The organism is Undibacterium sp. Di27W (assembly GCF_049340345.1).
In the GTDB taxonomy this organism is placed as follows: domain Bacteria; phylum Pseudomonadota; class Gammaproteobacteria; order Burkholderiales; family Burkholderiaceae_D; genus Undibacterium.
The window spans coordinates 807,398-922,740 of the sequence record NZ_JBMPOS010000001.1 but is presented as its reverse complement, the minus strand read 5'-3'; the positions used below and the strand labels follow the sequence as shown (position 1 = coordinate 922,740).

The 115,343-nt window shown below is 50.2% G+C and carries 107 protein-coding genes (1 of these 107 cut by a window edge); 29 read left to right on the top strand and 78 right to left on the bottom strand.

Features of this window, described 5'->3' with window-relative positions; all coding sequences use genetic code 11:
- Positions 1-443: 443 nt before the first annotated feature.
- Positions 444-3,287, top strand: coding sequence for a TonB-dependent receptor (locus tag ACO0LF_RS04160; protein ID WP_423012169.1), 2,844 nt, complete (start codon positions 444-446; stop codon positions 3,285-3,287).
- 132 nt (positions 3,288-3,419) lie between these two features.
- Here the strand turns inward: ACO0LF_RS04160 and ACO0LF_RS04155 are convergent, their stop codons facing one another.
- Genes ACO0LF_RS04155 through ACO0LF_RS04125 form a run of 7 tightly spaced genes read right to left on the bottom strand, consistent with a single transcriptional unit; the run spans position 3,420 to position 8,255 of the window.
- Positions 3,420-4,025: a HupE/UreJ family protein gene (locus ACO0LF_RS04155; RefSeq protein ID WP_423012167.1), complete on the bottom strand. Its 606-nt coding sequence runs from the start codon at positions 4,023-4,025 to the stop codon at positions 3,420-3,422.
- Between the two features lie 54 nt (positions 4,026-4,079).
- Positions 4,080-4,715, bottom strand: coding sequence for an urease accessory protein UreG (ureG, locus tag ACO0LF_RS04150; RefSeq protein WP_423012165.1), 636 nt, complete (start codon positions 4,713-4,715; stop codon positions 4,080-4,082).
- Between the two features lie 23 nt (positions 4,716-4,738).
- Complete coding sequence (locus tag ACO0LF_RS04145) at positions 4,739-5,419, bottom strand: urease accessory protein UreF (RefSeq protein ID WP_423012163.1); 681 nt, start codon at positions 5,417-5,419, stop codon at positions 4,739-4,741.
- A 2-nt stretch (positions 5,420-5,421) separates the two neighbouring features.
- Positions 5,422-5,940, bottom strand: coding sequence for an urease accessory protein UreE (gene ureE, locus ACO0LF_RS04140; protein WP_423012161.1), 519 nt, complete (start codon positions 5,938-5,940; stop codon positions 5,422-5,424).
- A gap of 3 nt (positions 5,941-5,943) precedes the next feature.
- Positions 5,944-7,641 carry an urease subunit alpha gene (gene ureC, locus ACO0LF_RS04135; protein WP_423012159.1) on the bottom strand — a complete coding sequence of 566 codons (1,698 nt, stop codon included), beginning with the start codon at positions 7,639-7,641 and terminating at the stop codon, positions 5,944-5,946.
- On the bottom strand, positions 7,638-7,943 hold the full coding sequence (locus tag ACO0LF_RS04130; RefSeq protein WP_423012157.1) for an urease subunit beta: 306 nt from the start codon (positions 7,941-7,943) through the stop codon (positions 7,638-7,640). Before ACO0LF_RS04130 ends, ureC begins: the two co-directional genes overlap by 4 nt.
- Positions 7,944-7,952: 9 nt before the next feature.
- Positions 7,953-8,255: an urease subunit gamma gene (locus ACO0LF_RS04125; RefSeq protein WP_110253278.1), complete on the bottom strand. Its 303-nt coding sequence runs from the start codon at positions 8,253-8,255 to the stop codon at positions 7,953-7,955.
- Between the two features lie 315 nt (positions 8,256-8,570).
- Here ACO0LF_RS04125 and ACO0LF_RS04120 point away from each other — a divergent pair, with 315 nt between their 5' ends.
- The 6 genes from ACO0LF_RS04120 to ACO0LF_RS04095 all read left to right on the top strand — a co-directional run bounded on the left by ACO0LF_RS04120 (position 8,571) and on the right by ACO0LF_RS04095 (position 15,479).
- A complete protein-coding gene (locus tag ACO0LF_RS04120; protein WP_423012155.1) occupies positions 8,571-9,173 on the top strand; it encodes an RNA polymerase sigma factor in 603 nt (200 codons plus the stop codon).
- Between the two features lie 8 nt (positions 9,174-9,181).
- Positions 9,182-9,676, top strand: a complete 495-nt coding sequence (locus ACO0LF_RS04115) for a hypothetical protein (RefSeq protein WP_423012153.1) — start codon at positions 9,182-9,184, stop codon at positions 9,674-9,676.
- A gap of 80 nt (positions 9,677-9,756) precedes the next feature.
- Positions 9,757-10,974 (top strand): hypothetical protein, encoded by a 1,218-nt coding sequence (locus ACO0LF_RS04110; protein WP_423012151.1) that lies wholly within the window; start codon positions 9,757-9,759, stop codon positions 10,972-10,974.
- Between the two features lie 410 nt (positions 10,975-11,384).
- Positions 11,385-12,458 carry a threonine ammonia-lyase gene (locus ACO0LF_RS04105; protein ID WP_423012149.1) on the top strand — a complete coding sequence of 358 codons (1,074 nt, stop codon included), beginning with the start codon at positions 11,385-11,387 and terminating at the stop codon, positions 12,456-12,458.
- Between the two features lie 116 nt (positions 12,459-12,574).
- Positions 12,575-14,356, top strand: a complete 1,782-nt coding sequence (locus ACO0LF_RS04100) for a DUF885 domain-containing protein (protein WP_423012147.1) — start codon at positions 12,575-12,577, stop codon at positions 14,354-14,356.
- A 178-nt stretch (positions 14,357-14,534) separates the two neighbouring features.
- Positions 14,535-15,479, top strand: a complete 945-nt coding sequence (locus ACO0LF_RS04095) for a VTT domain-containing protein (protein WP_423012145.1) — start codon at positions 14,535-14,537, stop codon at positions 15,477-15,479.
- A gap of 5 nt (positions 15,480-15,484) precedes the next feature.
- Here the strand turns inward: ACO0LF_RS04095 and ACO0LF_RS04090 are convergent, their stop codons facing one another.
- Positions 15,485-16,381, bottom strand: coding sequence for a LysR family transcriptional regulator (locus ACO0LF_RS04090; RefSeq protein ID WP_423012143.1), 897 nt, complete (start codon positions 16,379-16,381; stop codon positions 15,485-15,487).
- A 97-nt stretch (positions 16,382-16,478) separates the two neighbouring features.
- On the opposite strand from ACO0LF_RS04090, the gene ACO0LF_RS04085 reads away from it, so the two are divergent.
- Positions 16,479-17,558, top strand: coding sequence for an NAD(P)H-binding protein (locus ACO0LF_RS04085; RefSeq protein ID WP_423012141.1), 1,080 nt, complete (start codon positions 16,479-16,481; stop codon positions 17,556-17,558).
- Here ACO0LF_RS04085 and ACO0LF_RS04080 read toward each other — a convergent pair.
- The 6 genes from ACO0LF_RS04080 to urtA form a co-directional block, all read right to left on the bottom strand.
- A complete protein-coding gene (locus tag ACO0LF_RS04080; protein ID WP_423012139.1) occupies positions 17,502-18,389 on the bottom strand; it encodes an urease accessory protein UreD in 888 nt (295 codons plus the stop codon). The two genes, ACO0LF_RS04085 and ACO0LF_RS04080, sit on opposite strands and share 57 nt — an antisense overlap.
- A 28-nt stretch (positions 18,390-18,417) precedes the next feature.
- Entirely contained in the window at positions 18,418-19,116 is a 699-nt protein-coding gene (urtE, locus tag ACO0LF_RS04075) for an urea ABC transporter ATP-binding subunit UrtE (protein WP_423012137.1), read from the bottom strand.
- Between the two features lie 12 nt (positions 19,117-19,128).
- Positions 19,129-19,974 carry an urea ABC transporter ATP-binding protein UrtD gene (urtD, locus tag ACO0LF_RS04070; protein ID WP_423012455.1) on the bottom strand — a complete coding sequence of 282 codons (846 nt, stop codon included), beginning with the start codon at positions 19,972-19,974 and terminating at the stop codon, positions 19,129-19,131.
- A 5-nt stretch (positions 19,975-19,979) separates the two neighbouring features.
- Positions 19,980-21,083 carry an urea ABC transporter permease subunit UrtC gene (gene urtC, locus ACO0LF_RS04065; RefSeq protein ID WP_423012135.1) on the bottom strand — a complete coding sequence of 368 codons (1,104 nt, stop codon included), beginning with the start codon at positions 21,081-21,083 and terminating at the stop codon, positions 19,980-19,982.
- 8 nt (positions 21,084-21,091) lie between these two features.
- Positions 21,092-22,690 carry an urea ABC transporter permease subunit UrtB gene (gene urtB, locus ACO0LF_RS04060; RefSeq protein WP_423012133.1) on the bottom strand — a complete coding sequence of 533 codons (1,599 nt, stop codon included), beginning with the start codon at positions 22,688-22,690 and terminating at the stop codon, positions 21,092-21,094.
- Positions 22,691-22,789: 99 nt separating this feature from the next.
- Positions 22,790-24,043 carry an urea ABC transporter substrate-binding protein gene (gene urtA / locus ACO0LF_RS04055; protein WP_423012131.1) on the bottom strand — a complete coding sequence of 418 codons (1,254 nt, stop codon included), beginning with the start codon at positions 24,041-24,043 and terminating at the stop codon, positions 22,790-22,792.
- A 662-nt stretch (positions 24,044-24,705) separates the two neighbouring features.
- Here urtA and ACO0LF_RS04050 point away from each other — a divergent pair.
- The 5 genes from ACO0LF_RS04050 (at position 24,706) to ACO0LF_RS04030 (ending at position 31,152) form a co-directional block, all read left to right on the top strand.
- Entirely contained in the window at positions 24,706-26,031 is a 1,326-nt protein-coding gene (locus tag ACO0LF_RS04050) for an ATP-binding protein (protein ID WP_423012129.1), read from the top strand.
- A 14-nt stretch (positions 26,032-26,045) separates the two neighbouring features.
- Entirely contained in the window at positions 26,046-27,686 is a 1,641-nt protein-coding gene (locus tag ACO0LF_RS04045; protein WP_423012127.1) for an EAL domain-containing protein, read from the top strand.
- Positions 27,687-27,755: 69 nt separating this feature from the next.
- The gene (locus ACO0LF_RS04040) at positions 27,756-29,312 is read left to right on the top strand and encodes an ATP-binding protein (RefSeq protein ID WP_423012125.1); all 1,557 of its coding nucleotides are present in this window, start codon (positions 27,756-27,758) and stop codon (positions 29,310-29,312) included.
- Positions 29,309-30,622, top strand: coding sequence for an HD domain-containing phosphohydrolase (locus ACO0LF_RS04035; RefSeq protein ID WP_423012123.1), 1,314 nt, complete (start codon positions 29,309-29,311; stop codon positions 30,620-30,622). The genes ACO0LF_RS04040 and ACO0LF_RS04035 overlap by 4 nt, the downstream gene beginning before the upstream one ends.
- Entirely contained in the window at positions 30,622-31,152 is a 531-nt protein-coding gene (locus ACO0LF_RS04030) for a response regulator (protein ID WP_423012121.1), read from the top strand. Before ACO0LF_RS04035 ends, ACO0LF_RS04030 begins: the two co-directional genes overlap by 1 nt.
- Before the next feature lie 45 nt (positions 31,153-31,197).
- Here ACO0LF_RS04030 and ACO0LF_RS04025 read toward each other — a convergent pair whose 3' ends face one another.
- From ACO0LF_RS04025 to ACO0LF_RS04005, 5 genes are read right to left on the bottom strand one after another with little or no spacing between them, the layout of a single operon-like run.
- Positions 31,198-32,208: an AraC family transcriptional regulator gene (locus ACO0LF_RS04025; RefSeq protein WP_423012119.1), complete on the bottom strand. Its 1,011-nt coding sequence runs from the start codon at positions 32,206-32,208 to the stop codon at positions 31,198-31,200.
- Between the two features lie 34 nt (positions 32,209-32,242).
- Positions 32,243-32,938: an alpha/beta fold hydrolase gene (locus tag ACO0LF_RS04020; RefSeq protein WP_423012117.1), complete on the bottom strand. Its 696-nt coding sequence runs from the start codon at positions 32,936-32,938 to the stop codon at positions 32,243-32,245.
- A 38-nt stretch (positions 32,939-32,976) separates the two neighbouring features.
- Positions 32,977-34,539 (bottom strand): FGGY-family carbohydrate kinase, encoded by a 1,563-nt coding sequence (locus tag ACO0LF_RS04015; protein WP_423012115.1) that lies wholly within the window; start codon positions 34,537-34,539, stop codon positions 32,977-32,979.
- Between the two features lie 16 nt (positions 34,540-34,555).
- Positions 34,556-36,154: a glycerol-3-phosphate dehydrogenase/oxidase gene (locus ACO0LF_RS04010; RefSeq protein WP_423012113.1), complete on the bottom strand. Its 1,599-nt coding sequence runs from the start codon at positions 36,152-36,154 to the stop codon at positions 34,556-34,558.
- The gene (locus tag ACO0LF_RS04005) at positions 36,151-37,758 is read right to left on the bottom strand and encodes an FAD-binding oxidoreductase (protein ID WP_423012111.1); all 1,608 of its coding nucleotides are present in this window, start codon (positions 37,756-37,758) and stop codon (positions 36,151-36,153) included. Before ACO0LF_RS04005 ends, ACO0LF_RS04010 begins: the two co-directional genes overlap by 4 nt.
- Positions 37,759-37,869: 111 nt before the next feature.
- Here ACO0LF_RS04005 and ACO0LF_RS04000 point away from each other — a divergent pair, with 111 nt between their 5' ends.
- Positions 37,870-38,925 carry an AraC family transcriptional regulator gene (locus ACO0LF_RS04000; RefSeq protein WP_423012109.1) on the top strand — a complete coding sequence of 352 codons (1,056 nt, stop codon included), beginning with the start codon at positions 37,870-37,872 and terminating at the stop codon, positions 38,923-38,925.
- A 206-nt stretch (positions 38,926-39,131) separates the two neighbouring features.
- On the opposite strand, the gene ACO0LF_RS03995 is transcribed toward ACO0LF_RS04000, so the two are convergent.
- Positions 39,132-39,404, bottom strand: a complete 273-nt coding sequence (locus tag ACO0LF_RS03995) for a helix-turn-helix domain-containing protein (protein WP_423012107.1) — start codon at positions 39,402-39,404, stop codon at positions 39,132-39,134.
- A gap of 218 nt (positions 39,405-39,622) precedes the next feature.
- On the opposite strand from ACO0LF_RS03995, the gene ACO0LF_RS03990 reads away from it, so the two are divergent.
- From ACO0LF_RS03990 to ACO0LF_RS03980, 3 genes are all read left to right on the top strand, one after another.
- On the top strand, positions 39,623-39,919 hold the full coding sequence (locus ACO0LF_RS03990) for a hypothetical protein (protein WP_423012105.1): 297 nt from the start codon (positions 39,623-39,625) through the stop codon (positions 39,917-39,919).
- 289 nt (positions 39,920-40,208) lie between these two features.
- Positions 40,209-40,442, top strand: a complete 234-nt coding sequence (locus ACO0LF_RS03985) for a hypothetical protein (protein ID WP_423012103.1) — start codon at positions 40,209-40,211, stop codon at positions 40,440-40,442.
- A gap of 398 nt (positions 40,443-40,840) precedes the next feature.
- Positions 40,841-42,484, top strand: coding sequence for a DUF4214 domain-containing protein (locus tag ACO0LF_RS03980; protein WP_423012101.1), 1,644 nt, complete (start codon positions 40,841-40,843; stop codon positions 42,482-42,484).
- Between the two features lie 92 nt (positions 42,485-42,576).
- Here ACO0LF_RS03980 and ACO0LF_RS03975 read toward each other — a convergent pair whose 3' ends face one another.
- Complete coding sequence (locus ACO0LF_RS03975) at positions 42,577-48,294, bottom strand: hypothetical protein (RefSeq protein ID WP_423012099.1); 5,718 nt, start codon at positions 48,292-48,294, stop codon at positions 42,577-42,579.
- 205 nt (positions 48,295-48,499) lie between these two features.
- Between ACO0LF_RS03975 and upp the strand changes: the two genes are divergently transcribed.
- Both upp and ACO0LF_RS03965 read left to right on the top strand, forming a co-directional pair.
- Positions 48,500-49,132, top strand: coding sequence for a uracil phosphoribosyltransferase (gene upp, locus ACO0LF_RS03970; RefSeq protein ID WP_422952680.1), 633 nt, complete (start codon positions 48,500-48,502; stop codon positions 49,130-49,132).
- Positions 49,133-49,175: 43 nt separating this feature from the next.
- On the top strand, positions 49,176-50,342 hold the full coding sequence (locus ACO0LF_RS03965; protein WP_423012097.1) for a pyridoxal phosphate-dependent aminotransferase: 1,167 nt from the start codon (positions 49,176-49,178) through the stop codon (positions 50,340-50,342).
- Positions 50,343-50,510: 168 nt separating this feature from the next.
- On the opposite strand, the gene ACO0LF_RS03960 is transcribed toward ACO0LF_RS03965, so the two are convergent.
- The 15 genes from ACO0LF_RS03960 to ACO0LF_RS03890 all read right to left on the bottom strand — a co-directional run bounded on the left by ACO0LF_RS03960 (position 50,511) and on the right by ACO0LF_RS03890 (position 70,272).
- Positions 50,511-51,974, bottom strand: coding sequence for a DUF3999 domain-containing protein (locus ACO0LF_RS03960; protein ID WP_423012095.1), 1,464 nt, complete (start codon positions 51,972-51,974; stop codon positions 50,511-50,513).
- Positions 51,971-55,912, bottom strand: a complete 3,942-nt coding sequence (locus tag ACO0LF_RS03955) for a DUF2339 domain-containing protein (RefSeq protein WP_423012093.1) — start codon at positions 55,910-55,912, stop codon at positions 51,971-51,973. Before ACO0LF_RS03955 ends, ACO0LF_RS03960 begins: the two co-directional genes overlap by 4 nt.
- A 286-nt stretch (positions 55,913-56,198) precedes the next feature.
- The gene (locus ACO0LF_RS03950; protein WP_423012091.1) at positions 56,199-56,561 is read right to left on the bottom strand and encodes a hypothetical protein; all 363 of its coding nucleotides are present in this window, start codon (positions 56,559-56,561) and stop codon (positions 56,199-56,201) included.
- A gap of 41 nt (positions 56,562-56,602) precedes the next feature.
- Positions 56,603-57,700 (bottom strand): cell division protein ZapE, encoded by a 1,098-nt coding sequence (gene zapE / locus ACO0LF_RS03945; RefSeq protein WP_423012089.1) that lies wholly within the window; start codon positions 57,698-57,700, stop codon positions 56,603-56,605.
- A 178-nt stretch (positions 57,701-57,878) separates the two neighbouring features.
- Positions 57,879-59,306: a dihydrolipoyl dehydrogenase gene (gene lpdA / locus ACO0LF_RS03940; RefSeq protein WP_423012087.1), complete on the bottom strand. Its 1,428-nt coding sequence runs from the start codon at positions 59,304-59,306 to the stop codon at positions 57,879-57,881.
- A gap of 61 nt (positions 59,307-59,367) precedes the next feature.
- Positions 59,368-59,700, bottom strand: a complete 333-nt coding sequence (locus ACO0LF_RS03935; protein WP_423001367.1) for a PspC domain-containing protein — start codon at positions 59,698-59,700, stop codon at positions 59,368-59,370.
- A 33-nt stretch (positions 59,701-59,733) separates the two neighbouring features.
- Positions 59,734-60,990: a 2-oxoglutarate dehydrogenase complex dihydrolipoyllysine-residue succinyltransferase gene (gene odhB / locus ACO0LF_RS03930; RefSeq protein ID WP_423012085.1), complete on the bottom strand. Its 1,257-nt coding sequence runs from the start codon at positions 60,988-60,990 to the stop codon at positions 59,734-59,736.
- Between the two features lie 61 nt (positions 60,991-61,051).
- Complete coding sequence (locus ACO0LF_RS03925; RefSeq protein ID WP_423001371.1) at positions 61,052-63,907, bottom strand: 2-oxoglutarate dehydrogenase E1 component; 2,856 nt, start codon at positions 63,905-63,907, stop codon at positions 61,052-61,054.
- A gap of 306 nt (positions 63,908-64,213) precedes the next feature.
- Positions 64,214-65,518, bottom strand: coding sequence for a citrate synthase (gene gltA, locus ACO0LF_RS03920; protein WP_423012083.1), 1,305 nt, complete (start codon positions 65,516-65,518; stop codon positions 64,214-64,216).
- 61 nt (positions 65,519-65,579) lie between these two features.
- On the bottom strand, positions 65,580-65,861 hold the full coding sequence (locus ACO0LF_RS03915; protein ID WP_423001375.1) for a succinate dehydrogenase assembly factor 2: 282 nt from the start codon (positions 65,859-65,861) through the stop codon (positions 65,580-65,582).
- A 123-nt stretch (positions 65,862-65,984) separates the two neighbouring features.
- Positions 65,985-66,695, bottom strand: a complete 711-nt coding sequence (locus ACO0LF_RS03910) for a succinate dehydrogenase iron-sulfur subunit (protein ID WP_423012081.1) — start codon at positions 66,693-66,695, stop codon at positions 65,985-65,987.
- Positions 66,696-66,707: 12 nt separating this feature from the next.
- Positions 66,708-68,483, bottom strand: a complete 1,776-nt coding sequence (sdhA, locus tag ACO0LF_RS03905) for a succinate dehydrogenase flavoprotein subunit (protein ID WP_423012079.1) — start codon at positions 68,481-68,483, stop codon at positions 66,708-66,710.
- A 2-nt stretch (positions 68,484-68,485) separates the two neighbouring features.
- On the bottom strand, positions 68,486-68,854 hold the full coding sequence (sdhD, locus tag ACO0LF_RS03900) for a succinate dehydrogenase, hydrophobic membrane anchor protein (protein ID WP_423012077.1): 369 nt from the start codon (positions 68,852-68,854) through the stop codon (positions 68,486-68,488).
- Entirely contained in the window at positions 68,855-69,262 is a 408-nt protein-coding gene (sdhC, locus tag ACO0LF_RS03895) for a succinate dehydrogenase, cytochrome b556 subunit (protein ID WP_423012075.1), read from the bottom strand.
- A 206-nt stretch (positions 69,263-69,468) separates the two neighbouring features.
- On the bottom strand, positions 69,469-70,272 hold the full coding sequence (locus ACO0LF_RS03890; protein ID WP_423012073.1) for a GntR family transcriptional regulator: 804 nt from the start codon (positions 70,270-70,272) through the stop codon (positions 69,469-69,471).
- 352 nt (positions 70,273-70,624) lie between these two features.
- Here ACO0LF_RS03890 and ACO0LF_RS03885 point away from each other — a divergent pair, with 352 nt between their 5' ends.
- The 4 genes from ACO0LF_RS03885 to acnA all read left to right on the top strand — a co-directional run bounded on the left by ACO0LF_RS03885 (position 70,625) and on the right by acnA (position 76,002).
- A complete protein-coding gene (locus ACO0LF_RS03885) occupies positions 70,625-71,614 on the top strand; it encodes a malate dehydrogenase (RefSeq protein ID WP_423012071.1) in 990 nt (329 codons plus the stop codon).
- Between the two features lie 66 nt (positions 71,615-71,680).
- A complete protein-coding gene (locus ACO0LF_RS03880; RefSeq protein ID WP_423012069.1) occupies positions 71,681-72,652 on the top strand; it encodes an HpcH/HpaI aldolase/citrate lyase family protein in 972 nt (323 codons plus the stop codon).
- Positions 72,653-72,660: 8 nt separating this feature from the next.
- Positions 72,661-73,140, top strand: coding sequence for a hypothetical protein (locus tag ACO0LF_RS03875; RefSeq protein WP_423012067.1), 480 nt, complete (start codon positions 72,661-72,663; stop codon positions 73,138-73,140).
- A 126-nt stretch (positions 73,141-73,266) separates the two neighbouring features.
- Positions 73,267-76,002, top strand: a complete 2,736-nt coding sequence (gene acnA / locus ACO0LF_RS03870) for an aconitate hydratase AcnA (RefSeq protein ID WP_423012065.1) — start codon at positions 73,267-73,269, stop codon at positions 76,000-76,002.
- A gap of 222 nt (positions 76,003-76,224) precedes the next feature.
- Here the strand turns inward: acnA and ACO0LF_RS03865 are convergent, their stop codons facing one another.
- The 4 genes from ACO0LF_RS03865 to rimO all read right to left on the bottom strand — a co-directional run bounded on the left by ACO0LF_RS03865 (position 76,225) and on the right by rimO (position 80,602).
- A complete protein-coding gene (locus tag ACO0LF_RS03865; protein WP_423012063.1) occupies positions 76,225-77,406 on the bottom strand; it encodes a cystathionine beta-lyase in 1,182 nt (393 codons plus the stop codon).
- 174 nt (positions 77,407-77,580) lie between these two features.
- The gene (locus ACO0LF_RS03860; RefSeq protein ID WP_423012061.1) at positions 77,581-78,525 is read right to left on the bottom strand and encodes an alpha/beta hydrolase family protein; all 945 of its coding nucleotides are present in this window, start codon (positions 78,523-78,525) and stop codon (positions 77,581-77,583) included.
- A gap of 215 nt (positions 78,526-78,740) precedes the next feature.
- Positions 78,741-79,229 (bottom strand): hypothetical protein, encoded by a 489-nt coding sequence (locus tag ACO0LF_RS03855; RefSeq protein ID WP_423012059.1) that lies wholly within the window; start codon positions 79,227-79,229, stop codon positions 78,741-78,743.
- Positions 79,229-80,602, bottom strand: a complete 1,374-nt coding sequence (gene rimO / locus ACO0LF_RS03850) for a 30S ribosomal protein S12 methylthiotransferase RimO (RefSeq protein WP_423012057.1) — start codon at positions 80,600-80,602, stop codon at positions 79,229-79,231. Before rimO ends, ACO0LF_RS03855 begins: the two co-directional genes overlap by 1 nt.
- 16 nt (positions 80,603-80,618) lie before the next feature.
- Between rimO and ACO0LF_RS03845 the strand changes: the two genes are divergently transcribed.
- Positions 80,619-82,262: a recombinase family protein gene (locus ACO0LF_RS03845; RefSeq protein ID WP_423012055.1), complete on the top strand. Its 1,644-nt coding sequence runs from the start codon at positions 80,619-80,621 to the stop codon at positions 82,260-82,262.
- Here the strand turns inward: ACO0LF_RS03845 and ACO0LF_RS03840 are convergent.
- From ACO0LF_RS03840 to ACO0LF_RS03830, 3 genes are read right to left on the bottom strand one after another with little or no spacing between them, the layout of a single operon-like run.
- Entirely contained in the window at positions 82,243-82,608 is a 366-nt protein-coding gene (locus tag ACO0LF_RS03840; RefSeq protein ID WP_423012053.1) for a hypothetical protein, read from the bottom strand. The genes ACO0LF_RS03845 and ACO0LF_RS03840 overlap by 20 nt on opposite strands.
- A gap of 36 nt (positions 82,609-82,644) precedes the next feature.
- Positions 82,645-83,043 (bottom strand): type II TA system antitoxin MqsA family protein, encoded by a 399-nt coding sequence (locus ACO0LF_RS03835; protein ID WP_423012051.1) that lies wholly within the window; start codon positions 83,041-83,043, stop codon positions 82,645-82,647.
- A gap of 2 nt (positions 83,044-83,045) precedes the next feature.
- Positions 83,046-83,342 carry a type II toxin-antitoxin system MqsR family toxin gene (locus ACO0LF_RS03830; protein WP_423012049.1) on the bottom strand — a complete coding sequence of 99 codons (297 nt, stop codon included), beginning with the start codon at positions 83,340-83,342 and terminating at the stop codon, positions 83,046-83,048.
- 172 nt (positions 83,343-83,514) lie between these two features.
- On the opposite strand from ACO0LF_RS03830, the gene ACO0LF_RS03825 reads away from it, so the two are divergent.
- The gene (locus ACO0LF_RS03825) at positions 83,515-83,871 is read left to right on the top strand and encodes a hypothetical protein (RefSeq protein WP_423012047.1); all 357 of its coding nucleotides are present in this window, start codon (positions 83,515-83,517) and stop codon (positions 83,869-83,871) included.
- Between the two features lie 20 nt (positions 83,872-83,891).
- Here ACO0LF_RS03825 and ACO0LF_RS03820 read toward each other — a convergent pair whose 3' ends face one another.
- Positions 83,892-84,251 carry a hypothetical protein gene (locus ACO0LF_RS03820; protein WP_423012045.1) on the bottom strand — a complete coding sequence of 120 codons (360 nt, stop codon included), beginning with the start codon at positions 84,249-84,251 and terminating at the stop codon, positions 83,892-83,894.
- A 176-nt stretch (positions 84,252-84,427) separates the two neighbouring features.
- Between ACO0LF_RS03820 and ACO0LF_RS03815 the strand changes: the two genes are divergently transcribed.
- The 4 genes from ACO0LF_RS03815 (at position 84,428) to ACO0LF_RS03800 (ending at position 85,884) form a co-directional block, all read left to right on the top strand.
- Positions 84,428-84,664: a hypothetical protein gene (locus ACO0LF_RS03815; protein ID WP_423012043.1), complete on the top strand. Its 237-nt coding sequence runs from the start codon at positions 84,428-84,430 to the stop codon at positions 84,662-84,664.
- A gap of 29 nt (positions 84,665-84,693) precedes the next feature.
- Entirely contained in the window at positions 84,694-85,080 is a 387-nt protein-coding gene (locus ACO0LF_RS03810; protein ID WP_423012041.1) for a hypothetical protein, read from the top strand.
- Positions 85,081-85,372: 292 nt separating this feature from the next.
- A complete protein-coding gene (locus ACO0LF_RS03805; protein WP_423012039.1) occupies positions 85,373-85,615 on the top strand; it encodes a hypothetical protein in 243 nt (80 codons plus the stop codon).
- Positions 85,616-85,653: 38 nt separating this feature from the next.
- A complete protein-coding gene (locus ACO0LF_RS03800) occupies positions 85,654-85,884 on the top strand; it encodes a DUF6897 domain-containing protein (protein ID WP_423012037.1) in 231 nt (76 codons plus the stop codon).
- 52 nt (positions 85,885-85,936) lie between these two features.
- Here ACO0LF_RS03800 and ACO0LF_RS03795 read toward each other — a convergent pair whose 3' ends face one another.
- The 34 genes from ACO0LF_RS03795 to ACO0LF_RS03630 all read right to left on the bottom strand — a co-directional run.
- Complete coding sequence (locus ACO0LF_RS03795; protein WP_423012035.1) at positions 85,937-86,725, bottom strand: DNA adenine methylase; 789 nt, start codon at positions 86,723-86,725, stop codon at positions 85,937-85,939.
- Between the two features lie 169 nt (positions 86,726-86,894).
- Positions 86,895-87,392: a hypothetical protein gene (locus ACO0LF_RS03790; protein ID WP_423012033.1), complete on the bottom strand. Its 498-nt coding sequence runs from the start codon at positions 87,390-87,392 to the stop codon at positions 86,895-86,897.
- Complete coding sequence (locus tag ACO0LF_RS03785; RefSeq protein ID WP_423012031.1) at positions 87,389-88,363, bottom strand: hypothetical protein; 975 nt, start codon at positions 88,361-88,363, stop codon at positions 87,389-87,391. Before ACO0LF_RS03785 ends, ACO0LF_RS03790 begins: the two co-directional genes overlap by 4 nt.
- A 13-nt stretch (positions 88,364-88,376) precedes the next feature.
- Positions 88,377-88,553, bottom strand: a complete 177-nt coding sequence (locus tag ACO0LF_RS03780) for a hypothetical protein (protein ID WP_423012029.1) — start codon at positions 88,551-88,553, stop codon at positions 88,377-88,379.
- Between the two features lie 68 nt (positions 88,554-88,621).
- Positions 88,622-89,152, bottom strand: a complete 531-nt coding sequence (locus tag ACO0LF_RS03775; RefSeq protein WP_423012027.1) for a DUF4376 domain-containing protein — start codon at positions 89,150-89,152, stop codon at positions 88,622-88,624.
- A gap of 12 nt (positions 89,153-89,164) precedes the next feature.
- The gene (locus tag ACO0LF_RS03770; RefSeq protein WP_423012026.1) at positions 89,165-89,929 is read right to left on the bottom strand and encodes a hypothetical protein; all 765 of its coding nucleotides are present in this window, start codon (positions 89,927-89,929) and stop codon (positions 89,165-89,167) included.
- Positions 89,926-90,990, bottom strand: coding sequence for a hypothetical protein (locus tag ACO0LF_RS03765; RefSeq protein WP_423012024.1), 1,065 nt, complete (start codon positions 90,988-90,990; stop codon positions 89,926-89,928). The genes ACO0LF_RS03770 and ACO0LF_RS03765 overlap by 4 nt, the downstream gene beginning before the upstream one ends.
- Positions 90,991-91,028: 38 nt before the next feature.
- Positions 91,029-92,144: a hypothetical protein gene (locus tag ACO0LF_RS03760; protein WP_423012023.1), complete on the bottom strand. Its 1,116-nt coding sequence runs from the start codon at positions 92,142-92,144 to the stop codon at positions 91,029-91,031.
- Between the two features lie 2 nt (positions 92,145-92,146).
- Positions 92,147-92,464: a hypothetical protein gene (locus ACO0LF_RS03755; protein ID WP_423012021.1), complete on the bottom strand. Its 318-nt coding sequence runs from the start codon at positions 92,462-92,464 to the stop codon at positions 92,147-92,149.
- Positions 92,465-92,530: 66 nt separating this feature from the next.
- Entirely contained in the window at positions 92,531-92,701 is a 171-nt protein-coding gene (locus tag ACO0LF_RS03750; protein ID WP_423012019.1) for a hypothetical protein, read from the bottom strand.
- The gene (locus ACO0LF_RS03745) at positions 92,698-93,063 is read right to left on the bottom strand and encodes a hypothetical protein (RefSeq protein WP_423012017.1); all 366 of its coding nucleotides are present in this window, start codon (positions 93,061-93,063) and stop codon (positions 92,698-92,700) included. Before ACO0LF_RS03745 ends, ACO0LF_RS03750 begins: the two co-directional genes overlap by 4 nt.
- Positions 93,060-96,851: a phage tail tip fiber protein gene (locus ACO0LF_RS03740; RefSeq protein WP_423012015.1), complete on the bottom strand. Its 3,792-nt coding sequence runs from the start codon at positions 96,849-96,851 to the stop codon at positions 93,060-93,062. The genes ACO0LF_RS03745 and ACO0LF_RS03740 overlap by 4 nt, the downstream gene beginning before the upstream one ends.
- 2 nt (positions 96,852-96,853) lie before the next feature.
- A complete protein-coding gene (locus ACO0LF_RS03735) occupies positions 96,854-97,291 on the bottom strand; it encodes an NlpC/P60 family protein (protein ID WP_423012013.1) in 438 nt (145 codons plus the stop codon).
- Positions 97,288-98,139, bottom strand: coding sequence for a DUF2163 domain-containing protein (locus ACO0LF_RS03730; RefSeq protein WP_423012011.1), 852 nt, complete (start codon positions 98,137-98,139; stop codon positions 97,288-97,290). The genes ACO0LF_RS03735 and ACO0LF_RS03730 overlap by 4 nt, the downstream gene beginning before the upstream one ends.
- Positions 98,136-98,732, bottom strand: coding sequence for a DUF2460 domain-containing protein (locus tag ACO0LF_RS03725; RefSeq protein WP_423012009.1), 597 nt, complete (start codon positions 98,730-98,732; stop codon positions 98,136-98,138). The genes ACO0LF_RS03730 and ACO0LF_RS03725 overlap by 4 nt, the downstream gene beginning before the upstream one ends.
- Entirely contained in the window at positions 98,729-101,380 is a 2,652-nt protein-coding gene (locus ACO0LF_RS03720; RefSeq protein WP_423012007.1) for a hypothetical protein, read from the bottom strand. Before ACO0LF_RS03720 ends, ACO0LF_RS03725 begins: the two co-directional genes overlap by 4 nt.
- Before the next feature lie 269 nt (positions 101,381-101,649).
- A complete protein-coding gene (locus ACO0LF_RS03715; RefSeq protein ID WP_423012005.1) occupies positions 101,650-102,003 on the bottom strand; it encodes a hypothetical protein in 354 nt (117 codons plus the stop codon).
- On the bottom strand, positions 102,000-102,752 hold the full coding sequence (locus ACO0LF_RS03710) for a hypothetical protein (RefSeq protein ID WP_423012003.1): 753 nt from the start codon (positions 102,750-102,752) through the stop codon (positions 102,000-102,002). The genes ACO0LF_RS03715 and ACO0LF_RS03710 overlap by 4 nt, the downstream gene beginning before the upstream one ends.
- 67 nt (positions 102,753-102,819) lie before the next feature.
- The gene (locus ACO0LF_RS03705; RefSeq protein ID WP_423012001.1) at positions 102,820-103,248 is read right to left on the bottom strand and encodes a hypothetical protein; all 429 of its coding nucleotides are present in this window, start codon (positions 103,246-103,248) and stop codon (positions 102,820-102,822) included.
- Positions 103,232-103,405, bottom strand: a complete 174-nt coding sequence (locus ACO0LF_RS03700) for a hypothetical protein (protein WP_423011999.1) — start codon at positions 103,403-103,405, stop codon at positions 103,232-103,234. The genes ACO0LF_RS03705 and ACO0LF_RS03700 overlap by 17 nt, the downstream gene beginning before the upstream one ends.
- Positions 103,406-103,407: 2 nt before the next feature.
- Positions 103,408-103,731: a head-tail joining protein gene (locus ACO0LF_RS03695; protein WP_423011997.1), complete on the bottom strand. Its 324-nt coding sequence runs from the start codon at positions 103,729-103,731 to the stop codon at positions 103,408-103,410.
- Positions 103,732-103,911, bottom strand: a complete 180-nt coding sequence (locus ACO0LF_RS03690; RefSeq protein WP_423011995.1) for a hypothetical protein — start codon at positions 103,909-103,911, stop codon at positions 103,732-103,734. It abuts the gene before it with no gap.
- 36 nt (positions 103,912-103,947) lie between these two features.
- A complete protein-coding gene (locus ACO0LF_RS03685; protein ID WP_423011993.1) occupies positions 103,948-104,976 on the bottom strand; it encodes a major capsid protein in 1,029 nt (342 codons plus the stop codon).
- Between the two features lie 70 nt (positions 104,977-105,046).
- Complete coding sequence (locus tag ACO0LF_RS03680) at positions 105,047-105,433, bottom strand: head decoration protein (protein ID WP_423011991.1); 387 nt, start codon at positions 105,431-105,433, stop codon at positions 105,047-105,049.
- Positions 105,434-105,491: 58 nt separating this feature from the next.
- Complete coding sequence (locus tag ACO0LF_RS03675; protein ID WP_423011989.1) at positions 105,492-106,793, bottom strand: S49 family peptidase; 1,302 nt, start codon at positions 106,791-106,793, stop codon at positions 105,492-105,494.
- A gap of 2 nt (positions 106,794-106,795) precedes the next feature.
- Positions 106,796-108,358 (bottom strand): phage portal protein, encoded by a 1,563-nt coding sequence (locus ACO0LF_RS03670; RefSeq protein ID WP_423011987.1) that lies wholly within the window; start codon positions 108,356-108,358, stop codon positions 106,796-106,798.
- A gap of 50 nt (positions 108,359-108,408) precedes the next feature.
- Positions 108,409-108,636, bottom strand: coding sequence for a gpW family head-tail joining protein (gene gpW / locus ACO0LF_RS03665; RefSeq protein WP_162058536.1), 228 nt, complete (start codon positions 108,634-108,636; stop codon positions 108,409-108,411).
- Positions 108,636-110,645: a phage terminase large subunit family protein gene (locus ACO0LF_RS03660; protein ID WP_423011985.1), complete on the bottom strand. Its 2,010-nt coding sequence runs from the start codon at positions 110,643-110,645 to the stop codon at positions 108,636-108,638. Before ACO0LF_RS03660 ends, gpW begins: the two co-directional genes overlap by 1 nt.
- A gap of 56 nt (positions 110,646-110,701) precedes the next feature.
- A complete protein-coding gene (locus ACO0LF_RS03655; RefSeq protein WP_423011983.1) occupies positions 110,702-111,295 on the bottom strand; it encodes a hypothetical protein in 594 nt (197 codons plus the stop codon).
- Positions 111,296-111,458: 163 nt separating this feature from the next.
- Positions 111,459-112,223, bottom strand: a complete 765-nt coding sequence (locus ACO0LF_RS03650; protein ID WP_423011981.1) for a hypothetical protein — start codon at positions 112,221-112,223, stop codon at positions 111,459-111,461.
- Positions 112,224-112,290: 67 nt separating this feature from the next.
- The gene (locus tag ACO0LF_RS03645; protein ID WP_423011979.1) at positions 112,291-112,515 is read right to left on the bottom strand and encodes a DUF7681 family protein; all 225 of its coding nucleotides are present in this window, start codon (positions 112,513-112,515) and stop codon (positions 112,291-112,293) included.
- Between the two features lie 60 nt (positions 112,516-112,575).
- Entirely contained in the window at positions 112,576-113,082 is a 507-nt protein-coding gene (locus tag ACO0LF_RS03640) for a hypothetical protein (protein ID WP_423011977.1), read from the bottom strand.
- 1 nt (position 113,083) lies between these two features.
- Positions 113,084-113,452, bottom strand: a complete 369-nt coding sequence (locus tag ACO0LF_RS03635; RefSeq protein ID WP_423011975.1) for a hypothetical protein — start codon at positions 113,450-113,452, stop codon at positions 113,084-113,086.
- A 280-nt stretch (positions 113,453-113,732) separates the two neighbouring features.
- Positions 113,733-115,343: the 3' portion of a DUF5906 domain-containing protein gene (locus ACO0LF_RS03630; protein ID WP_423011973.1), read on the bottom strand. Its footprint extends 1,437 nt past the window's final position; only the last 1,611 of its 3,048 coding nucleotides appear in the window; its start codon lies off the right edge, out of view; the stop codon is at positions 113,733-113,735.

Genomic DNA, 115,343 nt, shown 5'->3' with positions numbered 1-115,343 from the left:
TGTTGCCAAGTTTGAACATGTCAAAGTTTATGCCCGCAAGAGCATGTCGTCTTGATGTTTGTATGCATTTTCAAAGACGAAATCGGCATAGCCTCACATATCGAAGATTAATCACTTTCCTTACTTGCTTACGCAAGTTCTCCTACAGACCTTCCTCATGAAATTGCAATATAAACAATATATTCATTTCCAGTAAAACAAAATCCTGGCTTTCATTCATTTGATATTGGCACAAACAAGTTGCCTCTTTGAAACTTAGTATCCAAAAGAACACACAATACAAATTTTTTTGTAGAAAGCAAATAGTTATAGTTGACCCAACAATGTTAAAAATGTTTTCATAATCAGCTGCGCTAATAAACAAGCAATTGATTTATTAAGTGCCACAGATAAATTTCACTTGGAAAATTTACCAAGTCGACTTACTTTGGAGAAAAGTTGTAATGTTAAAACAAACAGTGTTGTCGCGGTCTTTACAGATCATGTTTAGCGGTAGTCTGGTAGTTGGCTTGGGCGTAGTAGCTTTACCTGCCATGGCACAGCAATCAGAAGCGGGTGATAAGGTTCAACGAGTAGAAATTACTGGTTCCAACATACGCCGTACCGAAAAAGAAACCCCTAGTCCAGTACAAGTCCTGACTTTGCAAGACATGAAGGCCAGCGGCTATACCGACGTTTCCAGCGTTTTGCGCAATATCACAGCCAATGGCCAGGGTACATTGAGCCAGGCCAACCCAGGATCTTTCGCAGGTGGCGCATCCGGTATCGCCCTGCGCGGACTTACTGTCGGTGCAACCCTGGTGTTGATCGATGGTCATCGCATGGCACCGTATGCCTTGTCGGATGATGGTCAGCGCAGTTTTGTGGATATCAGCCAGATTCCATTTGATGCCATCGAAAGAATCGAAATCCTGAAGGATGGCGCATCTTCTGTCTATGGTTCAGATGCGATTGCAGGCGTTGTCAACGTCATTCTGAAGAAAAAATTTGTCGGCACAGAGATGTCTGCTGAAGCAGGCACGAGTTCCCGTCGTGACGGTACTACCTTGCATGCATCTGGCATTTATGGCTGGGGTGACCTGGATAAAGAGGGTCACAATGCCTATCTGTCCGTCGAATATCGCAAGCAAAACAAAATTTTGGTATCAGACCGCAAAGCGGATTTCACCAATACCGACTGGACCGGCGTTGGTGGCGTCAACCAGACTGATGGTTTCGTCCGCCGTCCAGGATATCAACCACGCAGCAACACTGGTTATTTCATTGATCCAAACAGTGGTGAAATCAGTGGCTTTCTGCCAGGTTGTGATGCGAATTTGTTAGCAGCCGGCAAATGTACTTATAAAGCCCCGCTGCAATTGCAACCAGAAACACAAAATATCAATATAGTCGGCTCGTTTGTACAAAAATTGGCGAATGACTGGCAATTGAACTTGAAAGGTTCCCTGTTCAACTCCAAGGCCAATCAAGTCAATAATTATGCAAGCACCAATGTCAATAACGGCAATGGTGGGCAAACACAAATCGCCTACGGCCCGAATCAATTACCTTCAGTGAATGGACCTTATTCATTCACCGTACCGGCAACCTACCCTGGTAACACCACAGGTGCACCTCAATGGTTGCAATACAATTTCGCCAATCTGGGTCCACAAAGGACAGAAGTGGAAGCCGACACTGTCCGTCTGGCAGGTGACCTCACTGGTACCATCGGTAGCTGGGATATAACAGCTTCTGCTGGCTACACCAAGAACACGGTCAAACAAACTATCTATGGCGCTTTGAATCTGGCCAACCTGCAAGCTGCCTTGAATGATCCTAAAAATCCATATCTGGTTGGATTGGCTGCAGGCTCGAACACTGCCGCACAAAATGCAGCCATTGCCCCACCTGTCGGTGCCAAGGCAACTGACATACTCGAATATGTCAGCGTACGTGGTAGCCGTGAACTGATGACGCTGTCGGGCGGACCTTTGTCCATTGGCCTCGGTGGCGAATTCACACACAGGGAATTAAATGCGCAAGCCCCGGCATCTGCACTGGATGGCTCACAACTCGTGAACAATTCTTTTGCCATCGGCAACCAGAATATTTCTGCAGTCTATATGGAATTGGTCGCCCCAGTCTTGAAGAACCTGGAACTCGACGCTGCTGTACGATATGACAAATACAGTGGTGGCAGCAATGCAACCACCCCTAAATTTGGCGCCAAATACTCACCTGTCAAAGAATTTACGGTACGCGGTACTTTTGCCAAAGGTTTCAGAGCACCAAACCCCGCTGAAGCAGGACAAGCAGGCCAGTCCTTCTACTCCAATACCTATCAAGATCCTAAACTTTGCGGTAATGCAGGCACCGATCCCACAGCAACACCTGGCAATTATCCTAGCCAGTGTGCGGTAGCATTGACCGGTGTGCAACTTCCAGGCAAAAACCTGCAGGCTGAAAAATCCAAATCCTATACTTTGGGTCTGATTTTTGAGCCTAGCCAGCAGTTCAGCCTGACTACGGATTTTTATAAAATTCGCATTGATAACCAGATCATTTCATCACTGAATGATCCTAGTTATGATCCAGAACCGTTTATCGTCCGTGGCACACCTGTACCACAATCCTATGTCTTGCCTGATGGTTCGATTGGAACCAGGACGCCGCCGATCGGCAATGCGCTGTATTCTCCTTACCCTTATGAAAATGCGCAATACACTGAAGTATCCGGTATAGATCTGAACGCACGCTGGAGCCTGAATCTTGAATCCGCTGGTAAAATTTCAACGGATTTGACATTCACCCACATGCTGAAGTATGAGCAAGGTACAGCAGGTGCAGCGCCAGTACGTCTGGAAGGTACACATGGTCCATCTGGGATCTCCGGTAATACGGGCAATCCTAAAGATCGTGCACAATTGGTCCTCAACTGGGAAAATGGCCCTGTTAAAGTAGCAGGAACAGTCAACTGGATCAGCAGCTTCAGTGTCACTGATCCGACCAATCCACAACTGGTCACATGTGATGGCGCGATTCACAGTGGCAGTGCCGCTTTCCGTGGCACTGTACCTGCCCAATATTGCAAAGTGGACAGCTTCACTACACTGGATTTATATGCGAGTTATAAATACGGTAAAAACTGGTTGTTCCACGCTTCCATACAAAACGTATTTGATAAACAGCCACCGCTGGATTTCCAGACCTATGGCAGCTCAGTCGGAACTTATTACAACCCAGCTCTGCACCAGGCTGGCGCTGTTGGTCGCTTCCTTAACATAGGCGCAACCTACAAGTTCTGATAAGAACAATGTGGCATGCATGGAAACCGCATGCCACATGCTTGCAAATCAGTGACTAAATCCTGCAATATCATGAACAATGATATTGCAGGATTTTTTTGCTTGGTTCAGCTCAGCTTACTCTATTCAAGATCAAGTCAATGCCGCGACAAAAAACAAGCCTGTCATTGCAATAGCAGCACCAGCTACCCGATTCATTTTTTCTGATAAAAACCGGTTTACGGAGAGCGCTGCCAGTAGGCCTGAGGCATGCAGCAGAGCTGTAGAAAAAACAAAACCCACCACAAACCAGATCGCTGACGCACCTGCAGCGATTTCGATACCGTGAGCATAGCCATGCGCCAAAGCAAACAAACTAACCAGCACGGCACTGATAAGCAATGGTAATTTGATGGCGGCAGCAATCAACAGTCCCAGTATCAAGACTGAAACAGCAATCCCTCCTTCAACACCAGGAATTTGTACCCCTTGGATCCCTAACCATGCCCCGGCCATCATTGCCAGGGGGAAAACCAGCGGCAATATCCAGAACGCCTTGCCCTTGTGCTGGGCCGCCCAAATACCTATAGCCAGCATGGCCAGCAAATGATCCACGCCTAGCAAAGGATGCAAAAAACCCGCCTCGAATCCATGGACGCCATGCGTCGCGCTCACATGGGCAAAAGCTGGTGCACCCAGACAAAACAAAGTGACCAATGCCAGTAATTTGAGGGGGGCAGCCTCAGACCGATATTTCATATAGACTTCTTCCTTTTAATAAAAACTGCTACTCTCGACCAGGCATGCGATGAACTACTCATCCAGCAAGCCTTGTTTGCGTATGAAACTTACTACCGCCTCAAGCCCATCGCCAGTGCGCAAATTGGTGAATACAAAGGGCCGTTCACCGCGCATGCGCTTGGCGTCTTGTGCCATGATGTCAAGATTGGCACCGACGTGCGGTGCAAGATCGGTTTTATTGATGATCAATAAATCAGAACGGGTAATACCGGGCCCGCCCTTGCGCGGGATTTTTTCTCCGCCAGCCACATCAATGACGTAAATCGTCAAATCAGACAATTCAGGACTGAAGGTGGCCGCCAGGTTGTCACCGCCTGACTCAACCAGTATCAAATCAAGATCAGGAAAATCTGCGCTCATGCGAGCTATCGCTTCCAGATTGATCGAGGCATCTTCACGTATCGCAGTATGTGGGCAGCCACCGGTTTCCACCCCCATCAAACGCTCGGCAGGCAAGGCATCTGCACGCAGCAGGATTTCCATGTCTTCCTTGGTGTAGATGTCATTGGTGATGACAGCCATTTCATAATGATCACGCATGCTTTTGCACAGCATTTCGCAGAGTGCAGTTTTGCCTGAGCCGACCGGGCCACCTATGCCTACGCGCAGGGGATTTGGTTCTGGTGAGCTTAAATTTTGGGTGTTCATTTTTTCGTTTCCTGTTTTAATTTTTATGATCTGTACAAGCGGCTGTACTGCACCTCATGCTGCATGGACAGCAAAGACAAGCCTGGGGCCCAGTTCGATAATTGATCGTCTTCCAGCTCTTGCGCCAGTCTTGCGGCTTTTTCCAGCTCAGGTCGCAGCGACAGCAACAGGCGTTGTCCTGATACCTGGCCCAGGGGAATGGATTTAACCCCCACCAGCACCTGATTCTCCGCCCATGAAAACAGCATACCCAGCAAGACCGATTCTGGCGGTACCTGCAAGGCAACCGCAGCAGCAGCCAAGGCCGTGGGCAAAGGCAATTCGTGCTGTGCCAGCAATATCGCCAGTAGCTCGGCATCCGCAATCTTCAGATCGTTTACCAGTTTTCCCAGCGAATAGCCCATCTGTATGCTCTCTGCTCGAAATTCTGCGGTATCCCTGGCAGCAATGAACAAACCTGTCCAGTGCGATACTTCAGCCAAGTCCCTGCTTTCAAAAGCCTGCAACAAGCGCCACAGTACAGGTGCTTCAAAACGGGCCACTACTTCATGCAGGCAGTTAATGATCCATTCCCTGGCTGACGCTTCGTTGCGCACCAGGCCTTTTTCTATCGCCGCTTCCATCCCTTGCGAATAACTATAGGCACCGATAGGCAAAGACGGGCTGGCCAGTTGCAGGAGGTGGAGTAAGGCTGCAGACTGCATGTTCAAGCCTTGCTGTCTGAAGGACGATGTATACGCTGGCGCAAGGGTATCGGTGCCAGTGGATTGTGCGGATGCCCGTCATCGCCGCCATGATGATGGCCACCACCATATGCACCTGATTCAGGCTCAAAACTGGCCTGCTCTTCAGTGACGACTGCGCCAAGCCCTTGCAACATTTCCTTCAGCACCGGGTCTTTGCGTATGCGCAAAAAACCATCACCGACCTGCGCCTGGGTATGACGGTTGCCTAGATGGAAGGCACAACGCAATAAATTAAACGCAGTATCACATTGCACTTTATAGGTAGGCTCAGCAGCCGCAATGACTTCAATCACGCGCCCATCATTACCCAGCATCAGGTCACCATGGCGCATGACTGTACCGCGCACGGTAAACACTGCCACATCTTCACCGCTGGCAAGAGTGGCACGCAAACGGCTTTTTTCACGCAATTCATACGGCAAGACCAGTTGCCCGGCGATGCTATCGGCAGTCGCTATCTTTGTTTGTAATGTCAGCATTGTTTAAAATAAAAAATAACGTTGGGCCATGGGCAGGATTTTTGCCGGTTCGCATACCAGTAATTCACCATTGGCACGGACTTCATAGGTTTCAGAATCAACTTCCATTTTTGGCGTCAGACTATTGTGTATCATGTCCTTCTTGCGAATCTGGCGCGTGTTTTTAACAGCAATCAGGGTCTTGTTCAGCTTCAGCTGGTCTGCCAGACCCGCATCCAACCCCGCCTGCGAGACAAAGGTAAACGACTTTTTCAGCCCACCACCAAAGGCACCAAACATCATGCGGTAATGCACAGGCTGTGGCGTTGGTATCGATGCATTCGGGTCACCCATCTGTGCTGCAGCGATCATGCCACCCTTGATGATCATTGATGGTTTGACACCAAAGAATGCGGGCTTCCACAAGACGATGTCGGCAATCTTGCCTACTTCCAGCGAACCTACTGCATGAGCAATGCCATGGGTCAGCGCCGGATTGATCGTATATTTGGCGATATAGCGTTTAACACGAAAGTTATCGTGACGCGCATTGTCCTCCGCCAGTGAACCGCGTTGCTGCTTCATCTTGTCTGCCGTTTGCCAGGTGCGCATGATGACTTCGCCTACTCGGCCCATGGCCTGGGAATCAGAAGACATCATGGAAATGGCACCGATATCATGCAAAATATCTTCAGCCGCGATGGTTTCGCGCCGTATGCGTGATTCGGCAAAAGCAATGTCTTCTGCAATCGCCGGGTCCAGGTGATGACAGACCATGAGCATGTCGAGATGCTCGTCCAGAGTATTGACGGTGTAAGGCCGGGTAGGATTGGTGGATGATGGCAGTACATTCGCTTCGCCCACCGCAGCGATAATATCCGGTGCATGACCACCGCCCGCACCTTCGGTATGGAAGGTGTGGATAGTCCTGTCCTTGAATGCCGCCAGAGTGTGCTCCAGAAAGCCTCCTTCGTTCAGCGTGTCACTGTGGATGGCAACCTGCACATCCATATTGTCAGCCACGGTCAGGCAATTATCGATGGCTTGTGGCGTCGTGCCCCAGTCTTCATGCAGCTTCAAACCTATGGCGCCTGCCCTGATCTGCTCTTCCAGCGGTAAAGGCAGACTGACATTGCCCTTACCCATAAAACCCAGGTTCATGGGAAAAGCATCTGCCGCCATCAGCATGGAATGCATATGCCAGGGGCCTGGGGTACAGGTGGTTGCCGCCGTGCCGGTGGCTGGGCCAGTACCACCACCCAACATGGTGGTGACGCCACTCATCAATGCTTCTTCAATCTGCTGCGGACAGATAAAATGAATGTGTGAATCGATGCCACCAGCAGTCACGATCTTGCCTTCACCGGCAATAATCTCGGTGGCGCCACCAATTGCCATATCAACGCCAGACTGTATATCCGGATTGCCCGCCTTGCCTATACAGGCAATCAAACCATTTTTAATGCCGATGTCTGCCTTGACTATGCCCCAGTGATCAATGATGACAGCATTGGTGATGACCGTATCCATGACTTGGCCATGCGGCCTTTGCGACTGGCCCATTCCATCGCGTATCACCTTGCCGCCACCAAATTTCACTTCTTCGCCATAGATGGCAAAGTCTTTTTCAATTTCTATGAATAGATTGGTATCCGCCAGACGGATACGGTCACCGGTAGTCGGCCCAAACATTTCAGCATAGGCATGACGTGAAATTTTCATAGCGCCCCCATCACTTTGCCGCTAAATCCATAGACTTTTCTATCGCCCGCCAAAGCCACCAGCTCTATGCTGCGCTGCTGTCCAGGTTCAAAACGTATGGCCGTGCCAGCAGCAATATTGAGGCGCATGCCGTAGGCCAGTTGGCGCTCAAATTGCAGCGCCGGATTGGTTTCAAAAAAATGAAAATGTGAACCCACCTGTATCGGCCTGTCGCCACTATTTGCTACAGTAATGCTGACAACGGCACGACCAACATTCAGTTCTATATCCCCATCCTCTATTAGAGTTTCGCCTGGTATCATGGTTTTCTCCTAAGGAATGGGGTGATGAACGGTAACCAATTTGCTGCCATCCGGAAAAGTCGCTTCTACCTGGATATCAGGAATCATTTCCGGCACACCTTCCATGACGTCGGCACGGCTGAGTATTTGCGTGCCTTCCGACATCAGTTCAGCCACCGTGCGGCCATCACGCGCACCTTCCATGATGGCGGCAGTAATCAGGGCGACTGCTTCCGGGTAATTCAGCTTCAGGCCGCGTGCCTTGCGCCGTTCTGCCAGCAAAGCGGCAGTAAATATCAGCAACTTATCTTTTTCTCTGGGTGTCAGATCCATATTTTTCTCAATTATCTTTCGGGCAGTGCCGTTTAAGGCTGAACCGCTTAAGCAGGCAGAATCATTATTTGTCCATATTTCCAAAATAACAAGCAACGACCGCTTGCAAGTAGAAACTGCCCAACAAAAGCATTATGAAAAGCAACACAGCAAGTTTTGAACCAAGGCTAAATAGCCTACCTTGCGAAAAACTGCACCAAACAGTGGCAAATCATCCCCAGATTGGTGCGCAGAGAAGAAAATCCCATCAACATAAAATAATTGGAACTTTTAAAGTCTCTCAAGGTAATACCTTAAAACAACCTACAAATAAACGTGGAAAACCAAGAGACAGATTCCAGCTTGCTGACACAAATGCGCGACGGTGATGTTGCTGCATTTCAACGCCTGTACCAGCGCCATCAGGGACCTATCTATCGCTATGCCCTGATGCGATGTGGCCAGGCAGCGCTGGCAGCGGACGTAGTTCAGGATGTTTTCACGGGTTTATTGAGCAAGTCTTACCGTTATGAAGCAGGCCTGGGCAGTTTGCAGAATTTCTTGTTTGGCGTAGCCAGGAATTTATTACTGAAACAGGACCAGGCAGAACGCCGCCACCAGCCATTACCAGGTCATAGCGAAGAAGATGGAGAAGAAGTCTTGATGAGTGAAACAACAGAACCAGCAGACGCTATCTTCCAGCAGCAAATGACTGAGCATGTGCGGCAGGCAGTCTCGGTACTGCGTCCTCACTACCGCGACGTGATTATTTTGTATGAATTGCAGGAACTGTCGTACGCAGAGATTGCCGTAATTTGCGACATAGATATAGGGACAGTGCGCTCGCGCCTGTCACGGGCACGTGCCGCTATATTGCAATATAGCGAAAGACTGGGCTGGCGACCCGATACTGCCGGAAAAACTGGAACACAGAGATGAAAGATCTTATGAATACCACACAGGATGCCAGCAATGCAGATGCTTTGCTGGATCAGCAGTTCAGCCTTTTGCGCAAAGATTTGCAGGAGCTGAATACGCCAGCGACGATCGAGCAGGCTTTATTGCAAGCTTTCGCCAAGCAACAGTCCAAGGAAAAAAAGCAGGCGCGTAGCAGTCGCTGGCGCCCCTGGCTGGCAGGTTTACTGACACTGAGTGGCAGCTTTGGCCTGCTCATGCTGACAGTCATGTTTCCAGCATCTCAGCATCAATTGACGCCGGACAGCACTACTGTTTCAAGTACAGAACTTCCTCCTTTTGTCGCCCTGGTGCCGCTGGAGCGCCTGAATAACGAAACACCTAGCATGCTGGAAGCAGAAGTCCCGGCAGCCTGGCTCGCCAGCCTGGGTATGCCAGTCTCGCCAGAAATAGCTGGTGACATGGTGCAGGCGCAAATGCTGGTCGCTGCCGATGGTGAGCCATTAGCCATGCGACTCCTGAAGTAAGCAATAAGCTACTCAATAACGCTACTTAATAACTAAAGCAGCATAGAAAGACAAAAATGACACACAGAAAAGGAAGCATCATGAAAACCAAACTGCCACTCTTCATATTGTTAAGCTCTGCCTGGGCAATGGCACATGCCAATACAGACAGTGACACTGCAAACCCAGCCGAAGAAAAACCTGTGCGTCACCACGTAGAAATCATACAAATGCCTGCCGTACCGCCGCTGCCGCCCATTCCACCGATGCCTGCAATGCCACCTATGCCCTCTGTACATCCCATGCTGGCACTGGCTGATTTACCTGACTCAAAAAACGTCAGCAAGATAGTCTCCGATGCCATGAGCCAGGCATTTGTCAGCATGCAAGGCATGCATAGTATCCGGCCAATTAAAAATGCTCCATATACCGCTGAAATCGTCACAGAGAAAACCCAGACCCTGGCCGATGGCAACCAGATCAGTAACAAAACCACCAGCTTGAACTACAGGGATGCTGCAGGCCGCACCCGTCAGGAAATACGCGACAGCAAGGGCAATGTCCAGCACATCGTCATCGTTGACCCGGTTGAAAACCTGCGCTACATCCTCATGCCAGAAAAAAAGACGGCAACCAAAATGCACATGGGTAAAGACCTGGACGAAAAAATGGCCAGTGCCAGAGAAAAACTTGATGCCGCCAAAGAAAAACTGGACAAGTTGAAACAGGAAGGAAAAACAGTCAGCGTAGAAAGCCAGCGTAATGGTGACGAAGTCATTGTCAAGCGTATAGAGCGTAAAACAAGTGGTGACAAGGCAGAGGGCAGCAAAGACCTGCGCGAAGAAGTCCAGGTCAGAGTCATCCGTGCTGGTAACGCCAGCGACATGCCAGCACTGCACACCAGCCTGAGCTCAGCATCAGGCAATTTCACCAGCCTCATGGCCTTGAGTCCCATGTCCATGGCTTTTCTGGATAATCGCTGGACTGCTAAAGGAAACACAAAAGACCTGGGTAGCCGTGACATTGATGGCGTACGCGCAGAAGGTAAAATGCGCTCCTACCAAATCCCCGCTGGTGAAGTCGGTAATAAAAACCCTATCACCGTCAGTTCAGAAAGTTGGTATTCACCAGAACTGCAAATGACCGTCTACGCAAAACAGACGGACCCACGTACAGGTGAATGGAATTACAAGCTAAATAATTTAAAACGCACTGAACCAGCAGCGAATTTATTTGCTATCCCCGAGGGTTATACTGTGAAAGAAATACCTGCGACTCCAAGAATTGTTGTGGAAAAACGCGAAGAAAAGACACCCTGATCCCTCTGGCCAGCCGGGCCGTTTTGCAGGGCTTGTGAGTGGACAAGATCAGGATTCCCGACCTGTCTTGCCACTCTTTTTTAAAGTTTGCTTGCCAATACTAAAGTTTGCTTGCCAATACTCCTGTGATTGGTTATAGTTTTTCGCATGCACGCAATAACCCATCCCCTGCTGAACACGAACTTATGCGCAATCAATGCCGCATCTGCTGTCGTGCACGCGATTGCGCTGCCTGTTGTTTCCATCTGCGACATTTCCATTATTCGAATTATTCCGGGTCGTTAAGCTACGGCGTATGCCGGTGCCTGGCGGCCCTTCAGCTCATCCTGTTCTGATTTCCTGAGCGGTTTACTACCTCTATCACGCTCTTGCTATATCTGATTTTTTGCTGATTTTATTCTGGAGTTTTTATGTCCCATGTCGCTACTGACAGGCCTGTGCACGCCCCTGCGTTTTTGCCGTCCACCTTATTGAATACAGATTTTCCTTACCCTTCTTTGGCCGATATCCGTAAAACGGCGGCAAAATTATCACAACAGGTATTGCACACACCGGTCTGGCATTGGCAAACCGGATCTGCCCTGGACAAACTGGAGCCTGATACTGAAGTTTGGCTGAAACTGGAGTTGTTTCAAAAAACCGGCACGTTCAAACTGCGCGGTGCTTTGAATTGTATTTCAGCGCTGGATGCTGATGCGCGCGAGCGTGGTGTGGTAGCCGTCAGTGCAGGCAATCATGCGATGGCAGTTGCCTATGCGGCCAAGCTGGCGGGCGTATCTTGCAAAGTAGTGTTGCCACGTCATGCCAGCCCTACCCGTATCAAGGCTTGCAGGCAAGATGACGCGGAAGTGATACTGGAGGCGGATATGCATAAGGCATTCGCGCTGGGGCAGCGTATTGTTAAAGAAGAGCAGCGCACCATGGTCCATCCTTATGATGGGCCATTGACTGCACTCGGAACTGCGACCGTAGGTTTGGAATTGATGCAGCAAGTTGTGCAACTAGATGCGGTGATTGTACCTATCGGTGGTGGCGGCTTGTGTGCTGGCATTGCTTCTGCCGTTAAACAAATATCGCCACATTGTGCCGTTTACGGGGTGGAGCCTTATGGGGCGGACGCCATGTACCGCAGTTTTCAGTCAGGGAAGGCAGAGAAACTAAGTACCGTCAATAGTGTGGCCGACAGCCTGTGTGCGCCCTATGCCATGGACTACAGTTTCCGGGTGTGCCAGCGCTTTGTTGATGAGATCGTCAGGGTCAGTGATGATGAAATCTGCAACGCTATGTCAGACCTGTATCATGATGTCAAACTCGTGGCCGAACCAGCTGCTGCCGTTGCCACTGCTGGCTTGTTTGGCCCTTTACGCCAGCGCCTGGCTGGCAAACGGGTAGCAGTCATCGTTTGTGGATCAAATGTGGACCCGGGCAGGTATGCAGAATTATTAGGACGTGCAGTGGCGAATGAAGAAGAAATCATTGCCTGAAGCAGATATGGTGCATGGATGGCAAAGGGCCAAGGTCGATATTTCCTATGAACTTTGATTTTAAGTAGCAGTCAGATACAAGACTTGTCATCCCTAACTAATAAAAAATGAGACCCATGCGTCAATACACCCTCGCCTCCGTTCTTCGCCTTTCGTCATTGGTGCTGGCCGTCAGCACCGCCTTTGCTCCGATTGCCCAGGCAGGCACTGCCAGCCCGAGCACGGCAGAAATTCAATTCAAAGCCTTGTCTGATCGCTATTGGGAATATTTTCAAAAAATCAATCCAGAAGCGGCGACACTGTATGGTGAATACAAATTCAATGGAAAGCTGCGTGATCTGTCAGAAAAAAATCTACTCGAGGCAGAACGAGAAGCAAAAGTATTGCTGCATAAAATAAAGGCCATCCCATCTGCCAAGCTCAAGCCTGCAGCGCAGACTGATCGTCAGTTATTGATACGCAGCCTGTCAGACCGTCTCAGTAGTTATCAACTAAAAACTTACCTGATGCCGCTAGAGCAAATGAGCGGCGTACAAGCAGCCTTGCCACAACTGCTGGCAGTCACTCCGTTTGAGACCGAGCAGCACTACAAAGATTACATCTCGCGCCTGAATCAAGTACCTCAGCAATTCAAGCAGGCGATGCTGTTGGCGAGGAAAGGACAACAGCAAGGCATGATACCGCCGCGCTATATCCTTGAAAAAGTGGCGGTGCAATGCGCTGAAATTGCAGCCTTGTCTGGCGAGGGGAATGTTTTCGCCAGCCCGCTCAAGCGTTTCCCGACACAGTTTACTGAAACCCAAAAAACTGAATTGCGTGCAGCCATACTCAAGGCTGTTGATGAAAAAGTGCGCCCGGCCTACCAGGAACTAGGACAATTTGTCAGCACAGAATATGCGCCTAGAGGCAGAGCTGAACCGGGTATCTGGTCCTTGCCTGGCGGTGAGCAAATATATCGTTTTGCAGTACGCACGCAAACCACGACAAGTCTGAGCCCTGAACAAATCCATGACATCGGTTTGCGGGAAGTCGCTGAACTGGAGGCGCAAACTGAGCAACTGGCCCATGTGGCTGGCTATAAAAATACGACTGAATTTCGTGCCGCCGTCAAAGCTGACCCCAGGCAAAAACCTGGCTCGCGTGAACAGATTATTGAAAATTACCAGTTTTACACCAGGCAAATGCAAGCCAAACTGCCTGAGCTATTCGGTGTTTTACCTAAAGCGGATTTGAAAATCGCTGCCATCCCAGATTTTCTGGAAAAAGATGCCGCTACCAATTATCAACAAGGGACGGCAGATGGCAAACGTCCTGGGCAAGTCTGGGTCAATACCTATAATTTCGCCAATCGCAGTCTGGTTGGCAATGAGTCAACGGCTTATCATGAAGGCGTACCCGGTCACCATATGCAGATTTCCATCGCCCAGGAATTGCCGGATATGCATCCCTTCCACCGCGCCTTGAATGATGAATACAATGCCTATGTAGAAGGCTGGGCCTTATATTCTGAACGCCTGGGCAAGGAGATAGGATTCTTTCAAGACCCGGTCAGCGATCTGGGCCGGCTGAATGGAGAACTCTTCCGCGCCATACGCCTGGTGGTGGATACTGGCATACATGACAAGCATTGGACACGGGAGCAAGCCCTGGATTATTTTGACAAGCATGCGGGCATACGGCCAGAATCAGAAGTAGACCGCTATGTTGCCTGGCCAGGCCAGGCATTGAGCTACAAGATAGGTCAATTGAAAATCATAGAATTACGCAAAAAAGCCGACGCAGCACTGGGAACTAAATTTGACTTGCGCGCCTTTCACGACCACCTGCTCAATGCTGGCCCCTTACCTCTGGATATGCTGGAACAGCATGTGCAGACCTGGATAAACAAGCAACAGTAATCCTGAATTGTGTTGTAGCTGCGTGAAGGCAGCATATGTCTTTGTATGTTAGTAGCGGCTATGCCCTACAATATGTGTTCACACAGATGTGAGCACATATTGATGCTGCCTGAGGCTAAAACTCCTGCAATATCACACTCATTACTGATCATTCATATCCGGCAAGATTAGGAATCATATGCAACAAGGTTGGCTGGCAGATTTTTTTCGTCAAAATGATAGTTTGATGGTTTTTGTCAACGTCTTGCTGCAGCAACTGGGCTTGCCTGTGCCAGCGGTACCAACCATGATGTTCAATGCCAGTCAGGCCACGCAATCAACGCAGTTGCTGGTGCTGTTGATGGCAGCCGTGGCTGCATCCCTGATTGCTGACCTGATCTGGTATCAGGCGGGAAAGAAGTTTGGCTATAGCGTGCTGAAGTTTTTATGCAAAATGTCGATCAACCCTGGGTCTTGCGTGAACCAGACAGAAGCAAGGTTTCTTCGCTGGGGTGTGTGGTCGCTGGTGATCGGCAAATTTATTCCCGGCTTTTCTACGGTGGCGCCACCGGTAGCAGGCGCTTTGGGTATGCCGCGTACATCCTTCATGCTGGCGTCTGCAGCAGGTGCAGCTTTATGGGCTGGTTTGGCCTTGCTGGCAGGCTTTGCCTTGCAGGCGCAAATTGAAGCTGCTTTGGTATTTTTGTCGGCACAAGGTATACGTATCGCCGCCATTTTCATAGGCCTGGTGTTGAGCTGGCTGGCCTGGAAATTCTGGCAAAAGAAGCGTTTTGAAAAACTCGCATCCATCCCTCATTTCAGTGCAACTGAAATGTCAGACACAATAAAAACCAGCGCCCTGCCCCATATCATCGATTTGCGCAGCCCGGCGTTCATTGCAGAAACCGGCAGCATACCGCACGCTATGGTCAGCGAAGTCAAGCAGGTTGGCAATGCAGCGCGACAATGGCCAAGGCATGAAATGATCATCACAATATGCGCCTGCCCTGGCGATGCCGGTGCCGTGCATGCTGCGCACATCCTGAGACAATTGGGCTTTAAAGATGTCAGGCCATTTGCAGGTGGTTTTGATGCATGGCTGGAATTATCTACCCAGCATCCACACTTGCTGGTCAAGGCCTGAGCATTTCAGGTTTTTTGCAGCAGGGCCTGCAATTCCTTAACCAGATGATCAAAGGTAGTCCTGTAACGCTGACTGGACCGCAAGTCCTCATGCATGACTACCCAGACCGGGAAATCAATTTGAAATTCATCTGCCAGCACACGCTGCAGTTGAGTATGCTGCTGGGCCAGGCCAAGCTGACAGATGCCTATCCCATAGCCTTTGCGTATCGCAGAAAATTGCACCAGGTCGCTATCGGCACGCAAGGAAAAATCAGCGCGCTGTACCTGCGGGTAACGTTTTTGCAAAGCCCGGATATAGGGAAATTCCCTGTCATAGCCAATCACACTATGGTTTTTTAGCGCCATCAAATCAACTGGTATTCCATGACGCGACAGATAATCGACATGGGCAAAATAACCCAGGCTGATCGTACCAGCACGACGGGCAATCAATGCATCTTGCAAGGGTTCGGTATTGCGTATGGCGATGTCAGCATCACGCTTGAGCAAATCCTGAGTATGGTTGGTTATTTGTAGTTCTATGCTTAATTCAGGATAGCTCTGCTGCAAACCTGCCAGCATGCCTGGCAATATCTCTACCCCCATGACTTCTGATGCGGTAACACGCACTGTGCCTCTTACCTCATTTGCTTCTGACGACACACTGCGCAGCAAAGCGCTTTCGGTTGCCCGCAAACTTTCTGCATAAGGTTTCATGGCCAGCGCGGCGATGGTGGGTGACAAGCCAGATTGGTTGCGCACGAACAGGGTCGTGCCCAAAGCCTGTTCCAGCGCCTCTATCTGTCGCCCTACCGTAGGCTGGGTCAAGCCCAGGGCACGTGCAGCCCCCGACAATGAACCTTCTTCCAGCACTGCCAGGGCAGTTCGGTAGTAGTCCCAGTGTATATCTTTATTATCCATACAAAAATGTATATCACCTATGCAGTTTTAGCGAATTGTATATAGCTTCGCAAACATACACAATGGCTACATCAACCAAACATTAAGGAGAAACAAAATGACTCAGCAAACATCCAGCAAGATTCAAAACAACACGCAAACCAATGCTCAAACCAACAAGCAAGCCCTGGTATTGGGTGCAACTGGCGGCGTAGGTGGTGAAGTGGCACGCTTGCTCATGCAACGCGGCTGGCAAGTCACTACCCTGCACCGCAATCCTGATCAAGTAAAAGATAAAACAGCAGCGCATATCTGGATGAAAGGTGATGTCATGGTGCAGGATGATGTGGTGCAAGCTGCGGCAGGAAAATCTGTCATCGTCCACGCTGTCAACCCACCTGGCTACCGTGACTGGGAAAAACTGGTATTGCCTATGATAGACAATACGATCGCAGCAGCCCAGGCCAGCGGTGCACGCATACTGCTGCCAGGCACGGTTTATAACTACGGCCCGGATGCCTTCCCGCTGATTGCAGAAAACGCGTCCCAGTTCCCTATCACTAAGAAAGGGAAAATCCGGGTAGAGCTGGAACATCGCCTGCGTCTGGCTGCTAGCAAGGGTGTCAAATCCCTTATCGTCAGGGCCGGTGATTTCTTTGGTCCCAAGGCAGCCAATAACTGGTTTTCACAAGGCTTGGTAACACCAGGCCAGCCAGTAAGTGTAGTGCGTTACCCTGGCAGCGATGGCGTTGGTCATCAATGGGCTTACTTGCCGGATGTGGCGGAAACCATGGTGCGCTTGCTGGAACGCGAAAAAGAACTGGGTAATTTTGCCCGCTTCCATATGGAAGGCCATTGGGATCATGATGGCAAACAAATGGTCGCCGCAATTGGCCGCGTCACTGCCCAGCCTGCATTGAAAGCAAGCTGGTTCCCTTGGCCGGTGTTTGTTTTGCTGGCACCTTTCAAGCAAACCCTCAAGGAAATGCTTGAAATGCGTTACCTGTGGCGTACAGAAGTCAAAATGTCGAACCAGGCTTTGATAGACTTTTTGGGTGAAGAACCACGCACACCGCTGGATGTGGCAGTTCGTACCAGCCTGGCAGGTCTGGGTTGCATCAAGCGTAACGCAAGCTACGAATCAAGTGTTCCAGATGCGCGGAATTTTGGCATCACACCCAATCACGACAGGGCGTAAATGCTGCCACACCATCTGCATCCAGAGCCGGGCAACTTCACTGGAGTTGCCCAGGTAGCGTGCAACAATGACAGACTTCATTTGCGTGACGCCAAACATGGCGTCTACTTCACGCTCAGACAATAAGACCGATGTTTGTTCACGCAAAACCTGCAATTGTTCACCGGACAGCATGGCACCAGAAGCCAGTACCATTGCCGACACAGATTTGCCATTCAAACCCAGTAGGCTTTGCATGGCAGGGCTGCCACCTTGCAAACTGCCCTGTTCATGCCAGATCATTTTGTCTTCACGATAGATGCTGCAATGCTGTTTGATCCGGCCACTGTTATAGGTTTCGCCAGAGGCAGTGCGGCCAAAACAGAAAATATCAGCCGCAATCAGCCTCGCATCTGCTGCCAGATGTATGGTCTGGTGTAAATCGACACAGGCATCGTCAAAAAAGATGGTTTCTTGCGGCAGCCATTCCAGCCTGGCACCTGGATCCAGTTTTAGATTGATATGTTGTGCGGATATATAGCCATTACTGCGATACCATTTCGCCGCACCGGGTGTCGTTACCAGTGCATGGGTATCAGCAGCCAACTTCACATCGACCTTTAACTGGTCGCCACCGACTACCCCACCCGGCGGATGAATGATGATGGCATGGCACACCTCATCCCCTTCAGGATACAAAGGCTTTTGCACACGCAAGGGGCCATTGTGCTTACGTTCTGTCAGGCGCGTGACATCGCCATCCTTGCTAAAGCCCAGTTGCAGGCTGGCTTGCCAGTGTGATTTTATGACGCTTGACGGTAGTAAGGGGAGCGCCGGACTGCAGACATCCATATTCAGCTAGCGAAAGGTAAAGACTGCACTATACCGCCAGATGCCGCTTGACGTCATCACCGTCCATCAACTCCTGGCCGCCATAGGCCACGACTTCACCGCGCGACAGCACAACAAAATGATCTGCCAGTTCACGCGCAAAATCGAAATATTGCTCGCACAGCAATATGCCTATATCGCCCCGCTCACGCAGCAGGCGGATGACGCGACCTATGTCCTTGATGATGGACGGTTGTATGCCTTCAGTAGGTTCATCGAGGATGATGAGCTTGGGCTCGGCCAGCAAGGCGCGGGCAATGGCAAGCTGCTGCTGCTGGCCACCCGACAAATCACCACCTCGCCTGTGCAACATTTCTTTTAGAACGGGGAAAAGCTGATATACCTCATCCTTGATTTTGCCTGCCTTGTGTGCTGGCAGACTGGCCATGCCCATGAGCAGGTTTTCTTCCACGGTAAGGCGGGCAAAAATCTCACGGCCTTGCGGTACATAGGCTATCCCTGCCCTGGCTCTGTCATGCGGCGAAAGTTTATTGATGTCGCGACCTTCAAAGCTGACCGTACCTTCAGTGACAGGCAAGACGCCCATCAGGCATTTCAGCAAGCTGGTCTTACCGACGCCATTACGGCCCAGCAAGGCCATGCATTCACCTTTTTTGAGTGACAGTGAAACGCCACGCAAGGTGTGACTGGAACCGTAATGCTGCTGTAGTTGTTTGACTTCAAGCATGCTTGGCTTTCATTAGCGTCCCAGGTAAACTTCAATCACGCGTTCATCAGTCTGTACCTGCGCCATCGTGCCCTCGGCAAGTACAGATCCCTCATGCAATACCGTGACTTTGCCCTGCTGCGCAATTTCAGTGACGAAACCCATATCATGTTCGACCACCATGATGGAATGTTTGCCGCGCAATTCATTGAGCAATTCAGCAGTGCGTGCAGTCTCTGCATCTGACATGCCAGCCACTGGCTCATCGAGCAAGATCAGTTGCGGCTCCTGTATCAGCAGCATGCCTATCTCCAGCCACTGCTTTTGGCCATGCGACAACAAGCCAGCCTGTCTTTGCTCTTGTCCATCCAGACGTATCAATTGCAGGATGGCGGCGATTTTGTCTTTTTGTTCGCTGTTCAAGCGGGCAAACAGGGTAGTCTTGACGCGCTTGTCCATTTTCATGGCCAGTTCAAGATTTTCGAACACACTGTGTTGCTCAAACACTGTTGGTCGCTGGAACTTGCGGCCTATGCCGGCATGGGCAATATCCACTTCACTCATGCGTGTCAGGTCCATGGTCTGGCCAAAGAATGCAGTGCCGGATGTGGGTCGGGTTTTACCGGTAATTACATCCATCATCGTGGTTTTGCCAGCGCCATTGGGGCCGATGATGCAACGCAGTTCGCCCACAGATATATCCAGGTTCAGCTTATTGATGGCCTTGAAACCATCAAATGAAACCACAATATCTTCCAGATACAAGATAGCACCGTGGGTGGTATCCACTCCTTCCGGTTTGATACGTCCATAAGATACACCCTGGTCACCAGTAGCACTCTCGTACTGCTGCCCTGGTCGCAAGACGCCACTCATCATATAAGTCATATGGGCTCCCGCTGTTTTTTGAACTTGCTCACCAGGCCCAAGACGCCCTGTTGCATGAATAAGGTGACCAGGATGAACAGCAAGCCCAAGGCATACAGCCACAAATCAGGAAAAGCCGCAGTGAACCAGCTTTTGAGGCCATTGACAGTAAAAGCACCGATGATAGGGCCCAGCAAAGTGCCGCGCCCGCCAACTGCGGCCCAGATCACCATTTCTATGGAATTGGCAGGCGACATTTCAGACGGATTGATGATGCCTACCTGTGGCACATACAAGGCGCCAGCAATACCACAGAGTATGGCTGACAAGGTCCAGACAAACAGCTTGAACCAGAGAGGGTTGTAACCGATGAACATCAGCCGCGATTCTGAATCCCGCACGGCCTGCAACACGCGTCCGAGTTTGGAAGTGACTATCCAGCGGCACAGGAACAAGGCTGACAACAAGATCAGCAAGGTGATCAGATACAGCGCTGCCTTGGTACCAGGTGCTGTGATGGTAAAACCAAGGATACGCTTGAAGTCGGTAAAGCCGTTATTGCCTCCAAAGCCCGTATTATTACGGAAGAACAGCAGCATGAAGGCAAACGTCATGGCCTGGGTGATGATGGAGAAATACACACCCTTGATGCGTGAGCGAAAGGCAAAGAAACCAAAGATAAAAGCCAGCATACCAGGCACCAGCACCACCAGTGCCATGCAATACCAGAAGCTGTCTGTCATGGACCAATACCAGGGATAGGTTTTCCAGTCCAGGAAGACCATAAAGTCTGGCAGATTGCTTTGGTAGACACCGTCACGGCCAATTGCACGCATCAGATACATGCCATGCGCATAGGCACCCAGTGCAAAGAATACCCCATGCCCGAGAGACAAAATCCCGGTATAACCCCAGACCAGGTCCAGCGCCAGCGCAGCAAGGGCATAGCACATGAACTTGCCAACCAGGGCTATCGTATAGCTGGAAATATGTAAGACGTGACCAGCAGGAAAACTCAGGTTAAGAATGGGCAGCAATACTGCGATCACCGCGCACACCAATATGCCTGTCCATGCAGACCTAGAAAACAGCCCCTTTGCTGTTGCAAACGTTGTAGTCATAGTCGCACTCATTCCACACTCCTGCCTTTGAGCGCAAACAAGCCTTGCGGTCTGCGTTGTATGAAAATGATGATGAATACCAGGATGACGATCTTGGCCATGACAGCACCCGCCACTGGCTCCAGGAATTTATTCACTTCGCCCAGGCCAAAAGCCGCGATCACGGTGCCTGCCAGCTGACCTACCCCGCCCAACACCACGACCATGAAAGAATCAACGATATAGTTTTGCCCCAGATCGGGCCCTACATTACCCAACTGCGACAAGGCCACACCACCTAACCCTGCAATGCCAGAACCCAGACCAAAAGTCAGCATGTCTATCTTGCCGGTTGCCACACCTACGCAATCAGCCATGCGGCGATTCTGTGTCACGGCACGTACGAACAAGCCCAGGCGTGTTTTGTTCAAGATCAGCCAGACTACCAGCACCACGAACAGGGCAAAGAAAATAATGATGATGCGGTTATAAGACAGCACCAGTGAACCCAGTACCGTGATACCACCCGACATCCAGGAAGGATTGGCAACCTCGACATTTTGCGCACCAAAAATCGAACGCACAGCCTGCATCAAGATCAGGCTGATGCCCCAGGTGCATAACAGGGTTTCCAGCGGGCGGCCATATAACCAGCGTATCACCGTTCTTTCCAGCAAAATACCAACAGCGGCAGAAACCAGAAAGGCCGCAGGCAGAGCCAGCAACAAATAAGCATCCACAGCACCCGGCATGAATTTGCGGAACAGCATCTGGCAAACATAAGTGGTATAAGCACCTATCATCAGCAATTCGCCATGCGCCATATTGATGATACCCATCAGGCCAAAGGTGATTGCCAGGCCCAGGGCAGCCAGCAACAACACACTGCCCAGCGACACGCCATAGAACAGATTGCCAACAAATTCCATGCGTGCCAGGCGGCCGTCGATGGCATTCAGAGTATTGGCGGCCTCCAGACGTATACTGACATCGGCTTCGTTGTAGCTGCCATCGGGATTTTGTGCCAGCATCTTTTGCAGCACAGGTTTTAAATTAGGGTTGGGGCTATCCAGCAAAGCCTTGACTGCTGCCTTGCGCACCACTGGATCGCTAGCTTGCAAATTGGCAGTGGCAATCAGCATTTGCAGGCGGGATTTGATTTCGCTATCGTTTTCTTTCAGATAGGCTTTATTCAACAAGGGCAGTTGTTCTGGCGTTGCTTCTTTTTCCAGTGCAGTGGCTGCGACGAGGCGGGTATTTTTGTCTGGTGAAAATAATCTCAAACCTGACAGCGCGCTATCCAGTGCCGCACGCAGGCGGTTATTGATGGTGATTGCCTCGGCATCATCCGGCAGTTTTTGCATTTTCCCAGTACTCAGGTCCTTGGCCTGTGCGCCATCGACCAGGTAGACAGAGACATTCCTGGCAAACAACTGTTCATTTTTGAGTGCAGTCAACACTTCCACAGCCTCTTCATTACCCAGGGCTGCAATGGAGTTGACGGCGGTAATACGCGCATCAGGATCATCCCCCGCCAGCGCCAGCAAGAGTTTGCCATCGATAGCCGCATGCGCTGTCAGGCTGAACACGAACAAGACTATGCTCGCGCAGATTTTACGAAATATCATAGGCAACCAGGTCAGGTATGGAAAATCTGGTACAGCACTCAGAGCAATCGATGTGAAAGCCCTGAGTGCCTTTATCACTCCTTAAATATCATTCCTTTATTACAGTTTCTGCTTGCCTTCATTGCCCGGGATGAAAGGGCTCCATGGTTGCGCACGGATAGGTGTCTTGGTTTTGTAGACGACACTGAACTGACCGTCAGCCTTGATCTCGCCTATCATGACTGGCTTGTGCAAGTGATGATTGGTTTTATCCATGGTCAATTCAAAACCGGATGGTGCCTTGAAAGTCTGCCCACCCATGGCGGCAATGACTTTGTCAGTATCTGTGGACTTGGCTTTTTCAACTGCCTGCTTCCACATATACATGCCTACATAAGTCGCTTCCATAGGGTCATTGGTCACCACTGTTGCTGCGTTAGGCAATTTTTTGGCGGCAGCATAATCTTTCCATTTCTTGATGAACTCAGTATTTACCGGGTTTTTCACAGACTGGAAGTAATTCCAGGCTGCCAAGTGGCCCACCAGTGGCTTGGTATCAACACCGCGCAACTCTTCTTCACCGACTGAGAAGGCGACGACAGGTACATCCGTGGCCTTCAAACCGGCATTGCCGAGTTCTTTATAAAATGGGACATTGGAGTCACCATTGATGGTAGAGATAACCGCAGTCTTGCCGCCAGCCGCAAATTTCTTGATATTGGCAACGATGGTCTGATAATCAGAGTGGCCGAACGGTGTGTAGACTTCATCGATGTCAATATCCTTGACACCCTTGCTATGCAAGAAGGCACGCAGGATTTTGTTGGTGGTGCGCGGGTACACATAATCAGTACCCAGCAAGACAAAGCGCTTGGCACCACCACCCTCTTTCGACATCAGGTATTCAGTCGCAGGAATAGCTTGCTGGTTAGGTGCGGCACCTGTGTAGAACACATTTTTTTCCAGCTCTTCACCTTCATACTGTACCGGGTAAAACAACAGGCTATTGAGTTCCTTGAAAACGGGCAGGACGGATTTGCGCGATACCGATGTCCAGCAACCAAACACCACGGACACTTTATCTTGCGACACCAGTTGGCGGGCTTTTTCGGCAAACAGCGGCCAATTGGAGGCCGGGTCAACGATCACCGCCTCCAGCTTCTTGCCCATGACACCACCGCTGGCATTGATTTCATCTATCGTCATCAAGGCTACATCTTTAAGCGATGTCTCCGAGATTGCCATAGTGCCAGACAGGGAATGCAGAATGCCGACCTTGATGGTATCGGCGGCCTGTGCCTGCGTGAGCCAGCCGGAAGCGGCCAGAGTCATTGCGGCGACAGCAATTGCTTTCAAAACAGTACGACGTGACATGTTTTCTCCTGATAGTGGTGAGGTCATGGAAAGAAAAACCAAACTTCCATCAAGGAGTTAGCAGATAGCATGCCAGCTTCCGTGAGCAGGCCAGTGCACCAATAAATTTTGCCCCTGCAGATGGCACTTACTATGCCAGAGCGGTGTGGGACAAAATATCAAGAGATATATGTACTCTATGGTTTCAATACCTGCGAAATATCAGGCTATTCCCCTGCATGTTTTTTTGCAAAGTACTGAAACAATTTGGTGAAAGTCGCCAGTTAGTTGCGAATTGAAAAATAAACTCCGCTTTTCGGTGCAGGGTTGCTCTGGAATTGTGCGAAAAATATGATTTTAGGGAGCTGAGGCTTGATTTAAAAACCTGGATAGAAAAACGCTCAAAAAATACTGCCTGTTTGCAACAAAATCAGAGCATCATAAAATTCTTTCCATGGCGCGCTAAGTTCATGTTTTTATTGGACTTAATGAATGGTTTCTACTCTTTATGCGTATTTACCCTGACAACTTTGCTAAATAAATCCTTATAGATATAGAAATCACATCAAAGTCTATCCAGGCACATAGAAAAAAATAGCAATTCAATTATTTATTGCTCTAATATATAGACATAAGGGAATTTTAAAAAAACAATACTTCCATTCATTTTTCCAGCGGTGGTCATGGTGAATCAGTTTGATGAATTCAGCGTTCTACCTCCAGTTACCGGCGCGACTACTCAGCCCGCTACAGCAACTGGCATTTCCTCGGACGCCCGGCTGCAATATTTGATCGACAATACGCCCGCCATCATCTATAGCAGCGTGCCCACTGGCGACTTCAAAATGACGTTTGTCAGCAACAATGCCAGACATGTCTTGGGTTATCACCCTGCTGAAATGCTTGCAGACCCTAATTTCTGGTTTGAACATATACATCCAGAAGACATTCCAGAAATTTTTTCCAGCATCGCCAAACTATTTACTGAAGGTGAAAGAACCTACGAATACCGCTTCATGAGCCGTAGTGGACAATATGTCTGGATGCATGACATGTTAAGGCTGATACGTGATAAAGACGGCAATCCCGTCGAAGTTATAGGTTCATTAACCGACATTACCAAACGCAAGGAAATGGAAGCAAGCTTGTTCAAGAAAGGTGAAGAACAGCAACTTTTGATCAAAAAACTGCAAGAAGCCCATGAACAATTATTGCAATCTGAAAAAATGGCTTCAGTCGGCCAGCTTGCCGCAGGTATAGCCCATGAAATCAATAACCCCATAGGCTTTATCAACTCTAATATAGGTAGTTTGCGTAGTTATGTAGATAAATTATTTGAAGTCATTCAAGAATATGAGGATTTGCTGCGCCAGCAAGCTTCTGCTGCCATTCTGAACAAGGTAGATGAACTACGTGAAAAAGCCGATCTGGACTTTTTAAAGGACGACATACAGGATTTGGTCCGTGAATCCATGGATGGCCTCAAGCGCGTCAAGGATATTGTACAGTCGCTTAAAGATTTCTCACATGTCGGCGAAACCGACTGGCAAGAGGCAGATATACATCATGGCATAGACAGTACCCTCAACATCGTCATCAATGAAATCAAATACAAGGCGAACGTCGTTAAAGAATACGGCCAGCTACCACCAGTGAAATGCATTATTTCGCAAGTCAATCAGGTGATAATGAATTTGCTCGTCAATGCTTCTCATGCTATCAAGGAAAACGGCATCATCAAAATCAGTACTGGATGCGAAAAGGAAATGGCCTGGATCAAGGTGCTTGATACTGGAGCAGGCATTCCTCCGGAGAATTTAAATCGCATTTTTGAGCCTTTTTTTACAACCAAACCTGTGGGCAGCGGTACAGGCCTGGGACTTTCCCTTTCCTATGGCATCATCAAAAAACACGGTGGCAAAATCGATGTGCACAGTGTACTGGGAAAAGGTACTTGCTTTACTGTCTGGCTACCTTTACGCCAGGAAAATAGCGCAGTAGAAGCTTAGCCTTTGCAGTCTATATGGGACCAATTCAAATGAATACGGCAGCCTTAGACAGAATCGATATAGAAACCGAGCTTCAGGCTGCGATTGATGCCAATGAATTACATTTGCACTATCAACCCAAAGCCGATCTACAGACTGGTCAAATGGCTGGAGTCGAAGCTCTTTTGCGCTGGTCTCACCCTACTCATGGCCTGATCCCCCCTTCTGTCTTAATTCCGGTCGCAGAAAATTCAGAACTTATCGTCCGCCTGGGCGACTGGGTCATCAAGCAGGTTTGCAAAGACATCGCTGATTGGGACATGGCTGGCTTGAGAGCGCCTTGCGTTGCTATTAATATCTCCCCCATACAATTGAAAGATAGAAGTTTCGTCAAGCGTCTGACTGAACTACTGGCCTCAGCCAATATTGGTGCAGAAAAAATCTCACTGGAAATAACTGAAAGCGTTTTGATGTACCGCAGTGAAAGCATAGACCAGATATTCAGCGAAATAAAAAAACAAGGTTATGTGCTGGCCCTTGATGACTTTGGCACGGGTTATTCAGCCCTCAGCTACCTCAAGCACTTTCCGTTTGATTATGTCAAAGTAGATCGCTCTTTCATCCAGGAATTGCCCCAAAACCCGGATGATGTTTCTATCACCAGGGCCGTCATCTCCATGGCGCATAGCCTGGGTATCAAAGTGATAGCAGAAGGTGTGGAAACAGAAGCGCAATGCAAGTTCCTGAGTGAAAACATGTGCGATCAAATACAGGGGCATTTTTTTTCCAGGCCCATGAATGCTGAGCAGATCAAACAATTTTTGCAAGATAGTCAAATACTGGACAAGCATTTACTGCGTATGGGCAAGCCCGATCGCAGCTTGCTGCTGGTGGATGATGAACCCAATATACTTAATGCTCTCAAGCGCCTGCTGCGCAAAGATGAATACAAGATCTTAACAGCAAGCGGTGGCCATGAAGGCTTGGAAGTCCTGGAAAAAAACAGGGTGGATGTCATTATTTCTGACCAGCGCATGCCTCTGATGACAGGAGTAGAATTTTTGCGTAATGCAAAAAAACTCTACCCTGACACGGTTCGTCTGATTCTCTCGGGCTATACCGAACTGCAATACATTACCGATGCCATCAATGAAGGTGCCATCTATAAGTTTTTGACCAAACCCTGGGATGACGAATTAATTCGCGCCAATATCCGCGAAGCCTTTCACTACAAAGAAATGGAAGACGAAAACCGGCGTTTGAGCTTACAAGTACAAACAACCAATCAGGAACTCATCAGTGCGAATAAACAGTTGGCTGACATGCTGGAGCAAAAACAGAAACAAATCAGTCGCGATGAACTGAGCCTGAGCATAGTACGCGAGGTGTTGCAATATGTGCCCTTACCGATTATCGCGGTCGATGATGAAGACATGGTGGTTTTCATCAATAGCTCGGCAGAAAAAATCATTCCTGCAGCAAGGCTGGAGCTAGGCTGTCAGATTGAGTATCTGATACCGGATGCGGGTACGGGAATCCATGATTTTTCTGAGGGCTTGTGGTTTCCCGTGCAGGTATATGGCCAGCTTTTCAATGCACAATGGAAAAATTTGGGGGAGAAACATAAATCAACAGGAAAAATTGTCATGCTCATTGATGATCGTAATCGACACTGAACAAGCCTGCATGACTACAAATTGCACGTTATTCATGGATATGAATTACATAGCGGACCAGGTGAAGTAATGAACAAAGAATTTTCCTTGTCAGGGAATGGCAATGTAGCAGCATCTGCGGCAACCTCCGTTGATGCCCAGACTTCTGCGTTCCAGGCGGAACAAGACAAGCCGAAAGTTGACACGCCACTACTCAATAAAATGGGCATAGAACTCGCACAGTTTCTGGATAGTAGTCCTGTACCCACCTTCGTCATAGACTCCAACCATGTCATCACGCATTGGAACAAGGCTTGTGAATTTGTTCTGGGTTACTCCGCTGCCAGCATGATCTCGACGCGCAATCAATGGAAACCCTTTTATCGAGATAACCGCCCCATATTAGCTGACCTGGTCTTGTCAGGACATGATGACATCGTAGTTCACAAGTTTTATCACAATAAATTCTCCCAGTCTCAATTAATACATGGTGCTTATGAAGCTGTCGATTTTTTTCCTGATTTGCATGAACATGGCCTGTGGTTGCATTTTACTGCAGCACCACTGCACAACAAGGAAGGAAAAATTGTTGGCGCCATAGAAACCCTGGAAGACATCACAGAGCGTTATGATGCAGAAAATGCTTTGCGCCAAGCTCATAGCAACCTGGAAAACCTTGTCAAGAAACGTACTCTGCAACTGGCTGAAACCAATAGCAAGCTGGAAGCCGATATCAAGCAAAGAGAATCCGTAGAAAGCGAGTTAGTACGCAGAAATACCGAGCTGACTGAACTCAATGCCAAATTATCGATGGCGCAAGAACAATTACTGCAATCTGAAAAACTGGCATCCATAGGCCAGCTCGCTGCCGGCGTCGCCCATGAAATCAATAACCCCATAGGCTATATTTTTTCCAACTTTGCCACTCTGGAAAACTATATCAAAGATTTGTTCTCGATTATCCAGGCCTATGAATCGGCGGAACCGCATATTGCATCTGCCAGCATCAAGAATGAGCTGATAGAAATAAAGGAAGACAAGGAATTGTCTTTTCTCAAGGAAGACATTCCTGAACTGGTACAGCAATCGCGTGAAGGTATAGAAAGAGTACGCAAAATAGTCCAGGACTTGAAGGACTTCTCACGCGTGGACTCGCAACAAGAATGGCAATGGGCAAATATTCATGTAGGAATAGATTCAACTCTCAATATTGTCAATAACGAGATCAAGTACAAGGCTGACGTAATCAAGGAATATGGCAAAATCCCTGATGTAGAATGCCTGTCATCGCAAATCAACCAGGTCATCATGAACCTGGTGGTCAATGCATCGCATGCTATTACTGCAGAGCGCGGTAAAATCACCATACGCACCAGTTGTGACGACGAACATGTGTTTATTGAAGTGTCTGACAACGGTAGTGGCATACCAAAAGAAATTATCAACCGCATATTCGATCCTTTCTTCACCACCAAATCAATAGGTAAAGGCACAGGATTAGGTCTCTCCCTCTCTTATGGCATCATACAAAAGCATCATGGCAAAATCACAGTCAATAGTGATATCGGCATAGGTACCAGTTTCCTCATCAGCTTGCCCATCAAGCATATAGATCAATCCATAGAGGATGATGGTGGCAACAAATGAGTGCTGAGTCAGTCTCAACAGACATGCCGACATTGCTCTTCGTTGACGACGAGCCTAATATTCTTTCTTCATTGCGCAGGCTATTCAGGCAGCACTCCTACAAGATTTTCATTGCCAATGGTGGACAAGAAGGTCTGGACATACTGGAAAAAGAAAGTATCGATCTGGTTATTTCCGACATGCGCATGCCTGTCATGGATGGTGCAGTCTTTCTGGCTCATGTCAAAACCCGCTGGCCTGAAACCATACGCCTCCTGCTTACAGGCTATGCCGATATACAGTCCACCATAGACGCTATTAATCGTGGAGAAATCTATCGCTACATCACCAAGCCATGGAATGACAACGATATTGTATTGGTCGTCAAACAAGCACTGGAGCGCAAGGCACTGGAACTGGAGAAGAAGCGACTGGAAGAATTAACCCAACGTCAGAATGAAGAACTGAAGTCCCTCAATGCCAGCCTGGAAATCAAGGTAGATGAACGCACAGCAGACTTAAAAAAAGCGCACGCTTCACTGTTGCAGGTCAATGATAAATTGAAAAGCAGTTTCCTGACATCGATTAAAGTGTTTTCCAATGTCATAGAAATGCGTGGTGGCAAACTACTTGGGCATTCCAGGCGCGTTGCCGACCTTTCCAGAAAAATCGCAAAGAAACTTAATCTGGATACCCGCGAAGCGCAAGAGATTTTCGTTGCGGCCTTGTTGGCAGACATAGGAAAAATTGGTTTTTCAGACGAGTTACTGGCAACACCTGTCAACCAGATGCATGGCGAGCAACTGGGGCAATTCCACAAGCACACCCTGAGGGCCGAAGAACTGCTGATGCCATTGCAAGACTTGCAGGCCGCGGCAAAGATCATCCGTGCCCAGCATGAACGCTTTGATGGCCGGGGCTTTCCTGATGGTCTGGTCGGTGAGAATATCCCCATAGGTGCACGCATATTGTCATTGGCCAGTGATTATGACAATCTGCAAAATGGCAGCATGGTACAAAAACGCGTGCATATGGAAGATGCCCAGGCTTTGATCATACGTGGGGCTGGCAATCGCTATGATGAAAAAGTCGTCAACGCTTTCAAACAAATTATCAGTAATCAGGCTGAAGAAATAGATGATAGAGAAATCGACATCAAGCAATTACAGGTAGGCATGATACTTTCTGCGGATGTTATTTCCAAAGAAGGTATGCTGCTCTTACCTGCCGACTATGTGCTTGACCAGCATGTCATCGATAAACTGGCATTGTTCGAGCAGCCTGCAGGTGCTAAATTGATCATACGCATACACAGTAACAGGAGAAAATAATGTATAGAATCTTATTGCTGGATGATGAGCAAAATGTCTTACTGGCCTTGCAAAGAAGCCTGAAAGGCATAGCAAAAGACTTGGAAATGACCATGGAATTGTTTAATGTCCCTCAAGAAGCAATACAACGCCTGAGCGACACTCCCTTCGATTTTATTGTCTCTGACTATCACATGCCTGGTATGAATGGCATACAGTTTCTGGCGATCGCCAAGGAAATGCAGCCAGGTGCCATACGCCTTATGCTCAGTGCCTCCGCTGAATTCAAGACCATACTGGGGGCCATTAATGATGCAGAAGTGTTCCGTTATATAGCGAAGCCATGGAACCAGGAAGAATTGCTGGAAACCATACAACTGGCCGCAGTACGCCGTCAGCAAATCATGGAAGACCAGAAACTGGCAGATGAATTGCGGGTACAACGTGGGATGATCTCGCCCCAGGAACAAGAATTAAAACGTCTGGAAGAAACCGAGCCAGGGATTACCAAAGTAAAATGGGGCCCCGATGGCTCGGTATTGCTGGATTAATTCAAGCTACAGTGAAATAATTTTAACCCTGGTTGTCCCTCGTTATTACAACGCTTTAACTGGTACACACAGCAAGCAAGAAAACATTCCTGTCTGTGGATCCAGAGCAGAATTCGCTGAGAATTGTTCAAAACATGGCCTGTCATCACATTGCATGCCACTGGCTGGCAGATATTCACGCATCAGCAACATCCAAGCGTCATTGATGTCAGTTGCTGGCCCCTTGAATTTTGCAACAGCATAGGCACCACCAGGCAAAGTCTTGATATTTGCCTGCGTACCAGGAGAAAAATTTTCTGGTACTGTGATACAGGCGTCATAACGACATTTATCAGCCGCAGTGACGCTGGGATCATCGTGGCCTATGCCATAACAGATTTGATCTTGCAAACCATACGCTTGCATCCAGGGCGCCACTTTATTGGCCCAGAACTTTGTAACGCCTGCACCATAAGGTCCCATATAACGTTGATAAGCAACATGCACTGCAGGTAATTGAACGATATTTACTTCCATAAGTTTCTTTCGAAATGATTGATAGGAATCATCATCTTCGCAAAGATTCTTGAGATTCATCTGATCAGGATTGCTGAGTACCTGACTCAGATTGCTGTCTTGCCTGACCCTTTTTTGATAAGCACCCGATACCTGAGCCACCCTGCGCTCATCCCTGGTTGCGCGCCATTGACTAGGAGTGCAATCAAAGCGGATTTTAAATGCACGCGCAAATGCTTCACCAGAAGCAAATCCGTAAGCCAGGGCAATATCGAGTATCGAAGCCTGCATATCACAGCACAGTCGCCAGGCGGCAGTTTCCAGACGACGCCTGCGTGCATAATCACCCAGGGTCTCGCCCATCCAGGCAGCAAATACCCGATGAAAATGAAAACGGGAAAAATGGGCTATTTCGGCCAATCGCTCCAGCTCCAATGAAGCATCCAGATGCTGGTCTATATGATCAAGAACACGATTCAGACGTCTTGCATATTCAGCCTGATAAATATGGGTATTCGGCTTGGGATTGGCTTGAGCTGGTGAGGCAGGACTAGGGTTCATGCCTTATATTATAAGCATCAGAACATGTTCTTGACTACTGCTGCTCATGACTGGCAATAAATCCCAAAATGTCCTTGATAACTGCCTCTGCTCTTGTTTGCAATAAAAAATGCGGTGCCTCGTATCGACAGATTTCCATATCAGGTATTTGGTTGTGGATTTGAGTTAGCGCAGATAAAGGTATCAGCCGGTCACGGGTGGCTTGCAGATAAAGGACAGGCACTTTGATGGCATGGAGTTTGTCCCGCACATCACAAGCAAGCACCGCACGAAGGCGTGCGTTAAGACAGCTAGCTTGCACTTGCGCCAAGGCGTTCGCCAACTGCGCGCGCAATTCCTTGCTGGAAAAACGTCCCAGGAGTAAATGGCTGAGCAGGCTTAAAGGTGGCAGCCTGCCAGGCAAATATGGCAATATATATTTGGACGCTGCCAGCAAAGGATAGGGATTGCGCGCAAAAGTCGCACAAAGTATCAACGCTTTTAAGCCTGGAGGCCGGGTTGCTGCCATAGAGATGGCAATAGGACCTGAGAATGACTCACCAATCAAGATATAGTCTTCATCAACTGGTAACTGTGCTGTAACCAGGGCCTGTAGTTCTGCATAACCCAGCGCTTGATCTGTCGGGTAGCTAAGCACTGTCAACTTGCATTTTGCATCTAGTGCTTTGCGCATGGGCTCATACAGTGTGCCTGTGCCATCCATGCCAGGCAAGAGGATCAGTGTCTTCATGCTGGTGATCATAGCAGGCCTAGCATTATCATGCAGCGTCAATGCATTTTCGGATAACCAGTAATTTGCTGTATCTCTTTATATAAAGGTTGCAGGCGAGCATACATCTTTTGATAGACGCGGTGATACAGTTCATTGTAGATCTGGTGATGATGGGTGATCGGTTCAAAGGTTTTTCCTATGCGCGTCATTTCCTTGATGGCTACATCGAAATTAGGATGCAAACCCAAGCCCACCGCCGCATCTATGGCAGCGCCAAGACCCGAGGTTTCATAGATATGTGGACGTGAAGTCGGCAAACCAAAGATATCTGCAGTCAGTTGCATGGCAGCGTCACTTTGTGAGCCGCCACCGGAAATACGCAACTCAGTAATGGCAACTCCACTGCGTTTTTCTATGCGCTCCTTACCTTCACGCAGAGCGTAAGCGAGCCCTTCCAGGATGGCACGATACATATGAGCACGCGTATGTACATCACCAAAACCAATAATAGCCCCCTTGGCTTCTGCGCCTGGCACCTTGATACCGGGCGACCAGTAAGGTTGCAACATCAAGCCCATGGAACCTGGTGGTACGGCGTTCACCAGTTCATCAAACAAAGCCTCCGGTAATACGCCCTGCTCTGCTGCTTGTAGTTTTTCATGGTGACCAAATTGTTCCTTGAACCAGTTCACCATCCAGTAACCACGGAATATCTGTACCTCAGTGCTATAGGAACCGGGTATCGCCGCCGGATAAGGTGGTATGAAGGGCGTTACTTCCAGATATTTTTTGCTGGTGGTATTAATCGTGGCCGTCGTGCCATAACTGAGGCAGCCTATGTTAGGCTGCTGGCAGCCCGCCCCTATCACTTCGCAAGCTTTATCCGCCGCCGCAGCCAGCAAAGGTGTGCCTGCCAATATGCCGGTCGCTGCCTCAGCCGCCTGGTTGATGTGGCCCATCACTGTGCCTGGCGACACCAGTTCCGGCAAGGATTCTGCTTTTACCGCCAAAGCCTGCCATTTCCAGTCCAGCTTGCCTGCCCATTTCAAACCCTTGTAATCAAAGGGCAGATAACCAACTTGCGAACCTATGGAATCAATAAAATTGCCGCACAGGCGGTAATTCAGATAGCCAGACAACATTAGGTATTTATCTGTCTTCTCCCAGATATCGGGTTGATGTGCCTTGATCCAGTTAGCTTCTGCCTCACCACGGAAAAAATTGATGGTACTGGCAACGCCTGCCAGTTTGAAGGCGGCCATCCATAGTGCGTTGACGGGTGGGACTATGTCGGTACGCCTTTGATCCAGCCAGGTGATGGCTGGACGCAAAGGCTGGCCCTCCTTATCCAGGTTAATCATGGTGCCACGTTGCGTGGTCACGGCCACACCATGTACTGTAGCTGGTGAAATCCCATGTTCATTCCATAAACGCTGGCAGGCTGTACACACTGCCTGCCAGTAATCTTCAGGATGATGTTCAGCCCAGCCAGGATGATCTGAGAAATAAGCTTGCAGATGGACCTGGGATTTGGCGACGATATTGCCACGCAAATCAAACAGGATAGCCCGCACGCTTTGGGTGCCATTGTCTATGGAGAGAATATATTGTTTGGACATGTATTATTTCTCGTGATTATTCAGGCTGGTGTTGGGACGATGGCAAAGCATAATACCTGTTCCACAATTGCAGATAACTTGCCTGTTCATTTTCCCAACGCTCGTCGGTCCATTGTAATTCAGGCTGGCAGATTGCCCTGATACGTGGCAACAAAGCCAGTCCACCCCGGCGCGACAACAAGCCCAGGCGGGTACGACGTAACAACAAGTCTTCCAGGTGTTCGACCGCTTCGCTACGCGCTGCCCAGCGTAATTCTACCCACATGGTCAATGTCCCCGGTATGGTATCCAACTCCCCGGCTTGGGCTATCTTGACTATTTCAGCAGCAGACTCGCCATAATGACCTTGCAACCGGGATTTTTGTGTCTGATTGAGTTGATACTCTTGCGACAAATCTGCAGGCTGAGCAAACAGTTTGCTCACTTTATGATCAGGCTGATGATCAGGGAATAAATGGCTGATGTGTTTCAAGGCATCTTGCGCTATCAGTCTGAAAGTCGTTAACTTACCGCCAGTAACTGTCAGCAAGCCTTTTTCCAGCCATATGGCATGATCACGCCCCTCCTTGGATGGATCAGCCTTGCCAGTATCGATCACAGGCCTGATACCTGCATAACTGGCAATGACGTCTTCCTGCCTGAGTTGCAATTGCGGGAATTGAAAATCCATGGCTTCCATCAAATAAGCAACTTCTTCTACAGTGATCGCTACCTCTTTTTGCATGTCGGCACCATGATCAACATCGGTGGTCCCAACCAGGCTGACGCCTTCCCAGGGATAGACAAATACCGGGCGACCATCGCGTGGATGCATGAGGCTGACTGCCTGCGCCACTGGCAGGCGCCAGCCTGGAAATAGCAAGTGGCTGCCACGCAAGGGGCGCAATCTTGCGCTCGCCCCCTGTTGCTGACGCAAGCCATCTGCCCAGGCACCTGTTGCATTGATGATGACTTTTGCCTTGACCTGATAGCTTTGCTCATTCAGTGCATCTTGCAAAACCACAGCACTGGCCTGTCCATCTTCATAGTTGAGCTTTGTTACGGCAAGATAATTCAGTGCGGTCGCACCAGCTCCACGTGCTTCTTGTAAAACCCTGAGCACCAGACGTGCATCGTCAGTCTTGGCATCCAGATAGCATGAACCACCTTTCAAATCAGCCGCAGGTATATGCGGTGCCAGCATCTGGAAATCCTGCGCCGAAAAATAATGCTTGCCACGCAAACCAGCCAGAAAATCATAGATGATCAAACCCACTGCAAACAGCCAGCGCCCAGGCTTACGCCCTTGATAATCGGCAAAGGCAAAACTCTGCGGTTCCACCAGGCCCTCGGCAGACTGCATCAATTGCTGCCTTTCGCGTACAGAATCCCGGGTCAGGAAAAATTTACCTTCCTTGATATAACGCAAGCCACCATGCACAAGTTTGGATGAGCGACTCGATGTACCCCAGGCGAAATCCTTTTGTTCAACCAGCAAAACCTTGAGTCCACGCCTGGCAGCTTCCAGTAAAATCCCTGCGCCAGTGATGCCACCGCCGATCACGATGATATCCCATGTTTGCTTATTCTCAGCAAGCATGCTCAGCAAGTCAGCACGTGAGCTGGGCCACTTCATAGCTTATCTTCCGCAGGTAATAATTTACCTGGATTCATGATGCCTTGCGGATCAAAGTGCCTGAACAGGTGGCGTATGCTGGATATCCCCAGGCTGCCTTTTTCCGCTTGCAGGTAAGGTGCATGATCGCTACCCACGCCATGCTGGTGACTGATCGTGCCGCCATTGGCAACAATGGCAGCCGACACGGCAGACTTGAGCTTACGCCAGCGTGCATGGTCTTGTTCATAATTGCCAGTCAGGCGATATACAAAGGTGGAGTAGACGCTGGCGCCTTGCCCATATAAATGAGACAAATGCGTATAAGCATGCACCTGCTCATTCTCATTATCCATGGCAACCTTGCCTGCCTCTTCCATACCCAGCATCATGGTCTTAACCCTGGGCCAGTCACAGGCAGTCTCTACTGTGTCTATTGCATAACCTTGCTGCCAGGCGCTATTGCGCAGATAGACATTCCTGAAACGCCCTTGCTTCCATTTCTCACCCATCGTCTTGCCTACGCTTACACCTTTATAGTGGCCAGAGATTTTCAGTGCAGACCTGATGGCATGACGTACCTGGGATTTTTCACCACTTGCACCTATCAGTAACAGGCATTTACCCTCATCACAATCGCGCAAACGCAGATAGGATTCCAGCAAGCCTATCAATTTCTTGTGGCCCGCCAATGCCAGGCTGGTCAGGGTTTCAGTTGCATTTGACAGCCGCAACATCGATAAACCGAGTTTGGCCTGGGCGATAGCCCTCACCGCAGTTTGCGCAGCATCCCAATCCGGGAAAAACACCGCATGGAATTCTTCACATGCGGGCAAAGGCGTAATGCGTACGGTGACTTCAGTCAGTATCCCCATGCGCCCCTCTGAACCCAGCAAGATCTCGCGCAAGTCTGGCCCTGCAGCGGATGCCGGGAAGGTTTGTATATCCAGGCGCCCGGCCGGTGTCTCTATCCTGGCACCGGCCAGTAATTGTTCTATCCTGCCATAACGTAGAGACTGTTGACCGGACGAACGCGTGACCACCCAGCCCCCCAAAGTCGAATACTCAAAGGATTGCGGGAAATGCCCCAGCGTATAGCCGTGGGCACGCAATTGTGCTTCCAGATCGGGACCGAAGACACCTGCACCAAAAGTTGCCAGTTGCGCCTCTTTATCCAGATTCAGCAATTGCGACATGCGTGACATGTCTACTGACAAGACCGGTCGCGCACTCTCAGTGACCGCCAGGTGCCCGACCACGCTGGTACCACCACCATACGGTATCAAGGCTACATCGTGTAGCGCGGCATAATCCAGCAAGCCTCGCACATCCTCAGCGCTTTCAGGGTAAGCCACGCCATCAGGAAAGTGACTGATCTTGCCAAAACGCATTTTCAGCCAGTCTGGCAGACTCTGGCCCAGGCTATGTCTGACACGCCCCAGGGCAGCCGTGTCTATCAAGTCATTTGCTGGCAAACGACTGACTGGCACCTGCCTGCATACCTGATCCAGTTCTGCATCAGTTGGCGGCAAGCCCTGCCCTATACGTGTTTGCAAAAACGCCAAAGCATCTGCATTGATCGCATAAGTAATACTGTCATCACCCCAACCATTCCAACGTCGCATTTTTTCTATCCCTGAATTAAGCTCAAACTTGTATACTCACCAATTGACTTACAGCTTAATCAAGTGTCATCTCCAGGTATTGCGCTTTCATGACAAGGTTCTTGTTTTAATATGCCAAATTCACATACTGCTTCAGTCGCAGGCGGCCGCAACGCTGGACGGGTAGCTGCAGCCTACCTGCAACCCTTGCTTGAACTGGTGAATGAGCGTGGCGTGAATTTACATACGCTGGCAGCCAGAGCAGGTATGGCTGATGATGCACTGAGCATGCGACAAGAAAGCATAGCCGCGACCGACTATGTACATTTGCTTGATGCTGGCGCAGAGCTCAGCCATGACCCGCAGTTTGGTTTGCATGTAGGCGAAAGGGTTAAACTTGGCACCTATAATGTGTATGGCATGATACTCATGAGTTGCCGGGACTTTGAACAGGCTTTCCAGCAAACCATGCGCTATGAAGTCCTGGCCCATGATCTCGGGCGCTCGGCCCTGGTCGTCGATAATGAGATCACAGAATATCAATGGCATAGCCAGTTCCCACAAGCGAACAGGCACCTGGTGGAAAGCGTGTTCGCAGGCATACGCGTTTTTGGAAACTGGTTTGCTGGCACCACCTTGCCCGATGCGCCGGTTTATTTCAGGCATGCTGCGCCAGATGATTTACGCGAACATCATCGTTTGTTTGGCAAGGAAGTCCATTTTGACGCAAAGCTCAACTGTGCCCGTTTTCCGACTGCTTTGCTGAGTTGGCCCGTGCCCAATGCCGATGTCAGTATGTACCCGGTTTTGCAGCATCATGCTGAGCAATTACTCAAGCAAAAACAGCGGGCACAACAAGATGGTGGTATCGTCGCCCAGGTCCGGGCAGCTATCTGCAATACTTTAGCGCAAGACCAGGCAAGATTGCCCCTGATCGCGCAAGAGTTATTATTGAGCCAGCGCACCCTGCAGCGTAAATTGAGCGAAGCAGGCATCAGCTTCCAGCAAATTCTGGACCAAACCAGAAAAGACATGGCCACTGATTATTTACAGCAAACTGGCTTCAGTCTGGCAGACATTGCTTTCCTGCTTGGATATCAGGAGCAAAGTGCATTCAATCACGCCTTCAAGGAATGGACAGGTGTGAGCCCAGGCGCATATAGAGAAAAACATCTATCTCAAAAATAAATAAAAAAATGCGGGACCGTATACACGGTTCCGCATTTTTTATCATTCTGGACGGTGGCCAGCTCGCTTATATGCGAACCAAGCACACCTCACTACCGTCATACATATCGGTTGTATGTACAGCAGCTAGAGACACTATAACGCAAAATTGTGACGGCTGCATGAACAGTTATTTGAGATGCATCAAGCCTGTAAGACAAACATTTTCACGCGGGTGTATCGGCCTCAGCTTCAGTGACAGGAATACTTTCAAAGCGAAACAGGTCTTGCACAGAACAGTTAAACAACTCGGCAAAGGCTTCGATAAATTCAACCTTCCAGTGCTCGGCCTTATTATCGACAATGCGCAACAATTGAGAATGCGATACCGTCACACGTCTGGCGATTAGCAGGCGGTGCAAGGCAGAAACCGAACGTATCTTGTTTTCAACCATCAACTCACGGATTCTGAGTTCGGCTTTTATTTTATGTCCGGACATGGGGAAATTAATATTACTAGGTTGGTAATGGCGATGAGTGAACATCAGGCAACGGCTGCGATGATACAGGATATAAGCAATTTTTGCGGTCGCCGCATAAAAACAACATCAAATATTGAATTTTCTTCACGCCATGCTGGATTTTTTTGAAAAGCTGTGGCAAGATCAATTCATAGATTTTGGCAAGACTTATAAACATTTTTAATTTAGGACGATACGTGAAAACTACCTGGCTCCCACAACTGCAACAAGACATGTGCTTAACCGCACAGGGCTTGCTGTCAGCATTGTCGGCCAAGGCAGTGGCGGGATTGAACTATGTTGATGCCAGAACAAACCTGGCAAAGGCATCTGTCACAACATACAAACGTGTAGATAGAACCAGCATTATTCGTACAGTCGTCAAGCATGTGAGCACACGTAACGAGCAGTCCAACCCAGTTAATTTTACGTTTAATCCTAATCCGTATCACCGCATCCGAAGGCCAGCCCTTCAGGTAGCAGGAGCAAGTTAAAACAGCTCCTCCCCACCTCAAGCTGAAAAGCCCGGATGCCCTAAAAAGCTCCGGGCTTTTTGTTTGATTTTTTGTTTTATTGTCTGCTGCTTTTATAAATAATAAGCACAGACCCAGCAGTGAAACCCGCGCAAGCGGTCGTGGCCAGCATTAAGGCCACGGAAACACCAGTATAAGCCGTACACAATATTAATTCGATTCAACTTGTTCAGGCTCATCCAAGTCAGGGCAAGCAAAATTCAGGGGGATTCCCCAGCTATTTTTTTAATTTCAAGGAAGGGAGGTAAACATGTTTGCTGTATTCTGGATAGAGATCCACAAGCAAATAAAAATGTCTCATTGCAGGGAATTTGATACTGGCGACATGATTGCCGCCCTCAAATTTGCTGATGATCTGAGACAAAGACAAGCCACAGGAGAATATATACGTCACATCAGCATGTCGTCAGAAAATACCAATTCTGTCGGCATTCCAAGTGCGGCTATAGATTACCACTGGGCTGAGCACAAGATTGCTGCTTGATCCTGTCAATATTTTCGTCATTACCCATGATAAAAGACATGCTGAGACCTGGGCTTGCCCAGGTCTTTTCTATTAAGGTGATGCATTAGCAAAAATTGTTTTACTCCTGAATGCATCCAGGTTTATCAATAGGCATATGTAAAAACTGCCTGCACCTACTTCTCGTCAATACTTCGGCAACTCCTGCCGCACGCTAGCTGCTAAATTAGTGATACCAAGTCCGACGAAGCCCCGATCTGATAATGACTTTATTACTGGCAAAATTCATTAACAAAAAAGAATTTATTAGTAAATTTTTTCCCAATATTTTTTGATTTACCATCTCACTCAGATGCAATTTAGACAGCATCTTACGTAGACAAATCCAGCCATTACGGCCAATCATATCAGGGTAAAAAATGTTTGAAAAAATCAATACCAGGAAATTAGCCTCAATTTACGCGAGAAAAAAATATCATAAAACCATACTGGCAACGGCAATTGCTGGCATGACGGCATTTGCCAGCCTGGCACATGCTGACACCCCAGCATATTGGGGAGGTGCCTTTGGAGATACCAAGATCAGTGCCATGGCAGGATCATCATTGCTGACGCTGAAAACTTGCGGCTACGACGCAGGCGCGATTTGCTCCCTGATGTGGAAGGGAAAAGAATTCATCAACGACAGCGATCATGGCCGCCAGCTGCAATCCGCATTGAGTTTTGATGGCAAGGGTGAAGCCTATAATCCGACGGAAGCCGGGGCTGACTTTGAAGGTAATAGCAGGACAGATGTACAAGTTAGCAGCAGTGTTTTGCTCAACATTGCAGCCAAAGGCAATGTGCTGGAAACCACCACCCGCATGGCTTTTTGGCATCACCCTTTATATAACAATGCCTTTGACTGGATGTCGCACAAAAAGGTTTCGAATCATCTTCTGAGCAAACGAGTGACTTTAGGTGCATTTGGTTTGTCCAATGTCATTCAATATGAAAACACCTTTGTCCTGGCAAGTAATGAAGCACATACGCTAGGTCAGTTTGAAGTCTTGACTGCTTATATGCCCAAAACAGACTTCAGTCAATTCTGGAGCCTGGATGTCAAAGCTGGCGAAACAACTTTGCGAGCACTGACTGATGGTAATGCAGAACAAAACAAGCCTATCGTTTTTTCATCTGCGGATGGGAACTATGCCATGGGAATCTATTCTCCAGACCTCCCGCAAGACGTCAAGGCACATCCGGATTATCAAGCGGCAGGCTATGGCCGCTGGCGCTATGCCAGTGGAGATTCTGTCAAATGGAATAATGTGTTTCGTTACGATAATCCGGTCGGCAACTACAGCTTCATTTCCTATGTCATCGTCGGTAGCCGCGAAGAGGTCAGAAGCACCATGCTACAACTGGCCAGTCTCGCCAAACCTATGAATGAATATGGCATTTTCAATGCGGTAAAGAGCAATTATGCTATCAGTAAAACAGCCAGCGGCTATGCAGTAAGCAGCAATAGCGACGGCAAGATTTTTAATTTTGATGCGAACCAAACCGCTCGTATCAAATTCACGGATGCTACCCTTGCTTTTGACCTCAATGGCACTGCTGGCAAGATTTATAGACTCATCAATGGCGCATTCAATCGTGTGCCTGATGCAGGTGGGACAGGATTCTGGATCAAACAAAGCGAAGACGGTGCAACGCTGGAAGCAATTGCAGCGCAGTTAATCTCTAGCACAGAGTTTAAAAAATACGGTAGTAATCTCGACGACACTCAATTTATCAAACTACTGTATTCAAATGTTTTGCGTAGAACTGGATCAACTGGCGATATAAATTTTTGGGTCGATACCTTAAAAAAAAGGCAGTCTCGTGAAAAACTGCTGACTACCTTTACCGAAAGTCCCGAAAATATCGCCAGAGTCGCTCCGGAAATTGCCAATGGCATTAGTTATAAAGCTTATTTCCCAAGCTTTTCTGGCTTCAGTGCAGTTTCGCCAGCTCAAAAACTGGTTTCCACGCCAGTGCCAAACATCCTGGTCTCGCCTTTCTCAAGCACAACACACTAAATCTTGTGCCATAGCTATGGCATATTCATAAAAAAAATCCGCGCAATTTTGCGCGGATTCAGTTCACTTGATATCAAAAACAAGCCAGCGGTTTAACGACTACTCGCCAAGGCCAATTGCATCGCAGTCTTACTACCCTCTTCTGCCTGAGCCGGTGTAGTTGCAACTGGCGCAGTCAATTCGTAGCTCATATGCAAACCAGTATCCACTTTTTGCACTGGCATTACTTGCTCCAGCGCTGCTGTTTTTTGCGTTACAGTGCGGGAGGCAGCAGTACCGTTCAAATTAAAACCGCTGAAACCAGCGAAACCTGCAATACCAGCACACAACAATAAACCAGCAATGACAGATGGGCGCAGGCGGAAGCGTTTTTGCACTTCATCTTGCTGAACTGCCGCATCATAAGCCACAGAAATTGGTGCCGCCGCCAGCATTTGCTCAACCTGTTGACGCCATTCTTCTGAAGTTTGCCTATTGCTGAGCAATTTTGTGATCAAGGCTTGTGCCAATTGCTCTGCTTCCTGATGTTCAGCTTCCAGCGTTTGTTTTGCCATTTCTGCTTCAGCTTGCAATTCTTGTTGCTGTTGCTCTATGACTAGCCTGTTTTGTTCCTGCCATTCCCTGGCTGATGCCAGGGCTTGCTCTATGAATGCCTGGGCAGCAGCCTGTTGCTCAGCACGTTGTTGCAACATGGCTTGCAGTTCTGCTTCATCAGCAGCTTGTTTTTCCAGCTGCGCCTGCAAGGCTTTTTCGTCTGCGATACGTTTTGCTGCTACATCTGCCAATGCCTGTTGTTTTTGCTGAGTTTGCGTTTCAACAGCGATCAATTGTTGTTGCAGTTCGACTTGCAGTGCTGCTTCGAGGGACAATTGCTCTTCGAGTTTGGCTTGCAGAGTACTTTGCTCTTCCATGCGTTTGGCGATAGCTGCATTGAGCGCCTGCTCTTTCTCCAGTCTTTGTGCTGCAGCCGCTTCCAGTTTGGATGCCAGCTCAGCTTGCAGTACTGTCTCTACTGCCAGGGCTTGTTGAGCTTGTGCCAGCAAGTTATTCTCTTTCTCTGCACGTGCTGCAAAGCTGGCGGCCAAAGCCTGCTCTTGTTCCAGTCTTTGTGTTTCAGCGACTTGCAGTTTCAATGCAAATTCGGCTTTCAATTCTGCTTCTGCAGCCAAGGCTTGCTCGGCGTGGGCCAGCAGTGTGTTTTCTTCTTCAACACGTGCGGCTATGGCTGTAGCCAGAGCTTGTTCTCTTTCCAGTCTTTGCGCTTCCAGGGTTTCAAGCTGGCTTTCTTCCAGCAATTTGGCGCGCAATTCTGGCAGTGCTTGTTCATCGGCAGCGATTTGCAGCGCTGTGGCTTCCGCAATCTCACGCTCCAGCGCCAGCTTTTCCTGTTCCAGCGCATTAGCGATCAGCAGTTGTTCTGCGCGTTGCTTGCTTTGTTCTGCCAGTTCTGCTTCCAGACGTACGCGTTCTTCTGTCGCCGTAATAACCAGGCGCTCTGCCTCCATCTTTTCTTCTATGAGGCGCAAGGCATCTTGCGTCATTTGCAGGCTATCGATCTCCATCTGCTTTTGCTGCTGGATGGTGATGATCTCGCGTTGTGCCAGCTCTGCACGTTGTTGCTCGGCTTGTTGCAGGATAAACAATTCTTCAGCACGAGTCTGAGCAGCTTCAGTGGCTTGTTGCTCGGATATTGCCAGTGCATGGGCCAGTTCAGTTGCTTCTTTTTCGCTTTGCAATCTGGCCTGTATGGCGACATTGGCATCTTGCTCTGCATTAGCGCGAATTTCGCACAGGCTCAGGTATTCTTGCTCAGCCAGTTTGCGTTGTTCTGCTTCTTGCGCTGCTTTTTGTTCGACCGCCAATTTTTGCTGTACCAGGCTCAGTGCTTCAAGTTCAGTGGAAGCGCGCTGGTTTTCAGTCATGGTCAGAGCTTCTGCTTCGCGCAATCTTGTTTCTGTTGCTTCTGCTGCCAGACGCTTTGCTTCTGCATGTTCCGCAGAACGTGCCAGCAATGCCTGTTCAGCATTGGCCAGACGCAAGGTAGCTTCCAGTGCCTCTTGCTCTTTATAGGCACGTACACTTGCAGCTTCCGCAAATTCACGTTCTATGGACAACTTGGCTTGCAGGGTGATTTCTGCGGATTCTTCTTGTTCCAGCTTGGTTTTCAGCTCAGCACTGATTTGTTGTTCAACAGCGATTTTTTCCTGGCTGGCACGGCTCAACTCCAGCAACAAGGCAGTTTTTTCTTCCAGTGCGACGGCGGCCTGGCGTTTGATCAGTGCTTCCTGAGCTGCTTGTGCCAGCCATTGCTTTTCGGTTTCGTTGAATTTTTCTGCCAGTTCACGTGCTTGTGCTTCAGCAGCCTGGCGCTCAGTGATCAATTTATGTTGCGCTTGTTCAGCCACCAGACGCGCTTCTGCTTCTGCGGTAGCTGCCAACTCTGCCTGTTGTTTGGCTGTCAGGCTGTTCAGTACGGCTTGCTCAGCAGCGACACGTTGCTGTTGTGCAGCCAGCAATTCTTGCTCTTGTTGCAGACGTTGTGCCAGCAACTCTGCCATAAGGCTTTGTGCATCAGCATGGGCAGCCAGTTCCTGGAACAGGGCTTTTTCTGACGCCAGTGTTGCTTCAGTTGCGGCGAGGATGATTTTTTCTGCGCGGGCGCGCGCTTCAGCAAACTGTTGCGCTTCGGTTTCGCTGGACAAACGGCTTTGCACGTCTTCATGCGCTTCTTGTTCAGCCAGCAATTTGGCTGTCGTGGTATCCACCAAAGCCTGATCATCTGCCAAGCGTTGTTGCAAGACAGCGTCAAGCTCAGCAACTTTTTTGTTTTTTTCGACCACCAGCTCATGCGCTTTATGCTGACTGGCAGCATAGGCTTGCGCCTGGATTTGCAATGCTTGTTCAGCTTGCAGTTTGGCGGCTGTCAGCTCACTAGCTTCTTGCTCTGCCCTGGCCCTGACGGCTGCGGCCTGTGCATGTTGCTGCTCTGCTTTTGCCCTGGCCGTAGCAGCTTCAGTCGCAATTTTTTCTGCAGCCAGTTTTTCGGCAATTGCTTTTGCTTCCAGCTCAGCCGCTTCAGCTTTTTGTTTTTCCAGTCTGGCTTGTTCTTCCAGTGCCTGGGCTGCCTGTTGCTGCGACTTTGCTTTTCCTTGTTCCAGCTGAGCCAACTGGCTTGCAGCTTTTACCCGGGCTGCTGCAGCTGTGGCTGCTTGCTGTTCAGCCTTGGCTTGCTGATTGTTTTGTTCCAGCAGTTTTTTTTCTTCCGCTACTTTGCTTTCCATGGCAACACGCAAAGCTTGCTCAGATTGCAGGCGAGCCAGATGCTGGTCGCGTTGTTCTTGCTCTACTACTGCCTTGGCTTGCAATTCTACGGTCAGGCGTTTTTCTGCTTCCAGTTTTTGCTGGACCAGGCTCAAGGCTCTTTGTTCAGACTCTGCACGCAAGCGCAAAGTTTTACCCAACTCCTCAGCCTCAACAGCCTTGGTTTGTGCCAAGACTGCAGATTGTTTTTGCAGATCGGCATGCTCCTGCATTTTTTGCAGACGTGCTTGTTCTGCGGCGATCATGGCCTGGCGCGCTGCACGGGTTTCTACTTCTTGCTGCTGACGTGCATTCAAAACACTCGTGTGTTCACGGTCAGCATGGGCGCGAGCGATAACTTGCTCAGCGGCTTGTTTTTCTGCTTCCAGTTTTTCTTGTGCAGCTCTGGCAGCTTGCTTTTCTGCTTCCAGATGCATTTGTTCTGCGCGCGCCATTTCTGTGGCTTGATGGCTAATCAGCAAAGCGACCTTGGCTGCCTTGCATTGCGCATCTTTTTGCAGCTCGGTTTGTTCCAGAGTCGTTTTTTCTGCATCGAGTGTAGCTTCCAGTGCCAGTCTTTCTTCGCGTTCAGCTTGTTCCCTGGCTGCGGCAATTGCCTTGGATTCTTCTTCGGCACGCAGCCTGGCTTCAGCTTCTTGCTGGGCGGCTTGTTCGAATTGCAGTTTCTCCTGAGTTGCCTTCAGCACTTGTTGCACTGCATTGGCACGGCGACGTTCTGCCTGTAGTTTTTCTTCCTGAAGTTCCATCGCTTTCACCTCATCATTAGTGCGTTGCTGTTGGACGCGCAGAAGTTCGCTGGCATCTTGATTTTTCCTGGCAGCGGCTGCGGCCATTTTTTGCTGCAATTCCACCTGCTCCATGGTTTTTTCCAGACTCAGTTTTTCTGCCACACATTCAGATTCCTGCGCTACACGACGTGCATGTTCCGCCTGTTCATGCATGCGCAAAAGTTCTGCATGGGATAGATCTGCTTTGGCCAAAGCCTCAGCTTCTTCTGTCATTTTGCGTTCAGCGGTCAATTTTTCTTGCAAGGCAGCGGCAGCTTTTTGCTCTGCAGCGACGCGCATTTTTTCAGCTACCATCAATTCCTGGGCTTTTTTGGCTTTGTCGGCGGCTGCCAGATTGGCGCGTTTCAATAACTCAGCCTGAAAAGCGCTGGCGCTCAGGGCTTGTTGTTCAGAATCGGCTTTTTCGCGGGCATCTTGTACAGCCTGCTTTTCGATTTCTACACGTTCTTTGGCCAATGTGGCAGCACGGTGTTCTTCGATGACGCGTTGACGAGCATTGTCAGCAGCTTCTTGCTCGGCGAGACGGCGTTGACGGGCTTCTTCTGCCAAAGCGGCTTCTGCGCCCTGCCTTGCCCGGGCTTGCATATCGGCTTGCTGCTCGTTTTCTATGCGCGTCATGGCGGTGGATTGCAGTTCGCGCTCTGCGCGGATGCGGGACTCAGTCACCATGCGGATTTTGTCTTCTGCTTCGCGACGGGCCTGGGCTGTTGCGGCAGCTATTTTTTCGGCCTGTTCGCGTTTATTGGCAGCGATGCGCAAGTCTTCTTCTGACTGCATGCGCAATTGTATGGCTTCTGCTGCCTTTCTTTCAGACTCCATCCTGGCCTGGGCGATTGCCTCTTGACCTTGCTCCAGGGCGACGCGTGCCAGTGCATCTTCACGGGCGCGCAATTCTGCCGGGGCGCGGTTGATGGCATATTCCAGTGCCATGGCTTCGGCCTGGTCACGTTCTTTGCTGATTTGCAGGGATTCACTGCGGACTTTGGCCAGCATTTCTGCGGTTTCACGGGCTTCGCGGTCGCGTTTTTCGCGTTCGCGGGCCAGTTCCGTGATACGGGCATCGGCACGGGCGCGTTCTTCTGCCTGCTGGCGTGCAGATTGTGATGCGGCAAAACGTTCTGCTGCCCAGCTGCGGGCATTGGCAGTTTGCGTTGCCAGTTTTTCTGCTTCTGCATGGGCTTGCGATGCCAGTTCTGACTCTGCCTTGAACTGGTGCTCGGCGTTTTCTATGGCTTGTTGTTCGAGTTTGGCGCGTTGTTCTGATTGTTCACGGGCCCGTGACTCTATCAGTGTGCGCTCTTGCAAATTTCTGGTTTCTTCAGCAGTGGCAGCAATTCTGGCTTCGCTGGCAGCACGGGACTGGCGCTCTGCCATCAATTTTGCCTGCGTACCGGCGACGGCTTCTTGTTCCAGTGCCAGTTTGCGCTGAGCCAGTTCGGCGGATTCTGCTTCTGCCTGCGCCCTGGTTTCTGCCAGCGCCCTGGCTTGTGACTCCGCTTTCAACCGGGTTTCGGCTGCTACTGTGGCTCTGGCTTCAGCCTCTACCCGCGCAATGGCTTCACGAATACCTTTCACATCGATGCGGGTATTGGACTCAATTGCCTGTTCTGGTGGCAAATAATTGTCCTTGCGGTCGCCATGGCGATCGAGGGAGTAATCTCCCAAAGATAATTTATTTAACAACGCCTGATTGCTGTCCATTTATGCACTCCTGATCTGATAGTCGTTCACCGTCATCGCGGGCCCTGCCATGCCGGAACTTCTTATATTGAATTATCAATCAAGAAAAAATTGACAATGGCTGGAGCAGAAGTGGAAAAACACCTCAATTCCTGATTTATCCGTTTCCCTTAATGCTTGCTGGGACGTAAAATAGCGGTCAACTCAACATTGCCGGAGAATTACCTTGAACGAACTCGTTACCGAAATCAGACACCCGCTGGTGCAACACAAGCTGACACTGATGCGCAGCAAAGACACACCGACGGATAATTTCCGCCGCCTGCTGCGTGAAATCAGCCAGATGCTGGCCTATGAAGTCACCCGTGACCTGCCGATTGAACTGGTCAAGATCGAAACACCGATCACTACCATAGATGCACCAACCATCAGCGGCAAGAAGCTGTGCGTGATCTCGGTCTTGCGCGCCGGCAATGGCATTCTGGATGGCATGCTGGATTTGCTGCCAAACGCACGCGTAGGCCATATCGGCCTGTACCGTGACCCGGAAACCCTGGAACCAGTCGAGTATTACTTCAAAGTGCCAGAAGATATCGCTGACCGCCTGGTGATCGTGGTTGACCCTATGCTGGCAACTGGCAACTCAGCCGCTGCAGCAATCACCCGCCTGAAGCTGCGTGGCGCCACGACGATCAAATTCGTTTGCCTGCTGGCCGCCCCTGAAGGCATCAAGGTCATGAATGCTGCCCATCCTGATGTGCCTGTCATCACAGCCTCTATTGATGACCACCTCAATGAACACGGTTATATCGTGCCTGGCCTGGGCGATGCCGGTGACCGTTTGTTTGGTACTAAATAATCGCTTTATATTAATAGTTTATAGTTTTTGAAGAGTTTCACTGATGACGACCACTGCCCGCTTCGTACCTGAGTCTAAATTACCCGAAGTGGGCACCACCATCTTTTCAGTGATGTCTGCCCTCGCAGCAGAGAAAAAAGCGGTCAATCTTGGTCAGGGCTTCCCTGACTTTAGCTGCGACCCTGCTCTGCCTGCCCTCGTGGCGCAAGCCATGACGGATAATTACAATCAATATCCGCCCATGCCAGGCATGCCGCAATTGCGCGAGCAAATAGCCGCCAAGATCAAAAGTATCTATGGCCATGCTTATGATGTAAATACTGAAATTACCGTCACAGCTGGCGCGACCCAGGGCATATTGACGATCTTGCTGGCCTGCGTACACACTGGTGATGAAGTCATAGTCATTGAACCCGCGTATGACAGCTATGTATCGAGTATCAAGCTGGCAGGCGCTGTGCCGGTATTTGTCAGCATGGAACTGGGTGCAAATGGCTATACCATCCCCTGGGAAAAGGTAAAAGCCAGCATCACGGGCAAAACCCGTTTGCTGATGCTGAATTCACCGCATAACCCTACCGGATCGGTATTGAATGTGGATGACATCGCCGCTCTGAGCGATATCGTGCGTGACACCAAGGTCTTGATTGCCTCTGACGAAGTGTATGAACACATGGTGTTTGATGGTGGTCGCCATGAATCGCTATCGCGTTACCCTGAACTGGCCGAGCGCAGCTTCATCATTTCCAGCTTTGGCAAGACGTATCATGTGACTGGCTGGAAGGTGGGCTATGTGACCGCACCGGCGGCACTGATGGCAGAATTCCGCAAGGTCCATCAATACAATGTTTTTACCGTCAATACACCTATGCAAGTGGGGTTGGCGCAGTATATGGGCAAGCCTGCTCCGTATCTGGAGCTATCTGACTTTTATCAAAAGAAACGCGACCTGTTCAGAGCTGGCCTGGTCAATTCTCGCTTACGCTTGTTGCCATGTGCGGGGACTTATTTCCAGTCTGTTGATTATTCAGCAGTTTCCGACAAGACAGAGCTGGAATTTGCCCGTTGGCTGACGACAGAAATTGGTGTTGCAGCGATTCCCGTATCCGCGTTTTATCAGCAGGGCAAAGAATCTGGCATCGTGCGTTTTTGCTTTGCCAAGCAGGATGCCACCCTGCAAGACGCCTTACAGCGCCTGCAGAGCATTTAATTCCCTTCAAAAGACCTGAAACATTAAGGACGTGTTTGCGATCTGTAGCGAGCGAGCGTCAGCGGGAGTGAAGAGCAGCGCAAAAAGCGGAATGTACTCTAGTACATGAGCATTTTGAGCAGCACTTGAGCCCCGATCACGCTTGCGCTTAAGATCGCAAACAGGTTCTCAGGTCTTTGCCTTATCTTCTGACATACTCTTCAACAGGGACCACACCATCCCGCCCAACAATAACAAACCAACTCCCAATGCTGCCCATAGCCAGGGTTTATGCTCTTTGCTTGATGTTTTCTCAACGACAGTTTTGATTGCCGCCTGTGGAGCGACATAGTCGGCAATTTCCACACTGGCAATATCTGCTTGCACAGGCTTACTCAGGTCCATTTTGGGGATGAGGTTTGTCAGTGACAGTGCGGCACCTTCCTTATTTTCGACTCCCCATTCCAGTTGATACGGCGGTTTGCCTCGTGCCAGAAATACCAGCCTGCGCGGTAAGCTGGCGATCTGTATCTCTGGCAAAGTCTTACCCAGCTTGCTGAACGGACTATCGGTTTGCAAGCGCAAAGTCTTATAGCTGGCACCATCCATGAGCATATCAGGTGATTTCACTTCGCCATTCTGCAGATTGATTTTGTAAACCAAGCTGTCATTCAACCAGACTTGTTGATCTACCACCTGCACTTCAGCATTACGTTTCTGATTCCTTAAGACATGCAGAGGATATAGCGGACTATGTCTGTGATGATAGGAGGATACCGGTGTCATTGTTGTAGTCACCTGTGCCAGCACCGTAATATGCAGCAAGGTATTAGGTTCGCTCACCAGCAAACGCAGGCTGTCTATAGGCGTGTTATCAGGAATACTGTAATCGCAGTAGTTTGCAGCACAAGCCTTCACAGGAATAGGTTTGCTCCATTGCAAAACCGGTGGTGTGTAGACTTCTTGTTGGCTATCGATGCTGACATTGTCCAGCCAGGGTGCATCTGCAGGATTTGTCCAGCGCAGGCGTAAATACTGGGCGCTGACATGCTGCAACCTGATGGCGAGATTCTGCAACATGGAACCCTGGTGACGCAATTGCACCAGTTGTTCGCTGCCTAGTGATTGCCAGTTTTTGAGGTCATTACTACTTTCCAGCGTGAAGTTAAACATGCCATCTGCCTGCTCGGCGATGCCAAACCTGGCTTGTAATAACTTGCCCTTGATCTTGCTGACATCAATAATCCAGCCAGGCACAGGATTTTGCCTGGTAATTTTTACTTGCGACAAAGCGCTTAGTGAGCCATCGGCATTTTGCCGGAAACTGCTGAAGCTGCTGCTTTGTATGTCTTTTATAGGAAAAGCACTGACTGTATTACTCTCCAGCTTGGCTGTTGCCACTTCCGTATCGGTCCAGGCAAACGACAAGAGATCGCCCTCAGCATTGCGCACACGCACATCATGCAAATCAGGATGCAGGCTGCCAGGATAAATACTGGTTGGTATATCCAGTTGAAAATACGGGCCCGCTCCTGTACTGGTAATGACCGCATGTTTCAACTGTGGTGTAATCGTCTGTGCCACGACCACAGTAGAGACGAAGGCACAAGCAGCCAGCAGGGACAGTTTCATTCTCAGCTTGTTGATATTCATGATGCCGTCCCTTGATCTGATGCTTCACTACCCTCTGCCAATGTCGCCTGCGGCTCTTTTGGCTTGACAGGTACCGGCGCAAAATAGCCAACCACCAGCAACAAGATACCAACACCGATGAAAGAGACAATACGGTATAGGCCGCCACGATCAGCAAGTTCTATCAGGAACAGTTTCAACACCACGACACCCAGTAAAGCTGCACCCGCTATCCAGATGCTGCGCGACATGCGACGGTTACCAAACAACATGACGGCCACGCCGCAAATTGCCCACGTAATAGAAACCGCAGCCTGACTCAGGCGTGAAGCAAACAAGGCATCCGCATCCCATGGCACACCAGCAAAATGATGGCAACTACGCAAAACCATGCCTGTCAATAAAGCCAGGGCTGTAGCGGCTGCCAATGCGGTGGCGGCATGTCTGGCGTTCGTTTTGAGTGTTGCCATAGGCAAAGCACGCCACCAATGTAATAAGGATGCCAAGACCAGCCATTGCCCCAATTCCAGGGGGTTAAGCAAAGGCAGATAAGGCAAAGGGCTGGCGTCACCCGCACTGAAGGCATTGGTCAGCCAGCACCATGCCAGCAAATACAGGGCAACGGGTGTACAAGCCTGTTCTATATAAGCTTTACGATAAGAGTTCAGCGGCCATCTGCCAGCCAAAGGTTTAGCACCGATGAACCAGAACACCAGCGCAGGAACCAGCACCCAACCCAGCAATGGCCAGCTTGACCAGGTGTCAGCCAGAGGTGCAAGACGTGCCTGCCCTTCACGTGCAGCCAGTAACAGGAAGAACCAGAAATCCGTGATATGCGTCAGGCTCAAGAGTCGCGGCCAGGCAGCCATCCAGTTCTGCTGCTTTTTCAATATCTGCAAATGCCAGGCCAATGCCAAAGGCCAGGCCAGCCAACCCAGGTTTGCCGATGGCAAATGAGAACTCTCCGCACCGGCCATACCTATCATGCCTGCAAACACCAATAGAGGCAAAGTGGCGATGGTGGCAAAACCCATTTGTGGCCATTTGCGCCAGCTTGCCAGTGCCGCCATCAGCGCTGTACTAAGCAGACTAATTACAATAGCAACAGTGGAAGAATATTCACGATAATCTGTACGCACCAGAGTGTCCAGGCTCTCAGAGAACCATGCACTCAACCACCATACCAGCCCCCAAACAACAGGCAGGCCCAAAGCGAGCTTGTTATTGCACCAGGGATTGAGCCAGACAGATGGTAATTTATGCTCAGGCGCGTCTGCATTGGCTCCATTGGCCGCATTTGCGCCATTGCCAAAACCACTTAAATCCAGCAAGACAGTGCGCATTCTGCTCGCTTCGGCACGAATAAAATCCGCACTGAGCCATGCAGACACAGCCAGCGACAAAGGTACAAAAAAGCCCAGATGCGCAAAACCTGTACCCTGATACTTACCCGGCTCAGTCAAACACAAACCAGCCGCAATGATTTGCATAAACACAGAAAAACCTGCCAAAGCAGTATGCGACATACGCAAACCTACCCACAGCAAGAGGCAGGAAGTGAATGGCCAGATCAAGGATGCCTGTGTCAGGTTAATGGCAAACAACATGGCCAGGTGCAGCAGCGCGCTACCGCTGATGATGGCCAGTTGGTTCCAGATAGACCAGGCTGGAGGTAAAGCCTGGGCTTGCGCCGCCCGTTTGGTCGCCACCATGGAGCGCCCTGCGCTGAACAATATGCTTCCAGCGATGATCAAGGCAGCCAGTCCGCCTTTCCAGCCATCTTCCAGTGCTGCATTGCCATTGGCAGCAACATGTAGTGTCAACATGAAGGAAGCCAGTGCGCCCACCTGCAAAGTGGCAGAGATGTATTCAAAAGCCTTCAAAACATAGCGACGGGCTATGGCTGATACCAGCAAGGCCATCACAGCCATGGCCGCCGCAGCAAACTGCGGAACCAGTAACATCCAGGGCAACAAAGTCAGTGAAGCTGTCCCCAACCAAGGCAAGGCTGCATTTGGCATGGCCTCCCAACTGGCTATATTCTCAGGCTTGGCCTTTCTATGCAGATTCCAGACAGCGAAACAGCTGATTGCCAGCAAGACTGGCCCCAGCAAGCCACCTTGCAACAATGGTCCACTGGCTTCGGGATTGATGTAGATGCCGTGCAAGAGTTTGTAAGCCGCACCCACCATGACAACATAAGCAAAAGCGCGTGCATAAGGACGTTGCTGGCGTATGCCCAGCCAGTACATGCCTGCGCCTTCTATGGCCCAGGCCGCACCTGTCCAGGCACCTTCCAGCCCCAGGGGAATTGCCAGCGTGGCAAAGATGGCGGCCACGATAACGTAAGCCTCTGCCAGTAAAGCAAGGCCTTGTTTAGCCTTGGAAAATACTACTTTTGCCAGTAACAAATAAAAGAAACCAACCGCCAGGGCAGAAAAGGCCGCGCCGAATTCTGTATGTTTGACCAGCATGTATTGCATGCCAAAGGCGGTAATGGGATTACCAAATACCAGGGCACTATCGACACGCCCTACACGCTTCAGGCTGGCCAAAGGTCCTTCCTGAGCTTCAGCCTCTTTCAAGGTACGGCGGGCAAACAACAAGCCTATTAAGGCGAACAAGACAAAGAAGAAAATCAGGAAGGGCTGGACTATACCGTATTGGCTATCCGTATAGTTGCGCTCCGCCCAGCCCAAAGCCAGGGTGAAAGTCCCGACAAACCCGATCAGATTCAAGACACGCCAGGCATTGAACCAGGCCACGACAAAAATACCGATGTCCAGCACGGCCATATAGGTGAATAAACCCATAGGACGGTTTTCACCTGTAGAAATCAATACTGGTGTCAAAAAGCCTTCAATGGCAGCCACAATCGCCAGTATTGGTGCGTTTTGCAAGACAGCCAGTATGGCACTCAACACTGATACCAGCAGCATAAAACCAAAGCCAGCTTCGGGTGAAATCAGGGCATGCAATTTCATGGCCGATAGCGTGGTCAGGTAAAACACGCCTATCGCCATACCTTGCAATATCAGCGCATAGTCCCTGCGCTTGTTACGCAAGAACCAGCCCAGACTCAATAACACGACACCGGATAAAGCCACGCCTGCATAACGCAATTCAACCGGGACAGTGACCCGCTCAGCGGTATAGCGCAACAAGAAAGCCAAGCCCAGGAACAAAATCAAGACACCCACTTTGACCAGCGCATTGCCACCAAAGATGAGTTTGGCTAAAGGTGCTGGCAGGCTTTCTCTGAGTGTTTTGGGCGGTGGCGGCGGAGTTTTGATTGCCGCTGGCTTCAGCGCGGCCGGAGTTGGTGTACTTGTCGTAGTGCCACCGAAGTCTATGTCAGTAATAGTGATTGGGGCTGCAGTTGAAGAAGCAGCTTGTTTTGCATTGTCATCCGCAAATAAGACCAGATCTTCCTGTGGGCTCATCTCCAAATCCAGGTCTTCCAGACTGGTTTTAGACTGCGCCGGGAATGGCGTGGAATCTGTCTGTGTACCAAACTCTATACTTGGCGGTGTGTTTGCTGGAATGTCTGGCGCAACTACGTTCAATATCGCATCGACGCGCTGTATTGTGGCAAGCGCTATTTCCGGCTCAGGAATCGCTTTTTCTGCTGGTGCTGGTTCACTTGCAGGCGCCACGACGGCGGCACTGCTAACACTGTTAACGACCATGCCACCCGCTTTAAGCTCTGCCATTTCGCGTTCCAGCGTTTGCAGGCGGTGTTCCAGCTTATGTATTTTCTGGCGCATTTCCGCCATTCCATCATCTGGCTTACTTTGCAACGTCTGTTGTGCGGGTACATCCGCTGCCACATTCGCCTTGTTTGCGCGGGCAATCATGTGGGCTACAAAACCACCCACCAAGCTGAAAAAAAACATGGCCGCACCTGAACCAGTCGCCACACCCAGGATAAAGCCTATGACTGCCCCAACAAACCACATATAAATTTCCTTGTTCACAGTATGCCAATGAGACTAACGACAGACTGTAAGGAAATTTCCAAAGACTTGCAATACTTATATCGCAGTCAGCATGGAGGAATAGTTACTAAATTACATGCACAAATTCTTGTGAATTGCATGATAAAACACATCTGCAAATCAATGCGCGATTGAGCAAAGGGGACTTGTGAGGCAGATGGCTGCTTAGACCGCGCAAACTGCAACTGGAGATAGCCAGAAACATGGGCGCCTGACTTACAGTCGCTTACAAAATCCGCAGCCGAATTTAAGGCTTGGCCTGCTTTTTTGCTAAATCCCTATCCAATTCTTCAATGCGCAATTTACGCTGCAAGGCCTTGGCTTCCAGCGATATCCTTTGCAAGGATATGATGTACTGACGACGCTGCTGCTTGACGTCATTGAGACAATCATTGACGAAGAAAATTTGATGACAAGCGCGATCTGCCTGCTCATACCAGCGCTGCAAACGCAGTTGCGTAGCACTACTCTCATTCAAAGCATTCTCAGCCTGCTCCGCAGTAGCAAGACTGCCAGCTGCATATTTTTGATCCAGACTGGCAGTCAAACTCGCAATTTGCGCCAGCTCTTCACTATCAGGCATAGCCTGGACAGATAGGACAATAGTCATTTGCAAAAGTAATCCCAGGCAAATCGACAATATAGGTTTCATTAAGCAATACTTTCTGCAAGCTGGCGTTGATCGGCATCCATATATTCTTTTGATTGCATTTCTATAATACGGGATACAGTCCGATGAAATTCATTAGACAAGGTACCATTGGTATAAAGTTCCTCAGGCGGCACTTCAGCCGACATGATCAGCTTGACCTTGTTATCGTAAAACACATCGATCAACCAGGTAAAACGTCTTGCTTCGGAAGACATGGCGGCTGACATACGTGGAATTGAGGACAGCACAACTGTATGGAAACGGCTGGCTATTTCAAGATAATCATTCTGAGAACGCGGGCCGCCACATAAAGTAGCGAAATCAAACCAGATCACACTACCAGCACGACGCAAGGACTTTAACTTGCGACCCTCAATATCGACCTGAGGATCTTCATCACTGGTCTCTGCCACACGCGCAAAGCTGTCACGTAAAGCCTTGTCGGTTGCGGCACTCAATGGTGTCAGATAGGCCTGCACCTGCTCTAAAGCGCGCTTGCGATAATCATTGCCAGAATCGACGTTCAAGATATCCAGCTTCTCTTTCAAGAGCGCGATAGTCGGCAACATGCGGTCCCGGTGCAAACCATCAGGATAGAGAGTATCAGGTTGATAATTGGAAGTCATGACGAATGACACTCCATTTTCAAACAGGGCATTGAGCAAGTTATACAACAACATCGCATCTGCCACATCTGAGACATGGAATTCATCAAAACAAATCAGGCGGTATTTTTTGGCGATTCTGCGCGCCACTTCATCAAGCGGATCTGCGACGCCTTTGAGTTCATCAAGCTGCCTGTGTACAGCACGCATGAATTCATGGAAATGCAGGCGGGCTTTTCTGACGACGGGTACGACAGAAAAAAAACTATCCATCAAGAAGGACTTGCCGCGCCCTACCCCACCCCACATGTAAACGCCACGGGGCACTTCGGGCCGGGTAATCAGGCGGGTAAATTTATTCGCACGTTTGCCCTTGTACTCCACCCATTCTTCATAGGCCGTCTGCAAGCGGTCAACTGCACGCTTTTGTGCTTCATCGGCCTGAAAACCGCGTTGACTCAAGGCATCCTGATAATACTCTATGACATTCATGGGCGAGGGATACTATCTTTGCAGGCTTGCCAGCACATGGCAAGCGGGTAAAAAGCGACGCACCCTACCCCAAACAAACTGAGGACAGAGTGCGCTGCCAATCTGGACGCAATATTGCGCCCCTCATTCAAAAACTGCTCAAGCAATAGTCAAGCAATACTCAAACAGGCAGCCTGAATCAGAAATTCAGGGAACGCTTGTCAACTGCCAATGCTGCTTCTTTCGTTGCTTCAGACAGGGATGGGTGTGCATGGCAAATACGGGCGATATCTTCTGCCGATGCCTTGAATTCCATCGCCACTACGGCTTCAGAAATCAATTCAGATGCCATAGGTCCAACGATGTGTACACCCAGGATTTCATCTGTCGTTGCATCCGCCAGGAACTTGACCATACCTGAAGTATCACCCAGGGCACGCGCACGGCCATTCGCCATGAATGGGAAAGTACCTGCTTTGTACGCCACGCCGTCAGCCTTCAATTGCTGCTCAGTACGGCCTACCCATGCGATTTCTGGAGAAGTGTAGATTACCCAGGGGATGGTGTTAAAGTTCACATGGCCATGCTGACCAGCGATACGTTCAGCCACTGCAACGCCCTCTTCTTCAGCCTTGTGTGCCAGCATAGGGCCACGTACCACATCGCCCACTGCCCAGACATTCGCCAGATTGGTTTTGCAATCGCCATCAACCGCGATGAAACCACGTTCATCGAGTTGCAGACCAACAGCTTCTGCATTCAAACCATTGGTGTTAGGTGTACGGCCAATGGAAATGATCAGTTTGTCGAACACTGCCTTGTGCTCTGCACCCTTGTCGTCAGTGTAGTTGACAGTCACATCGCTACCGCCATTGACGATTTCACCTATCTTGACGCCCAGATTAATGGACAGGCCTTGTTTAACGAACAGTTTGTGCGCTTCTTTAGCGATTTGTTCATCCACAGCACCGAGGAAAGTTGGCAATGCTTCCAGCACTGTCACTTCAGCACCCAGGCGACGCCAGACACTACCCATTTCCAGACCAATCACACCAGCACCGATAACGCCGAGTTTTTTTGGTACGTCGGCGATTTTCAATGCGCCGTCATTCGACAAGATGGTTGCTTCATCAAATGCTGCGCCTGGCAATGCACGTGCATTCGAGCCAGTCGCCACAATGATGTGCTTGCCAGTGATGGTTTCTTCAGTTTTGCCAGCTACCTTGATTTCATAACCAGCAGCGTCGCCTTTAACAAACGAGCCATGACCATGGAAGAAAGTCACTTTGTTCTTTTTGAACAGGTACAAGATACCGTCATTGTTTTGCTTGACGATAGTGTTCTTGCGGCCCAGCATCTTGGCAACGTCCAAACCCAGACCTTGCACATTGATGCCATGGTCAGCGAAAGCATGACCAGCATGCTCATAATGCTCGGAAGACTGCAACAGTGCTTTGGATGGAATGCAACCTACGTTGGTGCAAGTACCACCTGGAGCCGGACCACCTTTTTCATTAGTCCATGCATCGATACAGGCAGTAGAAAACCCCAGTTGGGCAGCGCGAATTGCGGCGATGTAGCCGCCTGGGCCACCACCGATAACGACGACGTCAAATTGTTTGCTCATGAAAATATCCTGATTTTGTGTAAATGATTTAGCTGTGAAACTGCCGTTGCGCTTTAGTGCTTCAGCTTTCTTCAGGGACGAATATCCAGGCCAGCAAATAAGCCACAACACCCGCACCAAAGTAAAGACTGAAGAAGACAAACATCAAACGCCAGATCCAGGAATCCAGACCGGTAAATTGCGCCAGCCCACCACAGATACCACCCAGCCACTGGTCTTTTTTTGACCGGCGGAATTGATTCAGATGATTAAAACCCTGACTCTGCTGTTGACCGGATGTGGAAGTGTCGCCAGTTGCCAGCAATCTGGCTTTGGCTTGTGCAAATTCTGCATCAGACAGTGCTCCTGCCTGATGCAGTTCATGCAGACGTTTGATTTCGTCAGCGATATTCACAGAATGATTCTCGCTTTGCGCTCAGAACCTGAATTACAGATCAAGCAACAGACGAGCTGGATCTTCCAGCGCATCTTTCATTGCCACCAGACCCAGAACTGCTTCACGACCGTCAATGATACGATGGTCATAAGACATCGCCAGGTAATTCATAGGGCGAATCACGATCTGACCGTTTTCAACTACCGCACGGTCCTTGGTCGCATGCACGCCCAAAATTGCAGATTGTGGTGGGTTGATGATAGGTGTGGACAACATGGAACCGAAAGTACCACCATTCGAGATGGAGAAAGTACCGCCAGACAAATCGTCCAGAGTCAGTTTACCGTCTTTTGCCTTGGCACCGAATTCGCCGATTTTCTTCTCGATTTCAGCAATCGTCATTTGATCCGCATTGCGCAGGATAGGTACTACCAGGCCGCGTGGAGAACCAACAGCGATACCGATGTCGAAGTAACCGTGGTAGACGATGTCGTTGCCATCAACAGAGGCGTTGATGATAGGGTATTTTTTCAATGCAGCAACGGCAGCTTTAACGAAGAAGGACATGAAACCCAGTTTCACGCCATGCTCTTTTTCAAACTTGTCTTTGTACTTGTTGCGCAAGTCCATGACTGGAGCCATGTTGACTTCGTTGAAAGTCGTCAGAATCGCGTTAGTCGATTGCGATTGCACCAGACGTTCAGCGATACGTGCACGCAAACGGCTCATCGGTACGCGCTCTTCTGGGCGGTCACCCAAGCTGGCGATCGTAGGAGCGGCGACTTGTTGCAGAGCTGGTTTGCCCGCAGCAGGTGCAGCCAGAGGCGCAACTACTGGTGCTGCGGCAGGCTTGGCGGCTACGGCTGCCAGCGCATCACCTTTGGTAACACGGCCATCTTTACCGGAACCATCAACTTGTGCTGCAGTCAGGTTGTTTTCTGACAGGATTTTTGCTGCTGCTGGCATTGCCACGCCAGCAGAAGATTTTGCATCAGCAGCAGATGTGGCAACAGCGGCAGCGCTTACTGGAACAGCAGATACTTCCATAGGGCTTACTTTTGCGGATGCATCAGTATCGATAATCGCAATGATTTCGCCAGCGACGACCGTACTGCCATCGCCCTTGATGATTTGTGTGATGACGCCAGCGTCAGGTGCTGGCAGTTCCAGCACGACTTTGTCGGTTTCCACGTCGATCATGTTTTCGTCGCGGCCAATTGCTTCGCCAACTTTTTTATGCCAGGACAACAGGGTTGCTTCTGCGACAGACTCAGATAACTGAGGAACTTTTACTTCGATAATTGCCATTTTTTACTCTCCGATTCGGGTAGCCAGATGCGACATCAGCTTCTGATGTCGCATCGCGTCATTATTTGGTCAGGACAAAGCCTTTGAGTTTGGAAAATGCCGTTTCCAGCAATGCTTTTTGTTGTGCATAGTGCTTGTCATAGTAACCGACAGCTGGCGATGCACTGGCTGGACGACCTGCATATGCAAGTTTTTGACCGTCTTCCAAACTTTCAAAAATATTGTGCTGGATCTGGAACCATGGTCCCTGATTTTGCGGCTCATCTTGTGCCCAAACCAATTCCGCCATGTTCGGGAATTTTTTCAGTTCAGCAACAAAACTCTTATGCGGGAAAGGATACAGTTGTTCAACACGGACAATTGCCGTATCAGACTGACCGCGTTCTTTACGGGCATTGACCAGGTCGTAATACACTTTGCCTGAGCAAGCGACAACACGCTTGACCTTCTTCGCATCAATCTTCTCATCAACTTCACCGATGACGGTCTGGAAACTACCTTTAGCCAGGTCGGACAAAGGTGAACCTGCATCCTTGTTACGCAGTAAGGACTTCGGTGTCATGATAACCAGAGGCTTGCGGAACATGCGTATCATCTGGCGACGCAACAGATGGAAAATCTGGGACGCAGAAGTAGGCTGAACCACTTGCATATTATTGTCAGCACACAGTTGCAGGAATCGTTCTGGGCGAGCAGATGAGTGCTCAGGACCCTGACCTTCATAACCATGCGGCAGCATCATGACCAGGCCAGAGGCACGACCCCACTTAACTTCGCCAGAGCTGATGAACTGATCGATAACAACCTGGGCACCATTGGCGAAATCGCCGAATTGCGCTTCCCAGATAGTCAGTGTGTTTGGCTCTGCTGTGGAGTAACCATATTCAAAGCCCAATACCGCTTCTTCAGACAAAACGGAATCGATGACAGTGAATGGGGCCTGCTTGTCAGAAATATTTTGTAGGGGAATATACGTACCCGCATCCCAGCGCTCACGGTTTTGATCATGCAAAACAGCGTGGCGGTGAACGAAAGTACCGCGACCTGCATCCTGACCTGTCAAACGGATAGCATAACCGGAAGAAACCAGGGATGCGTAGGCCAGATGTTCGCCCATGCCCCAGTCCAGGTTCATGTCGCCACGACCCATGGCTGCACGGTCACCCAGGACTTTTTCTACCAGGCTATGTGGCTTGAAGCCTTCTGGTACAGTCGTAATACGCTCAGCCAGACGCTTCAATTCAGTGGATGGTACTGCAGTGTCAGCAGCATCTGTCCATTTACGGTTGAGGAAAGGGATCCAGTCAACAGCGTATTTGTTTTTGAAATTGGAGATCACCGGATCATGGGTGTGCTTGCCAGCATCCATGGCATCACGGTAAGCCTTGATCATTTGATCGCCACCATCTGCAGGGATAGTGCCTTGTGCAGCCAGCTTGTCAGCATACATACGGCGTGTGCCTGGATGCTGAGCAATTTTCTTGTACATCAAAGGCTGAGTCAGTGCAGGTGTATCTTGCTCGTTGTGACCAAGTTTGCGGTAGCAGATGATGTCAACGACGACGTCTTTTTTGAATTCCATACGGTAATCCAGAGCGATCTGAGTCGCCAGGACCACTGCTTCAGGATCATCTGCATTCACGTGCAATACCGGTGCTTCGATCATTTTGACTACGTCGGAGCAATACAGGGTAGAACGTGAATCGCGTGGATCAGAAGTCGTGAAACCGATCTGGTTATTGATGACGATATGCACAGTACCACCTGTACCGTAGCCGCGTGTTTGCGCCAGGTTCAGGGTTTCCATGACCACGCCCTGCCCTGCAAACGCGGCATCGCCGTGTACCAGGATAGGCAAGACCTGTGAGCCATCTTTGTCGCCGCGACGATCCATACGCGCTTTGACAGAACCCTCAACCACTGGATTAACGATTTCCAGATGGGAAGGATTGAACGCCAGTGACAAATGAACCGGGCCGCCTGGAGTAGAAATATCAGACGAGAAACCTTGATGGTATTTAACGTCGCCAGCTGGCAAGTCGTCACCATGTTTGCCTTCAAATTCAGCAAACAGGTCCTGAGGCATTTTACCCAGGGTATTGACCAATACGTTCAGACGACCACGGTGGGCCATACCGATAACGATTTCTTCTACACCGCGCTCACCGGCGCGCTGGATGGTTTCATCCATGGAAGCGATAAAGCTTTCGCCGCCTTCCAGGGAGAAACGCTTCTGACCCACATATTTAGTATGCAGGTAGCGTTCCAGACCTTCAGCCGCAGTCAGGCGGTCAAGGATGTGTTTTTTCTTTTCAGGAGAGAAAGATGGTGTGGAGCGTATCGCCTCCAGCTTTTGCTGCAACCAGCGCTTTTCTGTAGGATCACTGATGTACATGAACTCAGCACCGATGGAACGGCAGTAAGTATCACGCAAGGCATTCAAAAGGTCGCGCAATGATGCTGTTTCTGGCCCGAAATAGGTATTGCTGATATTGAACTGTATGTCCATATCAGCATCGGTAAAGCCATAAAAACTTGGTTCCAGCTCAGGGATACTTGGACGTTCCTGGCGTTGCAGCGGGTCCAGATTGGCCCAGTGACTACCGAGGAAGCGATAAGCAGCGATCAGTTGCTGGGCAGCGACGCGTTTGCGTCCCATTTCAGCGTCAGCAGTCGCATTGACTGTGCGTATCGGGCCTTGTTTGGCACGTTCAGCAAACGATGCAATAACAGGTGCATGGGCGACGTCTGGCTTGGCAGAGCCATCGACAGCAGGCACGTTTTGCATGGCGTCGAAATACGCGCGCCAATTGTCTGGAACAGAACCGGGATTATTCAGGTACGCCTCATACAGTTCTTCTACGTACGGCGCATTGCCGCCGAACAAGTACGAGTTAGCGTTATATTGTTGCATCATCTTGCTCACCTTTCTTCGCGTTTCGCGAGATTAGCGGGTTAATCTAACCTTCCGCGACACGGCCTGACCGGTTAGCGGATTGCACATCAAGTTGTGGGGAAGGGCTTAGTTCAAACTATCCTCGAGATCAAATCAAAAAGCATGTTATTTAGATATGATTTTTGATTGGATCACGAAAGTTATATGTAAAAATCACTTTCGTGGCGAAGCATAGCATAATTACTGGAGAAAAAAAAAGCGAGTCGCAAAGACTCGCTTTTTACAACAGCATTAATAGCTAAAAAATAACTCTTAATAAAACTGGAATTAACGCTTATCGATAGCTGGCACATCACGTTTGGCTGCGCCAACAAACAACTGACGTGGACGACCGATTTTTTGCTCTGGGTCAGAAATCATTTCTTTCCATTGAGCGATCCAGCCTACTGTACGGGCCAGAGCAAAGATACCGGTGAACAATGCAGTTGGGATGCCCAGCGCACGTTGTACGATACCAGAGTAGAAATCGACGTTAGGATAGAGCTTGCGGCTGACGAAGTATTCGTCTTCCAGCGCGATTTTTTCCAGAGCCATGGCGAGCTTGAACAGTGGATCATCCTGCAGACCCAGTTCTTGCAACACTTCGTAGCAGGTTTCACGCATCAGCTTGGCGCGTGGGTCATAGTTTTTATAAACACGGTGACCGAAGCCCATCAGCTTGACACCAGAATTTTTGTCTTTGACCTGAGCGATGAAGGTAGGAATATTATCGACACTGCCGATTTCTTCCAGCATGCTCAATGCAGCTTCATTCGCACCACCGTGAGCAGGACCCCACAGGCAAGCGATACCAGCAGCGATACAGGCAAATGGATTGGCACCAGAGGAACCAGCCAGACGCACTGTCGATGTAGAAGCATTTTGCTCGTGATCCGCGTGCAGGATCAGGATGCGATCCAGGGCGCGCACCAGTACTTCATTGGTTTTGTACGGCTCACATGGCGTAGAGAACATCATGTGCATGAAGTTCGCGCTATACGACAAGTCATTGCGTGGATACACGAAAGGCTGGCCGATAGAATATTTATAGGCCATTGCTACCAGTGTAGGCATCTTGGCGATCAGGCGAATAGCTGACACTTCGCGATGATGTGGATCATTGATATCCAGTGAGTCATGGTAGAAAGATGCCAGTGCACCAACCGTACCTACCAGTACCGACATAGGGTGCGCATCACGACGGAAGCCACGGAAGAAGAATTGCATCTGCTCATGCACCATGGTGTGATTGGTGACAGTTGCTACAAATTCTTTCTTTTGATCTGCCGTTGGCAATTCGCCATTTAGCAACAAATAGCAGGTTTCCAGGAAATCGCCGCCATTGACAGCCAGTTGCTCGATAGGATAACCGCGATACAGCAGTTCGCCTTTATCGCCATCGATATAAGTGATGGAAGAATTACAGGCTGCCGTGGACATGAAGCCTGGATCATAGGTAAACATGCCGGTAGAACCGTACAATTTACGGATGTCGATAACATCAGGACCAATCGAGCCCTTGTAAATCGGCATCTCCAAGGCTGGCGAGCCATCGGAGAATGATAGCGTGGCTTTTGTTTCAGAATTTGTCATGGCTCTTCCTTCAGATAAGAGGTGAGTCGTTAATCAAAAAAACACAAAAAATCAAATTGACTTACGCCACTTGCAGGCGCAGCAATAAAGCATGAACATGAGGCAGATCGACTTCGGCTTCCGGTTTTGTCTTGGCCATCAGCAGATCCATTAAAGTATTGTCCGGCAATTCCATCAGGCGGCTGAAGGCATCCACTTCCTCATCTGTCAGGGATTCTTCATTGGCATCCAGAAAACGTGTCAAGATCAGATCATTTTCCAGCAAACCGCGCCTTGCCCGCCACCGTAGCCTTGCCCGCTTTACCGGGTCGCTTTGATGGGATATAGCTTGTGACTCAGACATAATTAATTCTCTTCCATACTGACTATTTCATGCGGCTCTCAGCTTGCCTGGAAAACCGCATGAAATAGTAGCGATAGTAGCGATGCCATGAGACATCGCTACAATGCAACTTAAACTGCGAACTTAGACTGCGCGACGGACCATCAGTTCTTTAATCTTACCGATAGCGCGGGTAGGATTCAGACCTTTTGGACAGACGTCCACACAATTCATAATAGTATGGCAACGGAACAGACGGTACGGATCTTCCAGGTTATCAAGACGCTCGCCAGTTGCCTGATCACGTGAATCAGCAATGAAGCGATAGGCCTGCAACAAACCAGCCGGACCAACGAATTTATCCGGATTCCACCAGAACGAAGGGCATGAAGTAGAGCAGCATGCACACAGGATGCACTCATACAAACCATCAAGCTCTTCACGTTCAGCAGGTGACTGCAGACGTTCTTTTTCCGGAGGAATGGAATCATTCATCAGGTAAGGCTTGATGGAATTGTATTGCTTGAAGAACTGCGTCATATCCACGATCAAATCACGGATCACTGGCAAGCCAGGCAAAGGACGCAAGACGATAGGCTCAGTCAATTCATTCAGGTTAGTGGTACATGCCAGGCCATTCTTGCCATTGATGTTCATCGCATCAGAACCACACACACCTTCACGGCATGAGCGACGCAGCGCCAGAGAGTCATCAACATCAGACTTGATACGTTGCAATGCATCCAGCAACATCTTGTCCGTATCTTGCAATGTAACGGTCAAGTCTTGCATGTAAGGCTTGGCATCCTTGTCCGGATCGTAGCGATAAATTTTAAATTTCAGTGTACGTGCCATATCGGTATCTCTTTAGAATGTACGTGGTTTCGGTTTGAAGGTTTCTACGGTCAGTGGCTTGGTCACGACCGGCTTGTAGTCGAGGCGATTGCCTTCGGAATACCACAAGGTATGCTTCATCCAGTTAACGTCGTCGCGATGTTCGTAGTCACGATGTGCATGCGCACCACGGGACTCTTTACGGGCGGCGGCTGATGTAATCGTTGCCTTGGCTGTTTCAATCAGATTATCCAGTTCCAGCGCTTCTACGCGGGCTGTATTAAAGACCTTGGATTTATCCTTGAAAGAAACATGCTTGCGACGCTCATCAAGCTCCATAATTTTCTTGTAGCCGGTTTGCAGCAAGTCATCCGTACGGAATACGCCGCAGTATTGCTGCATGGTGCCACGAATCGCATTGGCGACATCTTGCACGCGCTCGGAACCTGTACTGGTTTCCAGCTTGGACAAACGTGACAGCGCCAGATCTGCTGCATCAGCAGGCAAATCTTTATTGCTGCGCGCCTTGAGGTTACTTGCAACCACATGATTACCAGCTGCACGACCAAACACCAGCAAATCCAGCAGGGAGTTGGTACCCAAACGGTTTGCACCATGCACAGATACGCAGGCGCACTCGCCGATTGCATACAGACCATTGACGATTTCACTGCTACCGTTTTTAGGTGCAACTACCTGACCATAGATATTGGTCGGGATACCACCCATCTGATAGTGAATCGTAGGAACAACAGGAATTGGCTCTTTGGTTGCATCAACGTTGGCAAACTTGTGCGCGATTTCCAGAATCGATGGCAAGCGTTTTTGAATGGTTTCAGCACCGATATGACGCAAGTCCAGCATGACGTGGTCCTTATTTGGACCACAACCACGACCCTCTTTAATTTCCTGATCCATGGAGCGGGACACGAAGTCACGTGGCGCCAAGTCTTTCAGCGTAGGTGCATAACGCTCCATGAAGCGCTCACCCTGGCTATTCACCAGAATACCGCCCTCACCGCGCACACCCTCTGTAATCAAGACACCGGCACCGGCAACACCGGTTGGGTGAAATTGCCAGAATTCCATATCTTCGAGTGGCAGACCAGCACGAGCCGCCATGCCCATACCGTCACCGGTATTGATAAACGCATTAGTAGAAGCCTGCCAGATACGACCAGCACCACCAGTAGCAAATATCGTGGTCTTGGCTTCCAGCATCATGACTTCGCCAGTTTCCATTTCCAGTGCAACCACGCCGAGTACATCACCATCCGCATCGCGGATCAGGTCAATCGCCATCCATTCAACAAAGAAATGGGTACGGGCACGTACATTGCGCTGATACAGGGTATGCAGCAAAGCATGACCAGTACGGTCAGCCGCCGCGCAGGCACGTTGTACAGGCTTCTCACCAAAGTTGGCAGTATGACCACCAAAAGGACGCTGATAAATTGTGCCATCAGCGTTGCGGTCAAACGGCATGCCGAAATGCTCAAGTTCATAAACGACTTTTGGCGCTTCACGGCACATGAATTCGATGGCATCCTGGTCACCCAGGTAATCGGAACCTTTGACCGTGTCAAACATATGCCAGTACCAATTATCTTCTGACATATTACCGAGGGAAGCACCAATACCGCCCTGCGCAGCTACCGTATGAGAACGGGTAGGAAATACCTTCGACAATACGGCGACGTTCAGACCAGCTTCAGCCAATTGCAGCGAAGCACGCATGCCGGAACCGCCGGCACCAACGATGACCGCGTCAAAACGGCGGCTAGGGATTGTGGATTTAATTGCAGCCACTTTTATACTCTCCACAAAATCTGTGCAGCATAGCCAGCACAAGCAATCAACCACACAATTGTGGCAACTTGAAATACCAGACGCAGCAATACGCTGTGCGTCACATAATCCATCCAGATATCACGCATACCAACCCAGGCGTGATACAACAGGCAGATGACGACAGAGAAAGTCGCCAGCTTGAACCATTGCATGGCAAATATGCCCGCCCAGCCAGCCTGAGTGAAGTTGGTACCCGTCAAAAACAGACCCAGCAAAATAACGGTGTACAGCGCCATGATGATGGCAGTGACACGTTGCGCCAGCCAGTCACGCAAACCGTAACTTGCTCCCACGACCAGACGCTTGGGTCCAATATTATTATTTGCCATTTAGAATACTCCGAACAATTTCAAGGCTATCAATGCTGCCAGCACAAGGCTGATCGCCAACACACCCACTGCTGACTTGCGTGCACGATCCTTGTCCAGACCATAGTGCAGATCCATGGCCAAATGACGAATACCAGCGCAGAAATGGTGCAGATATGCCCATGACAAAGCCAGAATAATCAACTTGACGAAAACGCCAGATGTCAATGCCTGCAATTCAGCGAAAGTTGCTTCCGAGGTCAAACTCTTATCAAGCAGATAAAGGATGAATGGCAACAACAAAAACATCAACATTCCACTTACCCGGTGCAAGATGGAAACGAAGCCTGCTAGCGGCAACCGGTATCCGGTCGCATCTATCAAGCGCATGACACCAAAGCGCGGCTTGGCTTTTACTACTTCAGACATAAATAATCTCCCCATTAACTAGTCTGTACATAAACCTTGCAATTTTCGCTCATTTTGGTGCATTGCACCAACTAAAATCGGTGCAATTTACAAAATATCGCTATCTTAAACCTAAAGCTCTGCGGGTGCAGAGCACGCAAACACACGTCACAAGGTCAGGACACGCTAAAAAACATAGCAACAACATCGGTCGCAGTATGATTGATTTAGCTTAATTCATTCCTGTAATGGTGATTCACCGTCAGATACAAGCCACGACGCAACTCGACTGGCTTGTCGCCATAAGTAAAGGAAACACGTTCAACGTTGAGCAAAGGCGCACCCACATTCACACTCAGCAGGCCGGCAACCGCATCATCAGCGCACACTGCACGGATTTGCTCGGACGCTCTTATCATGTGCGTACCAAATTCGCTTTCAAACAGGCCATACATAGGCCCCTTGTATTCATTCAAGCGCTCGGCAGTCAAGCCTTTAAAGATAGCACCTGGCAACCATAAATCATCCAGAATGGTAGGCACACCAGAAAAAGACTGCACGCGACGAATAAAGACGACCGAGTCACCCGATTTAATATCCAGCAAGCGCGCCACTTCTGCAGGCGCACGCATGCGCTTGACTTCAATGATGCGATTCTCGGGATAATGCGGCACACCCTCATCAGGCGCTAACCGCAAAAAACGAAATTGCGAACGTGCTTCATGGTGGGTGGCGACAAAAGTCCCCTTCCCTTGCCTGCGCACGACCAGGTTTTCTGCCGACAACTCATCAATCGCCTTACGCACCGTACCCTGACTGACTTTAAAGCGTCCAGCCAACTCCATCTCGCTGGGGATCAACTCCCCCGGCTTCCACTCGCCGGACTGCAGGCTCTGGGTAATCAAAGATTTTATCTGTTGATATAATGGACTGAAAGTGGGCGACGCACTCAAAGACGAAGCACCAACCCCAGCACCTGGAGTAGTCGGCACAGCGGGCGAATTATTTGCGGTTGGTATGATAGCGTTCATAGACTGCAATTTCACCACAAAACCACCCGTCACGTCCAGAACAAAAACTAAGTGATATGTCTTATATAAGACATAAGATATTGATTGACACTTAGCCCGGCACGACCTACACTCCCGTACAAATAGTTGGCGCCAGCATTTAACCAGCACCAACCAGCAATCTGTCACACAGCTGTCATACCAAGCAATATAGTTCGAACGCTTTCAATGTAAAGGACGAAAACATGTTTGCAGCGGATTTTGGCTGACTGACAGCGCTTTCAACGGTATCATTAAGTGTTTTACATAGCGTCGGCTTATCAGTCGCTGCAATTGTTTGAACATCGTTTTCACACCACTTCGGAGATGCATCATGGCGAAATCCCCTATGCGCGTAGCTGTTACCGGCGCCGCAGGCCAAATTGGCTATTCCCTTCTGTTCCGTATCGCCAATGGCGACATGCTGGGCAAAGACCAGCCAGTGATTCTGCAATTGTTAGAAATTCCTGACGAAAAAGCCCAGAAAGCGCTGAAAGGCGTAATGATGGAAATAGACGACTGCGCATTCCCACTGTTGGCCGGCATGTCCGCTCACAGCGATCCAATGACAGCGTTTAAAGATATTGATGTAGCCTTGCTGGTCGGCGCACGCCCACGTGGCCCAGGCATGGAACGTAAAGATCTGCTGGAAGCCAATGCACAGATTTTCACTGTACAAGGCAAGGCACTGGATGCAGTAGCATCCCGCAATGTTAAAGTTCTGGTCGTTGGCAACCCAGCCAATACCAATGCTTACATCGCCATGAAATCGGCACCTTCCCTGCCAGCGAAAAACTTCACGGCAATGCTGCGCCTGGATCACAACCGCGCCTTGTCTCAAGTGGCTGCCAAAGTTGGCAAGCCAGTTGCTGCAGTTGAAAAACTGTGCGTATGGGGCAATCACTCCCCAACCATGTACGCTGACTATCGCTTCGCGACTGTTGACGGCGCATCCGTCAAAGACCTGATCAATGATCAAGTCTGGAACAAGGATGTATTCCTGCCTACAGTTGGCAAACGCGGCGCAGCAATTATCGAAGCACGCGGCCTGTCTTCTGCAGCATCTGCAGCGAACGCAGCAATCGACCACGTACGTGACTGGTTGCTGGGCACAAACGGCAAATGGACAACCATGGGCATCCCTTCCGATGGCTCTTATGGCATCCCTGAAGGCACCATGTTCGGCTTCCCTGTAACAACGGAAAACGGCGAATACACTATTGTTCAAGGTCTGGAAATCGATGAGTTCTCCCGTGAACGCATCAACGTCACTCTCAAAGAATTGCAAGAAGAGCGTGATGGCGTCAAACACCTGGTAGGTTAATCAGGTCAGAGGGCAGGTTCTGGCATTCGCTGGAACCTGTCTTGGTTCACGATGATATTTTAAGTAATGCACCCATCTACAGTACTTTTTCAGGATCAAATTGAACCGGTTATATTGCCGGTCTGCGACCATTACGCAGGATCTGAAAAATTGATGCGCAAATCGATTGCGCTACAACAGGAACTAGGTGGAGTTTTTGACATCACTCTCGATTGCGAAGACGGCGCAGCCGCTGGCAATGAGAGCCATCATGCAAACCTGGTCACTAGTTTAGTGAACAGCACGGACAATCATTATCAACGCCTTGGCGTGCGAGTGCATGATGTACATCACCCCGCATTTGAGCAAGACCTGGAAATCATACTGCCAGCAAGTGCAGACAAACTCGCCTATGTGGTTTTACCCAAAATAAACAATGTCGCCGAATTGCAAACCGCACTCCGGCGCATTAGTCATTTTGGTAAAAGAACTGACGGCCGACTGATACCAGTACACGTCTTGATAGAAACCCATGGTGCACTGGCAGAAGTGCAGCAAATTGCCGCCCTGCCCCAGGTAGAATGCCTTTCATTTGGTTTGATGGATTTTGTATCCTCCCATTTTGGCGCCATACCCGCATCGGCGATGCGCTCGCCTGGCCAGTTCAGCCATCCCCTGGTCTTGCGGGCCAAGCTAGAAATTGCTGCGGCCTGCCATCGCTATGGCAAAGTGGCCTCGCACAATGTTACCACCGAGATCAAAGACACCAGCGTCGTGGCCAATGACGCACATCGCGCAGCCAGCGAGTGCGGCTACACACGCATGTGGAGCATACATCCAGACCAGATACGGCCTGTCATCCAGGCATTTTCACCCAGCGAAAACCACATCCAGGATGCCATCGACATCCTGACCCAGGCAAAAAAACAGGCATGGGGACCAATACAATGGCAAGGACAGCTACATGACAGAGCCAGTTACCGCTATTATTGGACAATTTTAAGACGAGCCCAGTCAGGGCAAATCGCATTACCGGCAGCAGCACAAGAGTTACTCTAGGAGACACCATGAAATTACTTTCTTTTATCAGCCTGGCATTTGCAGCATGCGCCATCCTTGCAAGCAATGCCAATGCAGTGGAAGCACCACGCAGCAAAACCAAATCCACAGCAAAGGCGGCTAAACCTGCCGCTGCGCAGGCGAACAAAGAAGATGACGAACCGGAACCGGACGTGGCCCTGCATAATAATTTCGACTACAAATGTGAACTTGGCAACTCTCTGACCATGTACACCAATCCCGAAGATGCTGACCATGTCGCCATGCGCTGGAAAAAACGCTTATACCGTCTGACCAAAGTCGATACCACGACAGGTGCCGTGCGCTTTGAAAACCGCAAGGCTGGCCTGGTCTGGATAGGCATTCCGGCCAAAGGTTTATTACTGGATTCACATAAGGGCCAGCAATTGGCCAATGAATGCAAGACCGAAGCAGCATCACTGGCAGAAGTGAATAGCAAGGATAGCAGTGCGGCACAAGCCAAATAAGTTTTAATTTTAAAACAAGCGATACCGGATTTCACTGCAGCCTTAAGACTGGCTGAGATGAGTGAGCGTGCGTCGTCTGATTTAATTATTTTTTGATCGTTGATTTCGTAAATAAGAGGAAGAGCCATGAGCCAAAATGCGTACAAAGATGCATTCAAAACCCTGAAAGATTTTAAAATTTCGGATACCAAGAAAGGCAAGTTCTTTTCCCTGCCTGCACTGGAAAAAAATCTTGATATAAAAATCTCACGTCTGCCGGTGTCCATCCGTATCGTGCTGGAATCAGTGCTGCGTAACTGCGACGGCAAAAAAGTTACTGAAGAACACGTCAAGCAACTGGCGAACTGGGGTGCGACAGCTGCCCGTACTGACGAAATTCCTTTCGTGGTGTCGCGCGTCGTCCTGCAAGATTTTACCGGCGTACCTTTGCTGGCAGATCTGGCTGCCATGCGTAACGTGGCTGCCAAACAAGGTAAAAACCCAAAGAATATCGAACCGCTGGTTCCGGTTGATCTGGTGGTGGATCACTCTGTACAGATTGATCATTTCCGCGAAAAGAAAGCACTGGACCTGAACATGAAACTGGAATTCCAGCGCAATAACGAGCGTTACCAGTTCATGAAATGGGGTATGCAGGCATTTGATACTTTTGGCGTGGTTCCCCCAGGTTTTGGTATCGTCCACCAGGTTAACCTGGAATACCTGGCACGCGGCGTACACAAAGCCAAAGACGCCAAGAAAAATGAAGTTTACTACCCTGACACACTGGTAGGTACAGATTCCCACACCACCATGATCAATGGTATTGGTGTCGTAGGCTGGGGCGTTGGTGGTATCGAAGCAGAAGCTGGCATGCTGGGTCAGCCAGTTTATTTCCTGACACCTGACGTCGTCGGCGTCAATCTGACTGGCGCATTGCGTGAAGGTTGTACAGCGACGGATCTGGTATTGACGATCACTGAATTGCTGCGCAAAGCCAAGGTTGTTGGCAAGTTTGTTGAATTCTTCGGCGTAGGCACACGCTCCCTGTCCCTGACAGACCGCGCAACCATCGCTAACATGGCACCGGAATACGGCGCAACGATGGGCTTCTTCCCAGTCGACGAAGCTACCATAGACTACTTCAAAGGCACAGGCCGCACCAAGGCAGAAATCGACGCATTCGAAGGCTATTTCAAAGCCCAGAAAATGTTTGGTATCCCTGAAGCTGGCGAGATTGACTACACGACAGAAATTTCTCTGGATCTGTCTACAGTTGCACCGTCCCTGGCTGGCCCTAAGCGTCCGCAAGACCGAATCGAAATCGGCAACGTCAAATCGACATTTGCAGACCTGTTCTCCAAGCCTACAGCAGAAAATGGTTTCAACAAGAAGGCTGAAGACCTCAATGCGGTATACACCAATACTGATGGTGTGAACGTCAAAAACGGCGATGTACTGATCGCTGCGATCACTTCCTGCACCAACACATCCAACCCTAGCGTCTTGCTGGCTGCTGGCTTGCTGGCTAAAAAAGCAGTTGAAGCGGGTTTGAAAGTTGCTCCACATATCAAAACTTCGCTGGCCCCTGGCTCACGCGTTGTGACTAAATACCTAGAAGCAGCTGGCCTCTTGCCTTACCTGGAAAAACTGGGTTTTGGCGTCACAGCGTATGGTTGCACGACCTGTATCGGTAATGCCGGTGACCTGACACCTGCAATGAATGAAGCAATTGTTGCCAACGACGTTGTGGCATCTGCCATCTTGTCTGGCAACCGTAACTTTGAAGCACGCATACACCCGAATATTCGCTCCAATTTCCTAGCCTCCCCTCCTTTGGTAGTTGCCTACGCCATCGCTGGCAACATGACCCGCGACCTGATGACAGAGCCAGTTGGCCGCGTTAAAGGCAAGGACATTTTCCTGGGCGACATCTGGCCTACCAGCGCAGAAATCAGCAAGCTGATGAAATTTGCGATGAATTCCAAAACATTCAAGGAAAACTACGCAGACGTCAAAGGCGCCCCAGGCAAGTTGTGGGAAAACATCAAAGGCGTGGCCGAAGGCGACGTTTACAACTGGCCTACCTCGACTTACATCGCTGAGCCACCGTTCTTTGCTGACTTCACGATGGAACCAAAAGCAGCCGCAACTGGCATCACTGGTGCACGCGCACTGGGTGTGTTCGGCGACTCCATCACGACTGACCATATCTCCCCAGCCGGTTCCATTAAAGAATCCAGCCCTGCAGGTAAATGGTTGAAAGAAAACGGCGTACTGAAAGCCGATTTCAACTCCTACGGCTCACGTCGTGGTAACCATGAAATCATGATGCGCGGCACATTTGCCAACGTGCGCATCAAAAATCTCATGATCCCGGCCAAGGAAGATGGCTCCCGCGTTGAAGGCGGCGAAACCCTGTTCCAGCCAACTGGCGAACCTATGGCGATCTATGACGCAGCGATGAAATATGTTGCTGACGGCGTACCAACCATGATCTTCGGTGGTGAAGAATACGGTACAGGCTCCTCCCGTGACTGGGCAGCTAAAGGCACACAATTGCTGGGCGTTAAAGCTGTCATCGCCCGTTCTTTTGAGCGCATTCACCGCTCCAACCTGGTTGGCATGGGCGTATTGCCACTGCAATTTATCGGCACTGACAGTGTTGATACTTTGCACATTACTGGCAACGAATCTTTCGATCTGAAAGGCATAGAAGATGAAATCAAGCCACAGCAAGAAGTGACTCTGGTCATCAACCGTGCCAACGGTGAAAAACAAGACGTTAAAGTCTTGTTGCGCATCGACACACCTATCGAAGTTGACTACTACAAACATGGCGGCATTTTGCCATTCGTATTGCGTCAATTGCTGGCAGCTTAAGCTACAGAAGCAAACTCATCCCTGCTCGCAGGGGTGAATTGAAAAAGAGTGAATTTTCTCGGAAATTCACTCTTTTTTCTTTGGTCTTTCTTTCTGTGCCTGGCTACGCAGGCATGCTGTCAGCAAGCACTACAACTACCCCAGCATCTGATGCAGCCGCAAGCAGCGCCAGCAAGTAAATAAATCTGAAGACTAAAGCTGTATAGATGGCAGCCTTAGCCTTCAAGTCAGTGTAGCCAAAGCCTGTTCTATATCGGTAATCAGGTCCTGCGCATCTTCCAGGCCTATATTAAAGCGCACCAAAATCCCATGCTCCGACCATTTGGTACGCATATGCTGCATACGATAGGGCACGCACAAGCTATGCGCCCCACCCCAGCTATAACCCAATTTGAATAATTTCAGGCTATCGACAAAGCGGTCCGTTTGTTCTTCGCCATACTTGGCATCAAACAACACGGAAAACAAGCCCCCAGCACCCGTAAAGTCGCGCTGCCAGATCTCATGACCCGGACAATCTGGTAATGCGGGGTGCAAAACCTTACTGATTTCCGGACGATTTGCCAGCCATGCAGCCACCTTTCTGGCACTTTGATCATGCGCATTAAAGCGCAGTTGCAATGTAGGCAGATTGCGCAAAACCAGGTAGACATCATCCATACCCACCCCAAAACCCAGCCGCATATGCGCCAATAGCAGACGGTTATTGAGTTCTTTGTCACGGGTAATAACCGCCCCCATCAAGACATCCGAGCCACCACTTTGATATTTAGTCAGCGCCTGCATGATGATATCCACACCATGCTCAAAGGCTGCAAATGCGATCCCTGCCGACCAGGTATTATCCAGAGCCACCAATACCCCACGTGCATGGGCGGCTGCACAAATAGCTGGCACATCTGGCACTTCCATAGAAACCGAACCTGGTGCCTCCAGCCAGATCAGGCGGGTGTTTTCTTGTATCAAAGCGGCGATGTCAGCGCCGATTAAAGGATCGTAGTAACTCACATTGATACCAAAGCTGCGCGACAACCAGTCAGCCTGATCGCGGCTTGGGCCATAAACATTATCCGGTATTAGTACATGGTCGCCGCTTAGCAGGAAGGCCATGTTCACCAAGGTGATCGCCGCCAGGCCACTGGGCGTCAACAGACAATGCTCGCCCCTCTCTATCTCTGTCAGTCTGGCCTCCAGAGTAAAACTGGTAGGGGTACCATGCAAGCCATAGGTATAAGTCGATTTATCCAGCCAACTACGTTCACGCATACTTGCAACACTATCGAACAAGACTGTGGACGCATGATGTATGGCTACCGGAAAGGCAGCGAAGCCGTCTGGCGAGATATACTCACTATGAATAATACGGGTATTGAACCCTGACTTTGGCTTTGTATTTTCTGGCATGCTAATTCCTGATTTTCGATTCGCAAACAACTCAAAATGAATTCATTGTATCCGTCACATACTAGCGCAGATACAGCACATCATTCCATGATGGCAAAAAAGACGCTTAACGCGTCTTTTTTCTTGGTAGATCATAGGCCACCAAAGAGTAGTCTCTGCAGTAAATGAGCTGATTTATTTTTTCGAAAGCTCGTTAATCATTTCATTTTCTATCAACTTGATATTACAGACAGCGCCATCATCAAGCAAAATTTTCCTGGCAATAAGATCGTTCCCTGGCGCCAAAATCGTGAAATGCGACGCACCTTTAACAGACAGAAATTGAATATGTGGATTGGTGGATTTGCTGCGCATCAATTCCAGAGAATCGATATTCCCACTCACCCCTTCAATAATAAATAAAGGACTTTGGACTGACGGCAGCCAGTAATATGGTGCACGCGCTATCTGGTCTGCATAGTTCATTTTGTCAAAATTGACAGGCATCAATTTTCCATACGAGCGAAGATTAGCTACGGGACCAAATGAAAAGACCGCCCTGAATCGCTTACTGACTTCTGCCGTCATCAATACAAGAGTGCCGCCAGTACTATGGCCACCGAGATAAATTCGCGCCGGATCAACCCATGGCTGTTGTGCCAGATAATCTGCTGCTGCCAGTACATCATCAATCTCACCAAAGTGAGCCTCATGCTTGCCTGGATTATCATTCCCACCACGCAAAGTCGGGAACATCATCACAATGCCGGCTTTTTGATAAGCTAAAGCCGATTGATCATTTGATCTTGGCATACCCCTGGACAAAGTTGTTCCATCAATTGAATTACTGTCACCGCCAGTAATCCAGATAATGGCTGGATGTTTCTTCCCATCTTTAGGATCTAGAGTCAGCATGGCAGCGAGCGTCCCGACTTCTGACGGATAGCGCACTGCCTTAAATAGGCTGCCTGGCGAGTTACCTACTGGGCGACGATCGTCACCTTCATAGCTTACCTGGGTCTTGAACTGCTTGCGAAAAGTAGCAAAAGATGCAGGATTTGGTGCGCTGTCAGCAAGCACAGATTGAGAAAACGAAACCGCCAGCAAAGCAAGTGCGTAGAATTTTCTTATGGTAAGCATTTTTTGAAGTCAGGAAAAAATAATGCCAGGAGTTTAGCATTTGAGACTTAACTAAAGTACAAACAAATAAGAGCCACAAAGAATTTTATCTTGGACTTATTTGATAAAAAATCGCACTGGAACGGAGCAAGCATTACAGACCAGATATTGCAGACGCATTACACGCCTGCAATCGCTCTGTGAAAGCGCATAAATAAAGTACCAGGCCTGGCACTTTATTTAGCTGAAGAAGTTTTGACTTTTTTGATTTTTGGAGCTGGCAACAATTCCAGCACAAATTCTTTACTGACTTTACCGTCATCCGATTGCCAGATACCGCGTATGACATTGTCCTTGAGCTCACCATCCCACTGCCCGGACACATCTACACCATCTTCTGACTCTTCCATAATGAGCTTGTTGCCACTGACTTCGCCAGCCAGCAAAATCTTTTTACCGTGATTGCGCTTGCCACCTGCCACGACATAAGAGCCCTCGACACTGTCGCTGTCTTCAGTCTTTGGCTGCAAGTGCATGCGTATCTTGTCATCGCCGATTTTGCCCTGGAACTCAATTTCCCTGGCAAAAAAGGGATTGGCCATGGGAGCAAAACGCGATGCTGCCGGAGAAGCCGGCTCAGTTTTATCCTGAGCCTCGACCGTAAGCCCTGAGGCAAACCCTGATAACAGGGTCAGCGGCAGTAAAACCAAACGCAAAAATCGCATCAGACAGCTTCGCCCCACAAGTCATGGGCATCAGCCGCAGTAATTTTCACTTCGACGAATTCACCGACCTTGAGTTTGCGATGTGGCTCAAAAGGAGGCTTGACATAGACGACACCATCAATCTCGGGCGCATCAGCAGAACTACGGCCTACACCACCGCTACGGTCGAGAGAATCGATCAGCACGCGCATGGTTTTACCTATCTTGGCCTGCAGGCGCTTCTTGGATATACCTTCCTGCAATTCCATGACACGGCGGCGGCGATCTTCACGGACCTCATCTGGCAACTGATTGGCGATTTCATTGGCGGTCGCGCCTTCAACTGGCGAATAGGCAAAGCAGCCAAGACGATCAATTTCCGCTTCTTTGAGGAAGTCGAGCAGGTATTCAAACTCTTCTTCTGTCTCACCAGGGAAGCCAGCGATGAAAGTAGAGCGTATCGTGATTTCCGGGCACATTTCACGCCAGGCCTTGATGCGTTCGATATTTTTCTCACCACTTGCCGGACGCTTCATGCGTTTCAACACGTCAGGGTGAGCATGTTGCAAAGGCACATCCAGATAAGGCAGGACATGGCCGTTGTTCATGAAAGGAATGATCTGATCGACATGCGGATAAGGGTAAACATAATGCAGTCGTACCCATGCATCATGTTGTTTGGCCAGCTCGCCCAAGGCTTCTACCAGTTGCGTCATATGGGTTTTGACCGGCTTGCCATTCCAGAAGCCCATGCGGAACTTGATATCCACGCCATAGGCGCTGGTGTCCTGAGAAATCACCAGTAATTCTTTCACGTCTGCCTTGAACAGGTTTTCTGCTTCCATCATGACATCAGCAATCGGACGCGATACCAGGTCGCCACGCATGGATGGGATGATGCAGAAACTGCAGCGATGGTTACAGCCTTCAGAGATTTTGAGGTAAGCAAAATGCTTGGGCGTTAGTTTGACGCCTTGTGGCGGTACCAGATCCATGAATGGCTCATGTGGTTTAGGCAGATGCTTGTGCACCGCCGCCATGACCTCACCGACTGCATGCGGGCCAGTTACTTCCAGTACCTTGGGGTGGATGGACTGTATCATGTCCTTACCGTCAGCATCTTTTTTAGCACCGAGGCAACCAGTCACGATGACCCTGCCGTTTTCAGCCAGCGCCTCACCAATCGCATCCAGCGATTCTTGCACAGCGGCATCAATGAAGCCACAGGTGTTGACAATGACCAGATCAGCGCCGTCATAGGATTTGGCGGTGTCGTAACCTTCGGCACGCAACTGGGTCAGGATTTGTTCGGAATCGACGAGCGCCTTCGGACACCCTAAGGATACCATACCTATACGTTTGGTCGGAGTTGTGGCAATCTGTGTCATTTTCATAATTTGTACCGCATATATGCAAAACATCAGAGTATACAGCTACTTACGGTTTTCCGACCCAAGACAATCAACAGGATCAAGTATTGAGCGCCAATTAGCCTATACACAGAAATGGGCAGAAGAGCGAGGCTTGCAACTTGACGAGACTTTGAGCATGCGGGATGAGGGTCTATCTGCCTATCATCAACGCCATGTGACCCAGGGCGCACTTGGCGCATTCTTGCTTGCCATTAGTGAAGGACGTATTACGCCTGGATCAGTATTGATCGTCGAAGGGCTTGACCGATTATCCAGGGCAGAACCCATCCAGGCACAGGCTCAGCTCGCGCAGATTATTAATGCTGGCATAACCGTGGTAACAGCAAGTGATGGGCGCGAATACAATCGGGCCAGCCTCAAAGCTCAGCCTATGGATCTGGTATATAGCCTCCTAGTCATGATCAGGGCGCATGAGGAATCTGACACCAAAAGCAAGCGCGTCAAGGCGTCTATACGCAGGCTATGCGAACAGTGGCAGGCTGGAACCTATCGAGGGATCATTCGTAACGGCCATGACCCGTCATGGGTTAAATGGAATGGCAGTTCATTTGATCTAGTCGAGAAACAGGCTCAAGCGGTAAAACTTTCGATTGAAATGTACATACGTGGCTATGGCGGTGTAAAAATTACTCAAGAGGTCCATAACCAAAAATTGCGCATTTTCGAGAACAAGTCCAGCGTAACCTCCTTCTATAAAATGCTAAAAAGAAAGACTTTACTTGGTATAAAAACACTGGAAATTGACGGCGAAGAATATAATCTGCATAACTATTACCCCCCTTTATTAACTGAGCAAGAATTTGCTGAGCTGACCGCCATGAATAACAAGCGAGTGAAAAACAAAGGGAAAGGTGAAATACCAGGAATTATCACTGGTTTGGGAATATCTTATTGCGGCTACTGTGGGTCTGCAGTTGTAGGGCAAAACATAATGACACGCGCAAAAAAACCAGACGGGACGTTAAACGATGGACATAGACGGCTGTACTGCTGCGGAACCAATAACACAAGCGACTGTCTGGTTGCAGGCAGTTGCAGCGTTGTGCCAGTAGAAAAAGCAATTTTTGCTTACTGTTCTGATCAGCTTAATTTGACATCTTTGATGCAAAATGATTCGTACTTGACAGGGATTAGGGCCGAGCTCATTGAAGTAACAAATGATATAACCGAACAGGAGCGCCAGCTTGAGCGCGTCACTGATGCCCTGCTTGCAGCCGAAAATGGAGCCACACCGCTAGTGTTTGTACGAAAGGCACGCGAACTGGAGACAAGCATCGTCAAGGCCAAGGCAGAACAAAGCAGACTTGAAGTTGAGTTGCGAAAAACCAACAACAAAAAAATACCAGAGCTAGCGGAAGCCTGGGGAAGTCTTATAGAAAAATGCCTGGCTCAAAACTACGATGCACGAATGCAAGCCCGTAAACTTGTACAAGATACATTTGAACGTATCGTCGTATATCACCGCTCGGTGTCCCCGGTTGGCGACAACGCAGGTAAAAATAACATTGATCTGCTGCTTCTTGCCAAAGGCGGTAGGCCACGGCTACTGAGTATCAATCGTCGAACCGGCGCATTTACTGCTGGCGAAGAAGGCGGACTCGTCACTGCACAAAGCATTTAATAAACAAGTCACCGTAACCCCAAACAAAAGCACCCCAAATCGTGACAACGGCAGCAACCCATGACAAAGCGTAGTGGTGATTTACAAACATGCGGTAGAGCCACCACGACTCTGCAAACGTTCCACCGCGTATCGAGTCTAAAAAATTACCCAGCCGGAACTGTGCGAAAGCAGCGAAAATCGAGGTTATCGCACCACTCCGCTGGAACCAAAATTCGAGCCTTTCAGCGCTTGGCCGGAGTGACGAAGAAAAAGATAAAGGCCCTGCCATAATCGCAAACACACAAAGCACTGCAATAAAAAATAGCTCAATCCTTTGCTTCGATACGATGCTATTGCTTTCCATTACATTTCCCTGGCAAGTAAATTATTAATACAGCCTCTAAGCCTTGATTTCTTCAAACAGGTCTGGATGATGGTCCAGCAGCTTCAGCAGCTTTACCAGCGCAACTGGTGGCAATGCTTTTCCGCTCTCGTAGCGAGAAAATGCATTCACGCCACCACCGAATATCTCGCCTGCCTGATGCTGATTCAGGGAAAATTTCTTACGTACAGCAACGATAAAGCCAGGATCAACTATTCGAGCGTTGACGAACTTTGAAAAATTGGATACCTCTGCACCAAAGCGCACCAAATCATCGCCTGCTAATATCACCTCGCCACAATCAGAGCAAAAATCGCCGGTGATTGCCTTTATCACCGTTTGTTCATTTTTGTAGACATGGGGTATGTCACGGGTATCGTGCTCCAGGTTGTCACCCCCGCAAATTGGACATTTCATTATCATAGCTCCTTAAAACTCACTACCAGAACATCATCTACCACTGTCAGTTTCAGGTACACACTACCTACTGATGTTTTCGGACGATACACATCTTGCCAAATTTTATGATCGCTGTGTGTTGTCATGCTTTTGTAGAAATCTTTCGATGTCAATGCGTTGATTACCGCAATCATGCCATTCAAATTAAGACCAAGTGCATCAGCGCCAGCCACTGCACTAACGGTAGCACGTATTTTGCCGTCAGCGATCAGTGCTTTGACGATGTGTAATTTGCAGTGAGGTGTGTTCTTTTCCATGCACACATATTAACCTAATAGGTTAATATGTGCAAGTATTTTATTGTCTCTTTTTAGCATCCCGACATCACACTAAGTAGGCACTTCCAAATAAAAAATGTTAGATTATAGCCAATGGTTCCCATAAGAAACATATAGATAAAACTACAATCAACATGCAAAGAGAGTGAAAATGAAAATTCATAAATTCCTGTTTATCGCTGCAACCATCTCGCTTTTTGGATGCAGTCACAAAGACGTGTTGATTTCCGAAACAATTGCACCCAATGTGGTTGCGAAGATTGAAATTAATGGCACAACTGGAACGATGGTAATTCCGGCAACCATTGGACAAGCAGAGATTAATTACAACCTCAAAGATGTAAAAATGGCCAGCGCCTTAGAGCACGCAGTCGGCGGACTTTCAACGATGAAAATTGTTGAATTGAATCGAGAAATAACCTTTATCACTGGAGTCGGCAATTTTGTATGCAATGACTGCCATGACATTAAAATTCCCATGCAGTGGCATTTTGACAAATCAAATTAACTACCATGGCTGACAAATGGTTAAGGCGGATCTGGCAGACCGCCTAGCGATTTAGGTATGAATATATCTAATTGTTTATCATGCAATTTAATCATCCAGGACTGTGAAAATTCTATGTAATATTCACCAGACTGCACACGCTCAGAACCGCTGAGCATTAGTCTATCCCCCTTAATCCAGACCAACTGTGGTTCATACAGATACTCACTCCATTGCAGAATTGAACCAAACTTAAAGCAAGCCAAGCGCAATGTCCGATATCGGGTCTCATCTCTAGGCGCCTCCCCCAACGAAAGAATTCCATATTTGAAGTTTTTTTCTATTGTTTCCCTGCCTTGGGCCACGCCCATGCAGCGCATTTTCGATATTGTGACGTTCATACAATGCCGCTCTTTTACTGTATATTCAATCAGTATTATTCAAATTCGCTAGTTTGTCTAAAAAAAATAGTTAATCGCGCTTGCAATAGTCTCAATTTGAGACTATTATTAACACATAAACAGCACGAAGCTGTTTAACGCCAACCGACGATTCGGTCTTAAACGAAAGACACGCAATGATTACCAAACAACAAATTCTGAATGCAATCCCAGATGTTCAAGAACTGGCTCAATGGACTCCAGGTGTTGCGCCGATGGGCTGGACGGTGCGCGTTGAAGATGGGAACCTTCAATTCAACGAAAACCTGCACCGCGATTACAGCGCCGCGCTAACCTTGGTCGCCAAAGCAAAACTCAAAGAGGCCGGATTTAACGTTACCCAGCCATCACTATCCTTCCTGATCATCAACTAACCGCCTGGCCCCGAAAGGGGCCATTTATCATGTCATCAAAAAACTCAGCATTTAATAAACTCCCCCCGTTCATTTGGGGCGAAGCCACGTCTGGCGAGAGCGAGGATGGCTTCGACCAGGACGAATACTTGACACATACCCGCTACCCACGATTTATCTGCAGGGTGCGAGAAGACCGGCACACCGCGACGGGCCACGACATGGAGGCACAACTGGTGAGCGCTGTTGGCTTGATGCCGGATGGATTCAAAGAGCTATATGTATGCCAGACTCATGGCGTGGCCATGTCCGATTTTGTTTGGCTTGATCCCAAACCAGAACCAGAAACGCTAAGAAAGGCATGCGATGACGCGATCATTAATCGCCTGCTGCGAGATGATGCTATGGGACTATTAGGAGGGAACGATGAAGACTGAAGACTTAGTCGCCTGGCAAGCATCATTGCTATATACGTATGACAGCGCCTCAGAGGCCCTGGGAGTCAGCAGGGCTACATACGCCAGGTATGTTGCTGGCAGTAAAATCCCATTTCATATTGGACTGGCCTGCGCAGCCATAGCAAATGGTCTTGCGCCGTGGACACAAGAAAAATAAATTTTCTTTACCTGCTTGCAATAGTCTCAATTTGAGACTATTATTAACACATAGACAGCACAACACTGTTTAACGCCAACCGACGATTCGGTCTCAAACGAAAGGAACCAAACGATGCAACATATAACCGCCCCAGCATTTGATTTAAACGGAAGGAGTATCGGCCATCAAACCGCAGAAGTAGATTTTCATAACGACCAAGCAATTTCGATTTTATACAAGGGAATCAATTACTACACTTCCGGCAAGTTTGGCAAAAATGCTGTTACCGGCGAATGGGTCCAGGAACTCAGCGCAGAAAATGATACAAAACGCATATGGGTAAATCGCGGAGTAACGACAATCTGGGAAGACTAGCGTCAGACCAACAACTATCAATTATTCTAGGATTAACAATGAACAGCCAAATACAAGCAATTTTAGATGCCATAAATGATAAACCCAACTTTAAAGATAGGGACGTCAATATTTATCTGAAAAATGGGACCGAGATTGAAGGAACATTGCAAGAAAATGCCGACGCTACAATCACAATTGTTACGAACGGGTCGTATCATCATTACATTCAAACCGATGAAATAATTGGCGTAAGAACATTTGGCGACTATATGTCTGAAGAAAAATAATTTTATTCATTGCATCAAAAAAACAGGCCGCACTGGCCTGTTTTTCATTCGCTTAAAATAAGCCGACTGGATCGCTTGCCCGGTCCCATGAATAAATAATTACCTCCATTCTATCAACAGTCTTGCCACCACCGCCTACGCTGTATTTTATCGGCACTGTATCTATCTCAAAGCCCGCAAAAATTCTCCGGATATCCGGGTGATCGTTTAAGCTGATGATGGCCTTGCCTTTTAACTTCTTGAGCGCGTCGGCCATCAGCTCATATTGCTCGATGCCAAAATCCACACCGTAGCCTTCCGTTTCCCAATATGGCGGGTCCAGGTAAAAGAAAGTGTGTGGCCGGTCATAGCGCAGCATGAGCTTGTGCCAGTCCATGTTTTCAATGAAAGCCGAAGCCAGGCGCAAGTGCGCTGCAGAGAGGTTTTCCTCGATGCGCAGCAGATTGATAGGCGGGGCTGTGGTGGCTGTTCCCCAGCTCTGGCCGTCCACCTTGCCACCGAAGGCATGCTGCTGCAGGTAAAAGAACCGCGCCGCACGCTGTATATCAGTCAAGGTTTGCGGGGGTGTCTCTTGCAGCCATTTGAATACGTCCCGGCTTGAAAGCGCGTACTTGAATTGCCGCACGAACTCTTCCAGGTGATTCTTTACGACGCGATACAGGTTGACCAGCTCGCCGTTTATGTCGTTGATGACTTCGACTTCAGCCGGTTGCCGCATGAAGTACAAAGCCGCCCCGCCTGCAAACACTTCAACATAGCAGCTATGGGGAGGAAAATTAGGGATCAGCTTGTCGGCTAAGCGACGTTTACCGCCGATCCAGGGAATTATGGGCATTGCCATTGAGTAAACCTTATTGATTGTGCTAGACTTCGCCCGCCTCGCGAGGTGGCAGAGCCTTGCTCGGTTCACTGTGCATGCAGTGGATTGAGGCCGGTATAGGTTGTTTGCGCAACTTATACCGGCGCTCTGTTCTTATGGTTTGTGCAGACGTCTGCACTAGCCTTGTCGGCTATTTATCCATGCCGTTATTACGGATGAATGACTGAGCCGCCCTGCAGGAAGCCACGACGGTGTCGGCTTCCTGGATCAAGTCTTGAAGATTTCTTTCAAGCGCTTCTGGAAGTGCAAGGGTTCCGGCAAGGGCTGCATCGCCGCTTCCGGCGCTTTGGGCTTTGGTGGCGCTGGCAAATCCACGACAGATACTGTCGGAGATGCGCAGCCGAACAGGGTTAGCGTTAGCAACCCTGATAGCAGCGATTTCATCATCATGACCTTTCTTGATTTTTTCGTTATCGAGCGACTGCTGTTCTGCGATGCGCTCGTTATTTTTGACACGCGACAAGGTGGCAGCTGTCTCAGCCTGAGACCTGGCCAGCTTATCGGCATCCCATTTTTGCTGCACTTCTGCTTTACCCTCAGTGACGCCCTTGTGATGGATGTAACCGACCCCAGCCCACAGCCCGGCCAGCAGCGCAGCAATAGCGATCAGGCGGGCATAGAACATCATGTCGGCCTCACAAATGGCAGGTACTTGTCATGGCGCACGTTAAACACAAAATCGACGTGGCCGCGATTGATGTCACAGGCAGACGCGCCGTAACCCTTCCATTTGGTCTTGGACTTCAGGCAGACGTTTGCCACGTTCGCCACCCACTTTTGCGGGTCGCACCCGGCACGCTGGCCGCACGCCCGGCGCTCTTGCTGCATGCCTTCGTAGCCGCCGTTATAAGCAGCGTCACACATGCGCAGGACTTCTGCGGGATCTGTCACGATCCTGGACAGACGCTTGAAGCAGTCGTGGTTCATGGCAGCAATCGCCCGCAGTTGCAAGTCCGGGCGATCATAGACATTTGACCAGGTCCACTCATTCAGGCTTGGATCAAGCTGTTTAGCCGCCTGCAGGGCATCAAAGCGGATTTTGCCGTCCGCTTTGTATGCCCTGGTGATCTGGCCGAAGCCAGCGCCCTCCTCTCGATTTGTTTTCAGGCGCGACTTCGGATCCCAGCAGGTAGGGTGCGTGAGACTGATGCAGCTCTCTTGCTCTACCAGGCTGCACAGCGCTGCCGGGTCTGGGTGGTCTGGCCACAGCTTGTCCTTTTCCTGCATGAGCATGGGACAATACTGCTTAGCCCCGACCGGCACGTATGTATGCACGTCCGCAGCGTGCGCCCTGGTGCTGAAGATCAGCGCAGCCACGCAGGTAAAAATGATGGTCCCCAGCACCACCAGGCCAGAACCGATGTTGCCCTTCTTGGCTTCGTCGACGTGGTCCTGCAGCTTGATGTAGTCGAGGTAAAACTTACGCACAATATGCGCAGCCGTGAAGGCCAGGCCGACACTAACGAGGTTTAACAGCATGTCTTTTGTAGATTGACCTTTATCGGGATCAGTCCAAAAAAGCCAGGCCAGTACCAGGGCAGAAAACAGCCAAATACCATAAGTGCGCTTACTCATAAAAAACGCTTTAATCTTTTCCATCGTTCATCCTTTCTTATTTATGCCAACCCTGGCTCATGAGAATCAGGGCAATCAAGGCCACCAAACCTGCAGCAGCCAAACCTTTAAGGGTCCACCAACCAAACTCGGCCAATTGCTTGTCGAGCCACTCTTGAAGCGCTTCCTTCATCGCTTGCTTTTCCGCCAGTCGTTGTAAATCTTGGTCTGACATCACTACCCCTAAATAAAAACCCGCCAAATAGGCGGGTTGTGTTGACTCAGACCAGCGTTAAACAGTTATCAAGAAACAGCCCAGATTTCTGTTTGACGCTGGCCAGAGAGAATTAATGCTGAAGACAGTTCTTGCAGTGTTACCTGTACCAGTTCGTTATTGGCCAGCGTCCAGACAATCGAATGAATGCCTGATATCTGCATGCCGACAATGGCGCGTGTCATGCGATCCTGACTCAGCTCATCACCATCGAAGACCTTGTCGCCCACCGTCACAGTGATGGCATCGAGCAGCAGCTTGCGCTGTACTTTCCGCGCCGCTCTGACAAGCGCCTGTGCCGCGAGCAGCTCATCACCGGCGAGCAGGACGACGCTCCATTGCTGCTGGTAATGGCCGTCCGTTTTGACTGGCTGAAGCTCAACCAGCTTTTGTGTGCCTGGATCATAAATGGGCTGACTGGAGTAATTGACTGGCTCGACGTTTGCAGCTCCCAGGTCAGCGCAGGCCGGATCATTCGGCCAGCTCAGCCCAGGGAACCGTCGCACCAGCTCGCTATATGTCAATGGATATTCTTTTGTCGTCTTTTCTATAAATTGCATTTTCTACCCCTGTTAAACATCGGCTGCAGCGTAGGGATAGGATCGACCCTCGCCCCATATCAACCTGACAGCGCCCAGGCCGGGCTGGCCTGAAACCGTAGCCCCACCGCCGTAAGCACCTCCCACAGTTCCGTTGCCGGATGCGCCACCACTGCCACCGCCACCACCACCGCCGAACCCGAAAGCAGACCCGGCAACACCATCGCTGCCCTTACCGAGCAACCCGACGCCACCACCACCGCCACCAAAGCCATTGGCATTACCATTCCAGTTTCCAGCACCACCACCACCGCCAGCACCTGGATTGACAGCCGAGGCCCATCCGGCAGATGAACCACCATCGCCGGTATATCCACCAGCACCACCAGCACCGCCGCCGCGATTTTGAAAGCCTGATGCCGCACCGTTACCACCATTGCCGCCACCGGTTCCAACAAAGCCGCCACCTGCACCACCAGCGCCGCTGCTTACACCTCCACGACCAATGCAAACGGCGTTGAAAGAAGAGTCGCCAGATACACCGCCGACCACGACTGTGTACGAAACACCAGGCGTGACAGCGATATCATTTTTCCAGCCCAACCCACCGCCACCACCACCAGCATTACTGCCAGATGCTGTGCCACCACTGCCGACCGTGACCGCACAAACCGAATAAACTCCATCAGGACAGACCCATGCTGTCGTGTAATTGGTCGTGCCAGGATTGGTAAAGACCACCTGGCCCGGTGGCGCTGCAGAGTTACCGCCCGCCGCGAAGATAATATTTTTAATCATTTGATGTTCTTCCCTAACACCAGGCCGGTCCAAGTCGCGCCAGCGTCAAAAGTCAGAAAGCCCAGCATGTCGCGCCCTGCAGCCGTCAGCGCTGGAGCTGTGCCGCCCGCCCACTTGATATTAGCCCACCAGGTGATGGTGGCCGAGCCGCCGTTGGTGACATCGAGCAGGAAGCTACCCAGCCCGGCGGCAGGAATATTCGAGACGGTCAAGGTTGCAGCGCCGGTGATTGTTTTTGAAAACAGTGTGGCGGTCGCCATATCGATGTTATTGCCCGCAGCCATACCGACCTTGGCCTCGACGATGTTGACAGCATTGGTCACACCAGTGAGCTGCGCATTAGCCAGAATCTGAGCCACAGATTTATTCTCAACGCTACCCAACCCCAAGCCTGCAGCCGTTGCAGCCTGAATAGTGACTGTGATTGCATTGCCGTTTGCAGTCGCAACCACACCAGAGCCTACAAAATTCAGCGATGTAGCGCCGACCGTCAGGCCATTGCCCTCATCGAACACGGCGACCGATGGCCCGACCAGACCCTGAATACCTTGCGCCCCTGTATCACCTTTATCGCCTTTGATACCTTGGATACCTTGCAGGCCCTGTGCGCCGGTATCACCCTTTAAGGCCAGCACCATCCAGTTACCACCTGGAGGCGAAACACCGCTGCAGGGCGACACGTTGATATAGGACGTGCCAGCCAGCGTCACCACATCATTGAGTGCATAGCTGGCCTGGTCGGTATACGTGCCGCGAGGGGTCAGGCCCGCAGCAGGCGGGGCCGAGCTGCCCAGATAAACAGATGTCAGTACCGTGATGGCATTCGCCGCGCTGGCCGCGCAGATCAGCTTGTCACCGGCAACCACATTAATCGGTTTGGGCCAAGCCAGGGGCATATTGGCCGCAATCTTTAGGGCATTGGCAAACACCGTCGTTTGTCCGCTGGCCTGCGAGTAGTGCTTCAGCGATACCGTGGCATCAGCGCCGGTGATATTAGAAAACACCAGGCCATGCACCGACCCTGAGAACGTAGCCGGGCAGATATAAATATCTGTGTCCACCGTCCCGACGATCAGAACCTTTTCTGCAAAACTCATACTTAACTCCCAAAGACGATAGAAATACCTACCGGGTCGACGTAATCGGCCAGGTCTGTGGTTTTAATAACGACAGCGCCGACTTTGCCATTTACCGAGGTGATGACGTTGCCGGTGACGACTGCTTGCGCCGCCTGCTGGGCCAGCAAGGCACTTGCAGCAGCCGCACCAGCATAGCCTTGCGCCTCGGTGGCTTTGGCGACTGCGATATCCTTTTGCCCGGTGACTGCGGTCAAGGTGTTGCTGATCGATGCCGCCTTAGCAGTGGCGATCTGCTCAGAGTCATGCGCTGCCGATTCTGACCTAGCTGCATTGGTGGCACTTGCCGCCGCATTTGTGGCACTCAGCGCGGCATTGCCAGTCGCCTGTTGCACTGCACCGTCAACGTTATCCCAGCCACCATTACTATAGAGCCGCAGCTTATGGGTGGTGGTATTGAAGTATTCCGCACCTTCCAGCAATGCACCGCCCTGCGCGTCTGTGGTCGGGTCATTTGGGCGGTTACCCAAGAACACCTTAGAAAACGCACTTAAAGCCGCGCTCAGGGTATTTGCCGTTTGCGCAGCCGTTTGCGACGCTGCCTGGGCAGAGTCGCGCAAAGCCTGCAGCTCAGGCGTAATGCTGCCCGTGTCGCCCTTGTCTCCCTTGTCGCCAGTTGCGCCCCTGATCGACGAGTAGGTCCAGGCCGTGCCGCTCCAGACATAAATGCTGGACCCAACCAGGTAAGCATCGCCACTGGCCGGATTTGCTGGCAGGTTCCCAGGCCCGGCCAGAATGCCTTTTAACTCCAGCCCTTTGCCATTCAGCGCCCCGGACACGTAAGCATCGCGGAATGCACCGAAGGTATTTAGCAGGTCAGTGGCAGACTTGGCCAGATCGGCAATGTAGCCCTGAGTTGGTACGATAGCGTATGCAGCGAGCACCGCAGATGCACCGGAATATGGCATTGCGAGCGTCAACGATAACGAACTGGTTACCGCTGAGACTTCGTAAAACTTCCCATCTGGCCCGGCGAAGATGCTGCCGGACCGCACATTACTGATAAAGTCGGTTCCCGTGCCGGCGACGATGTTGCTACCGTTTGTTAGAGCGACTAAGCCCGTTTTGTACCAGCTCATGCCTATACCTCGGCATCGATCAGGACGGCATTGGCAAAGATGTTGTTGCTATTAGCGTCACCCTCGGCGGTCTGCACTAGGTGCTCATAAATCCAGCTTACAGGGTCCATCTCGCGGGGCGGTACTGCCTTGATCGTGGCAGTTGTCTGAAATAGGGGATTTTTCTTTGCGGTATAGGTATCCTGGTTAAAGAAGGCCAGGATGACAGCGATGGTCAGCTTGCTGCGCAGATCGACGGTATATGTGCCGACCACATGAAAAGCTGCTGGTGCGCCGGTAGTCTGGTCTGTAGCGTCATGCTGGATGCCTGCATAAATCATGATGTGTTCCTTTTCAATGGACGTAAAAAAAGCCGCTATGAGCGGCTTTGCGGGTTGTGTGGTGCTTTAGTATGGCTTTGGGTACTTCTGCTTTACTGCTTCGCATGCTGCGAGATATGCCTCCATTTTTGAATTTTCGCCACGGCTTTGCCAGTACAGCGCATCACCCAACTGCTCGACAGGTGGATACTCTGTTTTGCGCAGTATCTTGTAGTCTTCTGTGTGCTGAATAATCATGTCTTCGTTACCTTGAACACAGCATCTTGATACGGAAAATCCAGTACGGTGACATCATAGTCGCCGGGATAAGTCAGGCTTAAATGCACCGTATCGGACTCGGCCACATACTTGCTCTTGTTGATACAGACCAATGAGCCGACATGCACGTCCACCAGCTCGAAGCCCACAAGAATCACTGGCGATGCTGGCCGAGCCACCACCGCCCCGCCCTGGACAAAACATAGGTTTGTATCGTGGATACCTGCCACATAGCTCGCCCCTATCGAATCATAGTGCGCCAATGTCGCAGGCGAAAGCGCTCCAGTCATCGTGATGCGCCCGGTCTGGTCATAAAAAGACACCTCGCCGTTTTCTGTCATTTTTTTACCTTCAAAATAAAACACCTTAAAATTTGCGCATCAGTCAACTGCCCAGCCGACACCTGGAGTTGATAAGTACCAGCAGACAGCGTACCGGAAATACTGACCGTCGATGCCCCGCCTGATGTGTAGAAAGAAACAGCCACGTCTGTGACGAACTGCCCGCGCACACCAAAACTAAAATGCCCTCTCGATCCCTCACCAATATAGTTAGCCATGTACGAAGCGATTATCATCACTTTCGACGTGGCCGTTACTACAAAACTGGTTCCATCAGAAGCGCCAGACATGAAGTCGTCAGCCTCTGTAATAGAGTTGCCGGTGATCTTGTTTTCACCTACCGTCAAATCAGCGATTTCTGCGGAGGTCACAGTCAGTTTTGTGATATGCGCTCGCGTGATCGTTCCTTCTTTGATGAAGGTATCTTTGATGAAAGTCTGCCCGCCCTGCACTACGAATGGCGTTGTCAGTGTGCCTGACGAGTCATCTATGATTGCCACACGATTCGCCGATAGCAATATCTGCGATTCTACGATCCCTGTCTCGTTACTCACTCCCACGCCTATCCCTGCCAGGTATGTACGACCGCTTGCAGTTACTTGCGTCTTGATCGTATGCATAGCAGACAAGCTGCCGCTCATCGTTGATACAGCAGTGCTGACAGTCTGCACAGATGACGAAGCACCGTTTGCCGTGGCCTCTATGGTATCGATGCGTCGGGATATTGCCCCGACCGCATCAGACCTCGCTTGCGCTTCCGACTGTATTGCAGCATTGGCAGCGCCGAACGATGTCTGCAGGGTTGTGATACTTTGCGCGATGCTGGCCTCGCCATTGACCCTTGCAGTCTGCTCATTCTGTATAAGCGCGCTATTTGCCCCGACAGATGCTTGCAGTGTATCGATGCGCGTTGCTAATGCCGAGGAGGCAGTCGCTTGCACAGTTTGCGCAGTCTGAATAATCGCCAGACTGTTATTCACCGACGCCTGCATCGTTGTGACGCTCTGTGCCTGGGCAGCATCAGCAGATGCCCTTGCTGTCGCCTCGGTTTGTATGGCCGCGCTGTTCTGGCCGACCGTTGCTTCCACCGTATCGATCTTGGTGGCCATGGCATTTGTCTTGTTCGTCAGCGTATTCTGTGCTGACTGGACCAGCGACAGGTTACCGGCAAATTCGCTTTGCACCGTGGTTATATCTTTAGATAGAGCCTTGGTCTTATCCACCAGGGAAACCTGTAGATCGACGATGCTGGCCTTGTTTTCAGCCAAGCGCGATATGAGCTGCGTCCGGGCTGCTGACAGTGACTGGTCGGCGGTGGCCAAGGCAATAAGCTGAGTCGCCGCTAGCGCATCACTCTTGCTGGCCAGGTCGGCTTGATGAGCAATCATCTCCTTTAAGTCCGCGCCTGCAGGGATTTCAAACACCGTGCTTTGTATGTCGAAAACCTGTTTCTGCAGCAGATCAATCTGCTTGATCTTTTCTATCGGTGTAAGCAGGTCTATCGCTAACTGCGTCTTGCCGATCTGCCCGGCCAGGTAGTCGAGTATCTGTTCAGCATCGATGCTGGACTGGCCCATCACACCGTTACCAGTCGGGTAGAAATTACCGATGTTGCCTTGTTTGTCTTTGAAGCGTATCCAGAAATACAGTATCTGGCCAGCCTTGAGGCCGATCAGCGTATGACTGGCTTGCGGGCTGGCCAGACTCACCAACAGCGTTGCATTCGCTCTGCTTTGGCTTGCGCTGTACCAAAGCTCAGTCGTTTGCAGGTAATCGGCACTACCTGGTGGTAATGTCCAATCTACCCGGATACCAAATACCAGAGGCGAGGTACGCAGGGTCGTGGCCAGGCTAACCGGCGCACCATTGATGGTATGCTGGTAAGCCGTAACTTTCGACAGGTCCTGTACGCTGTTGCCGAACTGGTTATAACTTGCCAGTTTGATCCAGATGGTTTTACCTGACCATTCCCTGGGGTAGTTGTACTTAAAGACGCTAGCATCAAGAAATACAAACTTGCCCCCGGATGCATGGGCAGCGATATCAACGCCATACGCGCCACGCTCCAGCCCGTTCAAGCGGTAGGCATTCGCGCCGGTTAATGTTTCGTTGCTGTAGGCGATGTATTCACCGTCCACGTAACAAGCAGTCAGCAAGTCTTGAGCTGCTTGACTGGTCCCATGCTTCAAAACCCCCTTGGATACGCTTAAATCGACGCTCAACGCGTTTACTGCGTCGTGGGCGACCCCAACACCCAGAGCAGCAGATAAAACGCCATGCACGGCGCTACCCTTAACGCTGCCTATTTTCTGATAGGTGGTGTCGTCGGTCGAAGCCCAGACCACGCAGCCGCCCCAGTTCTGCCCGCCTGAAGTGGCAAGCCATATCTGCGGGGTGTTGTTGGTCAGTCGTGCCGGTGGCTCAAACATCACCGGCGCATTGGCATCGCCTGGCTGCACTGCATAATTAATGTTAGTGCTGCCTGTTCCTGGTACTGGCTTGGTGCTGCTGCGATTCGCCCCCATCGGGTAATCTTCAGCGAGGATGCTTAACACGCCATCTTCGCTTTCGTTGACCTCTACCACCAGCACCGGGGTCTGATCCAGGTACTTAGGCACGTAGCTCAGCAGCAGCACGTCCATCGGCTCGATGCGGGCATGCTTCCAGGACAGCCGGAATTCATAGGTATTTAAGACATACAGCGACCGGGCCAGGATGAAGTCGGCCACCTTTTGAGCAACGGCAGCATCAGCAATCTCATGCAGCTCGACCACGTCCTTGGCCCGCAGGCCGTGCAGCTCGATGTCCGCATCATCGCTGGCCGTTGCGATGTTGTCGTTATAATCGTTGGCACGGTCGGCGAACTTGACCTGCACCTTGTTATAGGCTTCATCGCTGGGTTTCTGGCTGATCTTGATAATCTCGCCGCCACCAGTCAGGAAGTCATCCTCTGTCAGCTCCAGGGGTGTCAGCACCGGGTCATAAGTGGCAAGCGTACTGGTTGCCGGGACATCTGAGTACGGCACGATCTTGAAGACGCCACCAGAATACACGGCATCAGCAAAACCGATTGTCAGCAGGTTGCGGATATAGTCAAACGCTCCGCGCTGCTCATTGTATGCAGGGCTGACCCACAGGCTATTTGCCAGACAGTAGGTCCTGAACTGCTCCAGGTCGCCTACTGATTCAACGGGCAAGCCTATGCCCTGGTTTCTGTCTGTCAGGATGGCCGTGATGACGTCCACGATGTCGGCATCATGTACCTCGCTGCCTTGAAACTTGGAGCTGATGCTGCCGGTTGCCTGCACCTCAAACGTGTGATTGCCCAATGTGGCCGATGTACCGAGGTCATACGCGCCCGATGCGACGTAAGCCAGGCCGCGATATGGCAGCGCCTTTTCTGGGTGCTTGGTCACAAAATACGGGTAAGCAGCCTGGCTGGCAGACCCGTTGTAAAAATCCAGCTTCAGGTCGGCCAGAGTGGATTGCTTTTTATCCTTCCAGGTGCGACCGATACTGCTGATCTCACCAGACCCCAGCGCCAGCAGCAGCGCCACTGTGTAGGAATAGTCGGTGGTGTCGTTACCGCCACCACCCTTACCACCACTTTGACTATGCGTGTGAGGGATAGAGGTAAAGTCATCATAATGTATCAGGTTGGGTGCAACACGCTGCTGACCAAATACCCAGGGAACTGGTCGGCCATAGCAGGAGGTCTGTATCTGCATCGACGAGATTACAGGGGTAGAGCTTTGCACCTGGCCGCCGCCGCCAAACAGACCAGACATATTTATCCTTTCAAAGTATAAAAGCCGCGCAGCCGGGACATCAGAGCATCGCTCTTGCTAACGTCCGTCTGTACGACAAAGCGGTTTTCTTGATACGCATGTATGACCAGGGGCCATTCAATGACAAGAGCGCCGTGGCTGACACACCGTCCAAACTGGAACAGCACCACGTCACCAGGCCGGGGCGTGTCAGTTTGTTCTGAGAACTGCTCGACGCCACCCAGGTACACTTCATCGTTCCTGTGTAAATGCCAGTCCATCGTGTATGGCCGTGGGTCCAGCTCAGAAGGTAGCAGGCCGCATGCCTTGTACACTTCCACGATCAGCATGATGCAGTCCACGCCAGCGCCCTTGATGCTTGCCTGGTGGTGATACGGGGTGTTTGACCAGGTCAATGCCTCTGTCACTATCGCCGCCCGTTGCTCATTGGTCAGACTCATATTGCAGACTCCGGTGGTGGCACGTATGGCGTGCCTTGAAAATTGTCAACGTTGGCGAACTTGGCGCAGCCATTCTCGCCCCTGGTGCGGTCGCAACCGGCACGGACCGTGAAGGTGTCGCCCTCCTGCAGGTCAAAAGTCAACGGGTACGACAGCTCGATCTTGTTGGCCACATAGCCCTTGACCGACCGGCGCACGCCGCTGTTATCGCCGCTTGTGAAGATGATCTCGCCGAATGCAAAGTAGTTGTCAGGCTGGCCCAGACTGGTGGTGAAGCTGTGCCGGTTAGGCACGGTCGTGGCTGTGCCTTCAAAGCTGTATGCTGCCTTATCTACACCGCAGCCGGAGTCGTACAGGGTACGCATGCAGCCAGGCTGGAATATCTGCCGGGGAATGCTGGTGTTTAAGCGCTTGGCATCTGAAGCCACCGTCAGTACTACTTCCTGGTCGGTGTCATAGCTCTCGGTCACGTCCCCTTCAAAAATCACCAGGCTTTCTGCAGGCTGACCCCAGTCTTTCATAAATGCTTTATCGATGCGGACATGGCAGTTTTTGAGAGCGCCAGACCGGGTGGCCAGAAACCACGGTACACCGCCGACCAGGTCGGTCGGCTTGACCAGGACAGAGAGCTGCAGGTCACTTACCTGCATGCCGCGCACCAGCCGGTACTTGGCCCCACTGATGGCCGGGCCGGTGCTGCTGAAGACATGCTCGCCGACCGAGATATCGACATCGGCGTCTGTCCAGCGATAATCCACGCCGGTGATAAGGGTAAAGGTGAATAGGTTGCAGGTAACAAAACGCTGGCTGTTGAGCAACGCGATAAGCTGTTCGCTGGCTGCTCTCATATACGCCTCCCAAGACTGCCGAGGAGCTGGACCTTCTTGGCCGACCATAAGTCCTTCATGAACTGCTCATACTCCTGGTTGTCCTGCTCAAAGCGGACCCTGTAGAAGTAGGAGCCAGTCCAGGTAACATCCCCGGTCGGGGCTGCTGCGAACGTCACCAGACCGCTCTCTGACACCGTGAAGCCGCCCGCCTTCAGGACCCCGGCCACCTTGATGTTAGTCACGACATCGATGTTTTGCACCGGCTCACTAAATGCCGAGCCAAAGCTTCGCGCCAGTTGGAAGGTCTTGGTCTTACTGTCACCTACCCCGATGAGCTGGTCGGTGACACTGCTGTCGTCAGGGAACTTGTACAGGAAGTTATCAAACGCCCCGCGCATCTGGATGAACAAGCCGACCAGTTGCCGCAGCTCATTCTTTGCGCCATGACGCAAAAATTCATAGTTCAAGGTCAGCTTGTAAATCGGGTTCGCCATCAGGCTGGCCCGGTACTCTTTACCGCTGACCGCCGTTTGTATCTTGGTGTTGAACGATGGTTGCCAGCTCACCTGCCAGGTGATTCCTGGTAAATCGGGAAATTTTAAGTCGCTCATGATCTCTTTGTGTGATCCTTCAATACGTCCGCAATCACTCTCGCATTGCGCCGGATTTCATCCTGACTCAGACGACCAGAATTATCGTGATAGTTGATGGTGTGGCCGGAGTTGGCATTACTTGCGCCACTTGCCTCTGCCATACTGCGGATCAGGTCTGCGTACTTGGCAGGCAGAATCATCTCGCGTGCATGCGTCTGCACAACAGGATTTAATCCGCCCGGTATATCGTAACCACCAGCTGCCGATGCCGCGACCGGTGCAAAGGCCATCGCACCAGCAGAGGCAGCAAGCGCTGCTGCTGGTGCCATAGCAGGACCAACTACTGGGATCGCAGCAATAGATGCAAACGCGGCAGAACCAGCAACAGCCGCATTCGCGCCAACCTCGCTAACCGCCTGTGCCTTGCCGAGTAGCTTTTGCAATGCAAAATTCATGGCCATCTCTGCAGCCTGCTTGGCGAGCATATCGATGATCGCATTTGTCACAGCCTGAAACAAACCAGACAGCATGCCGCGTAGTGTCAATGTCCCGCGCAATGTCTGCGCAATGACACTAGCCATACCAGATTGAATGCTTCCGTACATGCCGGTAGTCATGCGATTTTGTTCTTGCGTTGCCTTATTGCGAATCTGGGTGAGACGCTGCTGGTGCTGCATTTCAAGCGCTTCCATTTGCTGGTGCATTTGTTCCAGCGCTACCGGATCTTCATCTGGCCCGTGCATCAACTTTTCCTGCGCCTGCATGGCTTGCATCCTGATCTGATAGCGCCGAGTCTCGAACTCTTCTTGCTTTTGCAATAGCTGCTCTGTCGTCATCCGGTGCAGTGCGACCTCCAGCTCCGCTGCCTGTTCTTCAGCATCGATGCCCGCTAGCGCTGCATTGCGCCTGGATTCTTCGATTACCTTGTTGGTAGCCTGCAACTGCTCTGCCATGGCCCTATGTTCTTTAATTATCTCGGCATAGGCTGTACGCGCTTCTTTACTTTCTGCACCATAGCGCGCGACATTGGACTTATACATCCGCTCTGCGATCGCCAGCCGTTCGGCGTGGTTGTGTTTGAAGTTTTCGAGGGTGGCTTTCTCCCCGGCCATTTCCGCTTCAAAGGCATCCTTGCGGATCAGCGCTTTCTCTGCGTAGTATTTCTTCTCAACCTTTGCCCGTTCTTCTTTCGACAATGTGACCGTGTCCAATATTTTCTTCCAATAGTCACGTTCCATTTCATGGCTGTATTCATGCGCAGTGCCAGCCAGTTCTTGTTCTTTTGCATAGCCATCCTTGTCAGCACTTAGTTTTGCTTCCCATTCATGCATGCGACTCTTCTCTTTAGCCCCTTTGTCTGGCTGGCTAAAGTCATAGGTCGGACCACCGCTAATTTTTTTGTCTTTTATTTCGGGGCCAGCTTTGGGGCCACGCATGACGATGTCGTCTATCTTGTCTTTGCCTGCACTGGCAATCTCGACCATCTTCTTTGCATGCCTCGCAGCGATATCTTGAATATCTTCTGTGCCGCGCTGCCATGCAGCCTTTGCCCCGGAAAAATCGCCATGCAAAGCCTGGTTTATCGTGTCGGCCATGCGCATGACATGCACTACCAGTATTTCTATATAACCTTTGATGATCTCAATGATGAGATTGATTGCTGTTTTGAAGGCAACAAAGGCAATTTCAATCACCTTCAAGGCGTTGCCAAAAATCTCCATCGCTCCTGGTGCACTTCCGCCCATGACCTCGCTGACGATATTGCCAATCTCAGCAAAGCCTGATTTGCACATGCCCCATAGTTCCGAGACGACGTCGCCGACCGTCCCCATGACGTTGCTTAGAGATTCCATTACCAGCCCCATCGCCTTACCGGCAGTCGGACCCACGCTGCTGAGCCAGCCGCCTATCTTGACGAAAGCTGGCAGCAGAGCATTACCCATCTGCACTTCCAGCGATGTCATGACCAGCTTCATGTCGTTAATTGACTCTTTATATTTTTTTGCCTGTGCGACACCCTCTTCACCAACGACTAAACCTAAATCCTTGGTCTTTTGCTCAGCTGCTTTGATTTCTTCTGTTGTGAGCTTGAGCATGCCCTTGACTTCATTCCAGGACTTGCCGTAAGCCTGAGTGCCAGCAATATTTTGCTCAATGGGGTTTTTAATTTCTTTGAGCTTGGCATTCACCTCGCCCATGATGTCCAAGGTTGGCCGATATTGCCCGTTTGAATCCTTGACCTTGACACCCAGTGTTTCGAATGCCTGGGCATTCGTGGCAATTTGCTTAGACATCTTGCCAGCAGCCATGGTCACCATTTCGCTATCCAGGCCCATGTGCCGCATTGCCACCATCATGACGCTGGCACGTTCAGTGGTAATACCCAGTTGCACCGACAGTTTCTTTGCCTCGCCGGTCCATTCATTCGATGCACCGATGATTTCCTTAAATGCCTTGCCGCCTGCAATGACCGCAGTCATAGTGCCGATCAACCCAGTCACCGTTTTAAACGCATTGGAAACCTGCTGCATGGAACCTTCCAACGCTTTGAAACTTGTTTCAATGTCCTTTGCTGTCTTCTGTGCAGACGTCTGCACTTTATCCATACCCGCGACAAACGGGCCAGGATTGGCCGAGACTTCATATTCGACTGCTTTATCTGCCATGGGGACTCCAAAAAAAAGTCCGCAAGGCTAAATCAAGCCTGCGGGCGGTGGAAACATCGAAAATAACTCTTCAAGACTACCTTGCTGATCTTCCCCAGCTGGGCTTTGAGGCAAACTTTCCGGCTCTTCGTCTGGTGGTTCATACCCCACGTAAAGGGCAGTAAGTTTGTGTGTTGGCGGATGCAGCCGCCAATACTTGTTTTGTGCCTGGATTGATGGGATGTCCCATTCATTCCAGGCTTGTTGCGGAGTGCAGCCGGTGCTGGCTACTATGTTGGCGATGGCGGCATCAAGCCCGCCGCCGTCATCTGTTCCTGCACTCTCCGCGCCATGTTTCCCGCTTGCGCGACCAAACCGGATACATTCAGCAAGGTCTCCCATATCTCGAAGAGATTGCCATAATCGACCATCTCTTCGACTTCTTCGAGCGAGATATCCGAGTAGTTGCGCAGCAGACTGGCATGCGCAAGCTTGGACACGAACTCAATATCAGGCATGGAACCGACAAAAACCGCCTTGATTTCATTGCGGTATTGCTTAGATGTTGCGGCATTCAATGGGGCCAGCACGTAAGTCTTGCCGCCCATTGTGACTTCTTTGCCTGGTATTTTTATGGCGCTCATTCGGATGAACTCCATTTCCAGACATTGCCCAGGTCGTCGGCCATGGCAGACATATCCAGCTCTGGGATCAAGAAGTCTTCCTGCTTGGTGGACATGGCCAACTTGCTAGACGTCACTTTTGGCCAGGACTGCGTCAGCACCTTGCCACCACGCCGCATGGACAGATCCAAGCGGAAAGTAGGCGTCTGGCCCATGGCCTGATTGCGCATGGTGAGGATCTTGCCACCGGTTGCATTGGTGGTCTGGTAGTCGATAAAAATAGTTTTACCTACATCCGCCGCCGCAAAGGTGTATGAACCTGCACCGTCAGTCGTGTACTGCCCTGCAGCCGGGCTCGCCATCACACGTATCATGGGAGTGCCGTTTGCATCGGAGCGTACACCCAGATTTGCAAAGAAAGTGGCCCCGCCTGTTGGTGCAATTGTTATCGTGGCAGCACAAACAATACCGTTTTCATCGTTGATGGTATCAATCAAACCGTCAATGGCAGACTGGCCGATGAAGGCAGCAGCAAACGGCAGAATGTTGATGTTAGCAAACTTCGCCTTGATACCCATCTTGCCCTTGCCGCGACCCTGATCAACAGGGAAACTGTTGCGACCGTACAGAAATTTTTCATCGAATGAGGCGTCGAAGCCAACATCCTGCAAAATGCCGAATTGAAACGCTGTAGGCGCTGCATAGGCACTTCCAAGGGCATCTTGCATAGGCGTAGCCCACAAGACACCCGAACCAAAATGGCGAGCCATGTTGTATTCCTTTAAAAAAAGCCTCGATTGAATACGAGGCGTATGAGATTGCTGGTAGTCGAACTGATTAAATCAGTTGCGACGTATCGCGACTGTCAGACAGGTAGATAGCGTGATATCGCACGGTCTGGACACCGGCAGTAAGATCCGCGTTTGCGCCGTCCCAATGTGTACCGACTCGCCGAATGCTGCTGCACAGGGTAAGAATCGCAGGATCTGCCGTTAATGCCTTGTTGACCGCCAGGGCGACAGGTGCTGCGATGTCGTCCCATACTTCACCGCGAACATGAATTTCAACTTTGAAAACAAAATTGTTTTCATCGACCCTGTTAGCAAATGCATTGGTATCTTCGTTGTCAGGGCGAATCACAATTGCTGGCAGCTCTTCACGTTGAAAGGCTTCTTCGCGAGAGCGATATACATTCGTGCCAACAGGACCGGCAGTAAGCAGCGACTGCAAGACAGCAACGAGGATCTGGTTACTGATGGGTGTCATAGCCTGTCTTTGATGCTACTTGCTCATCCTCAGGGGCCTCTAACAGGGCCGCATGGGTGCGGGCAACATCGTCCGGCAGTTCGATTTCTTCGCCTGGATATTTGACACTGCCATCATCCAGAACGAAGGAACCGGCCTTGATACGGTATGTTTTCATACTTAGTCCTTTTGCAAGGTTGCACGATAGGTTATGCCATCGTCGGTTTGGTTGGTAATTTCACGGACAGTGAAAGAGATGTTTTTGACCGTGATACGCGAGCGATGCTTCAGGCCAGGCAGGTCGTCAGGATCATATTCAATGGCATAGTCATCGCTGATTTGCATGGCGCTCAACACTGCCACCGATGGTTCAGAGTACATAACGCGAGCGGTATGCACTACGCCATCGGTTCCAGTAAAAACCACTTCTGCACCGGCATAATCAGTAAGGCCCTTGAAGTTTTCCTTGACCAGCAAGCGCCAGTTGTCTGCACCGTCGCTCATTTATTGCTGCTGCTTTTTCTTACCGCCAGGCTTGGGCGCACCATCTGGCAAGACTGCAAAGCCGCGCTCGATCAAGTCATCTGCTTCATCTTCGCTTACATCGCAGGCTTCACCTGGTGGTATGTACACGCGCTGATCATTGACGGTCGTTTGCAGGGTAATCAAGGGAATGATTTTCATGAGTTCAATCCGGGCATTGCTGCCCGGATCTCCAGGTTAAAGAACGGTTGCTGTCAGGGATGCGTTTGGACGTTGAGGCACAACCAGAGGTGCAGATTGCATCATCAGGTAACGCACGGCTGGGTCTTTTTCTACCCAGGATTTAGGGTAGTAAGGCAATGGCTGGTAGCCCGCCTCTTCATCGCGGATTGCGCCGAAAGCGCGCATGCCTTCGAGTTGGCCACCGCAGAGAACAACGGTGCCTGGGGCGATCATTGGCTTTTCAATGTTGTCTACCGGATCTACAAACCAGTCTGAATAGACAAAGATGTTGAAGCCATCAATAGTCCCCATGTAGACGCCGCCAGTTTCGACCACCGCATTAAGGGAAATGTCAGCGCGGTTGTTGTTGAGGGAGTTCCAACGAGTTTTTACGAACGGGTTTTCGCGGAATACTTCCCACACATCGACCGTCATGATGACATCACGACTCATTGCACCGGAGTTTTTCAAGACCAGACTTAATGCCCAGTCTTGCAGGTCATTGAGCGGGTTCACACCAGCGTCAGACCATTTGGAGCCAGCCAATTTGACAATAGTATGTGCAGCATTACGGCCATAATCAACGACGACAGCGGGGTAAGATTCGCCGACGACTGTTACTTTACCAGTCACCAATGCTTGCGCCGCCATCCATTCCAGGCGACGAGTGACCATACTAATCTGATCTTCCAGCTCTGTACGCAAATTGATTTGTGTACGATCCTCCGGCGTCAGGTTACCGCCGATTTGCTCACCGATGGCTCGCTTGAGTGGTTTGGAAGAATCAAAAACGCGCTTGTCTTTGATGTAAGCCGGTGCAAAGCTCTTGGTATTGAAACCCTTGCTGGTCACGACCTTACCCTGGACCAGTGGCGAGACAAATGGAGCCATACGACGTGCGCCACCTTCGATATCGAAGGAAATTAACTCGGTCTGGCTGCGCTGCTCAATCGTGAAGTAGCGGTCGAGCAGGAAGGACTGAGCGGCAGGCAGATAGGCGACAACGTTCGCCAGGACTGCCGAGCTGAAAATATTGAATTGCATTTATTTCTCCATGTCGGAAAACAAAAAGCCCCGCAACAGCGAGGCTTTCAGTGGAACAAAGTGAGGTGAATTACACGCCGCCGATGGTATCGACCACCATGATGGACAGCCCGCGCAACGCATCTGTTACGGATTGCACCGTATGGCCCGCACCGAGTGTAAGCGCCGCACTATTAAACGTGCCTGCGAAGTAGCCCAGCCCGCCCGCGTCACCGGCAGTTGCGTCGCAATCCTGCGCCAAGACCACGCTTGGGTTTTGGGAACCATCAGCGGAAGCCGTAGCTGCAAGAGTGTATTTGCCGCTTGCAGTGATTTTTCCCAGCACCGCACCACGCTGGTAAGACTGACCAGCAAGCAGAATGATGCCCTTGCCTATAATGGCATCAGCGTCGTCGGCAATCAGACGATCTGGGATATAGACATCGGTGCGAATCGCTGCCTGTGTATTTAAATCCATGTGAATCTCCGGAAATGAGTAATTGATAAAGGATGTTTGCTACCAGACTGCTGCTGCGTTACTTGACTGGCACTTTCTTGCCAGCACCGAGAACACGGAGGGCCAGCGCCTCGGCCTGAGCTGCTGGTGACAGCTCCTGCTCAGCAGCGCCACTGCCATCGGCCCCGATTTTAGGGTTGTTGACGTTAGCCATTGCCTGGCTAAAGTCAGTATTGCCAGCCGGTTTTTGTGTTGCAGCCGGGGACTTTGCCAGCAGTTTCTTGGCAGTGGCCGCGTCCATGTCGGTTTCCAGGGCGAAGGTCTGGGCCATTGCTTCGCGACCTTGACTTTCTTCGCTCTGCAATATCGCACCGATACGTTCGCGCTCGGCAGCAGCACCTGTGCGGTGACCTTCAGTACGTGCCAGGTTGATGGCTGCTTGTGTTTCGGCGCTGATTCCTGCCGATTCTTGATTTGTACTCATCTGAGTATCCTTTCTGGTTGCGCCGATTTGCGCGGGTTTGAGGGGTTTGACTTGCACTTCTGCTTCTAACATGGCGATGGTTTCTTGCATGGTGGCGATGCCATCTGCAAAGCCATCATCGACGGCTTGTTGCGGGTTCATGGTCCCGGCCTGGGTGGATATGACCACGTCCGGGGATATGGCACGATTACGGGCGACGGTATCTACAAACATTGTGTAAAGACGATCAATTTCCGTCTGGAGATCCGCTTGAGCGGAATCACTCAGAGGCGCATGGCTGCTAAAGTCGTTCTTTTTGTCACCGGCATAGATCGCCGTGTAGGTATATCCCTGCGCTGCATCACGCTTGCTTTGGTCAACATGCAAGGCAATGACACCAATGCTGCCCACACCTGCGGTGCGGGGTAGAAAAAGCTTTTCTGCGGATGACGCTATTGCGTAACCGGCGCTGTAGGCTTGTTCATTGACGATGGTCCATACTGGCTTGACCTGCCTGGCAGCAAAAATTGCATCAGCCAAGTCGTACAAACCACTAACCTCACCTCCCAGGCTGTCAACTTCCATCAAAATAGCTTTGACATCGCGATCATCAGTTGCCTGGGTAAGCAAGCTGTTGATGCTGGAATACGATGTCATACCAGACATGGCGTCCAGACCACTGGCACGCTGCACCAGCGTCCCCATGGCTGGAATGATTCCGACACCACCTGGGGTTATCTGGTATGGTTTTTTTGTGCCGTTCGGAGCGGTATAGCTACTGGCCGCAACAATCTCAGGTTTTTCAACGGCGAGACCACCGGCATAAGTCCTAAACACGTTTTCTATGACACTAGCCTTGTCGGGGTGCAGCATCAATGGCGTGTTGTAAAGACGGCTAAATAAGTGCGGATAACGCATCGTTATTCCTCTTCATCTTCTGGTTGCTGTTCTTTTTTAGGGTCAGCATCGGTTTCTATTGGCTGGCCACCACTATCGGGCGCTTGGCCCGGTGGTGGTTTGCTTTGCGAAGGGGTTAGCAAATTCAATTCCTTGCGTAGTGCCATTTCGCGGGCCTGCTGATGTAGCACTTCCTCCCAGTCCAAGCCCTGCTCCGCGCACTCTGCTTCGAGTGTTGACAGGCCGGAATCAATGCGGATCTGGGCCGCTTGCGCTTCTTTGACAGGGTCTACCCATCCCCGACCTGAGCCAATCCAACGGCAGCGGCAATAGGCAGCGCGATTTGCGTAGAAGTCGGGAGCATCGACAATGCCGAGGTTCACGGCTTCTTCTAGCCACAGCTCATAGACTGGCTTTGCCCAGTAATCGGCCAGTGCATTGCGCTCAGACCGAAAATAACGCCAGGCTTCCAGCAATGCTGCCCGCGCACTGCTGTAGTTCGTCTTGCTGAAGTCTTTCATCAGCAATTCATACGGCAGGTTGACGCCGGTAGCGATGTGCCGCAGAACGGCTTCCATGAATGCACCGAAGCCCGCCGAGGGTCGCCCTGGATTGAAAGCGGACAGCTTTTCGCCAGGGTAAAGAGGCACAATCGCGCCGCTCTTGAGTCGCGCCCGGTTTTGTGGCTTGGCTTTGTTGTCCATGTACGGCTTTACTTGATCCTCCTGGCCGCCCAACATGGCCACCAATCCGTCATATTCCATAGGTGTTTCTACAAAAGCCGCGATCATGGCATTCACGACTGCCGAATCCAGCTCAGCATTCGCATACCTGTCTAACATTTTGAATTGCTGCATGACTGCAGCAAAGATAGGCTTGCTCCTGGTCATGCCTGGGCGGTCCTTACGCCCCCAGTGGATCACGCGTTTGCGCCCCCATTGAGTGGTCGCTGGTACTTTTTCCCATACACCGGGTGTTGAGTACCCGGAAAAGATATCGCCCGGATGAGTGGTGCGTATCCAGTAATTTAAAGCACGGCCATAGTCGTCGATCTCGATGCCGCCGCGCCTGTATCGGCTGTCAAAAGCATAGTTAGGATTGCAAAGGCGATCTGGCTCGATGACAAAGAAGCGCGTTGCAAATGATTGTCCAGCTTCTGGTTGCCAGATAGGCAGTGCTAAGCCTTCGCCGTTGATCAAAGACGATGTATAGACCAAAGTGGTCAAGCCGCCAAAGTTCAGTTGCCGGGAGGCGTCACAGTCTGTGCTGTCTGCCCAAAGCCGATATCGTGATTCAGTGTTGCGGGACCACTCTTCTGCCCATTCCTTTGTCTTGCCCAGTAATTTCCAGTCAGGCATTGCCACCAGGCGCAGGCCAGTACCGACTACGTTATCGGCTTTGGTTTGTATCACCCCGGCAGCGATGCCATTGTTACGCGACAGGTCACGGCTTCTGGAAGTGAGTAAGGGTAGATCCAGTAATGTATCGGTGTCAGCAGATCCTGCGAACGGTTGCCATGATCCAAGCTGCTGACTGCTGCGCGATGCGCCATCGTGCGCTGGGAATGCTGCAGTCGCTCTGGGCAATGCAGTATCCGCCGCACGAACGTACGGTTTCTTTTGTCGTCTTTTCATAATCAGAAGTATTGATAGATAACGCGACGTGAATTGCCACCGCCACCTAACGCAGCAATCTGGCTCTTGAGCTGGGCGATATACGTTTGCAACGCTGGTACTTGCGCCGGTGTGTATCGAATCTTTGTACCTGAGCGGTCAAACTCGACAACTTGCGTCCCGGTCATCAGTTTGTTGAGCGCATCCTCTGCGCCGGACAAGTAAGCTTGTAGTTTTGCGAGATCAGCCATTATTCATAATCCGTAGAGTGGTAAACGACAAATCCCGACTCTTGGCCGGGATTTTGCTGTGTGGGTGTTGGTCGTGGTGCCGAAAATTTGGGGCTTTCTCTCGGCTTGGCTTGGGGTTTAGCCGGTTGCTGTTCCTCCTGGTCGTCGACCGTAGCAATCTTGGGAACCGGGGGTGCAAAAATGTCTTGCTGATCCGGATCAACGCGGAGTTTCTTACGCTCCCAATCTGCCTCGCGCCAGCGATGCAAGCCTAAAAAATGCGCTGCAGCCAAGTTGTACACCATCAAATCCCATGCTTCATTCCGGGCAGCTTTGGCTTTTACCCACTCTGTCCGCTTGAAACCTTTGACATACCTGGTCAGCTTGCGCTCGGCAGTCATTTGCTCATAGTAATCAGCGGATAAATCTTCGCTGAAATGAATGGCGCCTGGTCCACTATCAAACTTGATGCGGTTATAGATCCAGTCCTTTGCTGTATCAGTGCCGACTATCCAAAGCTCAGCACCGCGCTGCATTGTCTTGCCCCGCTTGCTGACATCGAGCTTTGTCGGCCTGGTGGCAATCACCGGCTTGTTCGGGCGACTCGCGCCTTTGATAGCGATGACGTTGCGATATCGCTTAGGCCGGGTGAACGTGTACACCTCTTCAGACGAATTACCGTCACCGGCATCGATGCAAGTTGCCTCGATCTTCATCTCACGACCGCTCGACCTGACCAGCGGAGTCTGCAGGATTTCCTCCAGCTTATCCCATGTGGCTTTCTCTGCCGGGTCACCTGAAATAACAACATAGTCCAGCACCCATGATTCCAGCCCCACGCCCCAGCCGACTAACTTTAATTCGAGCCGGTTGCCCTGGACGTCCACCGCAGCAGTAATCACCAGCACGCCATCCGGTACGCTACGCAGAGAATATTTTTCTGCTCGCTTCTTCAAATCGTCTGCGTGGGCGCGTTCTTGCGCCATATCCCAGCACTTGGCCAGACGAGTATTGTAAAAAACCTGCATCGGCTCCGGATCGCCACGATCCAGGGCGACTTTGGCGGTGTCGTACTGCTTGCCCAGCTCGGCCCAGCTGGTCCAGCCTGCAGGCGCATAGAGCGTCGATAGGTGAAAGCCGACCGTTTTACCGTCACCTGGTGCGGTAGCAATCCATTTGCCTGCTGCAAGCATGGCCGTTTTGTGATGCTCTTCGATCTTAAATGTGCATGCTGCGCAGCTATAGTACGCAGAGCTGTAGTCGTCAGCGTAATGCAGGTTTTCCCAGACCAGCTCTTGCATGTGTTCACAATCTGGGCATGGCACGTAGTAGTGCCGTTGATCGCTGACCGTGTAGAGGTCATCAATCCGGCTGGACCCTTCAAGCGTCGGCGAGCTGGTGTAGTAAATTTTTGCATTGCGACCGAATGTGCTGGTGCGCGCCTCTGCCAGCTCAATCGGGTCGCCTTCTTTATCGACGTTCAGTTCCCAGCGGTCTACTTCATCGCCATAGATATAACGGGCTGGAATTTCTGCCAGGTTGGCAGCACTGCCAGCGGTGGTGATATAGAGCGTGCCGCCCTTGAATTCTTTGGTGTCAATTGTGTTCCTGCTGTCGCGACTTCTCGGTGCTGCTACGCAAGCATTTACCACTGGCACAGCATTGATCGTTTTATCGATACGACCACTGACGCGCTTGGCCAAACTGAGAGATGGCAACAAGACAAGCATATTGCCAGGGGCCTGGTGGATGCTACCGCATATCCAATTCAAGGCTACTTGCGTTTTCATCAGTTGCGAAGCCACCTTGGCAACGACACGACGACATGGATGTTCTGGCGATAAACATTGCATTACTTCTTCAGCATACGGGGTTCTGTCACTGCTGTACTTACCAGGTTCCGCGCCGTTTTCGGGCGGGATACGCATGTATTCATTTGACCAGACGTCAATCCAAAGAGGTTGATCTGGTGTTAGCCCAGCTGCGTACTGTGTACGGTAAGCAAGGCCTCCGTCATAGACTGCTGGCATGGGTGCGTTCCTTTGGTAAGTGCAGACGTCTGCACTCACTAAAGTGACGCAGCAGACTAGTCCATTGATGTTTGCAAGTCTTGTTCAGCCATGATTGCCAAATCCGCTAGGGCTTTTCTAATCGATTCACGCATGGCTTTCTCGATCTCCCATGAGTCAGTCATCGCCGACAGAATGGGCGCGACCTTGGTTGGCAGACCCATCATCACATCACGCTGCAGTCTGGCAAGTTTGAAGGCAGCAGCCTCGACTTTGTCGCGCTCGACCAACTGGCCTATCTGTTTTAAATATTCGTTTTCGGCTTGTAGCGACAGGTAATGCTCGCGCTTTGCGCGGGCTTTCTGGAAGTTGTCCTGGTCGTCGTTAGGCGCTGGGGGAATAAATGGTGCTTCGGGAATATCGGGCGCGTTAGGCTTGGTGAACTGCCTTACATCTCGCTCGACGCGATCACGTTCATGCCGTTGAGCAACAGCGACCTTGCTGGGGTCTGCGCTTCTCTTCAGCAGATCCGCAGTCGCCTGCACATCTACCATTTTGCCGTCAGCGCTCAGCACCAGCCGCCCCGACTTACCAAGCTTAGATACGTATGCCGGTGAGAAACCCTGCCTCTCAGCGAACTCTTTTCGTGTGAGATAGGTTCTATCAGTCATATTTAACTCGGTGAATTAGGATTTAACCGTTTAACCTCTTTGCGTCAAATCAGGTTAATTTAACTAAGTTGGAAGGCCAGCCACTAATGAAACAACGGGGTTCGAATTACCCCTAACGACAGAGACGCAGTAAGGACCCGCGACCCGGCAAAGGCCATGCACATCAACGCTGGGTCTTGAGCGCTTGGTCAATTGATGCCCTGATGTTCTTATCCATCGTTGCCTTGACCGTGATATCAGATACATAGTAGAAGTCCAATAACGCTTTGAAGTGAGCCGAACGCACGAAGATAAGCACTGGCTTGACCGCACTACCATGGCCTAGCGAGTGACGTGACCAGATACCCAGTGGCAGGCGACCGCCTGGACTACCGACGAAGTAAGCAACACCGGCAATACCTTTCTTAGCATTGCCCTTTGCTAATGAAGCTTTACGCTTATCGGTCATATTGGCTTTGTAGCCCATCTCTGGGAATGCCTTGAAGTACGATAGAAGCTGCACGATTAAGCCCCTATCAATGTTGCCATACGAGTCAAGCTTAGCAGCCGACCCTGGCACAACATAGTAGCCTGATGGTAATGCTCCCACTGCCTGCAATGCCCGTTCAAATCTCTTCTGATGCCTAGTGCCGCCATCTATCTGTGCAGATAGAAATTTTATGGCTGGCGTGCCTTTGGCTGAGAAATCCTTGATGCCCACATAGGCAGATAGTTGAGTCTTGCGTGCTGGCTTAACGTATAAGCTGTCCAGCGTATAGGGTGTAGGACGATCAAACACATCCTGTAGTTCCTTACGCTCGGCCTTGGCAATCTCTTGCGCGGTTTTGGTTAGGGCCGTAGCAAGTGCATAGGGTAATTGATTGCGCGGGAAATCAGGCATCTTTGCTATCACCTGATCAAAGTTAGATTTTATCGAAACTTTAAACATAAATAATTGCCCCAGCTATCACTTGGTAACCGGGGCACAAGCAGTGCTTGACGCCCAGGAGTAAAACTTAGAATGTCGTCGGCTTAGCAATGCCACGAATGACCGACATAAAGCCTTTTTGTAAATCGGTTGCGCCAATAGATACCCAACGCTGATCGAGATCCGGCAAAGCTTTCAACTCTTCCACCAGATCGCCAACTTCCGTGGCCTTGGCTTTGACTTTATTCATTGCATCGATTTCGACTTGTGTCAGATCTCGATAGCCTTTGATTTTCTGATGCTGGTTATCCATTGTGCAATCCTTTAAAATTTGAAGTACAAACGAAAAAACCCCGAAGACTTATTCAGTCCATCAGGGTTTTGCATTTTCTACGGGCGCAGCCGCCCCCAAAGGGACGACAGTAGCGTCTGGGCGCGGAACTATACCGGCATGCGAATTGTGAGTTCGAATTGTATCAGGGCTTTTTAACTTATCTAGTACAGTTTTTAAATTTGTTATTGCACGACCAAAAACAATACGCAATGCAGCATCACGTATATGCAATTTTGTTTTAATCCAATGGTCTGGATACTCCCATACAAACTTGAGTCGCAGGACCTGCTTTTGGTCATGATCAATTAATGTGCGCACAGCGGCTTCCACCAACCAGCCATCCAGCTCATTTACATCAAAACGAATAAGTGCAGAGCAAGGTTGGTTAATTTCAAGGGCTATTGCCAGCGCTTCCTCCTGCTTGTTTCTTGCCGCTATGTATGCCGCAGCCCAAGAAGCGCAGCAAGCGCCGCCACCGCCCCCAATACCGCCAAGCACGGTGTTACGCCAATTCATCAATCTTTTTTCTAATTCCAAATCGATCATATTATTTACCATATTTCGCCTCTGCCAAAACCTTTCTAAGTGTTGCCGCCCGCCTTCTTGCTTCCTCATGATCATTGATATCAACGGTCTCAATCTCAATGCCGCGTGTCAATGCAAACTCAGTCGCATCAATCATCCATTGAGGATCAGTCCGATAACATTTTCCATTCTCACCCCAGTTGATTACTGTCGTGGATCTTGTCTCTGGTGTTCCAAAAGTCATCCCATTCTCCATAGCAAAAAATTTTCCAGGCTTGCCCGCCATCGCGTTACGCAAAATTTCATTTGTCGCTGCAACACCTAACTGTTCCCTCATACGATCAATTCTTTTTGCTGTGTAAGGCATCAATGTCCGCAAATCGCTTTTCATTACGTCTCACTCTTTGTCTTTTTAAAACTGTCAAACACTCATACAACTATCAACACAGCTAAACCCTTATATTCATTAGCTTTGTGGACTGTTTATATAGTTGTGATAGTTAATTTGAAGGCTAAGAAAATAAAATATATAAATTCATTAATGCAAATTGCGAGCAATGCACACTCGCGCACGCGCCCACATGAAGTAACTGTCAAACTATCCGAACAGTCCACAAAGCCCCGTATTCATTAGCTTTCGGCGTGTTGGTAGTTTTGGCTTGTGTTGACGGTTAACTGTCATCTGGCGTGAACACATGGCGATACTTCCTTAGTGCAGTCTCAAAAAGTGTGGACCCATCCTCAACCCATTTATGGCGATCCCTGCCCTCTGGTTGGTCACCTACCAGGTACACGGTTCTCTGTCGCACTTCTGACATCAGGTCGTATTTGATGGGGCAGGACGTCATCTCACCAAATGACACCCGGCCAATCGTCCGGCCAAACATCGTCTGCGTAGCTGGAAAACGCTCGCCATTGAGTGTCGACCATCGGCAAAACGCCTGGTACAACTGCATGGCAGAGCAGCAAACGTAAGGGAGCGGGAGGAAACCCCCGGACCATTCCCTATAGAATCTCTCAGTCGGCGACAAGCCCAGGCTAATCAAATTGGCCTTAGCTTCCGTCATGATTGGCTTGGTGTGCTCGTTAAAGCTTCCTACATCAACATCAAGCAGAAACTTATAAAACGCCTCAGTGCCGCCATTGAATATCTGATGAGCAACCGCAGCGTAGTATTCCTCTGCTTGCTTCGGCGGGGTCCAGATCACCATATTTCGGCGATCTGTCTTGTCCAGGGCAAGAGGCTGCAACTCATTTGAGAAAAACATGAAATTCATGTGATTCGCTTCGTCACGACTTGCAAGCCCTTTAGGGTTAATGCGGATCGTCGCATTCGACACCATGCCCTTGAGCTTGCCCTTTAACTGGCGCAACTCATTGCGCGTCACGACCTCATCGCAGACCACAAACAGTTTTTTCGATGCCCAGTCATTGAACTTGTCTTCCAGCTCAGCATTGCCGATGATGCCGCCGTATTCGCCATAGATGCGGGCAACACACTTTTCAAACAGCAGGTTCTTACCACTGCCTTCATCACCGTGCATTACCACCGCTGTATCCATCTTTGCACCTGGGTGTTGGAGTGGATAGGCCAACCAGCACACCACCCATTCAAAGACCGCTTCATCAGATCCACACAGATGGAATAACAGCTCAAGAATGAGATTAAATTCGCCTGCCTTAGGAGCCATGGCAAAGCCGTTAAAGAGATTCACCGTTGTAGCCGGGTCGGCTTTCATAGTCGGATCAAACACCACTCTGTCTACCGGAACCATTTTGCGAGAAGCGTTGCCCAGCCAATACTTGATTGCATCGTTACCAAATGCCAGACGAAGCGGGTTTATTTTAAGCAGGCAGCGCTGCTCGCCATCCCACACCTCATCAGAGCCATAGATCAGCGCGAAGTTATCCAGCAGCCTGTTGACTTTCTGCCAGTGCTCATCGTCGTACACCTTGATTTTCTTCTTGCCATTGTCCCCTCCCCCCGACTCTGAAGGCGCGGGCTCACCTGCATCATCTTGTGCCGGTGCTGACAACATAATCAAGCGCCTGGACTCATGCTTCTCCCAGGCCTTGTAATTCTCCTTGCCAATCATGCCGATAAAGGCAGATTTCTTGACGCGCAACCCGTTCAGCGAGTCCCACACATCAGTGGTGCCATACACCAGGGCGCAATGATCAACTGCCCATTGCAAACCAAGGAAGCCCACGGCTTCCACGGCATCATCGACCGCAGGTAACTCTGCTGCAGGTTCCTTTTCCTGCGGCGCTCCAGCCGCACC

Excerpts from the sequence above, each read along its gene's own strand:
- ACO0LF_RS04160 (WP_423012169.1), top strand. The coding sequence starts at position 444 with ATGTTAAAACAAACAGTGTTGTCGCGGTCTTTACAGATCATGTTTAGC.
- ACO0LF_RS04155 (WP_423012167.1), bottom strand. The coding sequence starts at position 4,025 with ATGAAATATCGGTCTGAGGCTGCCCCCCTCAAATTACTGGCATTGGTC.
- ureG (WP_423012165.1), bottom strand. The coding sequence starts at position 4,715 with ATGAACACCCAAAATTTAAGCTCACCAGAACCAAATCCCCTGCGCGTA.
- ACO0LF_RS04145 (WP_423012163.1), bottom strand. The coding sequence starts at position 5,419 with ATGCAGTCTGCAGCCTTACTCCACCTCCTGCAACTGGCCAGCCCGTCT.
- ureE (WP_423012161.1), bottom strand. The coding sequence starts at position 5,940 with ATGCTGACATTACAAACAAAGATAGCGACTGCCGATAGCATCGCCGGG.
- ureC (WP_423012159.1), bottom strand. The coding sequence starts at position 7,641 with ATGAAAATTTCACGTCATGCCTATGCTGAAATGTTTGGGCCGACTACC.
- ACO0LF_RS04130 (WP_423012157.1), bottom strand. The coding sequence starts at position 7,943 with ATGATACCAGGCGAAACTCTAATAGAGGATGGGGATATAGAACTGAAT.
- ACO0LF_RS04125 (WP_110253278.1), bottom strand. The coding sequence starts at position 8,255 with ATGGATCTGACACCCAGAGAAAAAGATAAGTTGCTGATATTTACTGCC.
- ACO0LF_RS04115 (WP_423012153.1), top strand. The coding sequence starts at position 9,182 with ATGAATACCACACAGGATGCCAGCAATGCAGATGCTTTGCTGGATCAG.
- ACO0LF_RS04110 (WP_423012151.1), top strand. The coding sequence starts at position 9,757 with ATGAAAACCAAACTGCCACTCTTCATATTGTTAAGCTCTGCCTGGGCA.
- ACO0LF_RS04105 (WP_423012149.1), top strand. The coding sequence starts at position 11,385 with ATGTCCCATGTCGCTACTGACAGGCCTGTGCACGCCCCTGCGTTTTTG.
- ACO0LF_RS04100 (WP_423012147.1), top strand. The coding sequence starts at position 12,575 with ATGCGTCAATACACCCTCGCCTCCGTTCTTCGCCTTTCGTCATTGGTG.
- ACO0LF_RS04095 (WP_423012145.1), top strand. The coding sequence starts at position 14,535 with ATGCAACAAGGTTGGCTGGCAGATTTTTTTCGTCAAAATGATAGTTTG.
- ACO0LF_RS04090 (WP_423012143.1), bottom strand. The coding sequence starts at position 16,381 with ATGGATAATAAAGATATACACTGGGACTACTACCGAACTGCCCTGGCA.
- ACO0LF_RS04085 (WP_423012141.1), top strand. The coding sequence starts at position 16,479 with ATGACTCAGCAAACATCCAGCAAGATTCAAAACAACACGCAAACCAAT.
- ACO0LF_RS04080 (WP_423012139.1), bottom strand. The coding sequence starts at position 18,389 with ATGGATGTCTGCAGTCCGGCGCTCCCCTTACTACCGTCAAGCGTCATA.
- urtE (WP_423012137.1), bottom strand. The coding sequence starts at position 19,116 with ATGCTTGAAGTCAAACAACTACAGCAGCATTACGGTTCCAGTCACACC.
- urtD (WP_423012455.1), bottom strand. The coding sequence starts at position 19,974 with ATGATGAGTGGCGTCTTGCGACCAGGGCAGCAGTACGAGAGTGCTACT.
- urtC (WP_423012135.1), bottom strand. The coding sequence starts at position 21,083 with ATGACTACAACGTTTGCAACAGCAAAGGGGCTGTTTTCTAGGTCTGCA.
- urtB (WP_423012133.1), bottom strand. The coding sequence starts at position 22,690 with ATGATATTTCGTAAAATCTGCGCGAGCATAGTCTTGTTCGTGTTCAGC.
- urtA (WP_423012131.1), bottom strand. The coding sequence starts at position 24,043 with ATGTCACGTCGTACTGTTTTGAAAGCAATTGCTGTCGCCGCAATGACT.
- ACO0LF_RS04050 (WP_423012129.1), top strand. The coding sequence starts at position 24,706 with ATGGTGAATCAGTTTGATGAATTCAGCGTTCTACCTCCAGTTACCGGC.
- ACO0LF_RS04045 (WP_423012127.1), top strand. The coding sequence starts at position 26,046 with ATGGGACCAATTCAAATGAATACGGCAGCCTTAGACAGAATCGATATA.
- ACO0LF_RS04040 (WP_423012125.1), top strand. The coding sequence starts at position 27,756 with ATGAACAAAGAATTTTCCTTGTCAGGGAATGGCAATGTAGCAGCATCT.
- ACO0LF_RS04035 (WP_423012123.1), top strand. The coding sequence starts at position 29,309 with ATGAGTGCTGAGTCAGTCTCAACAGACATGCCGACATTGCTCTTCGTT.
- ACO0LF_RS04030 (WP_423012121.1), top strand. The coding sequence starts at position 30,622 with ATGTATAGAATCTTATTGCTGGATGATGAGCAAAATGTCTTACTGGCC.
- ACO0LF_RS04025 (WP_423012119.1), bottom strand. The coding sequence starts at position 32,208 with ATGAACCCTAGTCCTGCCTCACCAGCTCAAGCCAATCCCAAGCCGAAT.
- ACO0LF_RS04020 (WP_423012117.1), bottom strand. The coding sequence starts at position 32,938 with ATGAAGACACTGATCCTCTTGCCTGGCATGGATGGCACAGGCACACTG.
- ACO0LF_RS04015 (WP_423012115.1), bottom strand. The coding sequence starts at position 34,539 with ATGTCCAAACAATATATTCTCTCCATAGACAATGGCACCCAAAGCGTG.
- ACO0LF_RS04010 (WP_423012113.1), bottom strand. The coding sequence starts at position 36,154 with ATGAAGTGGCCCAGCTCACGTGCTGACTTGCTGAGCATGCTTGCTGAG.
- ACO0LF_RS04005 (WP_423012111.1), bottom strand. The coding sequence starts at position 37,758 with ATGCGACGTTGGAATGGTTGGGGTGATGACAGTATTACTTATGCGATC.
- ACO0LF_RS04000 (WP_423012109.1), top strand. The coding sequence starts at position 37,870 with ATGCCAAATTCACATACTGCTTCAGTCGCAGGCGGCCGCAACGCTGGA.
- ACO0LF_RS03995 (WP_423012107.1), bottom strand. The coding sequence starts at position 39,404 with ATGTCCGGACATAAAATAAAAGCCGAACTCAGAATCCGTGAGTTGATG.
- ACO0LF_RS03985 (WP_423012103.1), top strand. The coding sequence starts at position 40,209 with ATGTTTGCTGTATTCTGGATAGAGATCCACAAGCAAATAAAAATGTCT.
- ACO0LF_RS03980 (WP_423012101.1), top strand. The coding sequence starts at position 40,841 with ATGTTTGAAAAAATCAATACCAGGAAATTAGCCTCAATTTACGCGAGA.
- ACO0LF_RS03975 (WP_423012099.1), bottom strand. The coding sequence starts at position 48,294 with ATGGACAGCAATCAGGCGTTGTTAAATAAATTATCTTTGGGAGATTAC.
- ACO0LF_RS03965 (WP_423012097.1), top strand. The coding sequence starts at position 49,176 with ATGACGACCACTGCCCGCTTCGTACCTGAGTCTAAATTACCCGAAGTG.
- ACO0LF_RS03960 (WP_423012095.1), bottom strand. The coding sequence starts at position 51,974 with ATGAATATCAACAAGCTGAGAATGAAACTGTCCCTGCTGGCTGCTTGT.
- ACO0LF_RS03955 (WP_423012093.1), bottom strand. The coding sequence starts at position 55,912 with ATGTGGTTTGTTGGGGCAGTCATAGGCTTTATCCTGGGTGTGGCGACT.
- ACO0LF_RS03950 (WP_423012091.1), bottom strand. The coding sequence starts at position 56,561 with ATGACTATTGTCCTATCTGTCCAGGCTATGCCTGATAGTGAAGAGCTG.
- zapE (WP_423012089.1), bottom strand. The coding sequence starts at position 57,700 with ATGAATGTCATAGAGTATTATCAGGATGCCTTGAGTCAACGCGGTTTT.
- lpdA (WP_423012087.1), bottom strand. The coding sequence starts at position 59,306 with ATGAGCAAACAATTTGACGTCGTCGTTATCGGTGGTGGCCCAGGCGGC.
- odhB (WP_423012085.1), bottom strand. The coding sequence starts at position 60,990 with ATGGCAATTATCGAAGTAAAAGTTCCTCAGTTATCTGAGTCTGTCGCA.
- ACO0LF_RS03925 (WP_423001371.1), bottom strand. The coding sequence starts at position 63,907 with ATGATGCAACAATATAACGCTAACTCGTACTTGTTCGGCGGCAATGCG.
- gltA (WP_423012083.1), bottom strand. The coding sequence starts at position 65,518 with ATGACAAATTCTGAAACAAAAGCCACGCTATCATTCTCCGATGGCTCG.
- ACO0LF_RS03915 (WP_423001375.1), bottom strand. The coding sequence starts at position 65,861 with ATGTCTGAGTCACAAGCTATATCCCATCAAAGCGACCCGGTAAAGCGG.
- ACO0LF_RS03910 (WP_423012081.1), bottom strand. The coding sequence starts at position 66,695 with ATGGCACGTACACTGAAATTTAAAATTTATCGCTACGATCCGGACAAG.
- sdhD (WP_423012077.1), bottom strand. The coding sequence starts at position 68,854 with ATGGCAAATAATAATATTGGACCCAAGCGTCTGGTCGTGGGAGCAAGT.
- sdhC (WP_423012075.1), bottom strand. The coding sequence starts at position 69,262 with ATGTCTGAAGTAGTAAAAGCCAAGCCGCGCTTTGGTGTCATGCGCTTG.
- ACO0LF_RS03890 (WP_423012073.1), bottom strand. The coding sequence starts at position 70,272 with ATGAACGCTATCATACCAACCGCAAATAATTCGCCCGCTGTGCCGACT.
- ACO0LF_RS03885 (WP_423012071.1), top strand. The coding sequence starts at position 70,625 with ATGGCGAAATCCCCTATGCGCGTAGCTGTTACCGGCGCCGCAGGCCAA.
- ACO0LF_RS03880 (WP_423012069.1), top strand. The coding sequence starts at position 71,681 with ATGCACCCATCTACAGTACTTTTTCAGGATCAAATTGAACCGGTTATA.
- ACO0LF_RS03875 (WP_423012067.1), top strand. The coding sequence starts at position 72,661 with ATGAAATTACTTTCTTTTATCAGCCTGGCATTTGCAGCATGCGCCATC.
- acnA (WP_423012065.1), top strand. The coding sequence starts at position 73,267 with ATGAGCCAAAATGCGTACAAAGATGCATTCAAAACCCTGAAAGATTTT.
- ACO0LF_RS03865 (WP_423012063.1), bottom strand. The coding sequence starts at position 77,406 with ATGCCAGAAAATACAAAGCCAAAGTCAGGGTTCAATACCCGTATTATT.
- ACO0LF_RS03860 (WP_423012061.1), bottom strand. The coding sequence starts at position 78,525 with ATGCTTACCATAAGAAAATTCTACGCACTTGCTTTGCTGGCGGTTTCG.
- ACO0LF_RS03855 (WP_423012059.1), bottom strand. The coding sequence starts at position 79,229 with ATGCGATTTTTGCGTTTGGTTTTACTGCCGCTGACCCTGTTATCAGGG.
- rimO (WP_423012057.1), bottom strand. The coding sequence starts at position 80,602 with ATGAAAATGACACAGATTGCCACAACTCCGACCAAACGTATAGGTATG.
- ACO0LF_RS03845 (WP_423012055.1), top strand. The coding sequence starts at position 80,619 with ATGCAAAACATCAGAGTATACAGCTACTTACGGTTTTCCGACCCAAGA.
- ACO0LF_RS03840 (WP_423012053.1), bottom strand. The coding sequence starts at position 82,608 with ATGGAAAGCAATAGCATCGTATCGAAGCAAAGGATTGAGCTATTTTTT.
- ACO0LF_RS03835 (WP_423012051.1), bottom strand. The coding sequence starts at position 83,043 with ATGAAATGTCCAATTTGCGGGGGTGACAACCTGGAGCACGATACCCGT.
- ACO0LF_RS03830 (WP_423012049.1), bottom strand. The coding sequence starts at position 83,342 with ATGGAAAAGAACACACCTCACTGCAAATTACACATCGTCAAAGCACTG.
- ACO0LF_RS03825 (WP_423012047.1), top strand. The coding sequence starts at position 83,515 with ATGAAAATTCATAAATTCCTGTTTATCGCTGCAACCATCTCGCTTTTT.
- ACO0LF_RS03820 (WP_423012045.1), bottom strand. The coding sequence starts at position 84,251 with ATGAACGTCACAATATCGAAAATGCGCTGCATGGGCGTGGCCCAAGGC.
- ACO0LF_RS03815 (WP_423012043.1), top strand. The coding sequence starts at position 84,428 with ATGATTACCAAACAACAAATTCTGAATGCAATCCCAGATGTTCAAGAA.
- ACO0LF_RS03810 (WP_423012041.1), top strand. The coding sequence starts at position 84,694 with ATGTCATCAAAAAACTCAGCATTTAATAAACTCCCCCCGTTCATTTGG.
- ACO0LF_RS03805 (WP_423012039.1), top strand. The coding sequence starts at position 85,373 with ATGCAACATATAACCGCCCCAGCATTTGATTTAAACGGAAGGAGTATC.
- ACO0LF_RS03800 (WP_423012037.1), top strand. The coding sequence starts at position 85,654 with ATGAACAGCCAAATACAAGCAATTTTAGATGCCATAAATGATAAACCC.
- ACO0LF_RS03795 (WP_423012035.1), bottom strand. The coding sequence starts at position 86,725 with ATGGCAATGCCCATAATTCCCTGGATCGGCGGTAAACGTCGCTTAGCC.
- ACO0LF_RS03790 (WP_423012033.1), bottom strand. The coding sequence starts at position 87,392 with ATGATGTTCTATGCCCGCCTGATCGCTATTGCTGCGCTGCTGGCCGGG.
- ACO0LF_RS03785 (WP_423012031.1), bottom strand. The coding sequence starts at position 88,363 with ATGGAAAAGATTAAAGCGTTTTTTATGAGTAAGCGCACTTATGGTATT.
- ACO0LF_RS03780 (WP_423012029.1), bottom strand. The coding sequence starts at position 88,553 with ATGTCAGACCAAGATTTACAACGACTGGCGGAAAAGCAAGCGATGAAG.
- ACO0LF_RS03775 (WP_423012027.1), bottom strand. The coding sequence starts at position 89,152 with ATGCAATTTATAGAAAAGACGACAAAAGAATATCCATTGACATATAGC.
- ACO0LF_RS03770 (WP_423012026.1), bottom strand. The coding sequence starts at position 89,929 with ATGATTAAAAATATTATCTTCGCGGCGGGCGGTAACTCTGCAGCGCCA.
- ACO0LF_RS03760 (WP_423012023.1), bottom strand. The coding sequence starts at position 92,144 with ATGAGCTGGTACAAAACGGGCTTAGTCGCTCTAACAAACGGTAGCAAC.
- ACO0LF_RS03755 (WP_423012021.1), bottom strand. The coding sequence starts at position 92,464 with ATGATTTATGCAGGCATCCAGCATGACGCTACAGACCAGACTACCGGC.
- ACO0LF_RS03750 (WP_423012019.1), bottom strand. The coding sequence starts at position 92,701 with ATGATTATTCAGCACACAGAAGACTACAAGATACTGCGCAAAACAGAG.
- ACO0LF_RS03745 (WP_423012017.1), bottom strand. The coding sequence starts at position 93,063 with ATGACAGAAAACGGCGAGGTGTCTTTTTATGACCAGACCGGGCGCATC.
- ACO0LF_RS03740 (WP_423012015.1), bottom strand. The coding sequence starts at position 96,851 with ATGTCTGGTCTGTTTGGCGGCGGCGGCCAGGTGCAAAGCTCTACCCCT.
- ACO0LF_RS03735 (WP_423012013.1), bottom strand. The coding sequence starts at position 97,291 with ATGAGTCTGACCAATGAGCAACGGGCGGCGATAGTGACAGAGGCATTG.
- ACO0LF_RS03730 (WP_423012011.1), bottom strand. The coding sequence starts at position 98,139 with ATGAGAGCAGCCAGCGAACAGCTTATCGCGTTGCTCAACAGCCAGCGT.
- ACO0LF_RS03725 (WP_423012009.1), bottom strand. The coding sequence starts at position 98,732 with ATGAGCGACTTAAAATTTCCCGATTTACCAGGAATCACCTGGCAGGTG.
- ACO0LF_RS03720 (WP_423012007.1), bottom strand. The coding sequence starts at position 101,380 with ATGGCAGATAAAGCAGTCGAATATGAAGTCTCGGCCAATCCTGGCCCG.
- ACO0LF_RS03715 (WP_423012005.1), bottom strand. The coding sequence starts at position 102,003 with ATGAGCGCCATAAAAATACCAGGCAAAGAAGTCACAATGGGCGGCAAG.
- ACO0LF_RS03710 (WP_423012003.1), bottom strand. The coding sequence starts at position 102,752 with ATGGCTCGCCATTTTGGTTCGGGTGTCTTGTGGGCTACGCCTATGCAA.
- ACO0LF_RS03705 (WP_423012001.1), bottom strand. The coding sequence starts at position 103,248 with ATGACACCCATCAGTAACCAGATCCTCGTTGCTGTCTTGCAGTCGCTG.
- ACO0LF_RS03700 (WP_423011999.1), bottom strand. The coding sequence starts at position 103,405 with ATGAAAACATACCGTATCAAGGCCGGTTCCTTCGTTCTGGATGATGGC.
- ACO0LF_RS03695 (WP_423011997.1), bottom strand. The coding sequence starts at position 103,731 with ATGAGCGACGGTGCAGACAACTGGCGCTTGCTGGTCAAGGAAAACTTC.
- ACO0LF_RS03690 (WP_423011995.1), bottom strand. The coding sequence starts at position 103,911 with ATGAAAATCATTCCCTTGATTACCCTGCAAACGACCGTCAATGATCAG.
- ACO0LF_RS03685 (WP_423011993.1), bottom strand. The coding sequence starts at position 104,976 with ATGCAATTCAATATTTTCAGCTCGGCAGTCCTGGCGAACGTTGTCGCC.
- ACO0LF_RS03680 (WP_423011991.1), bottom strand. The coding sequence starts at position 105,433 with ATGGATTTAAATACACAGGCAGCGATTCGCACCGATGTCTATATCCCA.
- ACO0LF_RS03675 (WP_423011989.1), bottom strand. The coding sequence starts at position 106,793 with ATGCGTTATCCGCACTTATTTAGCCGTCTTTACAACACGCCATTGATG.
- gpW (WP_162058536.1), bottom strand. The coding sequence starts at position 108,636 with ATGGCTGATCTCGCAAAACTACAAGCTTACTTGTCCGGCGCAGAGGAT.
- ACO0LF_RS03660 (WP_423011985.1), bottom strand. The coding sequence starts at position 110,645 with ATGCCAGCAGTCTATGACGGAGGCCTTGCTTACCGTACACAGTACGCA.
- ACO0LF_RS03655 (WP_423011983.1), bottom strand. The coding sequence starts at position 111,295 with ATGACTGATAGAACCTATCTCACACGAAAAGAGTTCGCTGAGAGGCAG.
- ACO0LF_RS03650 (WP_423011981.1), bottom strand. The coding sequence starts at position 112,223 with ATGTTTAAAGTTTCGATAAAATCTAACTTTGATCAGGTGATAGCAAAG.
- ACO0LF_RS03645 (WP_423011979.1), bottom strand. The coding sequence starts at position 112,515 with ATGGATAACCAGCATCAGAAAATCAAAGGCTATCGAGATCTGACACAA.
- ACO0LF_RS03640 (WP_423011977.1), bottom strand. The coding sequence starts at position 113,082 with ATGATCGATTTGGAATTAGAAAAAAGATTGATGAATTGGCGTAACACC.
- ACO0LF_RS03635 (WP_423011975.1), bottom strand. The coding sequence starts at position 113,452 with ATGAAAAGCGATTTGCGGACATTGATGCCTTACACAGCAAAAAGAATT.